This window comes from Acinetobacter sp. KH_038 (assembly GCF_057839405.1).
On record NZ_CM174489.1, the window covers coordinates 1,845,114 to 1,960,456 of the forward strand.

100 protein-coding genes, 8 tRNA genes and 12 pseudogenes (2 of these 120 cut by a window edge) are annotated in these 115,343 nt (G+C 42.7%); 35 read left to right on the plus strand and 85 right to left on the minus strand.

The window, feature by feature from the left end; translation table 11 throughout:
* On the plus strand, window positions 1–436 hold the 3' portion of the coding sequence (gene gloB, locus AC3IT7_RS08600) for a hydroxyacylglutathione hydrolase (protein ID WP_489248160.1). It extends 299 nt beyond the left edge of the window; only the last 436 of its 735 coding nucleotides appear in the window; its start codon lies beyond the left edge, outside the window; it ends in the stop codon at window positions 434–436.
* Between the two features lie 26 nt (window positions 437–462).
* Here the strand turns inward: gloB and AC3IT7_RS08605 are convergent, their stop codons facing one another.
* Window positions 463–735, minus strand: a complete 273-nt coding sequence (locus tag AC3IT7_RS08605; protein ID WP_489248161.1) for a hypothetical protein — start codon at window positions 733–735, stop codon at window positions 463–465.
* A 437-nt stretch (window positions 736–1,172) separates the two neighbouring features.
* Here AC3IT7_RS08605 and AC3IT7_RS08610 point away from each other — a divergent pair, with 437 nt between their 5' ends.
* Window positions 1,173–1,376, plus strand: a complete 204-nt coding sequence (locus tag AC3IT7_RS08610) for a hypothetical protein (protein WP_005096596.1) — start codon at window positions 1,173–1,175, stop codon at window positions 1,374–1,376.
* 147 nt (window positions 1,377–1,523) lie between these two features.
* Here the strand turns inward: AC3IT7_RS08610 and AC3IT7_RS08615 are convergent.
* From AC3IT7_RS08615 to AC3IT7_RS08655, 9 genes are all read right to left on the minus strand, one after another.
* Window positions 1,524–1,608: transfer RNA gene (locus AC3IT7_RS08615), tRNA-Leu, on the minus strand.
* Between the two features lie 39 nt (window positions 1,609–1,647).
* A tRNA-Trp gene (locus AC3IT7_RS08620) sits at window positions 1,648–1,721 on the minus strand.
* A 33-nt stretch (window positions 1,722–1,754) separates the two neighbouring features.
* Window positions 1,755–1,839: transfer RNA gene (locus AC3IT7_RS08625), tRNA-Leu, on the minus strand.
* A 374-nt stretch (window positions 1,840–2,213) separates the two neighbouring features.
* Window positions 2,214–2,299, minus strand: a tRNA-Leu gene (locus AC3IT7_RS08630).
* A gap of 666 nt (window positions 2,300–2,965) precedes the next feature.
* Window positions 2,966–3,050: transfer RNA gene (locus AC3IT7_RS08635), tRNA-Leu, on the minus strand.
* A 38-nt stretch (window positions 3,051–3,088) separates the two neighbouring features.
* Window positions 3,089–3,162, minus strand: a tRNA-Trp gene (locus AC3IT7_RS08640).
* 33 nt (window positions 3,163–3,195) lie between these two features.
* Window positions 3,196–3,280 (minus strand) — tRNA-Leu (locus AC3IT7_RS08645).
* 107 nt (window positions 3,281–3,387) lie between these two features.
* The gene (locus tag AC3IT7_RS08650; protein ID WP_489248162.1) at window positions 3,388–4,206 is read right to left on the minus strand and encodes a protein kinase domain-containing protein; all 819 of its coding nucleotides are present in this window, start codon (window positions 4,204–4,206) and stop codon (window positions 3,388–3,390) included.
* On the minus strand, window positions 4,193–5,704 hold the full coding sequence (locus tag AC3IT7_RS08655; RefSeq protein ID WP_489248163.1) for a DUF3336 domain-containing protein: 1,512 nt from the start codon (window positions 5,702–5,704) through the stop codon (window positions 4,193–4,195). Before AC3IT7_RS08655 ends, AC3IT7_RS08650 begins: the two co-directional genes overlap by 14 nt.
* 188 nt (window positions 5,705–5,892) lie before the next feature.
* On the opposite strand from AC3IT7_RS08655, the gene AC3IT7_RS08660 reads away from it, so the two are divergent.
* Together AC3IT7_RS08660 and AC3IT7_RS08665 are read left to right on the plus strand one after the other, a co-directional pair.
* Window positions 5,893–6,765 carry an ATP-binding protein gene (locus AC3IT7_RS08660; protein ID WP_489248164.1) on the plus strand — a complete coding sequence of 291 codons (873 nt, stop codon included), beginning with the start codon at window positions 5,893–5,895 and terminating at the stop codon, window positions 6,763–6,765.
* Window positions 6,732–7,151 carry a DUF6176 family protein gene (locus AC3IT7_RS08665; RefSeq protein WP_489249996.1) on the plus strand — a complete coding sequence of 140 codons (420 nt, stop codon included), beginning with the start codon at window positions 6,732–6,734 and terminating at the stop codon, window positions 7,149–7,151. The genes AC3IT7_RS08660 and AC3IT7_RS08665 overlap by 34 nt, the downstream gene beginning before the upstream one ends.
* 97 nt (window positions 7,152–7,248) lie before the next feature.
* On the opposite strand, the gene AC3IT7_RS08670 is transcribed toward AC3IT7_RS08665, so the two are convergent.
* From AC3IT7_RS08670 to tsaD, 3 genes are all read right to left on the minus strand, one after another.
* Window positions 7,249–8,295: a hypothetical protein gene (locus tag AC3IT7_RS08670; RefSeq protein ID WP_489248165.1), complete on the minus strand. Its 1,047-nt coding sequence runs from the start codon at window positions 8,293–8,295 to the stop codon at window positions 7,249–7,251.
* A gap of 512 nt (window positions 8,296–8,807) precedes the next feature.
* Complete coding sequence (locus tag AC3IT7_RS08675; RefSeq protein WP_489248166.1) at window positions 8,808–9,752, minus strand: sensor domain-containing diguanylate cyclase; 945 nt, start codon at window positions 9,750–9,752, stop codon at window positions 8,808–8,810.
* Between the two features lie 202 nt (window positions 9,753–9,954).
* A complete protein-coding gene (gene tsaD, locus AC3IT7_RS08680; RefSeq protein ID WP_489248167.1) occupies window positions 9,955–10,971 on the minus strand; it encodes a tRNA (adenosine(37)-N6)-threonylcarbamoyltransferase complex transferase subunit TsaD in 1,017 nt (338 codons plus the stop codon).
* Window positions 10,972–11,117: 146 nt separating this feature from the next.
* Between tsaD and rpsU the strand changes: the two genes are divergently transcribed.
* Both rpsU and AC3IT7_RS08690 read left to right on the plus strand, forming a co-directional pair.
* Window positions 11,118–11,333: a 30S ribosomal protein S21 gene (gene rpsU, locus AC3IT7_RS08685; RefSeq protein WP_001136722.1), complete on the plus strand. Its 216-nt coding sequence runs from the start codon at window positions 11,118–11,120 to the stop codon at window positions 11,331–11,333.
* Window positions 11,334–11,366: 33 nt separating this feature from the next.
* Window positions 11,367–11,813, plus strand: coding sequence for a GatB/YqeY domain-containing protein (locus tag AC3IT7_RS08690; protein WP_489248168.1), 447 nt, complete (start codon window positions 11,367–11,369; stop codon window positions 11,811–11,813).
* A gap of 70 nt (window positions 11,814–11,883) precedes the next feature.
* Here the strand turns inward: AC3IT7_RS08690 and AC3IT7_RS08695 are convergent, their stop codons facing one another.
* The 13 genes from AC3IT7_RS08695 to AC3IT7_RS08755 all read right to left on the minus strand — a co-directional run bounded on the left by AC3IT7_RS08695 (window position 11,884) and on the right by AC3IT7_RS08755 (window position 24,810).
* Window positions 11,884–12,243, minus strand: coding sequence for a hypothetical protein (locus tag AC3IT7_RS08695; RefSeq protein WP_475654880.1), 360 nt, complete (start codon window positions 12,241–12,243; stop codon window positions 11,884–11,886).
* A 108-nt stretch (window positions 12,244–12,351) separates the two neighbouring features.
* Window positions 12,352–13,794, minus strand: a complete 1,443-nt coding sequence (locus AC3IT7_RS08700) for a M48 family metalloprotease (protein ID WP_489248169.1) — start codon at window positions 13,792–13,794, stop codon at window positions 12,352–12,354.
* 86 nt (window positions 13,795–13,880) lie between these two features.
* Window positions 13,881–14,849: a 2-hydroxyacid dehydrogenase gene (locus tag AC3IT7_RS08705; protein ID WP_489248170.1), complete on the minus strand. Its 969-nt coding sequence runs from the start codon at window positions 14,847–14,849 to the stop codon at window positions 13,881–13,883.
* A 22-nt stretch (window positions 14,850–14,871) separates the two neighbouring features.
* The gene (locus AC3IT7_RS08710; protein WP_489248171.1) at window positions 14,872–15,519 is read right to left on the minus strand and encodes a hypothetical protein; all 648 of its coding nucleotides are present in this window, start codon (window positions 15,517–15,519) and stop codon (window positions 14,872–14,874) included.
* Window positions 15,520–15,719: 200 nt separating this feature from the next.
* The gene (locus AC3IT7_RS08715; RefSeq protein WP_489248172.1) at window positions 15,720–17,612 is read right to left on the minus strand and encodes a M48 family metalloprotease; all 1,893 of its coding nucleotides are present in this window, start codon (window positions 17,610–17,612) and stop codon (window positions 15,720–15,722) included.
* An 89-nt stretch (window positions 17,613–17,701) separates the two neighbouring features.
* A complete protein-coding gene (gene purF / locus AC3IT7_RS08720; protein ID WP_489248173.1) occupies window positions 17,702–19,237 on the minus strand; it encodes an amidophosphoribosyltransferase in 1,536 nt (511 codons plus the stop codon).
* Between the two features lie 24 nt (window positions 19,238–19,261).
* Window positions 19,262–19,843, minus strand: a complete 582-nt coding sequence (locus AC3IT7_RS08725; protein ID WP_411686256.1) for a CvpA family protein — start codon at window positions 19,841–19,843, stop codon at window positions 19,262–19,264.
* A gap of 5 nt (window positions 19,844–19,848) precedes the next feature.
* Window positions 19,849–20,850: a quinone-dependent dihydroorotate dehydrogenase gene (locus AC3IT7_RS08730; protein WP_489248174.1), complete on the minus strand. Its 1,002-nt coding sequence runs from the start codon at window positions 20,848–20,850 to the stop codon at window positions 19,849–19,851.
* A gap of 90 nt (window positions 20,851–20,940) precedes the next feature.
* A complete protein-coding gene (locus tag AC3IT7_RS08735) occupies window positions 20,941–21,420 on the minus strand; it encodes a type II secretion system protein M (RefSeq protein WP_489248175.1) in 480 nt (159 codons plus the stop codon).
* The gene (gene gspL / locus AC3IT7_RS08740; protein ID WP_489248176.1) at window positions 21,420–22,559 is read right to left on the minus strand and encodes a type II secretion system protein GspL; all 1,140 of its coding nucleotides are present in this window, start codon (window positions 22,557–22,559) and stop codon (window positions 21,420–21,422) included. Before gspL ends, AC3IT7_RS08735 begins: the two co-directional genes overlap by 1 nt.
* A 29-nt stretch (window positions 22,560–22,588) precedes the next feature.
* A complete protein-coding gene (gene sixA, locus AC3IT7_RS08745) occupies window positions 22,589–23,044 on the minus strand; it encodes a phosphohistidine phosphatase SixA (protein WP_489248177.1) in 456 nt (151 codons plus the stop codon).
* A 78-nt stretch (window positions 23,045–23,122) separates the two neighbouring features.
* Entirely contained in the window at window positions 23,123–24,196 is a 1,074-nt protein-coding gene (locus tag AC3IT7_RS08750) for an NAD(P)H-dependent glycerol-3-phosphate dehydrogenase (protein ID WP_489248178.1), read from the minus strand.
* A 32-nt stretch (window positions 24,197–24,228) separates the two neighbouring features.
* A complete protein-coding gene (locus tag AC3IT7_RS08755; protein WP_489248179.1) occupies window positions 24,229–24,810 on the minus strand; it encodes a nitroreductase family protein in 582 nt (193 codons plus the stop codon).
* A 263-nt stretch (window positions 24,811–25,073) separates the two neighbouring features.
* On the opposite strand from AC3IT7_RS08755, the gene AC3IT7_RS08760 reads away from it, so the two are divergent.
* On the plus strand, window positions 25,074–25,451 hold the full coding sequence (locus AC3IT7_RS08760; RefSeq protein ID WP_489248180.1) for a hypothetical protein: 378 nt from the start codon (window positions 25,074–25,076) through the stop codon (window positions 25,449–25,451).
* Between the two features lie 71 nt (window positions 25,452–25,522).
* Here AC3IT7_RS08760 and rhlB read toward each other — a convergent pair whose 3' ends face one another.
* Entirely contained in the window at window positions 25,523–26,674 is a 1,152-nt protein-coding gene (gene rhlB / locus AC3IT7_RS08765) for an ATP-dependent RNA helicase RhlB (protein WP_475654991.1), read from the minus strand.
* A 101-nt stretch (window positions 26,675–26,775) separates the two neighbouring features.
* Window positions 26,776–26,991, minus strand: a complete 216-nt coding sequence (locus tag AC3IT7_RS08770; protein ID WP_004280099.1) for a cold-shock protein — start codon at window positions 26,989–26,991, stop codon at window positions 26,776–26,778.
* Window positions 26,992–27,376: 385 nt separating this feature from the next.
* Between AC3IT7_RS08770 and AC3IT7_RS08775 the strand changes: the two genes are divergently transcribed.
* The 5 genes from AC3IT7_RS08775 to AC3IT7_RS08795 all read left to right on the plus strand — a co-directional run bounded on the left by AC3IT7_RS08775 (window position 27,377) and on the right by AC3IT7_RS08795 (window position 30,129).
* Complete coding sequence (locus tag AC3IT7_RS08775) at window positions 27,377–27,610, plus strand: sulfurtransferase TusA family protein (protein ID WP_475654979.1); 234 nt, start codon at window positions 27,377–27,379, stop codon at window positions 27,608–27,610.
* Between the two features lie 136 nt (window positions 27,611–27,746).
* The gene (gene rpoH / locus AC3IT7_RS08780; RefSeq protein ID WP_475654978.1) at window positions 27,747–28,616 is read left to right on the plus strand and encodes an RNA polymerase sigma factor RpoH; all 870 of its coding nucleotides are present in this window, start codon (window positions 27,747–27,749) and stop codon (window positions 28,614–28,616) included.
* A 117-nt stretch (window positions 28,617–28,733) separates the two neighbouring features.
* Window positions 28,734–29,099: a DUF423 domain-containing protein gene (locus tag AC3IT7_RS08785; protein WP_253173089.1), complete on the plus strand. Its 366-nt coding sequence runs from the start codon at window positions 28,734–28,736 to the stop codon at window positions 29,097–29,099.
* 35 nt (window positions 29,100–29,134) lie between these two features.
* On the plus strand, window positions 29,135–29,332 hold the full coding sequence (gene thiS / locus AC3IT7_RS08790) for a sulfur carrier protein ThiS (RefSeq protein WP_489248181.1): 198 nt from the start codon (window positions 29,135–29,137) through the stop codon (window positions 29,330–29,332).
* Window positions 29,333–29,346: 14 nt separating this feature from the next.
* Window positions 29,347–30,129 (plus strand): thiazole synthase, encoded by a 783-nt coding sequence (locus AC3IT7_RS08795; RefSeq protein WP_489248182.1) that lies wholly within the window; start codon window positions 29,347–29,349, stop codon window positions 30,127–30,129.
* A gap of 323 nt (window positions 30,130–30,452) precedes the next feature.
* Here the strand turns inward: AC3IT7_RS08795 and AC3IT7_RS08800 are convergent, their stop codons facing one another.
* Window positions 30,453–31,064 carry a glutathione binding-like protein gene (locus tag AC3IT7_RS08800; RefSeq protein WP_489248183.1) on the minus strand — a complete coding sequence of 204 codons (612 nt, stop codon included), beginning with the start codon at window positions 31,062–31,064 and terminating at the stop codon, window positions 30,453–30,455.
* Between the two features lie 217 nt (window positions 31,065–31,281).
* Here AC3IT7_RS08800 and AC3IT7_RS08805 point away from each other — a divergent pair, with 217 nt between their 5' ends.
* Together AC3IT7_RS08805 and trmB are read left to right on the plus strand one after the other, a co-directional pair.
* Complete coding sequence (locus AC3IT7_RS08805) at window positions 31,282–32,727, plus strand: SulP family inorganic anion transporter (protein ID WP_489248184.1); 1,446 nt, start codon at window positions 31,282–31,284, stop codon at window positions 32,725–32,727.
* A 154-nt stretch (window positions 32,728–32,881) separates the two neighbouring features.
* Window positions 32,882–33,598, plus strand: a complete 717-nt coding sequence (trmB, locus tag AC3IT7_RS08810) for a tRNA (guanosine(46)-N7)-methyltransferase TrmB (protein WP_475654187.1) — start codon at window positions 32,882–32,884, stop codon at window positions 33,596–33,598.
* A 178-nt stretch (window positions 33,599–33,776) separates the two neighbouring features.
* On the opposite strand, the gene AC3IT7_RS08815 is transcribed toward trmB, so the two are convergent.
* The 5 genes from AC3IT7_RS08815 to AC3IT7_RS08835 form a co-directional block, all read right to left on the minus strand.
* Window positions 33,777–34,553 (minus strand): Rossmann-like and DUF2520 domain-containing protein, encoded by a 777-nt coding sequence (locus AC3IT7_RS08815; RefSeq protein ID WP_489248185.1) that lies wholly within the window; start codon window positions 34,551–34,553, stop codon window positions 33,777–33,779.
* Window positions 34,554–34,636: 83 nt separating this feature from the next.
* Window positions 34,637–35,434, minus strand: a complete 798-nt coding sequence (locus AC3IT7_RS08820) for a thioesterase family protein (protein ID WP_489248186.1) — start codon at window positions 35,432–35,434, stop codon at window positions 34,637–34,639.
* Window positions 35,435–35,497: 63 nt separating this feature from the next.
* Window positions 35,498–36,169 (minus strand): class I SAM-dependent methyltransferase, encoded by a 672-nt coding sequence (locus AC3IT7_RS08825; protein WP_489248187.1) that lies wholly within the window; start codon window positions 36,167–36,169, stop codon window positions 35,498–35,500.
* Window positions 36,170–36,451: 282 nt separating this feature from the next.
* The gene (locus AC3IT7_RS08830) at window positions 36,452–38,140 is read right to left on the minus strand and encodes an AMP-binding protein (protein WP_489248188.1); all 1,689 of its coding nucleotides are present in this window, start codon (window positions 38,138–38,140) and stop codon (window positions 36,452–36,454) included.
* 99 nt (window positions 38,141–38,239) lie between these two features.
* Entirely contained in the window at window positions 38,240–38,875 is a 636-nt protein-coding gene (locus tag AC3IT7_RS08835) for a TetR/AcrR family transcriptional regulator (RefSeq protein ID WP_489248189.1), read from the minus strand.
* Window positions 38,876–39,022: 147 nt separating this feature from the next.
* Here AC3IT7_RS08835 and AC3IT7_RS08840 point away from each other — a divergent pair, with 147 nt between their 5' ends.
* From AC3IT7_RS08840 to AC3IT7_RS08875, 8 genes are all read left to right on the plus strand, one after another.
* Window positions 39,023–40,195 (plus strand): isovaleryl-CoA dehydrogenase, encoded by a 1,173-nt coding sequence (locus tag AC3IT7_RS08840; RefSeq protein WP_489248190.1) that lies wholly within the window; start codon window positions 39,023–39,025, stop codon window positions 40,193–40,195.
* A 35-nt stretch (window positions 40,196–40,230) separates the two neighbouring features.
* A complete protein-coding gene (locus AC3IT7_RS08845; RefSeq protein WP_489248191.1) occupies window positions 40,231–41,832 on the plus strand; it encodes a carboxyl transferase domain-containing protein in 1,602 nt (533 codons plus the stop codon).
* A gap of 12 nt (window positions 41,833–41,844) precedes the next feature.
* Window positions 41,845–42,639: an enoyl-CoA hydratase/isomerase family protein gene (locus AC3IT7_RS08850; RefSeq protein WP_489248192.1), complete on the plus strand. Its 795-nt coding sequence runs from the start codon at window positions 41,845–41,847 to the stop codon at window positions 42,637–42,639.
* Between the two features lie 19 nt (window positions 42,640–42,658).
* Window positions 42,659–44,653 (plus strand): acetyl/propionyl/methylcrotonyl-CoA carboxylase subunit alpha, encoded by a 1,995-nt coding sequence (locus tag AC3IT7_RS08855; RefSeq protein ID WP_489248193.1) that lies wholly within the window; start codon window positions 42,659–42,661, stop codon window positions 44,651–44,653.
* A complete protein-coding gene (locus AC3IT7_RS08860; protein WP_489248194.1) occupies window positions 44,650–45,552 on the plus strand; it encodes a hydroxymethylglutaryl-CoA lyase in 903 nt (300 codons plus the stop codon). Before AC3IT7_RS08855 ends, AC3IT7_RS08860 begins: the two co-directional genes overlap by 4 nt.
* A 108-nt stretch (window positions 45,553–45,660) precedes the next feature.
* Window positions 45,661–46,365, plus strand: a complete 705-nt coding sequence (locus AC3IT7_RS08865) for a CoA transferase subunit A (protein ID WP_489248195.1) — start codon at window positions 45,661–45,663, stop codon at window positions 46,363–46,365.
* Window positions 46,366–46,367: 2 nt separating this feature from the next.
* The gene (locus tag AC3IT7_RS08870; protein ID WP_489248196.1) at window positions 46,368–47,006 is read left to right on the plus strand and encodes a CoA transferase subunit B; all 639 of its coding nucleotides are present in this window, start codon (window positions 46,368–46,370) and stop codon (window positions 47,004–47,006) included.
* A gap of 97 nt (window positions 47,007–47,103) precedes the next feature.
* Entirely contained in the window at window positions 47,104–48,516 is a 1,413-nt protein-coding gene (locus AC3IT7_RS08875; RefSeq protein ID WP_489248197.1) for a short-chain fatty acid transporter, read from the plus strand.
* 56 nt (window positions 48,517–48,572) lie between these two features.
* On the opposite strand, the gene AC3IT7_RS08880 is transcribed toward AC3IT7_RS08875, so the two are convergent.
* The 4 genes from AC3IT7_RS08880 to AC3IT7_RS08895 form a co-directional block, all read right to left on the minus strand.
* On the minus strand, window positions 48,573–50,057 hold the full coding sequence (locus AC3IT7_RS08880) for an OmpA family protein (RefSeq protein ID WP_489248198.1): 1,485 nt from the start codon (window positions 50,055–50,057) through the stop codon (window positions 48,573–48,575).
* A 191-nt stretch (window positions 50,058–50,248) separates the two neighbouring features.
* Entirely contained in the window at window positions 50,249–51,484 is a 1,236-nt protein-coding gene (locus AC3IT7_RS08885; RefSeq protein ID WP_489248199.1) for a dihydroorotase, read from the minus strand.
* A gap of 10 nt (window positions 51,485–51,494) precedes the next feature.
* Window positions 51,495–52,511: an aspartate carbamoyltransferase catalytic subunit gene (locus AC3IT7_RS08890; RefSeq protein ID WP_489248200.1), complete on the minus strand. Its 1,017-nt coding sequence runs from the start codon at window positions 52,509–52,511 to the stop codon at window positions 51,495–51,497.
* Between the two features lie 223 nt (window positions 52,512–52,734).
* The gene (locus tag AC3IT7_RS08895; protein ID WP_475653318.1) at window positions 52,735–53,079 is read right to left on the minus strand and encodes a hypothetical protein; all 345 of its coding nucleotides are present in this window, start codon (window positions 53,077–53,079) and stop codon (window positions 52,735–52,737) included.
* 235 nt (window positions 53,080–53,314) lie between these two features.
* On the opposite strand from AC3IT7_RS08895, the gene rlmKL reads away from it, so the two are divergent.
* Entirely contained in the window at window positions 53,315–55,519 is a 2,205-nt protein-coding gene (rlmKL, locus tag AC3IT7_RS08900) for a bifunctional 23S rRNA (guanine(2069)-N(7))-methyltransferase RlmK/23S rRNA (guanine(2445)-N(2))-methyltransferase RlmL (RefSeq protein WP_489248201.1), read from the plus strand.
* An 87-nt stretch (window positions 55,520–55,606) separates the two neighbouring features.
* Here the strand turns inward: rlmKL and AC3IT7_RS08905 are convergent, their stop codons facing one another.
* The 5 genes from AC3IT7_RS08905 to crp all read right to left on the minus strand — a co-directional run bounded on the left by AC3IT7_RS08905 (window position 55,607) and on the right by crp (window position 62,855).
* On the minus strand, window positions 55,607–56,890 hold the full coding sequence (locus AC3IT7_RS08905; RefSeq protein WP_489248202.1) for a DUF945 family protein: 1,284 nt from the start codon (window positions 56,888–56,890) through the stop codon (window positions 55,607–55,609).
* A 223-nt stretch (window positions 56,891–57,113) separates the two neighbouring features.
* Window positions 57,114–59,693 (minus strand): ATP-dependent chaperone ClpB, encoded by a 2,580-nt coding sequence (gene clpB / locus AC3IT7_RS08910; RefSeq protein WP_489248203.1) that lies wholly within the window; start codon window positions 59,691–59,693, stop codon window positions 57,114–57,116.
* A 243-nt stretch (window positions 59,694–59,936) separates the two neighbouring features.
* Complete coding sequence (locus AC3IT7_RS08915; protein ID WP_489248204.1) at window positions 59,937–60,329, minus strand: antitoxin Xre/MbcA/ParS toxin-binding domain-containing protein; 393 nt, start codon at window positions 60,327–60,329, stop codon at window positions 59,937–59,939.
* A gap of 575 nt (window positions 60,330–60,904) precedes the next feature.
* The gene (locus tag AC3IT7_RS08920; protein ID WP_489248205.1) at window positions 60,905–61,954 is read right to left on the minus strand and encodes an NADP(H)-dependent aldo-keto reductase; all 1,050 of its coding nucleotides are present in this window, start codon (window positions 61,952–61,954) and stop codon (window positions 60,905–60,907) included.
* 187 nt (window positions 61,955–62,141) lie between these two features.
* Window positions 62,142–62,855, minus strand: coding sequence for a cAMP-activated global transcriptional regulator CRP (gene crp, locus AC3IT7_RS08925; RefSeq protein ID WP_475653324.1), 714 nt, complete (start codon window positions 62,853–62,855; stop codon window positions 62,142–62,144).
* Between the two features lie 147 nt (window positions 62,856–63,002).
* Between crp and AC3IT7_RS08930 the strand changes: the two genes are divergently transcribed.
* Entirely contained in the window at window positions 63,003–63,425 is a 423-nt protein-coding gene (locus tag AC3IT7_RS08930) for an OsmC family protein (protein WP_489248206.1), read from the plus strand.
* 89 nt (window positions 63,426–63,514) lie between these two features.
* Here the strand turns inward: AC3IT7_RS08930 and AC3IT7_RS08935 are convergent, their stop codons facing one another.
* On the minus strand, window positions 63,515–64,552 hold the full coding sequence (locus tag AC3IT7_RS08935; protein ID WP_489248207.1) for a metallophosphoesterase: 1,038 nt from the start codon (window positions 64,550–64,552) through the stop codon (window positions 63,515–63,517).
* A gap of 109 nt (window positions 64,553–64,661) precedes the next feature.
* Between AC3IT7_RS08935 and AC3IT7_RS08940 the strand changes: the two are divergent.
* Window positions 64,662–64,853, plus strand: a pseudogene (locus AC3IT7_RS08940) (type II toxin-antitoxin system RelE family toxin); the annotation flags it as partial.
* 130 nt (window positions 64,854–64,983) lie between these two features.
* Here AC3IT7_RS08940 and lhpI read toward each other — a convergent pair.
* The 13 genes and pseudogenes from lhpI to AC3IT7_RS09005 form a co-directional block, all read right to left on the minus strand.
* A complete protein-coding gene (lhpI, locus tag AC3IT7_RS08945) occupies window positions 64,984–65,919 on the minus strand; it encodes a bifunctional Delta(1)-pyrroline-2-carboxylate/Delta(1)-piperideine-2-carboxylate reductase (RefSeq protein ID WP_489248208.1) in 936 nt (311 codons plus the stop codon).
* A gap of 23 nt (window positions 65,920–65,942) precedes the next feature.
* Window positions 65,943–67,232 carry an MFS transporter gene (locus AC3IT7_RS08950; RefSeq protein ID WP_489248209.1) on the minus strand — a complete coding sequence of 430 codons (1,290 nt, stop codon included), beginning with the start codon at window positions 67,230–67,232 and terminating at the stop codon, window positions 65,943–65,945.
* Window positions 67,233–67,967: 735 nt separating this feature from the next.
* Window positions 67,968–68,498 (minus strand): annotated as a pseudogene (locus AC3IT7_RS08955) (MBL fold metallo-hydrolase); the annotation flags it as partial.
* Window positions 68,499–68,598: 100 nt separating this feature from the next.
* Window positions 68,599–69,252: a dethiobiotin synthase gene (gene bioD, locus AC3IT7_RS08960; protein WP_489248210.1), complete on the minus strand. Its 654-nt coding sequence runs from the start codon at window positions 69,250–69,252 to the stop codon at window positions 68,599–68,601.
* Complete coding sequence (gene bioC, locus AC3IT7_RS08965) at window positions 69,249–70,004, minus strand: malonyl-ACP O-methyltransferase BioC (RefSeq protein WP_489248211.1); 756 nt, start codon at window positions 70,002–70,004, stop codon at window positions 69,249–69,251. The genes bioD and bioC overlap by 4 nt, the downstream gene beginning before the upstream one ends.
* Window positions 70,001–71,170 carry an 8-amino-7-oxononanoate synthase gene (locus tag AC3IT7_RS08970; protein WP_489248212.1) on the minus strand — a complete coding sequence of 390 codons (1,170 nt, stop codon included), beginning with the start codon at window positions 71,168–71,170 and terminating at the stop codon, window positions 70,001–70,003. Before AC3IT7_RS08970 ends, bioC begins: the two co-directional genes overlap by 4 nt.
* Window positions 71,167–72,444 carry an adenosylmethionine--8-amino-7-oxononanoate transaminase gene (gene bioA / locus AC3IT7_RS08975; RefSeq protein ID WP_489248213.1) on the minus strand — a complete coding sequence of 426 codons (1,278 nt, stop codon included), beginning with the start codon at window positions 72,442–72,444 and terminating at the stop codon, window positions 71,167–71,169. The genes AC3IT7_RS08970 and bioA overlap by 4 nt, the downstream gene beginning before the upstream one ends.
* An 82-nt stretch (window positions 72,445–72,526) precedes the next feature.
* Complete coding sequence (locus AC3IT7_RS08980; RefSeq protein ID WP_489248214.1) at window positions 72,527–73,243, minus strand: alpha/beta hydrolase family protein; 717 nt, start codon at window positions 73,241–73,243, stop codon at window positions 72,527–72,529.
* 540 nt (window positions 73,244–73,783) lie between these two features.
* Window positions 73,784–74,063 (minus strand): annotated as a pseudogene (locus AC3IT7_RS08985) (addiction module antidote protein).
* A 1-nt stretch (window position 74,064) separates the two neighbouring features.
* Window positions 74,065–74,296 (minus strand): annotated as a pseudogene (locus tag AC3IT7_RS08990) (type II toxin-antitoxin system RelE/ParE family toxin); the annotation flags it as partial.
* Between the two features lie 276 nt (window positions 74,297–74,572).
* Entirely contained in the window at window positions 74,573–75,046 is a 474-nt protein-coding gene (locus tag AC3IT7_RS08995; protein WP_489248215.1) for a hypothetical protein, read from the minus strand.
* A gap of 16 nt (window positions 75,047–75,062) precedes the next feature.
* A complete protein-coding gene (locus AC3IT7_RS09000; RefSeq protein ID WP_489248216.1) occupies window positions 75,063–76,109 on the minus strand; it encodes a linear amide C-N hydrolase in 1,047 nt (348 codons plus the stop codon).
* A gap of 12 nt (window positions 76,110–76,121) precedes the next feature.
* Window positions 76,122–76,880: a hypothetical protein gene (locus AC3IT7_RS09005; RefSeq protein WP_489248217.1), complete on the minus strand. Its 759-nt coding sequence runs from the start codon at window positions 76,878–76,880 to the stop codon at window positions 76,122–76,124.
* A 792-nt stretch (window positions 76,881–77,672) separates the two neighbouring features.
* On the opposite strand from AC3IT7_RS09005, the pseudogene AC3IT7_RS09010 reads away from it, so the two are divergent.
* Window positions 77,673–77,786, plus strand: a pseudogene (locus tag AC3IT7_RS09010) (IS6 family transposase); the annotation flags it as partial.
* Window positions 77,787–78,063: 277 nt separating this feature from the next.
* On the opposite strand, the gene AC3IT7_RS09015 reads toward AC3IT7_RS09010, so the two are convergent.
* Window positions 78,064–79,323, minus strand: a complete 1,260-nt coding sequence (locus tag AC3IT7_RS09015; protein ID WP_489248218.1) for an acyl-CoA dehydrogenase family protein — start codon at window positions 79,321–79,323, stop codon at window positions 78,064–78,066.
* Between the two features lie 4 nt (window positions 79,324–79,327).
* Window positions 79,328–80,578 (minus strand): SfnB family sulfur acquisition oxidoreductase, encoded by a 1,251-nt coding sequence (locus AC3IT7_RS09020; RefSeq protein WP_489248219.1) that lies wholly within the window; start codon window positions 80,576–80,578, stop codon window positions 79,328–79,330.
* Window positions 80,579–80,887: 309 nt separating this feature from the next.
* Here AC3IT7_RS09020 and AC3IT7_RS09025 point away from each other — a divergent pair.
* The 3 genes and pseudogenes from AC3IT7_RS09025 to AC3IT7_RS09035 all read left to right on the plus strand — a co-directional run bounded on the left by AC3IT7_RS09025 (window position 80,888) and on the right by AC3IT7_RS09035 (window position 83,784).
* Window positions 80,888–81,832: pseudogene (locus tag AC3IT7_RS09025) on the plus strand (IS5 family transposase).
* 319 nt (window positions 81,833–82,151) lie between these two features.
* The gene (locus tag AC3IT7_RS09030) at window positions 82,152–83,558 is read left to right on the plus strand and encodes an LLM class flavin-dependent oxidoreductase (RefSeq protein WP_489249997.1); all 1,407 of its coding nucleotides are present in this window, start codon (window positions 82,152–82,154) and stop codon (window positions 83,556–83,558) included.
* An 82-nt stretch (window positions 83,559–83,640) separates the two neighbouring features.
* Complete coding sequence (locus AC3IT7_RS09035) at window positions 83,641–83,784, plus strand: hypothetical protein (protein ID WP_489248220.1); 144 nt, start codon at window positions 83,641–83,643, stop codon at window positions 83,782–83,784.
* A gap of 57 nt (window positions 83,785–83,841) precedes the next feature.
* Here the strand turns inward: AC3IT7_RS09035 and AC3IT7_RS09040 are convergent.
* Window positions 83,842–84,377 (minus strand): annotated as a pseudogene (locus AC3IT7_RS09040) (integrase core domain-containing protein).
* A gap of 41 nt (window positions 84,378–84,418) precedes the next feature.
* Here AC3IT7_RS09040 and AC3IT7_RS09045 point away from each other — a divergent pair.
* Window positions 84,419–84,664: pseudogene (locus AC3IT7_RS09045) on the plus strand (DDE-type integrase/transposase/recombinase); the annotation flags it as partial.
* A 111-nt stretch (window positions 84,665–84,775) separates the two neighbouring features.
* Here the strand turns inward: AC3IT7_RS09045 and AC3IT7_RS09050 are convergent.
* From AC3IT7_RS09050 to AC3IT7_RS09070, 5 genes and pseudogenes are all read right to left on the minus strand, one after another.
* The gene (locus AC3IT7_RS09050) at window positions 84,776–85,273 is read right to left on the minus strand and encodes a Csu type fimbrial protein (RefSeq protein WP_489248221.1); all 498 of its coding nucleotides are present in this window, start codon (window positions 85,271–85,273) and stop codon (window positions 84,776–84,778) included.
* A gap of 138 nt (window positions 85,274–85,411) precedes the next feature.
* Window positions 85,412–87,865, minus strand: a complete 2,454-nt coding sequence (locus AC3IT7_RS09055; RefSeq protein ID WP_489248222.1) for a fimbria/pilus outer membrane usher protein — start codon at window positions 87,863–87,865, stop codon at window positions 85,412–85,414.
* A 29-nt stretch (window positions 87,866–87,894) separates the two neighbouring features.
* On the minus strand, window positions 87,895–88,590 hold the full coding sequence (locus AC3IT7_RS09060) for a fimbrial biogenesis chaperone (protein ID WP_489248223.1): 696 nt from the start codon (window positions 88,588–88,590) through the stop codon (window positions 87,895–87,897).
* A gap of 26 nt (window positions 88,591–88,616) precedes the next feature.
* Complete coding sequence (locus AC3IT7_RS09065; protein ID WP_489248224.1) at window positions 88,617–89,111, minus strand: Csu type fimbrial protein; 495 nt, start codon at window positions 89,109–89,111, stop codon at window positions 88,617–88,619.
* Between the two features lie 150 nt (window positions 89,112–89,261).
* Window positions 89,262–89,397: pseudogene (locus AC3IT7_RS09070) on the minus strand (IS982 family transposase); the annotation flags it as partial.
* 77 nt (window positions 89,398–89,474) lie between these two features.
* Between AC3IT7_RS09070 and AC3IT7_RS09075 the strand changes: the two are divergent.
* Window positions 89,475–89,739, plus strand: a pseudogene (locus AC3IT7_RS09075) (transposase); the annotation flags it as partial.
* 271 nt (window positions 89,740–90,010) lie between these two features.
* Here AC3IT7_RS09075 and AC3IT7_RS09080 read toward each other — a convergent pair.
* Both AC3IT7_RS09080 and AC3IT7_RS09085 read right to left on the minus strand, forming a co-directional pair.
* Window positions 90,011–90,553, minus strand: a complete 543-nt coding sequence (locus AC3IT7_RS09080; RefSeq protein ID WP_489248225.1) for a cysteine hydrolase family protein — start codon at window positions 90,551–90,553, stop codon at window positions 90,011–90,013.
* An 83-nt stretch (window positions 90,554–90,636) separates the two neighbouring features.
* Window positions 90,637–91,521, minus strand: a complete 885-nt coding sequence (locus AC3IT7_RS09085; RefSeq protein WP_489248226.1) for an MBL fold metallo-hydrolase — start codon at window positions 91,519–91,521, stop codon at window positions 90,637–90,639.
* A 132-nt stretch (window positions 91,522–91,653) separates the two neighbouring features.
* Here AC3IT7_RS09085 and AC3IT7_RS09090 point away from each other — a divergent pair, with 132 nt between their 5' ends.
* Together AC3IT7_RS09090 and AC3IT7_RS09095 are read left to right on the plus strand one after the other, a co-directional pair.
* Window positions 91,654–92,574 carry a GlxA family transcriptional regulator gene (locus AC3IT7_RS09090; protein ID WP_489248227.1) on the plus strand — a complete coding sequence of 307 codons (921 nt, stop codon included), beginning with the start codon at window positions 91,654–91,656 and terminating at the stop codon, window positions 92,572–92,574.
* A gap of 540 nt (window positions 92,575–93,114) precedes the next feature.
* A protein-coding gene (locus tag AC3IT7_RS09095; protein WP_489248228.1) for an IS3 family transposase occupies window positions 93,115–94,493 on the plus strand; the annotation gives its coding sequence in 2 pieces (ribosomal slippage) (window positions 93,115–93,589 and window positions 93,589–94,493; 1,380 coding nt in all).
* A gap of 140 nt (window positions 94,494–94,633) precedes the next feature.
* On the opposite strand, the pseudogene AC3IT7_RS09100 reads toward AC3IT7_RS09095, so the two are convergent.
* The 9 genes and pseudogenes from AC3IT7_RS09100 to AC3IT7_RS09140 form a co-directional block, all read right to left on the minus strand.
* Window positions 94,634–94,765 (minus strand): annotated as a pseudogene (locus tag AC3IT7_RS09100) (transposase domain-containing protein); the annotation flags it as partial.
* Window positions 94,766–94,994: 229 nt separating this feature from the next.
* Window positions 94,995–95,867 carry a SphA family protein gene (locus AC3IT7_RS09105; protein ID WP_489248229.1) on the minus strand — a complete coding sequence of 291 codons (873 nt, stop codon included), beginning with the start codon at window positions 95,865–95,867 and terminating at the stop codon, window positions 94,995–94,997.
* A 158-nt stretch (window positions 95,868–96,025) separates the two neighbouring features.
* The gene (gene catA / locus AC3IT7_RS09110) at window positions 96,026–96,946 is read right to left on the minus strand and encodes a catechol 1,2-dioxygenase (RefSeq protein ID WP_489248230.1); all 921 of its coding nucleotides are present in this window, start codon (window positions 96,944–96,946) and stop codon (window positions 96,026–96,028) included.
* 147 nt (window positions 96,947–97,093) lie between these two features.
* Window positions 97,094–98,155, minus strand: coding sequence for an NADH:ubiquinone reductase (Na(+)-transporting) subunit F (locus tag AC3IT7_RS09115; RefSeq protein WP_489248231.1), 1,062 nt, complete (start codon window positions 98,153–98,155; stop codon window positions 97,094–97,096).
* A gap of 68 nt (window positions 98,156–98,223) precedes the next feature.
* Window positions 98,224–98,586: a phenol hydroxylase subunit P4 gene (locus AC3IT7_RS09120; protein ID WP_489248232.1), complete on the minus strand. Its 363-nt coding sequence runs from the start codon at window positions 98,584–98,586 to the stop codon at window positions 98,224–98,226.
* Between the two features lie 103 nt (window positions 98,587–98,689).
* Window positions 98,690–100,216, minus strand: a complete 1,527-nt coding sequence (locus tag AC3IT7_RS09125; RefSeq protein ID WP_489248233.1) for an aromatic/alkene/methane monooxygenase hydroxylase/oxygenase subunit alpha — start codon at window positions 100,214–100,216, stop codon at window positions 98,690–98,692.
* A 93-nt stretch (window positions 100,217–100,309) separates the two neighbouring features.
* Entirely contained in the window at window positions 100,310–100,576 is a 267-nt protein-coding gene (locus tag AC3IT7_RS09130) for an MmoB/DmpM family protein (RefSeq protein ID WP_489248234.1), read from the minus strand.
* A gap of 11 nt (window positions 100,577–100,587) precedes the next feature.
* A complete protein-coding gene (locus AC3IT7_RS09135) occupies window positions 100,588–101,592 on the minus strand; it encodes an aromatic/alkene monooxygenase hydroxylase subunit beta (protein ID WP_489248235.1) in 1,005 nt (334 codons plus the stop codon).
* 19 nt (window positions 101,593–101,611) lie between these two features.
* On the minus strand, window positions 101,612–101,905 hold the full coding sequence (locus tag AC3IT7_RS09140; RefSeq protein WP_489248236.1) for a phenol hydroxylase subunit: 294 nt from the start codon (window positions 101,903–101,905) through the stop codon (window positions 101,612–101,614).
* Between the two features lie 423 nt (window positions 101,906–102,328).
* Between AC3IT7_RS09140 and mobR the strand changes: the two genes are divergently transcribed.
* Both mobR and AC3IT7_RS09150 read left to right on the plus strand, forming a co-directional pair.
* Window positions 102,329–103,996: a phenol degradation transcriptional regulator MobR gene (mobR, locus tag AC3IT7_RS09145; protein ID WP_489248237.1), complete on the plus strand. Its 1,668-nt coding sequence runs from the start codon at window positions 102,329–102,331 to the stop codon at window positions 103,994–103,996.
* A gap of 254 nt (window positions 103,997–104,250) precedes the next feature.
* Window positions 104,251–104,442: pseudogene (locus AC3IT7_RS09150) on the plus strand (IS3 family transposase); the annotation flags it as partial.
* Window positions 104,443–104,557: 115 nt separating this feature from the next.
* Here the strand turns inward: AC3IT7_RS09150 and AC3IT7_RS09155 are convergent.
* The 9 genes from AC3IT7_RS09155 to AC3IT7_RS09195 all read right to left on the minus strand — a co-directional run.
* Entirely contained in the window at window positions 104,558–105,448 is an 891-nt protein-coding gene (locus AC3IT7_RS09155; protein ID WP_489249998.1) for a LysR family transcriptional regulator, read from the minus strand.
* A 54-nt stretch (window positions 105,449–105,502) separates the two neighbouring features.
* Window positions 105,503–106,855, minus strand: coding sequence for an MFS transporter (locus AC3IT7_RS09160; RefSeq protein ID WP_489248238.1), 1,353 nt, complete (start codon window positions 106,853–106,855; stop codon window positions 105,503–105,505).
* Window positions 106,856–106,908: 53 nt separating this feature from the next.
* A complete protein-coding gene (gene salA / locus AC3IT7_RS09165; protein ID WP_489248239.1) occupies window positions 106,909–108,198 on the minus strand; it encodes a salicylate 1-monooxygenase in 1,290 nt (429 codons plus the stop codon).
* 356 nt (window positions 108,199–108,554) lie between these two features.
* Window positions 108,555–108,631, minus strand: a tRNA-Val gene (locus AC3IT7_RS09170).
* Window positions 108,632–108,678: 47 nt separating this feature from the next.
* On the minus strand, window positions 108,679–110,673 hold the full coding sequence (locus AC3IT7_RS09175) for a transglutaminase TgpA family protein (RefSeq protein WP_489248240.1): 1,995 nt from the start codon (window positions 110,671–110,673) through the stop codon (window positions 108,679–108,681).
* Between the two features lie 11 nt (window positions 110,674–110,684).
* Window positions 110,685–111,590: a DUF58 domain-containing protein gene (locus AC3IT7_RS09180; protein ID WP_489248241.1), complete on the minus strand. Its 906-nt coding sequence runs from the start codon at window positions 111,588–111,590 to the stop codon at window positions 110,685–110,687.
* A gap of 12 nt (window positions 111,591–111,602) precedes the next feature.
* Window positions 111,603–112,565 carry an AAA family ATPase gene (locus AC3IT7_RS09185; protein WP_489248242.1) on the minus strand — a complete coding sequence of 321 codons (963 nt, stop codon included), beginning with the start codon at window positions 112,563–112,565 and terminating at the stop codon, window positions 111,603–111,605.
* Between the two features lie 424 nt (window positions 112,566–112,989).
* Complete coding sequence (locus AC3IT7_RS09190; protein WP_180096655.1) at window positions 112,990–113,295, minus strand: YbdD/YjiX family protein; 306 nt, start codon at window positions 113,293–113,295, stop codon at window positions 112,990–112,992.
* An 8-nt stretch (window positions 113,296–113,303) separates the two neighbouring features.
* Window positions 113,304–115,343, minus strand: the 3' portion of a protein-coding gene (locus AC3IT7_RS09195) for a carbon starvation CstA family protein (RefSeq protein WP_489248243.1). 60 nt of this gene lie beyond the right edge of the window; 2,040 of the gene's 2,100 nt are visible here — the last part of the coding sequence; the start codon falls outside the window, past its right edge — the gene reads right to left on this strand; it ends in the stop codon at window positions 113,304–113,306.

Consider the following 115,343-nt stretch of genomic DNA (forward strand, 5'->3'; position numbering starts at 1 on the left):
ACAGTTCAGCTTTCATGGCGTGGAGGTTCAAGTCATCGCTGTACCTGGTCATACATTAGGTCATATCGTTTATTTTATTGATGCAATCGATGTGCTGTTCTGCGGCGATACTCTATTTGCCATGGGTTGTGGCCGGGTATTTGAAGGCACCTATTCACAAATGTACCATTCCTTGTCACGTCTGGCTGCTTTGCCACCACGCACCCAGGTTTATTGTACGCATGAATACACCCTGTCGAATGCCCAGTTTGCCAAGCATGTCGAACCGGACAATCAGGCGATTCTGGAGCGTTTTGAGCATGTTGAACGTTTGCGTATGTTAGGTAAGTGTACCCTGCCAAGCAGTATTGAAGATGAATTGCAAACCAACCCTTTCTTGCGCGCGGACAGTGTAGAAGAGTTTCAACGCTTAAGAACCCTGAAAGATCAGTTTTAAATCCAGTTCAGTTCCAATAAACCATATTAAAGAATCTGGTTGCTTTGCGCATAAGCATCCAGTTCGCCCTGAGTAACGACACGCACGGCCTGCATTTCATCAATACGTACCAGCAGCAAGTCAGCTAAGGCCGGTTGATAACGACGCGCACTGCCAAAAGGCGTATAGGCTACTTTGGACTGTACGGTAAAGTTTAACCAGTCTTCATGTCCCATCATGACAGCAACCGGATGCAGTCCTTGCTGCTGCATCAATTCGACTTGCTGATTTACATAGTGTTCAATATTGAATTCAGTCATGCTGCGAATCTTCAATCTGAAAATGATATTTTTAACAGTATAAAGCATGCAAACCGGGCCAGAGATCAGAAAAGCAACAGCCAGTATTCTGGCAATGGCTGAGTCGATTAAATTTAAATCTTTTCAATGTTCTTTTATCTAAAATCTTCACTTTTCATCTTATTTATAAAGCTAAAAATGGCTTTATTTTATTGTAAGCAATTGAATTATAAAAATAATTATACTTATTTATATCTTATAAAAACTTAATATTTAGTTACAACCTATTCAATATGATTAAAATCATAAACTTAAGTCATAAATTGCTTTTTTGTTGATCACAGCATGTTCACTAAATATTCAAATTAAATTAAATTAATTCAAATATTGGTATTAGCCCTTTAAAACAAAATTTTTCACCCTTATTTAAGATAGAACAATGATGAAGGAGTAATCTCGTGAAAAAAGTGGTTAAAGCTAAAAATCTGATTGCATTTCGACTATGGTTAGAAAAATTGGGATATTCAGTACGTACCTTGGCTGATGATCGTGGATTTAGTTTTAGTTTCAAGAAAGAATATGGTCTGGTCACCTGCGACCTGGCAGGCAATGCACTCGCAATCCAGCTCGGTGAGGAATTTGAAGATCATTTAAAAGCCTGATTCAGCCGATATCCAACCAGAAAAGTAAATAAATTATTCCACTGATTCAGCAACTCTATTCGCCTATTCTTTAGCCCATTTCGATGGGCTTTTTTTATGAAATTTCAGGCAATAAAAAAGCAAGGCATTCGCCTTGCTTTAATATGATGGTGGGGACGGAGAGACTCGAACTCTCACACCTCGCGGCGCTGGAACCTAAATCCAGTGCGTCTACCAATTTCGCCACGTCCCCATCAGGGTACCAACTTAGTGTTGGATTTTTTTCAAACTTTGGCAGAGGATCAAGGATTCGAACCTTGACGAACGGTTTTGGAGACCGTCATGCTACCATTACACCAATCCTCTACTCGGCCATTTTACTTAATTGCTTAAGTAAATTGGTGGGGACGGAGAGACTCGAACTCTCACACCTCGCGGCGCTGGAACCTAAATCCAGTGCGTCTACCAATTTCGCCACGTCCCCGATGGCTGTGTATATTATAGAGAACGACCGTCATTGACAAGCGATTTTACCAGCAATCACACGCTATTCCGCTAGAAATTAAACAGTTAATGCTATTTTATTAGTTTTGATAAAACTCATCAGCGCAATTTGACTGATTTTCAAACAGAAGCATGCATCTGCTGTTTTTCAAAAGCTGCAGCTTTATTGATGAATAGCAGCACAGTGCAGCTAAAACACTCTCTGCTTGCTTTGATAGTTAAACGGATGCAAGTCTGTTTGTTATAGATTCTGTCCCAGCGAATCTAGACAAACAAAATAAGGTCAGATCAATACAATGCTTGACCAAATTCCAGGCAATAAAAAAGCAAGGCATTTGCCTTGCTTCAATATTATGGTGGGGATAGAGAGACTCGAACTCTCACGCCCAGAAGGCGCTGCGACCTGAACACAGTGCGTCTACCAATTCCGCCATATCCCCATGGCTGTGTATATTATAGCGATCAGAGCGGATGTACAAGCAATTCTGTAGCTGACAAATACTTTTATGTCAAAATTTAAGCAGTTAATGCGCAATTGAATAAATATCATTCTATTTAGATTCATATTATTCAATTAAACCCCATACAGATAATATCAAGAGGCACAATATGACTTAGCCACAGGGACATTTAGATGATTGAATTCTCAGATCGTATGAATGATGGCATGGAAGATAATGAAATCTAGCAAAGCCTTGCCCTTGCCTGATTATTCACGGAATGACTTAAACGCCGAATGCATTAGCATTCATGCATAAATCATTTTTTAGTCCTTAGATTAACATTTGAACTGCAACACCATGTTGTTGCCATACCACCCAACTCGAACTTTTAAAGCCGAGTCTTTTTCTCGGGTGATGGTTCAAACGTTGAGTGATGTCTAAGAATTAATTACCCTCATCCTATTGCCAAGCAATAGTTCTCATCCCAGAGGGAGAAGGAACTTTCATTATCCGTTAAATATAAATATAACAATCATTTTTTAATTTATGAAAGATATCTATTGATGCGCATCAACCATGACAGCAAAAATCTTGTACCTAGAAAAGCTGACCTTAAATTTCAGGCAATAAAAAAGCAAGGCATCAAGCCTTGCTTTAATATGATGGTGGGGACGGAGAGACTCGAACTCTCACACCTCGCGGCGCTGGAACCTAAATCCAGTGCGTCTACCAATTTCGCCACGTCCCCATCAGGGTACCAACTTAGCGTTGGATTTTTTTAAACTTTGGCAGAGGATCAAGGATTCGAACCTTGACGAACGGTTTTGGAGACCGTCATGCTACCATTACACCAATCCTCTACTCGGCCATTTTACTTAATTGCTTAAGTAAATTGGTGGGGACGGAGAGACTCGAACTCTCACACCTCGCGGCGCTGGAACCTAAATCCAGTGCGTCTACCAATTTCGCCACGTCCCCGATGGCTGTGTATATTATAGAGATCATTTCCGCATGACAAGCCGTTTATCATAAAAAAACACTCGTTTGATTAAATAAAAAACAATCTTGGTATTCTTGTATTTTTCTCATTCAATTTCAGTCACTAAGTAGTGTTGAACCGCTTTAAAGTCAGCCAGTCTATTTTCGCTTTGCTTGCCTAGCATCCGTTTCAACAGCCCTTCAAAAACCTGAAATTGCTCAGGTAACTCCACCTGGAGTCGCTGACAATGCAAAAATGCCCAATCCAGATAGTCAGTTGCCTGCAGACGTTGTCCACTCAGCCATTCATAGAAAATGACACCCAATGCATAGACTTCGCTATGCAAGCTTTTGGCCTGACCCTGAAAAAGTTCCGGCGCCATGTAACGTGGTGTCGCATCAAGCTTATGAACGTCAAGCTGATCCTGAACCTGTTCAAAATCAAGCAGACAGACCCTGCCCTGATCATCAACAAAATGCTCGCGCTTTAAATCGGCATGTAAATAGCCCAGTTTTTGCAGACAGATCAAAGGCTCTAGCGCTTGCAGTAAATGCTGCCGGATTTGGGCTACAGAAAGTTGCGATGGCATGACCTGAAAATGTTCAGGTGCATCGACCAGAATCAAAGCCTGTTCAAATTGCTCATAATTGATTTTGACAGGCTGTTGAACGATTTGATGTGGAAGAAAAAAATTCAGATAATTGGAATCAGCATAGGTCCGATAAAAATCCAGCTCGCGCTGCCAGCCCAGTTCTGCATGCGGAGACGATATTGAAAAATCGGATTTGTTTGATACTTGAGTTTTTAGCCAAACTGCCGGCTGTCCTGCCGCATAATACAGGCGCCGGCCAAAACCTAGACTGCGGGTTTTGGTGCGTAGCTGAAAATCATAAGTATCAAGAGGCTGTAAATTAAGTCGTTGCAATATATTCAGGCTTTGGCTCAGCAGTATGCTGATAATTTAACAGCTCCAGACAATGCTGAATAGTTTTCCCCACCCGTTCCTGCGTCTCGATTAAGGAGATTTTTGGCCAAGTGGCCCGCTCCCCTTCGCGCTGCAAGATTTTAAACAGATAAGGCCGCGGATTTTGCAACATATAACTATAGTGACGCAGACTATATTTACCGACAATATTCACATCACCATAATACCGCTGATCAACCACCCCATAACCATGATCGAGGATACGGCGTACAGGTGGCAAGCTTCCGGCATGTTCCCGGGCAAAATCCATCACCCCTTTGGTAATCACTGCGCCCTGCCGACGGACAATGCGTTGTGGCCAGCTTAAAGTGCCTTTACGGAAACGTGAAATATCATCTTGCATAAAGGGCACGATATGCGGATTTACCTGACTGGCGATGGTGTAATTGATATTGTACAGCCGGGACATTTTCTCCTGAGGAAAATCACTACGCACACTGCCATCCACCCAGCGGGTTGCCCCCATATAAGGGGTATATTGACCATCATAACGTTTACTGGTCAGGCGTACCGGTGGAAATAAAATAGGAACGGCACAGGAAGCCAATACCGCACTCCAGACCAATACATCTGGAGAGGTATAGGCATTTAAAATACGGGCATCCTGTGCTGAATCATAAGGTGCAACCGCAATATTGATATGCAGACCCGAGGTTTTTAGTGCTTCCTCAAAGGTCAGATCGCCTAAATTTTCGACCAGAAACTTTTTCAGATATTTGACATCTGCCAGACCGCCATTGCCTTTCAGCAATTCACTCATGGTCCGAAAATGAAAAGCTTCATGAAAGAAATTATGCCCTTTCAAGAGATCGACATACTGCGAAGGCTTGGATACACCCAGCATGGCAGTCATGATGGCACCAGCACTGGAACCCGACATCACCTTCGGCAACAAATCCTGCTCCATGAGGGCCTTGCAGACGCCAGTATGAAACAACCCCAAGGTCGAGCCACCTGAAAACATCAGGGCTGGCTGCCCATACGCACGCTGACAGCCTTTAAAGAATTCAATTTTTTCTTCAATATTCAAACAAACACAATCTGTCGAAGCAATATGGGCCAACCCCTGGCTAACTTGCTCCACATAATCTTCAATAATTGTTTTGGTACCAACATAGGCTTCGGTGAACAATAAAGGATGTGCGATATTGGCAATATCGTAACTCAAGCCTTCACGCAGGATATACATCAGGTCGCGGGTACGTTTTTGTTGTCTATAGCGTCTTAATTTACCCAAACGATGCGCAATTACCTCTGCATCAAAATAAGGAGAGCTATTGTCGAATTTCCACTCCTGTGCCCCGGATTCCTCATCTATTTTTAGCGCAATATATTTCCATTCCTCATAAGATTCAGCCTGTTGCAGCTGCTGCTTGAGCTTTTTAATACGATAGGCCTGATGTGGATTAATGTCCTGAGTAAAATCTTTAAACAGCATCTGCCTTCTTCCCTATATTGTATTTTTCATTCATCTTGCACGGAGTAGAAAATATGCACCGATCTGTTCTTGACAACAATAGCGAAAATTCTCTGCTTTAAGCAAATTATCACACTTTTCAGGCTTTGACTGTGAATTTTAGGGTGATAGTATTCTAGACATAATTTTAAATCTGTAATGCTGAGATCATGGCGAAAATTGAGTTAGCTGACAATATCTTGAATACCCTTTCGACTGTTCTGTTGCAACTTCAGCAAAGTCTGCCCGAGCTAAAACATGCTCCTGATTTTTCTGCCCATGCCTATAAATGGCAAAATAGCGAACTCAAACCGATTCATCAGCTTAGACAGATGGAGCTGGCTGATTTAAAAGGGATTGAGCGACAAAAAGAAAAAGTCATCCAGAATACCTTGCAGTTCCTGAATGGCTTGCCTGCCAATGATGTGTTGTTGACGGGTTCACGTGGTACGGGCAAGTCTTCCATTGTTCGTGCCCTGCTAACCGAATATGCAGATCAAGGTTTACGTCTGATTGAAATCGAACGTGATGATTTGTCAGAACTTCCCGAGATTCAAAAACTGATTGCAGAGCGTCCGGAAAAGTTTATTGTCTATTGCGATGATCTAGCCTTCAATGCAGAAGATGAAAATTATCGTAGTTTAAAAAGTGTATTAGATGGTTCATTACAATCGGGTTCGAGTAATTTTGTGATTTATGCGACCAGTAACCGCCGTCATTTACTGCCGGAATTCATGCATGAAAATACCCCGGTCACCCGGGTCGATGTTCCGCAATATACCGAGTTGCATCCTCAAGAGGCGATTGAAGAGAAAATCTCGCTATCTGACCGTTTTGGATTGTGGCTGTCTTTCTACCCGATGGATCAGAACCTGTATCTGGAAATTGTAGAACATTATCTTAAAAAGGCAGACATGGAATTGACAGCAGTAGCCCGTGCAGAGGCCTTACGCTGGTGTCAGGCACGTGGCCAACGTTCCGGACGCGCTGCCTATCAGTTTTCCAAATACTGGATTGGGTCAACCCAACTAAATGCCTCTTAAAAAGCTTGAAAGCGACCGGTTTAGGTCGCTTTTTTATACAAATCGTTTATATAAAAACCAGATCAATCAAGAAAATAAAAATCATGGATGTCGATGCAGTACTCATTCAACTTAAGCACTTACACATGCAGCGCACTTTAAAAGCGCGTCAAGACGAGGTGATGGAGACGCTTAAGGCTGAACAGGTTCATGTTGAGTCCTGGTTCTATCTGCAACTTCATGGACAGGATTACCTGATTGCCTATATGCGCGCCGACAATATTCAAAAGGCGCAAAATATTGCAAAATTCAGTACTTTCCCGATTGATCAAGTACATAAACAGTTTAAAACGTCATGGCAGGCCGTTTATCCTGCTGAATTGTTATTGGATGCCACAGTTACCTGATTTATTAGCCCGATTATTTAAATGGTCTTATAACAAATATCCTAGGATTAAAAATAAAAAAGCTCCGTACTGACGGAGCTTTTGACTCAACATAATCTTAGTTTTTATTGCCGATAATGGTAGACCAGAGCAGATCATCAATCTCGTCACCATTAAAATAAACGGTGGCCTTTAATGATTCAGGCTGCTGCTGTTTCACTTCAATCACCTGATCATAACGGTCAGTAATTTTAAGCACGCCCTCTTTTGGTAAATGCTTATAGTTATTTAATACGGTTTCATCCATCTTGAATGGTGTCGTGGTATTAAAATCAAAACTGTAACGATAATCGGCCAGATCAGGCTGGCCAATAATGGTGCCGCGACTGCTTAAGGTACGAATACCATTGCTGCCGCTGCCATAATCATCGACCAGACTGTAATGATAATTACGCACTTGCAGATATTCTTTGCTCTTGCTATTAAATTCCGCACCCGAAGCACCGGCCTGAGCGGTTTCAGCGACACGCTGGAATTCTAACTGATCAATTTGATAAGACTCGGACGCACCAGATGCATCTTTGCTTTTGCGATGCACAATTGTGCCAGAAATCAGATAATCATCCTTAAGATTAAAATCCACATTTGAGCCATAGCGGACATTGGTAAAAGTTAAAGTGGTAGTGTCACCATTTACGCGCTGAGTAATGCTCGAACCTTTACGATAGGTCTTATCGAGAACAACACAATTTTCTTTATTGTCTTTTAATGTTAGGGTCTTGACGCTAGCTGCGGTATTTACCTCTGAACATAGCGCATTCGGATATTTGATACTGTTTATGCCCAGATTATAGATCTTGACGATACGTCCGGTGCGTCCATAAGGATAATCAGCAAACACCTCTGCAATCATATGACCAAGCGCAACGTTATAGTCGGTATCATTACTGGTATTTCCAGAAATTTTGTCGCGAATTCTGTCTATGATGTCCTGATCTTCAAAAGGAACGAACTCTTCTGAAAGTTCAGGAGAAATCGTTTCTTCAGGTACGTTTGGAGGAATACTCACTAAAGGACGATCCGAATTGCTGCTGCCTCCACCGCCACATGCGCTGAGTAAACCCGAGACCAGAGCGAGTCCGAAAAGAGAAATCGGCTTTTTCATAAAATTTATTCCCTGAAATTTCTTTGCATTTTTATTTGGTGAAATTAAAGATTTGCCCATCCATACTGGACAGTTAAAACTTTATAGCTGCCGGTAATATTGTTTTTTGACAGCCTTCTGATCCATTGGATCGTGTTCTATCTTTAAACAAAGAAATTTCTGGTTCTGTAATTTTAATGTACATTTCAAACGACATTTATCATGACAAATTCAAGGCTCATTTTCTTTGTATGCCTGATGAGAATGACCTTTCAACCATCTAATGTTGCTGAAAATTGTGTAATGTTACTTTGCAACAATATTTATAGAATTTGTAATGATAAAGTTAAAACTGCATCGAAACGTCTTCGTCATGACTCAATGATGACTTACTTTAAATGCGAATCTAAGAGTGAAATAAGTAAACTGATATCCTAAAACACGGGTTTCAGTATATAAAAATCAGTACTCTGACGAGATGAATAGCTGAGCTATTTGCACGATACTGGTAGCTTAAATGATTTAAGCTTTAGCTATGATTGACTGGATTTTTTCTGCCGTTTATACACAAACATGTTTTTATCTGCCTGTGCGAGCGCTTCATGTAAACCATGGGTTGGATGACGCATCGCCATACCAATCGCTGCTCCAATATTGGCTTCTGCAAAGGCATCAACTAAGCGGTCGAGCAGACTTTTAGTGGCAGTTTCATCATTTTCCAGGCTGAGAATCACAAATTCATCACCTCCCAAACGGGCGACAATATCATTCATGCGCACATTGTCGCGCAGCACTTGAGCCGCATTTTTAATCAGCGTATCACCTTGTTCATGACCTAAACTATCATTTATCTTTTTTAAATCATTCAGGTCAATAAATAATACAGCGGCAGGATGACCATACTGTTTGCAACGCTCTTCTTCTGCACGTAGCAGTTTATCCCAGGCACGCCGGTTATATAGGCCAGTGAGCTCATCTTTACTGGCTTCTTCCTGTAATAATTCATGCTGTCTGACCTGCTCTATTTGGCGTAGTTCTGCCTGCAAGATCAAACTTAGCAATTGCCCCAACAACTCCACCATCTCCATATCCTGAACAATGGCTTCAGACTGGCTTTCAGGATCAATTGCACATAATGTTCCAAACAGACTGCCATCTTCATTGAGTAGAGGCAGACCGACATAAGACTTGATCTTCACCAGCTGGTTAATTGGCGCGGTTGCATAGAGCGGAATATCTTCAGAGCGCGGGGCAATTTTGGGTGCCTTACCCGCCACCATATGAGAACAGAAAGAGTCAGCCCATTGAAAAACCTGTCCAGGCTGTACATTATAGCCATGATCTTCACTTTGCAGCACGATCCAGTCTTTACCTTCTACTCGGGTGATCATCCATAAATTAAAGCCAAAATGCTGATGCAGAAATTGCAATACTGCCTGACCAGCCTCCTGAAAACTTTTGAAATTTATATTTTCCATCCGACCTCGCCTCTGTTCCACACTTTTCAAAATATAAGTGATGTAAAGTTGGAAGTATTAAACTATTTTTATGCTTTTAATAGAATGTATTTATCGTATAAGCACTATAAAAAAATAAAGATTCATAACACATCCTTGCCTAAGTTTGTATTTAAAAATCAATAATAAAAAAGAGGCCAAAGCCCCTTTTTTAAACTGAAATTCAGGCTTCTGCCGGATTAGTCAATTCCGTCATTGGCCAGCGTGGTGTGGTAGTCACAGCCAACCCATCTTGTTGCCCTGCCTTTAAACGCTGATAACCGGCAAAGGCAATCATGGCTCCGTTGTCAGTACAAAGTGCTGGCTCTGCATAATAAACCGATGCACGAATCTTGGCCAAGTCGGCCTCCAGACGTTCACGTAAACGTGTATTGGCACTTACACCACCGGCAATCACTAACCGTTTTAAACCTGTCTGTTTGAGTGCTTTGACCGATTTCTTGACTAAGGTATCGACAATCGCTTCCTGAAAACTTGCGGCAATGTCGGCATCACGGTTTTCATCGCCCAATTTTTTCATCTGTACCGAAACCGCAGTTTTTAAACCGCTAAATGAAAATTCCAGACCTTGATGCAACATGGGGCGCGGGAATGCAAAAGCGTTGGGGTCACCCTGTTCAGCCAGTCTTGAAATATTAGGCCCACCTGGGTAAGGCAGCCCCATCATTTTCGCCACTTTATCAAAAGCTTCTCCGGCTGCATCATCAATCGACTCTCCCAGCAATTCATACTGGCCAATACCATAGGCTGCCATAAGCTGAGAATGCCCACCTGATACCAACAACGCCACGAACGGAAATTCTGGTGGGGTTGCAGACAACAATGGCGCGAGCATATGCCCTTCCATATGATGCACACCAATTGCCGGCTTATTCAGTGCAAAGGCCAAAGTTCGACCAAATAAAGCACCTGTCATTAATGCGCCCATCAATCCCGGTCCGCGCGTATATGCAATCGCGTCAATTTCAGATTTTTTGACGCCAGTCTGCTCCAACAACTCATTCATGAGTGGAATCAGTTTACGTACATGATCACGTGACGCCAGCTCTGGAACTACACCGCCATATTCTGCATGCAGTTTAATCTGGCTATAAAGCACCTGTCCGCGCAAACCCAACTCGCTGTCATACAGCGCAAGTCCTGTTTCATCACACGACGTTTCCAAGCCTAAAACGATCATTAAACTGCCTATAACCTGTATCAATTCTATTGCAGTCACTATTATATGCTTGTGGTATGAGATGTAAATGAGTAAAATACTGACCTTCACTTGTGATCACAGGCATTCGGCCTGCGATCTTATCCATAACTTAATGAGGATTCTTCATGCCACAAGTTAAATTGAAAGAAGGCGAACCAGTAGACGTAGCTATCCGTCGTTTCAAACGTTCATGCGAAAAAGCGGGTGTTCTAGCTGACGTACGTAAGCGTGAATTCTACGAGAAACCAACTCAAGAACGTAAGCGCAAAAAAGCTGCTGCTGTTAAACGCTACCAAAAGAAATTGGCGCGTGAATCAGTACGTACGACTCGCCTTTACTAAGATTAATTTGTGATTGACTGCCTGGATTAAATAATGACGACTTTAAAAGACCAAATCACCGATGTTTTAAAAGCAACAATGCGTGCTAAAGAAATGTCCAAGTTAACGGTCATACGTGGTCTACAGGCGGCAATTAAGCAAATCGAAGTCGATGAGCGCAAAGAACTTGACGACGCTCAAGTTCTTGCGGTCATTGAAAAGCAAATTAAACAACGTAAAGAATCGATCAAGGCCTTTGAAGGTGCTGGTCGAGAAGATTTAGCTAGTAAGGAACAAGCCGAAGTTGAGGTATTATCTCAATTTCTACCAGAAGCTATGACTGAGGAAGAACTTGATTCCATCATTGCGCAAACTATTGCAGCGCAAGAAGCTACTAGCATGAAAGATATGGGTAAGGTGATGAATTCTCTGCGTCCGCTCATAGCCGGGCGCGCCGATCCTGCACAAGTCTCCGCTAAAATCAAAGCGAAACTTGCTTAATCCCACTTCTCTAATATTCGATCTTTAACGTTGAACTGCCTTTTTCTATAAGACAGTTCTTAACGTGTTGTCATTGTAAATGACAGTCAACCTGATAGCGTTGCAGCAATTGCATCTCTTTTGACGCTTTCACCTCTATAATCACATCCTGTTTAGTTATTTTTTGAAACCGACGATCCAGATAGGCACGATTCTGATCAGCCGCCTGATATAAGCGATCGGCATAACGTTGCACAATACTACAAAAATCTGAATTCTGTGCTGCACTAAAACCCTGCTGCTGCGGATTTAAACCACTTAAAAATTGACGCGATTCTTTTTTATACGCGGCATTAATTCGTTCTACTGCTTCTACATATTCAACCGCACTCGCGGCAAACACAGCATGACTACACCCCAGTAGGCCTAGGCCCAATAATATTTTTTTCATAACATGCTTTAGATTTAATCGCACTGATCATTAAAAATGATTGTAGCCCGATTTAGTAGATTCTGACCATATCATGCTGATATAAAAAGCTTAAAACCTGACTAAGCGCTAAATTTTATATTGACGCGCCTGCTGCATCTGCTTCAGGCGCTGATTAATGCTTGCCGATAAGGACTGATTATTTTTTACAGTTCGCTGTGCATGCAGCAATGACTTGATTGCGGTTTCTTCATAGCCAGACCAGTACTCTACTTCTGCACGATAACGCAACACATTGGCCGTCTTGATCGGAGATGCCGGTGCTGCATTGGCAGCCAGCTGCATCAGTCGCCAGCCGCTTACATCGCGAGAATTGGCATTCAAAAACTTTTGTACAATCTGTTTGGCTTCATCAGGTTGCTGGCGACGAATCAAGACTTCTGCATATTTATAATTTAGCGCACGATTCTCCGGCATAATCCGCGCTGCCGAAGCGATACTTCTCACAGCTTGATCAAGCTGGTTTTGGGCTAAATAAATATCCGTCTGGAATAAAACCTGTAAAGGATGCATCTGATTATGCTTTTTCGCCCGATCCAATGCAGCCTGGGCAGCCTGAAAATCACTTTGCTGGATCTGGTAGGCAGTCAGGGCAAGCTGACCGGCAAAATTATTCTGCTGGTTCAGCAAGCCAAGCTGCTCCTCACTGGTCTGACGAGACAGCACCCGGCTATACCACTTGATGATTTCAAAGTCCTGATCATTCAGCTTAGGTTTGACCGCGGGCAGCTGATTGGCACGTAAGCGTGCCTCACTCATACGTTCAGTCGTCAATGGATGGGTGAACCAGAAATCTGGCAGAAAGCTTAAACGACTGGTCGAGCGATGCATGACTTCAAAAAAATCGGCCATACTATGCGGGTTATAGCCGGAACGATACATATATTGCATACCAATACGGTCTGCCTCACGTTCCTGATTGCGACTATAGGTCAGCTGTTTATCCAGAAGAGCGGCTTGTGAGCCCATCATCACCGCGGCACCCGCATCACCATCTGCCTGAGAAGCAACCAAAGCACCGACCAGAATCCCAGCCAAGGCCAGCAAACCCTGTCCTTTAAATGCATCTTGAGAGCGACTGTAATGACGTTGTGTGACATGTGCAATTTCATGCGCCATCACTCCTGCCACTTCATCCATGTTTCTAGCCGAATTAATCAGACCGGCATTGAGCGCAAACAGGCCGCCTGGCACAGCAAAGGCATTAATTTGTGGATCGTTAATCACCAGCAAACCAATCGGCTGCTGTAATTGGGTCTGACTCAGAATATGAGAAAATACCGAAAGTAGCTGGTCTTCCAGCCATGGGTTTTGCATGACCGGCATCTGCTTGTGTACTTCACGATAGACTTTTTCACCGATCATTTTTTCTTTTTGCTGGTCAAGCAGACCTACGCCTGTACCAATATCGGGTACAGAAAATTGTGCAGTCGCTTGATTAAAATCATGGCTAGAGCTATGCCCTGTTACCATACACATCGTTAAGCCACACGCCAGCGCCAATCGTTTCAATGCAAAATCTCTAAGCCTAGTCTTCTCAGTTGTCTTGAATATAGCATTGAAAAATGAGGCTATACGCAAGAAAATGTTATTTAATATTATTGAAACTGAGGATTAACCACATAACGTGGCACTCGCCCTTCCAAGGCATCGACCAGATTCTGATAAGCCAGTTCAGCCATTTTCTTACGGGTTGCTGCTGTAGCCGAACCCACATGCGGCAGTGTGACCACATTGTCCAGCGTGAATAATTCAGATTCTTTAAGAGGCTCTTTCTGATAAACATCCAGACCGGCAGCAAAAATCTGTTTGGCTTTCAAAGCTTCAATTAGAGCCTGCTCATCAATAACCGAGCCACGTGAAATATTCACCAATACCGCATGCGGCTGCATATGCGCCAGCTCTGCCGCTGCAATCAGCGCTTTGGAATCGGCATTTAGATCGACTGCAACCACCACAAAGTCAGAACGCTGGAGCAGTTCATTTAAGCCACAATACTGCGCATTCAAACCTTGTGCCATCTCCGGTTTTTCACGGCGATTATGATACAGAACATTCATGTTAAAGCCATAAAAACCACGACGTGCGACTGCCGCCCCAATATGGCCCAGACCAATAATACCGAGAGTTTTTCCAAAAATATCCTGCCCGAACTGTGCTTCACCAACAGTACGCTGCCATTGTCCCTGTTTGGTCCAGCGATCCAGATCAGTCACCTTACGTGCCGCAGACATCAACAAGGTAAAAGCCAGATCTGCTGTGGTTTCTGTCAGCACATGCGGGGTATGACTCAGGTAGATATTTTTTTCATTTAAATAATCAAGTTCATAGTTGTCATAACCGACACTGACACTGGAAATGATTTTAAGCCGGGTGGCAGTGGCCAGATTGTCACGATTGAGCAAGCGGCCCGCACCAATCATGCCATCGGCATCCTGAACATGCTGTAAAAGCTGTTGATTTACATCACCCAGTTTGGGTTGTATATAGGTGACCGCATAGTTTTGTTCAAGTTTGCTCTGAATATCAGCATCGATCTGACTGAATACCACCACTTTCTGTTTCATATTTTCTTATTCCAGACTCACATTATGTCAAGCTGACAGTGCTATTTTGCATAAACTGCCATAAGCGTTTTTTTAGAATGGGTTGATCCAGCATTTCCTGTAAAGAAGCCAGCTGAATGATTTGACTATTTGAAATATAGGGTACAGCGCCCAGGAAAATAATATTTTTCTCGGCACTCACGCCATCGAGAAAGCCCTGAATATAGGAATCTACACCGCGTCCATCCTGAACATTGGCCCAAGGAAATGGCCAGTTCAGCTCGCAAAATTCACTGACCACTGCACGCTGGATATTGCTCCATAAATTCTGTGTTGCTTCTGTCATTTCAGTGGCATCAATAACAATGCTGCAATGTGCCAGGCTTAAAACCTGCAAACTGAATGGCGGAATCTGGATAATTTCACGCTGTTGCTGCACAGGTACCGGCTTGGGTTCCGATGCTACCGGCACGACTTCGCTGCCAGGCTGAATAACAGGTTCAAGTTCAGGAATGGATAGATCTACAACTACCTCTGGCTGCTTAAGCTGAGGTAGGACAATATCGCTATGAAATTCTGGTGCAGCCTGATCACGCCAGACCGAGACCTGATGTGCCTGACATGCGCTGTCCCTAGGAATCCAGATATCAATTCCTAATGTTGCCAGTATGTCACGCTGATGCCCTATCATCTTTTCATCATCACCAATTTCAGGCTGAACATTTTAGCCGGATTGCCTGTGCTTTGCCGAACTTTTTCCGCTTTTCTTTTTGATCCTGATAAATTCCCGTACAAAGTTTATCTGCTGGCCAAAAGCTGCATTGTTAATAAACAATTAACGTATTTCTATTGTTATAACAGATTTAACTTCAAGCTGCGCACTCATCTAATTCAGTACATGATCGTTAAACTGTTTTTCTTTAACATTTGCTGGATGATCGGATCTGCTTCAAAACCCAGGCGCCAATAAAGCAATTCCATTACATCAAGTTCATCTTGAGTCACAATGCGGTCACTCCACAAACAGGCTTCTGCAATACCCAAGATACCCAGACGTTCACGCAGTAAAAGTCCTGCAATATCATTCAGAATTTCTGCCAGATCAATCGGCTCATCAGAAATTTCATTGTACAAGTCCAATTCGCGTGCGGTCAGAATGCGGTTTAAAATGCGTTCGCGAACTTCAAGCTGGTTACCACTATTAATCTGCTGTACATGCAGCAAGGCATCAATCAGGCGCACGATCTGCGGTTTGACTTCATCCAGAGCGGCTGGCATATGGGCAGGCAACAGATTCAGCTCATATTTGACACACTCCAGCAGTAAGGCATCGAGCAGGCCAATTTCACCATCTTCCTGGATAATTCGTGCCAGTTTCATTAAAAACTGACGTGCGACTGTGGTTGGCATTCCACCAATATTCTTGCAGGCTTGCCGAAAAATTGAAATATGTACCCGCCCATCCAGATTCAGCAATGAATCGACAATGGCGCGACTTACTTCAGCCTCGGTTGGAATAAATTCACGATACTGGCGAATCATTAAAATCGCGACCATGACTTCACGTGAGCCAGTTGCGGTCTGCAAAGCACGCTCAATCAGCTCAGGGCGCGGCATACTGAGCCGCAGCTCCGGATTTAGCGGTTTAATCGCATCCTTAATCGCAAAACTGATTGGCGACAAACGCAATAAAGGCAAAGGTTGCGGCGAACTCCAGCTCATCGCTGTTTCAGGCACGACTTCTTCCAGAGAACGAAACAAACTGAATAAGGGCTGATTCTTGAGTTTTTTCAAGTTTTCAAGCTGCAAATCCTGAATCAGGGCAGGATTTAATTCATAAATGCGCTGATTGATATTCGGGTGAATGTTCAACCAGTTTTGCGGACTCAAGGAATTGGCAAAACACATATGGGAAATGGATTCCGCATATTCAGTATAAATTTGCGAGCCAGAATGATGCACATGAATTCTGAGTAAGGTCTGGATATTGGCATCATTTTGAATCAGGCGACGGGTTTTCTGGTCATTCTTAAACGTGCGTCCACCAAGTGAAATATATTTAATAAAGCGTGTGATCAATACCCCTAAACTGCCAATCAGCCAGATCACTGCACCAATCGCGACATAAAAGGTTTCAAACTTATTTTCACGTCGAGCACCAGTTCGATAGAAACCGGATTTGGCAATTTTACTGCCCCACTGGCTAAAGGTGGTTAAACTGCTATACAGGATTTTTAAACGGGTATTTTCTGCCGTTTCACCAGACAGAATCTTATTAAATTCATGGCTGAGCAAGCCATATAGCTCGATTTTATCCAGGGTTTGCACCGCCCCCCAGGTCAGGATAATCGCTGTATCTCGCGGGCTAAAACCTGCCGTGAGCGCATTGACCCCGACTTCATCGGGCAGCACATACACCGCCGGAATTTCAATCAAGAAAGTATCTGCAAGTTGCTGGGTAATTTGCAGGGCTGCACTTTCTTCAGGAATACTTTCCATTGGACTGAGACGGCGCGCACCCATCTGTTTTGCTAGTGAATAACCGCCATTACGGAAAATGTAGAATTCATAGATGACCGAGATCATCATGACGCATAACAGTAAAACAATCAGATAAGGACTGAGGGAATGCCAGAAAACAGACTGGGTAGAATCAACATAAAAAACAAATAGACCGACAACGGTATTGATAATAAAAATAGTCAACAGTACAGCAATCAGGCAAAAGCTTACTGGTAATACTATATTCTTGTTTTTTATAAAATCATATCCTACATTTCGCAAGGTAGAATCCTAGTTCAGATTATTTTCAATGGGCTCATCATAAAACAAAAAAGCGGGAAATTCCCGCTTTTTCATGATGATTTTATGGCTTAGACTTCACGTACACCAGTTAAATCAACAGAGGCTGCATCGATATTGACATCGATATAACCATTGTCTTTCATCGCACTGTCACTACGTTTCTGCTGTAGATCATCCAGATATTGCGCATCAATACCGCCTGCCACATACACGCCGTCGAATACCGAACAATCGAAGTCTTTCAGATCCGGCACTTTGGTGGTGCGAACTGCATCTTTCAAGTCTTCCAGATCCTGGAATACCAAACGGTCTGCACCAATAATTTCACGAATTTCTTCGACACTACGATCAGAGGCAATCAATTCCGATTTGGCCGGCATATCAATACCGTAGACGTTTGGATATTTTACCATTGGCGCAGCTGAAGCAAAGAATACTTTCTTCGCACCAGAATCACGCGCCATCTGGATAATTTCATTACAGGTGGTACCACGTACAATCGAGTCATCCACCAGCAATACATTTTTGCCTTTGAATTCCAGCTCAACCGGGTTCAGTTTCTGACGTACCGATTTCTTGCGCAGTTGCTGACCTGGCATGATAAAGGTACGGCCGATATAACGGTTTTTCATGAAACCTTCACGGAATTTCACACCAAGCATATTGGCAAGTTCCAGTGCAGAGGTACGTGAAGTATCCGGAATCGGAATCACGACATCAATATCATGTTCTTCGCCCCACTCGCGCAGAATTTTTTGCGCCAGCTTTTCACCCATTTTCAGACGTGCTTTATACACCGAGATTCCATCAATAATGGCATCCGGACGGGCAAAATACACATATTCGAAAATACATGGACGATATTCAGGATCTGCAGCACATTGCTTGGTAAAGAAATTACCTTGCAAGTCGATAAATACAGCTTCACCTGGCTGAATATCACGCTCAACCTTAAAGCCCAGCGCGGTAATGGCCACTGATTCAGAAGCAATGATATATTCCATGCCCTGTTCAGTTTCACGCGAACCGTAAATCAGTGGACGGATACCGTTTGGATCACGGAAACCGACCAGACCTTGACCGGTAATCATTGCCACCACGCCATAAGCACCTTTACAACGCTCATGGACACGCGTCACCGCATGGAAAATATCTTCCGAGGTCGGCACCAGCTTGCCATGTTTTTGCAGTTCATGCGCAAACACGTTCAGCAATACTTCAGAGTCAGAATCCGTGTTCATATGACGCAAGTCGGTTTTGAACAGGTCGTCATGGATTTCTTCGGCATTGGTCAAGTTACCGTTATGCGCCAAGGTAATCCCATACGGTGAGTTCACATAGAACGGCTGTGCTTCTGCACTGCTCGATGAACCCGCTGTTGGATAACGCACGTGACCAATACCGTAATTTCCTCTCAAGGCGCGCATGTGACGGGTATGAAATACATCACGTACCATACCATTGTCTTTACGAAGGAACAGGCGTCCTTCATCACATGTCACGATCCCAGCTGCATCTTGTCCACGATGTTGTAACATCGTTAATGCATCAAACAACATTTGGTTAACGGGTGATTTACCAGCTATACCAACTACTCCACACATAGCAACCTCGCAGACAAGCTAGGATTAATAAAAAGGATTATTTGTAGACTCATCCGAAGCTCCAGACTTGGAAGATGATCCAGATGATGAAGCTGAAGGTTTCTGTGCCCCTTCAGACTTGATATGTTGAAGTGCGCCATTTGCGGCTTCTTTCGAGAGTTCAGTGGCCCAAGGTGCGTAAGGCAAGAGGGCTTGAATAAACTTGGACTGTTTCCAGTGCGGTGAGCTTTCTACCCACGGGCCAATGCCTTGCATGGTAATCAGCACAATCAGCAGGCCTTTCAGGCTACCAAAGACGCCACCAGCCAGACGGTTGAGCGGGCCCAGTTTAAGACTCTTTAAAATACGGTTTAACAGTGCAGTGACGATCCAGGTCAGGACCACAATCAACAGGACGATAAAGGCGAAGGCCGCAATCTTTTGTACCACTGGATCTGTACTGAGAGCGACCATGGATGGCGCAAGTAGTGTTGAATATTTTGCTGCCATAATCAGTGCAAAAATCCATCCCACTAAGTTCGCAAAGGCTTTAATAAATCCTTGACGCAAACCGTTCAGCCCTCCAATGAGCAAGATAATCAGTAGAAAGATATCAATGGTATTCATAGGATTTAAAGTGCGTCTACACAATCTTTTACAAGTTCAGGTCCGGTATATATGAGGCCACTATAGACTTGTACAAGGCTGGCACCTGCCTGTTTCTTGGCAACAGCATCTGCGCCTGAAAGAATACCACCGACACCAATCAATGGAATTTGTCCCTTTAACACTTCAGCAAATGCAGCCAGACATGCGGTACTTTTCTCAAATACTGGCGCGCCAGATAAACCACCGGCTTCCTCTGCATGTTCCAGACCTTCCACCCCTTCACGCGACAATGTGGTATTGGTCACGATCAGGCCGTCAATGCTGAATTTCAGTAACTGCTTGGCAATAAAGGCAATATCGGTTTTGTCCAGATCCGGTGCTACTTTAAGGACCAAAGGTACATAATGCTGGTATTCCTGCGCCAATTCAAGCTGACGTTTTTTCAGTGTTTCCAGCAATTCAGTCAGTGCATCACCGCTTTGTAAACTGCGCAGATTTTTGGTGTTGGGAGACGAAATGTTGACGGTAATGTAAGAAGCATAATTATAGACTTTTTCTAAACAGATAAGGTAATCATCTACTGCTTTTTCTACCGGAGTATCAGCGTTTTTACCGATATTGATGCCAAGAATGCCCTTAAACTTGGCAGCTTTGACATTTTCTACCAGCTGATCTACACCATCATTATTGAAACCCATCCGGTTAATGATGGCTTTGGCCTGAGGTAGACGGAACAAACGCGGATGAGGGTTGCCTGCTTGCGGTCGCGGCGTAATGGTACCAATTTCAATAAAACCAAAACCTTGACCAGCAAGGGCATCAATATAAGCACCATTTTTGTCTAAACCTGCCGCAAGCCCTACTGGATTGGGAAATTCGATTCCCATACAGGTTACAGGTTTTGCAGTAACATTTTGACGCATCAAGCCCATTTTATGGGATGATTTCAATAGTGATAATGTCAGCTCATGTGCACGCTCTGGTGCTAAAGAAAACAACAAAGGGCGGGCTAGAGAATACAACATATCCAGAAAAGTCTACTGCTTTTTAAGTCGGCATATTATAGGCATAGGCAGACAAAAAAACCATGCTTTGCAAATCTTTATTTTTACCGTTTATTGCACGGTCGCGGTTAATTTAATCTGTCCTGCGTCATTATTTAGTTCCATTTTCTCAATACTTAGCCCCATCTGTGCCAGTTGGGTCAGGAAGTTTGCCAATACTGCATAATTTTCATGCATGACTGCCAATTGAATTTTTCCATCCATTTGCTGGGACGCGACCGAAAGACCTTGTTGCTGTGCCACCCGCTGTACTTTCTCTGCGGCATCCAGCTGCATGTCTCCGGCAGGTTTCATGGTGACTGCATTACTCTGCATCCAGACAATGGTATCTTTCAGCTGGTTTAAACGTTTTTGCTGGGTGTCCGCTGCCTGATGCATATACCAGAGTGCTGAACTGACTGCTGCCACTATCACGAAAATAGTGGTGAAAATCACCAATACCCGTTCACGTACGGACAGACTTTCCAGATAATCACTCAGTTTTTCAAAAGACTGATCCATGCGATTTTGTAGCGCTTCGATAGCTTTCATTATTGCACCCTCACCAGTCCGATGGCATCCGTTCCGCTGGCTTGAATATTTCCAAGCTCAACTTTAAAGCCCTGCTGACTCAACTGCTTGGTCAGTGCATTTAACCGATCCGATGAATTGGCCTTGAGTTCCATACTCAGTACAGAAGTATCATAATTGACCCGTTGTGCCACAATCTGGTTTTGCATCAGCAAAGGCCCTACCCGGTTTATGAGCTGTAATGCATGCGTATCTGCGATCTGGCTTTGACGCAACTGTCCTTCAAACTGACTTTTGATATTCTGTTCAGTGACCGGATAATTTTGACCAAACCAGTATTTGAACTGGTCAATGGCTTGCGCAGCCGTCTGATTGGCCACTTTTTTATATTGATACCAGCGTACCGCGTCATAACTCAACTGTACCAGTAAAATTCCGACAAATATGGCTGCACACGCTTTCCAGTAACCGGAAACCGCATGTTCAGATTTGGCCTTAGGCAAGACATTAAATGCGTGCTGTTTCGGTTTTTTTAGTGGCGTAATGACATATTGAAACGATTGCAATTGTTCCTGAGTGACCAGAGCTTCCAGACTGCGCAACTGCTCCTGATCCAGATTACTTACTTTATAATGCAAATCTTTAGGTTGATAATCCAGATAAACACCCAGGTCATCTACAGACTGGCCAATATATTCCGCTTCTCGCACCAACAAGCGCCCAGCAATTTGCGCAACAATACGCTGATTGGCTTCAGGAACGGGCAACACCAGAAAGTCTGGCAACAACGCCGCCAGCTTGACCGGAATCAGGGTCAGGGCATGCTGCAAAGTCTCCAGGGTCGAATTTGCAATCCCCATAATGCTGACCTGGTCAGGCTGCTGAAAATGATGCAGCACTTTCATAGCATCTACCGGCAGAACCACATATTCTTCAAGCAGATACTTAATGCCATCATTGCCCATTTTTTTATATTGGCTCTTGGGCAAGGTCTGCTGTAAAATCTGCACATGACGGCTTGGGAAAAAAACCACGGCTTCTTCGCCATGATGGCCCTGTATATCCTGAATCAGCTGCTCAAGTGTTGCCGCAGTATTCCAGAACTCCCCAGTTGACCATTGCCAAACCCCATTGGCTTCAGGCATCCATAAATACAACATTGATTGTGTGCTACCGTTTTAATTGGTTTTTATAATGTAGGAATAAAGCTCTTGCTTGCTGTGGACAAGCCCGCGGCAATCACAGGCTGTTCATAAATACGCGCTTCAGCCAGTGCATAAGGATGAAAAGATTCTGCCAGCAAAATTGAAGAAATGTGCGCAACCACGTTCATATGACACACCACAGCAATAGACTCATAAGGCAGCTGTGACAACCATTCCACTGCAATCTTGGCATCATCATCGGGCTTGATTGCATTGCAAATAACCACGGGCACATCATTAAAATACTGCTGCAAATGTGCCAGAGTTTCTTGTGCGCGCAATAACGGACTGACCACAAATACTTCAGGCTTAATCACATCTTTTAAAAATTGCGCAGTCTGCTCGGCCTGCTGATGGCCTCGCTGTGTCAGTGGTCGCTTGCTATCATTACCATTGAGCGGTGGAGCAGCCTCACCATGTCGAACTAAAGTCAGTTGCATTTGATTTCCTTATTTCCTTTTGCCTGCATGATAACTGGCAGATATGACAATTCGCATACAGCTCATTGGAGTTATAGATCAGACTTGATGATGTGGCAAGACAAATTCGACATCACTGCGATGCCCATTTTTCATCAAGGACAATGCAATGCTGAGTGGTGGTGCACCTTCAAAAATCACATCATACAAGGCACTGGTGATCGGCATATACACATCCAGCTCTTCAGAGCGTGCCTTGACCTGTATAATGGTATTGATCCCTTCTGCGGTTTGACCCAGCTCAGTCGTGGCCTGTTCCAGAGTCTTGCCTTTGCCCAGGGCAAAGCCGACCTGATAATTGCGGCTCAGCGGACTGCTACAGGTCGCAAACAAATCACCCACACCTGAAAGTCCAAGAAAGGTCAGCGGATTGGCACCGAGTTTTACTGCAAAACGGCTCATTTCCGCCAGTGCACGGGTCAAGATCATACTCTTGGTATTTTCCCCGACATTATAGGCAGCTGCCATACCCATCGCGACGGCATAAATATTTTTTAAGGCCCCGCCAAGTTCTACACCATGCACATCATCACTGGCAAATACCCTGAACAAGGCACTGTGTAAAGCTTGCTGTACCGCATAACGTACCAGTTCCGACTGGCTGGCAATCACCGTTCCTGCTGGCTGGCCTGCCACGATTTCTTTGGCCAGATTCGGCCCCGACAATACCCCATAAGGTACTTCCGGCAATACTTCCCGAATAATATCACTCATGAAACTGAAGGTTTTCGCTTCAATCCCTTTCGTGAGCGAAATCACGGCTTGCGAGGTGATAAAAGGCTTGATTTGCTGCAACACATCCCGGAAGGAGTGGCTCGGAATGGCCACCAGAATGATATCGCGATCCCGCACGGCCTGTTCCAGATCTGAAACAGCCAGCAAGTTTTCTTCTAGCTGAAAATCGGGCAAATAACGTTTATTGATATGTGTGGCATTAATATCTGCCGCAACCGCTTCATCACGAATCCAGATCATGGTATTACAGCCATTGCGCACTGCCGTATTGGCCATTGCAGTACCGAAACTACCCCCACCCAACACCGTGACTCTTAACGCTGTCTTCTGGTCAACTGCGACCGGCTCTACCAGTTTTGAAAAATTTAATTCTGACATGTTATTTTTAATATCCTGTTCTACCGTGCAAATTAGCCGTTCTGATTCCAGTAACTTACAAAGTCATCGGTCTGGATCTCTGCGCGAGGAGCAATCGCTTTGGCGGCAGTACCAATATAAATAATACCCGAGACCAAATCATCTTTTGAAATTCCTAAAGCCTGCTTAAACAGGCCAGACTCTACCACCGCACCGCTGCGCCACATGGTCGAAAAACCCTGTACCTGCAATGATAATAGAAAATTCTGGATGGCTGCGCCTGAGCTGAGAATCTGTTCAAAATGCGGAACTTTAGAATGATCCTGCAAACGGGTTAAGGCCAGCACCAATAATGGTGCGCGAAATGGATGATTCTTGACCCGCTCGATCTGTGCCGTTTCAGTTTCACCCAGATCGACCAGCGCCTGTGACAGCAACTCGCCAAAAGCTTCACGCTGATCATCGGGAACCACCACAAATGTGGTCGGTTTGAGTCGATAATGATCGGGTGCAGTCAATGCCGCCTGAAAAGCTTTTTCCAGTTGTTCTGCATTCGGTGCCGGTGCCAGCAAATGCCCAATAGATTGACGTTGGTGAATATTTTGATGAACGATGTCGACCGCGGATTCCGTCATTGCTTTGTAGATCTATACTTAAAAACTGTTTTCAAGATTAGCATATTCCAGATGCAATACTCTATAAACTTCATAGCGACTTAGCCGCAAATATCACCCAAGAAAATTACAATATGTTTATTTTAATCAATGTAATGTTCAATTAATTCACCTTTTTAGCATAGAGTCACACCAAAATTTTCCAAACTTATACAACAGCTCCAAACTCTATGCGCTTTACTATGTTCAAATAAGCTAATTTAGTGTCTAACCGAGATTTTATGATGAAAAAAACAATTGCGATCAGCGGATTAGCAGCTTCAGCCCTACTTTTAACTGCCTGTGCATCAAACCCGACCGCACTGGCAATCCAAAAGGAAAATAATCAGTTTGAAGTCACCGGATTAGGTAAAAACCAGCTGACTGCTAAAAATAATGCCATTAATGCTGCCAGCAAAACCTGTGGTTCGAAAGCAACCGCAATCATTATCGACGAAAAAACCGCCTATAACGGGGCACTTAAAGGTGTAGTTGACGATCAGACCGGACAGATGATTCAGGCAGCAGCAACTGTCTTGGGCAATATTGCAGGCACCAATACAGGACTCAACCAGAATGATGACTATCAGACCATTTTGACTTTCCGTTGTCAGGCCAAATAAGACAGCCTGTGGTCATGTCCTATAGCTATAAAAAAACCGCTCCTGAAGAGCGGTTTTTTTTATGATCTGGCTTAGCAATAACCTTCCAGACGGGTTAAAGGCAACTTCTGTCCAATTGCCTTTTCGATTTCAGGCAGATAGAAGGCATCATCTTCGGCCAGGAAACTGATACTCACACCCTGCGTTCCGGCACGGCCAGTACGGCCAATACGATGCACATAATCATCTGACTGTTCCGGCAAGGTAAAGTTCACCACATGCGACACACCATCTACATGAATGCCACGACCTGCAACATCGGTTGCAATCATGATGTTGTGTTTACCATTTTTGAACTGGTCTAACATTTTTAGACGCTTGTCCTGAGCAATCTCGCCAGACAACATGACCACCTTATAACCATCACGTTTTAAATGATCATAGAGCTTGCGTACCTGATCACGACGGTTGGCGAAAATCATGACTTTTTCAATCGGCTCGTCACGCAGAATTTCTTGTAACAGTTTATATTTGTCCGCCTTGGCCACCATATACACACGTTGTTCAACATCGGCATTGGTTTTCTTTTCCGGTTCAATTTCAACGGTCACCGGTTCAAATAACCATTGCTGTGCCAGATTCAGTACATCGTAGCTGAAAGTCGCAGAGAACATTAAAGTCTGACGTTGCTCTTTACGTGGCGAGAAACGCACAATGCGCTTAACCGATGGAATAAAGCCCATATCCAGCAAACGGTCGGCTTCATCAATCACCAGAAACTCGATCTGATCCAGCCAGACTTCTTTTTGCTCGACAAAATCAATCAGACGACCTGGTGTGGCCACCATAATATCCACGGGTGCTTTGTTTAACAGGTTTTTTTGCTTGTCGAAATCTACACCACCCAGCAAGGTCACTACATTAAGACCGGCATATTTAGCCAGATCCTGCGCATCACTTTCAATCTGCAATGCCAGTTCACGGGTCGGTGCCAAAATCAGCGCACGTGGCTCGCCACGATACCGCTGCTCCTGAATCGGATTGTTTAACAGATCATTCATGATACTAATTAAAAACGCGGCAGTTTTACCTGTACCTGTCTGTGCACGGCCAATAGCATCATGTCCTGCCAGCGTGAATTTTAAAACCTTCTGCTGGATAGGCGTCATGGTGGTAAAGCCTAAAGCATCAATCGCTTTTTTTAGATTGGGATGTAAATTTAAGGTTTCAAAACCAGCTGACATAAAGCGGTGCTCTAATTGGGTAATCACTAAGATAGGCATAGTATAAACAAAAAACGCCCCAAGTTATATTGGAGCGTTTTCTTTTTAGCTTAATCCGAAGATTAGTCTAATGGTTGAACTTCTTCAGCTTGAAAGCCTTTTTGGCCTTTAACAACACTGAATTCAACACGTTGGCCATCACGAAGTGAACGGTGACCGTCACCCTGGATTGCACGGAAATGAACAAATACGTCATCGCCGCCATTGCGTTGAATAAAGCCGAAGCCTTTAGTATCGTTAAACCACTTAACTACGCCTTGTTCGCGAGCAGCTGTCATAAGTTAATCCTCATTGAAACTAAAAGAAGGACCACCCGGTGTTGCAAACAGCAGAGCAAACAAGTTTGAAAATATTATTTTTAAGCTTGTAATCATTCTGTAAAACTATCAACAAAATCCCGGTTACATCCATTTATGTAATAGGGTGAAAAACAATCACTTTGTTTATTCAAAGTCCCAAATACGCAATGAGCTTAACATGGGTTTATCACAATTAATAGATTTTTTTTAGCATGTTCTGTTTGATTTAGTTATTTTTTTCATGAAAATTGTCAAAAGACTTTATATCTACTTTCAGATCTTGATTTTTAGCAAAGCAGTATGGTTCCGGGCACTTCTTTGTTACTATTTATCGTCATTTTTTTACTTTATACATGAAACCGCAATGTACCAAGATCCAGAGCAGTTCAGCCTGATAGATGCCATGGGAAAACCCTGCCCGATGCCGTTATTGATGTTGAAACGCGCGCTAAAATCCGGTAATCAAAAAACATTCTTGCTTAAATCTTCTGATCCGCATAGCCAGACTGATGTCAGCCGCTATTGCCAGATCCATCAGCTCAAGCTTGAATCAAGAAAAATTTCTGATTCAGAATTTCACTACTTGATTGAATCTTAAAAATTTTCAATTAAACTGTTTATTTTCGCTTTCGTATACTTTTTTACATTTCTCTACCCAAATATCCATTATTTGCGGAGAGATTGGATTAAGATAAAACCTAGTTTAGGGTTATCCCGCACTTCAAGGAGAACACATGAGTGACAGCCGCAATCAGTTGATGCCCCTGTCATTATCGGCGCCAGGTGTCAACCTCGGTGCTTATATCAGCACTGTCAATCAGATTCCGATTTTAACGGCCGAACAAGAAAAAGAGTTGGCTGAACGCTATTACTATGAGCAAGATCTAGATGCAGCAAAAATGCTGGTCATGTCACATTTGCGTTTTGTAGTACATATTGCACGTAGTTATGCAGGTTATGGTTTGCCACAAGGCGACCTGATTCAGGAAGGCAACCTGGGTCTGATGAAAGCTGTAAAACGTTTTGACCCGAATATGGGCGTACGTTTGGTCTCATTTGCCGTGCACTGGATCAAGGCGGAAATTCACGAATACGTGATCCGTAACTGGCGTATTGTGAAGATTGCCACCACCAAAGCACAACGTAAACTGTTCTTCAATCTGCGTAGCCTGAAAAAATCATCGAAAAAGTTGACGCTCGCAGAAGCCCAGTCAATTGCCAATGACTTAAATGTCACCCCAGAACAAGTACTGGAAATGGAAGGCCGTCTGACGGCGTATGACGCTGCTTTTGATGCCTCAGGCGATGACGATGATGAAGGTTCAACCCATGTTGCACCGGCTTTGTATCTGGAAGATAACCGTTATGATCCGGCACGTCTGATTGAAAATGAAGACTATGAGGAACAAAGTACCTCTGCCCTGCACGAAGCCATGGATCAGCTCGATGACCGTTCACGTAATATCTTGCAGCGCCGCTGGCTAGATGACGAGAAATCGACTCTGCATGAACTGGCAGCCGAATATAATGTTTCTGCGGAACGTATTCGCCAGCTGGAAAAAAATGCCATGGAAAAAATCAAAGTGGCGATGTCATCTAATTAACACCAAATTTAATTTCTGCTTTCTCTAAAAAGCCTTCCTTGAAGAAGGCTTTTTTATGCCCGAATTTTGAATTTATGCTAAGGTTAAGCGCAAACTTTTTCAGGAAGATCAATTCAAATGTGGATTGCGATTTCAGCACTCAACTTGGCATTTGCCGTGATGCTCGGTGCTTTTGGTGCGCATGGTTTAAAAGCGCGTGCCACTGAAGCACAACTCGGCTGGTGGCAAACAGCAACAGATTATTTTTTCTATCATGCTTTAGGTTTACTCATTCTGGCCCTGCTGGCCAAAGTCATTCCTGCACTGCCGATTCAATGGAGTTTTTGGCTGATTCAGGCCGGTATTTTATTATTTTCCGGTTCACTGTATATCATGGCCTTGGGTTTACCACGTGGACTAGGCGCAATTACGCCAATTGGTGGTGCTTTAATGATTGCAGGATGGTTAATTCTGGCTTGGAATGCTTTAAAATACGCCAGATAAACCTGAACATCACTTAATCATGGAGGGTGGCCAGAATGATGATTTACCTAAATGGCGAACCACAGGAAACTCACTGCAACAACCTGCTGGAACTGATCCAGAGTATGGCGCTTGAGGGTAAGCGTTTTGCAGTTGAAGTCAATGAAATGATCATTCCTAAAAGCAGATTGGGTGATACGCCGATTTGCGATACAGACAAAATAGAAATTATTCACGCAGTCGGTGGCGGCTGATACTCGGGACAATTATGCAAGATTTATTACAGATTGGTTCACGCCAATTCCAGTCTCGCCTTCTGGTAGGCACAGGCAAATACAAAGATTTAAATGAAACTCAGCAAGCCATTGAAACCAGTGGCGCAGAGATTGTTACTGTGGCGATTCGTCGGGTCAACATCGGACAGCATCCTGATCAGCCGAACCTGCTTTCGGTAATTCCTCCCGAGAAATATACCATCTTGCCGAATACCGCAGGTTGTTTCGATGCCAATAGTGCCGTGCGTACCTGTATGCTGGCACGCGAACTCCTTGATGGCCATAATCTGGTCAAGCTTGAAGTTTTGGGAGATGAAAAGACCTTATATCCGAATGTGACCGAAACCTTGAAAGCTGCACGCACCTTAATTGATGATGGCTTTGAAATCATGGTCTATACTTCGGATGATCCAATCGTGGCACAAGAGCTGGAAAGCATGGGCTGTGTGGCGATTATGCCTTTGGGCAGCCTGATTGGCTCAGGTCTGGGTATTCTCAATCCGCATACCCTGTCGATCATTAAAGAAAATGCCAAAGTACCTGTACTGGTCGATGCCGGTGTCGGTACTGCAAGTGATTCTGCAATTGCGATGGAACTGGGCTGTGACGGCGTACTGATGAATACGGCGATTGCAGCTGCACAAAATCCGGTACTCATGGCTTCCGCAATGCGCAAAGCAGTTGAAGCCGGTCGTGAAGCGTTCCTTGCTGGCCGTATGCCACGCAAACGCATGGCCAATGCCAGTTCGCCGGAAACCGGTTATTTCTTTAAATAAGATTTAAAACCTTAGATCATGTTTCAAATAAGGATTCTCAGGAGTCCTTATTTTTTTGATTAAAATTCATCGATACAATTGAAGCTTAAATCATTCAGCCAATTGATATAGTTTTATCATCATGCACATTCGATACTAAAACTAAGGAGGCATGTTGAAACCACTTAAACAAAAATACGATGGCTGAGGTTTAAATTTCCACAGCGACTATATTTATAAAATATTGATTTTTTTAAAATTATTCGTATTTTAATAATCAAGCTAGACAAATAAAAACCGCTTTCAATAAAGCGGTTTTTTCAAATCCAATAAGGAATACTCATTTAAGGAATCAGACCTTCATCACGCATTGCAATCTGTACAGACTGACGCTCTGCGACTTTATTGCGGATATGAATAATATTCTGATACGGACTTAAATCGTGCTCAATATGATTTGACCAGTTGGTCAAGACAAATAGATAGGCATCGGCAGGGCCAAAGTTGTCATCGACCAGATAATCATTGTCTGAGTCGCCAATGGCTTTGTCGATATAGCTTAATAGACGGTCAACTTCCGCATAGGCTTTTTGCTTTTCATCATCGGATAACTTGCCGCCAAAGAATACTGCATAGGCATCATGCAATTCCGAGTTCAGATAACCCAGCCATTCCAGAACTTTGGCACGCCCCATCCCAGATGGTGGAATCAAATCTTGTTTTGGATCGTGTTGAGCTAGAAAAGGTAAAATGGCTACGTTTTCTGTCAGGATCAGACCAGGGTTAATTTCTAACGCTGGTACATAGCCTTTAGGATTAATTTCGTAATAATCCGTGCCCTTTTCTGTCTTATGTGTTTTTAAATCAACACGTTCCAAATCAAAATCGACATTAATTTCATTTAAAATAATATGAGCTGCCAGCGAGCATGCACCTGGCGAATAGTAAAGCTTCATTTCTGATCCTTGTTATACACTTCTCTATGTTTTAAATCGCTTCTGTCAAACTTTCAAGTGATCAAACCTGTAAATTGCAAAAAAAGCGTAACTGCCACCTCAGGACACTTACTCATTTAATATTCAGGAAATTACCGGCTTTTTCAAGCCCATCTCTGTAGATTTTTGACCGTATCTGTTTAATATAGCCACCTTTCCCATTTTTTGATGATATTTCGTGATTAGCCTTAAAAAAGAAGAATGGTTTTCTAATATCCGGACGGATATCCTGGCCGGTCTGGTGGTTGGATTGGCCCTGATTCCCGAGTCGATTGCTTTCTCTGCCATTGCAGGCGTCGATCCGCAAGTCGGTCTGTATGCTTCGTTTTGTATTGCAGTGACAATTGCTTTTTTTGGTGGTCGTCCTGCCATGATCTCTGCTGCTACAGGTGCGATGGCACTGTTGATGATTATGCTGGTGAAAGATCATGGACTGCAATACCTGCTGGCTGCCACCATTCTGACCGGGATTATTCAGGTCATTGCCGGGTATTTTAAAGTGGCCAAGTTGATGCGCTTTGTTTCGCAAGCTGTGGTTTATGGATTTTTAAATGCGCTGGCAATTCTGATATTCGTTGCCCAACTTCCTGAAATGCAAAAAATGGATGGGATGGGTTATCTGTTTATTGCCATGGGGCTGGCGATTATCTATCTGTTTCCTTATCTGCCTAAAATTGGCAAAGTTATCCCCTCTCCTTTGATCTGTATCATCGTGCTCAGTGGTCTGGCACTGTTTTTAGGTGCAGATATGCGCACTGTAAGTGATCTTGGTCAATTTCCAGATACCTTGCCGCTCTTCCTGATTCCAGAAATTCCACTGAATCTGCACAGTTTACAGATTATTCTGCCTTACTCCCTGACACTGGCGACTGTCGGTTTGCTTGAAAGCATGATGACTACCACTGTAATTGATGAGGTCACCGGCACTGAAGGCGACCGGCATCAGGAATGTCGTGGACAGGGCATGGCCAATATTGTCAGTGGTTTTATGGGCGGCATGGCCGGTTGCGCCATGATAGGTCAATCGATTATTAATGTCTCTTCCGGTGCACGGACTCGGCTTTCAACGCTGGTTGCCGGTGTGTTTTTGCTATGTCTGGTGGTATTCCTGAAAGACTGGCTGGCTTATATTCCGATGGCAGCTCTGGTGGCCATTATGGTGATGGTGGCCTTTACCACCTTTCAGTGGGGTTCAGTCAAGCAATTCAACAAACATCCGCTGGAATTTAATGTGGTGATGATTGCGGTGGTACTGGTGGTATTAGCCACGCATAATCTGGCACTGGGTGTATTTGTCGGTGTGCTGCTTTCTGCCCTGTTCTTTATCAACAAACTGGAAAGAACCGTACATGTATCTACTCATTTGAATGCTGACCATTCACGTAGCTATGTCATTTCCGGACAGATCTTTTTCAGCAGCTCAGAAAAATTTTATCAATTTTTTGATTTTAAAGAAAAGCTTGCCCATGTTGAGCTGGATCTAAACCATGCACATATCTGGGATGTGACTTCAGTCAATATGCTCAACAATGTGATTCAGAAGTTTAAGGCACAAGGCATAGAGGTAACTGTTATTGGTTTAAATGAGGCCAGCAGTACCTTGATTGACCGTTTTAGCAGCTAATCGATCATGATTGATAAAAGAGTCGAAAGGCTCTTTTATTTTCACTGAACTTCCTAACAGGCCGATTTTTTCTGGAGAAATACCGAGAAAAGTTTGACTTGCGCTACTCAGGACTTAAAATACCGCATTCTGAATTTTTAGATTTGCCAAAGTTATGTCGAACGATCAATTAGACCAGCAAGTCGTGGAGCTGGACAACCTAAGCGAGCACCGTGAAATCGTGACGTTTATGCGCCGCTCAATGCCGCTAAATACCTCTCAACGTACTGCGCTTGAACAATATGGTCACTTAATTTTGGAATATCCGGTGGCTGATTTACGTCAGCACTTTGAACATCCTGAACGCCCATTAACAGTAGAAATCGGTTTTGGTATGGGCCGTTCACTGGTATTGATGGCCAAAGCCAATCCTGAGCGCAATTTTGTCGGGATTGAAGTGCATGTACCCGGTATTGCGCAATGCGTTTATGAGGCAGGTGTTGAAGGCCTGACTAACCTGCGTGTGCTGGATGCCGATGCCATTCAGGTTCTGCGTGAAATGCCAGATAACAGTATTAATACTGTGCAATTGTACTTCCCCGATCCATGGCAGAAAAAACGTCATTTCAAACGCCGTTTTGTTTCTCATGAGCGTATGCCACTGGTTGAGCAAAAGCTGGAGCTGGGCGGTACTTTCCATGCGGCAACGGACTGGGAACCGTATGCAGAATGGATGCTTGAAGTTCTTGAAGAACGTCCACGTCTGGAAAATCTGGCAGGCAAAGGCAACAGCTACCCGCGTCCGGAATGGCGTCCGCAAACCAAGTTTGAACGTCGTGGCATTGAAGCCGGTCACAAAATTAATGACTTTATCTTCAAGAAAATTTCTTGATCCAAGATTCAAAAAAGCGCTGATTATTCAGCGCTTTTTTATGGGAAAAATTTGTGGTTAAGCCAAAATATGATTAAAAGTACTATGCCTATAACCGAGTGTAAAAAGAAAAATAATCTCCCATCTTTATAGCAGTTCTATTTTTTATCATTTATCCAGATTGAAAAATTTGGCACATTTATTTTTGATGACGTTCTAAAATTTGCTGACTCAATAGCTGATAGACCTTGTATAAATCTGCTCGCTGCATATTGGCTAACATCTGCTGATGCATATTCAAGATATTCTGATCACCACGCATCGCTGGGCCGGTCTGCATTGGTTTGGGATCACTCTGTGTTGCTTTATTGGCGGTTTCCAGCATCAAGGGATACAACAGGCTAAAATCGACCTGCTCGGCATCGACAATCTGTTTGGCCATGTCATAACAGTAATTACTAAAATTACAGGCAAACACCGCGGCCAGATGCAGGCTCAAACGTTGTTCAGAGCGATACTGATAGACCCTATTGCTTAGGCTATTTGCCAATTCTAATAATAGGACTTGATCTTGCTCATTTGCCGCTTCAATAAATAAAGGCGTATGCGACCAGTCGATGTCACGTTCCAGACTAAAGGTTTGTAGCGGATAAAATACACCTGAACGTGGGTGCACATCCTGTAAAACATTTAGGTGAGTACTGCCAGAAGTATGTACGATAAACACATCAGCAAGATAAGCATGTACCTGCTCGATGACAGACCGGATCGATTGGTCACTGACAGCAATGATTAAAAGATCAATTTCAGAATCCAGTAATTCAGGAGTATCGATCGCCTGAGCCTTAAGTCTGCATGCCAGTTGTTCTGCCTTGGCGAAACTGCGACTATAGATTTGTACAATCACATGCTGTTCATTTAAGACTTGGGCAAGATGAAAAGCCACTCGACCCGCCCCAATAATACTAATCCGCATTTACTGATCTTCCAGAATAATTTCCCACAGCATGCCAATAAAAAAATGACGAAGCAATTCGTCCTTTTTATGTGAATCAGATTTTAAAATTTACGTAGCGTTAAAATTTGCTCACTGCGGCCAAATGGCCCATGAAGATCATGTAAAATCCCACTAGTTAAACCAATGCCATCTTCGCCATATTGCTGTAACACTTCCAGTCCTAGCCATGTGCCCTTAGGCAAACGATGCAAATGAATCTGCAAGTCCAGATTTGGAAAGCCCCACCCTGCATTTGGATCCTGACGCGGTACCACACCGTTGGCTGTATCGACCATTCCCATCAAACGGCTAAAGTCGCTGGTCGTCTGGCCTTCTACCATGTCCAGTGCATTGCATAACCAGACAATGCCCTTGCCTGCACGATGATCGACATGGGCACGGGTGCTAATGCTCTGAATATAGCCACCCGGCCAGCAGCGCATTCCGTCCCAGACCGGCAGGTCTTCAGGATGCTGAATCGGGAAATCTTCCAGACCAGCGATCGCACGGGTATCTGAAGTCAGCATTTTCCAGGCACGTGCCACAATACAGGTTTTCCCGTTAGCACACATTTCTGCTTCAATCAGCTCGATGGTTTTACCCGGGCGAATCATGCGTGTGGTAATAGAAAATTCACCAAATGCAATCAGTCCAAAGATGTCCAGACTGACCCGGCCAATCCGCATCTCTGCACGTGGCTGAAACTGTTCCAGTTCTGTACAGATAATGCCAGTCGCAGGTGCCATATGCTGCTCATGTGGATTCCAGGCGCCTTGCGCATGAATATTGGATTCATAATACGCAGTACTACTGCCATCTGCATGCTGTTCACGATTGATGAAACGATAATAGGCCGACATTATTTTTACTCTTCCTTGAATTTTCTGTTTAAAGTTCTAGTTCACTGTTTCAGTTAGCTGTACTTATTTCTGTATTAAAAGACCATAATAATTCATGATTTGACAGTAAATCCTGCTATGTTTAAATCCGACTTTGGTTAAAATTTCTTTCAAGCTTTGTACAGAGATTAAATCAAAGTCTTGTTCTAATCGCTCTATCATGTTTGCGCTTTGTTTGGCATTTAAGCCACTATACTGTGCCATTTGCTGCATGATTTTTAATTCAGTGACATCCTCATGCTGCATCAGATCGTACGTGAGTAAAAAGCCATCTGCTTTTAAGATCTGGTAAATATCCTGAAAGAAATCTGTTTTATGTCCTTGAGGAATAAAATGCGCCACCAAAATGGCAAGCGTTGCGTCAAACTGATGATCTTTATTTAAGTTTTGCGTATCTGCCTGAATAAACTCAACACGTTCTGTGCCCTGGCATGACTCGATGTTTTTCTGCGCCTGTTCCAGCATTTTGAGCGAGGGATCAATAGCGGTAAAAGTCCAGTTTGGATGCCGTTGTAATAAATAAGAAAGCTCATAGCCTGTGCCACAACCTACAATCAGAATATGTGCTGTTTCGGGTAAATGCGTTGTTAATATGGCATCAATCTGTTGATGTACCAGTGCATAACCCGGAATCAATTTGCGGATATGGTCATCATAACTGGCGACGACGAGTTCACTATGGAAGTTTTTTGCCATATTCTTTCTCTAGTTCCATCTATTAAATTCAGTTATTTTTGATAGAAAAAATTTTCTAAAACTAAAACTTAAGAAATGTCATAACCTCAAATGACCAGATGAATTAAACTTTCATTGTGCAGGTGTTTCGTTACTTTGAAGGGTCAAAGTAACCAAAACCCTTTGTTACACTGATATGGCATCCCTGCCATACAGTGTAACGGCGACATCCATGTCGCCTTGTCAAGTGATCAAAGCTTCTACTTAAAAAGAAAAATCAAAAAGACTTTAACTTTTTATATCTTAGGCTATTTCTTTTAAGTTCAACTCTTTACGCATAAATTCACGTAATTTAAATTTCTGCGCCTTGCCTGAAGCTGTCATCGGGAATTCCTGAAAGAAACGCACATAACGCGGCACTTTATTGTGTGAGATATGCTCGGCACAATATTGACGAATTGCCTCCTCAGTACACGGATCATTTTCATGCAAAATGATACAGGCACAGAGTTCTTCACCATATTTATGATCCGGCACACCAATCACCTGAACATCTGAAACCGCCGGATGGGTATACAGAAAGTCTTCGATTTCTTTCGGGAACAGGTTTTCACCACCACGGATCACTACATCCTTGATACGACCTTTAATTTTCACAAAGCCCTCATCATCCATTTCAGCAATATCACCAGTGTGCATCCAGCGCGCGGTATCAATCACTTCTGCTGTCTTATCCTGATCTTCCCAATAACCCAGCATCACCGAATAACCACGCACACACAGTTCCCCGAGTTTGCCACGTGGCACCACCTTGCCCTCTTCATCGACAATTTTTACTTCAAGATGTGGATGTACCCGGCCGACTGTCGTGACACGCTGCTCGATTGAATCTGCGGTAGAGCTTTGTGCACTGACGGGTGCTGTTTCAGTCATGCCATAACAGATGGTAATGTCTGACATATGCATGCGCTCAATCACACGCTGCATGATTTCTTGCGGACACGGACTGCCCGCCATAATGCCTGTACGCAAGCTGGACAGATCAAATTCGTGGAACTGCTCATGCTCAAGAATCGCAATAAACATGGTTGGCACGCCATAAGCTGCAGTACATTTTTCCTGCTGAATGGCTTTGAGGGTTTCCAGCGGATTGAATACCGCAGATGGATAAATCATGGCAGAACCATGCGTAATACAGGCCAGATTTCCCATCACCATACCGAAACAGTGAAACAGTGGAACTGAAATGCAGACCCGGTCTTCCGGCCCTAAATGAATCGCTTCACCGACAAAGTAACCATTATTCAAAATATTATTATGCGTCAGCATGGTGCCTTTCGGATTGCCCGTTGTGCCCGAGGTGAACTGGATATTGATGGTTTCATCAAACTGCAATTCACTGGAAACCTGCTGTAATGTCTCTAGGGCCGTTTTACTCGGCTCGACCAGCAAGTCTTGAAAACGGTGAATACCGGTATGCGCTTGATCATCAATTTTAATCACATGTTTCAAATGTGGCAGACGCTCTGCATTGAGTAATTTACTGTCGGACTGTGTTAGCTCAGGAGCAATTTTAGTCAGAATTTCCTGATAGTCAGTGCTTTTAAACTGCGCGGCAATCACCAGTCCCTTGCAGGAAACCTTGTTCAGAACATATTCCAGCTCATTACTTTTATAAGCAGGATTCAGATTCACCAGAATAATCCCGGCCTTGAACGCCGCAAACTGGGTAATGGTCCATTCCACACAGTTCGGCGACCAGATGGCCAGACGGTCACCTTTTTCCAGACCCAGCTTTTGCAAACTGCAAGCGAAAGCATTCACTTGCTGCTGCAACTGCTGATAGCTCAGACGCACATTCTGGTGCAAGCTGACGATTGCGTCAGAATGTGCGTACTGTTCACATGCCTGATCAAATTTTTCGCCAATGGTCATGCCCAATAGGGGTTGGCTGCTTGTTCCGTAGGCATAGCTTAACCGTACTTGTGTCATTGAATCGATCTCCTTGATTCTTTGTAATTCTGATTTTCAACTCTATTAATTGTTTTTTGACAACGACAACCCTGTCTTTCCTGCCTGTTTTTTTGTGCTTTATGCTTCTGCTATTCCCTCCTGTCGACGTACTGCGTTGACACAAAAATCGGCAATCTGTTTGACAAAGTGATCCTTATAATTTTGATCAAACATGACATTGCGAGATGGATTCAAAGGTTCAATGACCACAAAGGTCATGGAGCCAACCACGCCCAGTGCTGCGGTATTTAAATCTTCAAATTCAAACTCGCCATTGACTTTTCCTTCAGCCAAAATTTCTTTAATGCTTTGTTTGATCAGCTGTTTACTGCGAAAACGCTCATGTTCCATTTCCGGATCGACCGGTTCAAACATCAGCGAATACGCCAATTGGGGACTGTTCATGGCTCGCTTCACAAAAGTTGTAACAGATTTTTGCAATTTCTGTTTTGGCGATAAATCTGAAGCAGCAATGTGATTTAAAATTTCAACCTCAAACCGGATTGCTTCCGATAAAACTTCAATCAGAATCTGGTTTTTGTTTTCGAAATAGCGATACACCAAGCCTGTAGAAACGCCTGCGCGCTCCGCAATTGCCTGAATTGACGCCTCTTTAAAGCCCCCTTGAGTAATCAGCTCACGAGCAGACTGCAAAATCGCCAGGCGATTCTGTTCCATTCGTTCCTGCATCAGTGATGATCTTTTATAACTCATAATCTCATTCTCAACCAGATAAAATGAATTGTAAATCATTTTGTGAATATTGGTTCACTTTTTTAAATTTTCGATGTATGTTAAAAAACAAGCACAATAAAAATGCTTTTTTGGATACAACAAATAGAACCACAGGATGGATAAAAAATGAATTTACAAAGCTTGGATTTCGGTTTGGACGAAACACTTATTGCGTTACGTGATTCAGTGGCTGCATTTTGTGCCAAGGAAATTGCACCGATTGCTCAACAAGTGGACCGTGACAATGAATTCCCTGCTCACCTTTGGAAAAAATTTGGCGAGATGGGCCTGCTCGGTCTGACGGTCAGTGAAGAATATGGTGGTTCAAATTTCGGTTATCTGGCACACATCATTGCCATGCAGGAAATTTCCCGTGCTTCCGCATCCATCGGTTTGTCCTATGGCGCCCATTCAAACCTGTGTGTGAACCAGATCAAGCGCAATGGCACTGAAGAACAAAAACAGCGCTATCTGCCTAAACTGGTATCTGGTGACTATGTTGGCGCATTGGCCATGTCCGAACCCAATGCCGGCTCGGATGTGGTTAGCATGAAACTGAAAGCTGAAGATAAAGGTGATCATTACCTGCTGAATGGTTCAAAAATGTGGATCACCAATGGTGGTGATGCCGATGTACTGGTGGTGTATGCCAAGACTGATTTACAGGCCGGTGCCAAAGGCATGACTGCCTTTCTGGTTGAAAAAAATATGCCGGGGTTTAGTCACGGCATGCACCTAGACAAACTCGGCATGCGTGGCTCAAACACTTATCCACTCTTTTTCGACAATGTTGCAGTACCCAAAGAAAACGTGCTGGGCGGCGTCGGCAATGGTACTAAAGTGCTGATGAGCGGTCTGGACTATGAGCGTGCCGTCTTGAGTGCTGGTCCTTTAGGCATTATGGATGCCTGTATGGATACCGTAATTCCGTATATTCATGACCGTAAACAGTTCGGTCAGGCACTGGGTGAATTCCAGCTCATGCAAGGCAAAATTGCTGACATGTATTCCACTTGGCTGGCATGCAAAGCTCTTGTATATGCCGTTGGCGCAGAATGTGACAAGGCAGAACATAGCCGCAGCTTACGTAAAGATGCTGCCAGCGCGATTTTATATGCTGCTGAAAAAGCCACCTGGATGGCGGGCGAAACCATTCAGACCTTGGGTGGCAATGGTTATATCAACGAGTTTGCTGCGGGCCGTTTATGGCGTGATGCCAAACTTTATGAAATTGGCGCAGGCACTTCGGAAATTCGCCGCATGTTGATTGGCCGTGAACTGTTTAATGAAACTGCCTAAAGAATAAATCACAAGAATAGACAAGGATGTTCGGCATGAATCAATTAAAGAGCAAAATTAATATTCGCAGCGACGAATTTAAAAATAACCAGGCAGCAATGCAAACCCTGGTCGAAGACCTGAAACAGAAAGTTCAGAAAATTGCCTTGGGTGGGGGTGAAAATGCCCGTCAAAAACATCTGGATCGCGGTAAATTATTAGCCAGAGAACGTATTGACCATCTGATTGATCCTGGTACGGCATTTATTGAAATTGGACAACTGGCTGCCTATCAGGTCTATCAGGATGAGGTTCCTGCTGCGGGTGTGGTCGCTGGTGTAGGTCAAGTGAATGGCGTGACCTGCATGATCATCGCTAATGATGCCACCGTCAAGGGTGGCACCTATTACCCACTGACCGTGAAAAAACATTTACGTGCTCAGGAAATTGCTGAACAGAATCATCTGACCTGTATTTATCTGGTCGATTCTGGCGGTGCCTATTTACCGCTACAAGATGAAGTTTTCCCGGATCGCGATCACTTCGGGCGTATTTTCTATAATCAGGCACGTATGTCGAGCCAAGGCATTGCACAGATTGCCGTGGTTATGGGTAGCTGTACTGCGGGTGGTGCTTATGTGCCAGCCATGTCGGACGAAACCATTATTGTGCGCAATCAGGGAACCATTTTCCTCGGTGGCCCGCCTCTGGTCAAAGCTGCAACCGGTGAAGTGGTTTCAAGTGAAGACCTCGGTGGTGGTGATGTACATACTCGCTTGTCTGGTGTAGCCGATCATCTGGCTGAAAATGACCAGCATGCCCTGGAAATTGCCCGCAACATTGTGGCGAATTTAAATAAAAAGCCAAACCCCTTACCTGAACAGGTGGAAGCACCGTTATTTGATGCTTCAGAGCTGTACGGTATCGTGCCAACAGATTCGCGTAAACCTTTTGATGTGCGTGAAGTGATTGCCCGGATTGTCGATGGTTCACGTTTTGATGAATTTAAGGCACGTTTTGGCACCACCCTGATTACCGGATTTGCCAACCTGTACGGTATGCCAGTCGGGATTATTGCCAATAACGGAATCCTGTTTTCTGAGTCTGCACAAAAAGGCGCACATTTTATTGAGCTGTGCTGTCAGCGCAGTATTCCCCTGCTGTTTATCCAGAACATCACCGGCTTTATGGTCGGTCGCCAGTATGAAAATGAAGGCATTGCCAAAAATGGTGCCAAACTGGTGATGGCTGTGGCCAATGCCAATGTGCCTAAACTGACCTTGGTGATTGGCGGTTCTTTTGGAGCCGGTAATTACGGCATGTGCGGTCGTGCCTATTCACCACGTTTTATGTGGACCTGGCCAAATTCCCGTATTTCAGTGATGGGCGGTGAACAGGCTTCCAGCGTATTATCGACCTTAAAACGTGATCAGATTGAAGCCAAAGGCGGCAACTGGTCAGCTGAAGAAGAAGAGCAATTTAAACAGCCAATTCGTGATCAGTATGAACGTCAAGGACATCCTTATTATGCATCTGCGCGTTTATGGGATGACGGTGTCATTGACCCGGCACAATCGCGTGAAGTGTTAGGTCTTAGTCTGACTGCAGCTCTGAATGCACCAATCCAGCCGACCAAATTTGGCGTGTTCCGCATGTAAGAGGTGACAAAAATGACATATCAATTTTTACAACTCGAACAGCAAAATCAGGTTGCTACAGTCTGGATCAATCGTGCCGAATTGCACAATGCTTTTAATACTCAAGTGATTGAAGAGCTACATGCCTGTTTCCAGTCCTTAAATGAACGTGATTATATCCGTGTGGTGATTCTGGCGGGGCGTGGCAAAAGCTTTTCTGCGGGTGCAGACCTGAACTGGATGAAGCAGGCCGGTCAGGCGTCTCAGGCAGACAATGAAGCGGATGCCCTGAAATTGGCGAAAATGTTGCAAAGCTTGGCGACGTTAAAGCAGCCGACCATTGCCCGGGTACATGGTATTGCCTTTGGCGGTGGCATGGGTCTGGCTTCTGCCTGTGATATTTGCGTGGCCAGTACAGATGCCAAGTTTGCCACCTCGGAAGTACGTTTAGGTCTGGCTCCTTCAACCATTAGTCCTTATGTGATTCGTGCCATCGGTGCGCGTCAGGCTTCACGTTATTTCCTGACGGCTGAAAGGATTTCAGCGGAACAGGCCAAAACGATTGGACTTGTACATGAAGTCACCACACCAGAACAGCTCGACAGTAAAATTGACGAGATTGTTGAAGCCCTGTTACTCGGTGGCCCAGCAGCACAGAATTCATCTAAACAACTGATTCAACTGGTTGACCAGCAGGTTCTGAGCGAAGATCTGTTGCTTAAAACCGCACAACATATTGCCCATGTTCGCCAGGGAGATGAGGCGAAAAATGGACTGAATGCATTTTTGAACAAACAAAGCCCGGCCTGGATCAAGACCACGGCATAACAACAAGAAGGATCCTACGATGTTTGAAAAGATTTTAATTGCCAACCGTGGTGAAATTGCCTGCCGTGTGATTCGTACAGCAAAAAAACTCGGCATTGCCACCGTTGCCGTATATTCCGATGCTGATGCTCAGGCACAGCATGTCAAACTGGCAGATGAAGCGATTTATATTGGCGAGTCACCAGCGGCACAAAGCTATTTACAGATTGAACGTATTATTCAGGCCGCCAAAAGCACAGGCGCACAGGCGATTCATCCTGGCTATGGTTTCCTCTCTGAAAATGACCAGTTTGCCCTGGCCTGTCAGGACAACAATATTGTCTTTATTGGCCCGCCAGTCGATGCCATCTTGGCGATGGGCTTGAAAGCGACCTCTAAAGCGCTGATGGAAAAAGCCGGTGTGCCTTTAACCCCAGGTTATCACGGCACCAATCAGGATGCTGATTTCCTGAAACAGCAGGCAGACAATATTGGCTATCCGGTTTTGATTAAAGCCAGTGCCGGCGGTGGCGGTAAAGGCATGCGTCTGGTCGAGCGCAGTGAAGATTTTCTGAGTTCGCTGGCTTCATGCAAGAGCGAAGCGCGCTCCAGCTTTGGTAATGAAGATGTGCTGATTGAACGCTATGTGATTCAGCCACGGCATATTGAAGTACAGGTTTTTGGGGATACCCACGGCAACTATGTACATCTGTTTGAACGTGATTGCTCGGTACAGCGTCGTCATCAGAAAGTGCTGGAAGAAGCACCTGCACCAAAAATGCCAGAAGATAAACTCGAAGCAATGCGTCAGGCCGCGATTGATGCTGCACGTGCGGTCGATTATGTCGGTGCCGGTACAGTCGAGTTTATTGTCGAGCAGGATGGTACGGCTTATTTCATGGAAATGAATACCCGTCTTCAGGTTGAACATCCGGTCACTGAAATGATTACCGGACAGGATCTGGTGGAGTGGCAATTACGTGTCGCTTTCGGTGAGCCTTTACCAAAACAGCAGCACGAATTGCAGATTCATGGTCATGCACTCGAAGCCCGTGTTTATGCCGAAGAACCGGAAAAAGGTTTTATCCCTGCGATTGGCCAGATCAGCTACCTGCACTATCCAGAGCAAACTGACTGTGTACGTTTGGATAGTGGTATTGTCGAAGGTGATGAAATCAGCACCTATTATGATCCGATGATTGCCAAACTGATCGTCTGGGGCAAAAACCGTGAAGCGGCTTTGACTCAAATGCATCATGCCCTGGGCCATTTCCATGTCGATGGTCTGGGCAACAATATTGCCTTTTTAGATCGACTGGTGCTGTGCGATTCATTTAAAAATGCACATCTGGATACCGGTCTGATCCAACGTGAAGAAGAGTTTTTACTGAAGCCTTCTACTGAAATCAATGCTGAATTGATCGTCAGTGCTGCATTCATTGAGTTGCTGACACGCCAGGCTCAAAACCCGGTTGCAAATAATCCAGTCTGGCAGCAGAAGCCTTTTTGGCGCCTGAATCAGCAAAATGCATATACAGTGCAATTACAACGTAATTCTATTACACTTAAAGTTCAGTTCAGTACTCAGGATCAAGGCTTTATCGCCGACTACAACGGTCAGCAGATTCAGCTGCAAGGTCAGCTCATTGATGCACATACTTTAGTGCTACAACTGGCAGGCAAACAGCAAAAACTGGCCTTTAGCCAAACCGAACATGGCATTACCCTGTTCCAGAATGGCCAGACGCATAAATTCGATTACATCAAGCCGGATTATCAGCAGCATGATGAGCAAGGCACAGAAAACAATCTGATTGCCCCGATGCCGGGTGTAATCACTCAAGTACTGGTCGCCCCGAATGACAAAGTCAAAAAAGACGATGTCTTGATGACGCTGGAAGCCATGAAAATCGAATATTCAATTCGTGCACCACATGACGGCATCATTGCCAGTTCATATTTCCAGAAAGGTGATCAGGTCAAAGCCGGTGATGAACTGGTCGAATTCCAACCGCTTGCGGAGGACGTTGCATGACCGAATTTGTCAAAATTGTGGAAGTCGGGCCACGCGATGGCCTGCAAAATGAAAAAACGCCTCTAACACTGGATGACCGGAAAAATCTGATTCTGGATCTGATGAAAACCGGTTTGCAGGCAATTGAAGTCGGCTCTTGTGTTTCGGCCAAATGGGTGCCACAAATGGCAGACAGTGATCAGCTGTTTGCCGCCTTGCCCAAAGATCCCAATATCCAGTTCAGTCTACTCACACCCAACCTGAAAGGATTTGAATCTGCCCTGGCAGTGGGTTGCAAGGAAGTGGCCGTGTTTACTGCAGCATCCGAAAGCTTTACCCGCAAAAACATCAACTGCTCGATTGATGAAAGTTTTGAGAAGTTTGCCGATGTTATGGCAGCCGCCAAGGCGCATGATATTCGGGTGCGTGGTTATGTATCCTGCATGGTGGACTGCCCTTATGAAGGTGCAATTGATCCCAAACAGGTAGTCAAGGTTACCCAGCGCTTACTGGATATGGGCTGCTATGAAGTATCGTTAGGTGAAACCATTGGTACCGCCACACCAGATCGGGTACAAAAAGTCTGGGAAGCCTGTCTGGCTCAGATCGATACCAAGGTTCTGGCAGGTCATTTCCATAATACCTATGGGATGGCGATTGCCAACATTTACCAGTCGCTGTTGCAAGGCATTCGGATATTTGACTCCTCCATTGCCGGTCTCGGTGGCTGCCCTTATGCCAAAGGTGCGTCGGGCAATGTTTCAACCGAAGATCTGTATTACCTGCTCTCCAATATGGGCTATGAAACCGGTATTCAGGTAGATGCCTTGATGCAGGCCAGCCGTAATATCAGTGAGGTTCTACAACGTAACAATCCGTCCAATTATGCCAATGCCTATTGGCAAAAAGCCTGTGCCTGACACTCAATAAAGGAAATACCCGGACGCGATACAAGTCCTCAAGGATATACATCAGCAGTCTTCTGAATCCAATCAGAACTGCAAGACAAGAATAAATCGAGGTGAAAAATGTCAAATAAAGTTTATGACAGTGCAGAGGCCGCTTTAGACGGCGTGGTCCAGGATGGATATACACTGGCGGTTGGTGGTTTTGGTTTATGTGGTATTCCCGAAGCATTAATTGCCGCATTGAAGCACACTGGTGCCAAAAACCTGACCTGTATTTCCAATAATGCCGGTGTTGATGGTTTTGGTCTGGGCGTTTTGCTGGAAACCAAACAGATCAAGAAAATGATTTCGTCCTATGTCGGTGAAAATAAAGAATTCGAACGTCAATATCTGAGTGGCGAACTGGAAGTTGAACTGACTCCTCAAGGTACGTTGGCTGAAAAATTACGTGCTGGCGGTGCCGGTATTCCGGCTTTTTATACAGCCACCGGTGTCGGAACCGTGATTGCTGAAGGCAAGGATGTCCGTGAGTTTAATGGCAAGTCTTATATTCTGGAAGAATCTTTGACTGCCGATGTGGCCCTGGTCAAAGCACATAAGGCTGATAAAGCCGGCAACCTGATGTTCCGTAAAACAGCCCAGAACTTTAACCCGGTCTGTGCCATGGCCGGCAAAGTCACCGTTGCTGAAGTAGAGGAAATTGTCGAGATTGGTGAGCTTGAGCCTGATGCAATTCATCTACCGGGTATTTATGTAAATCGAATCGTCCTCAATACCCAACCGGAAAAACGCATTGAACACATGACTTTAAAGGCGGAGGCTTGATCATGGCTTGGACACGTAATCAGATGGCACAACGTGCCGCACAAGAGCTGGAAGATGGTTTCTATGTCAATTTAGGCATTGGCCTGCCCACGCTGGTCGCCAATTATATTCCAGAAAATATCGACGTCTGGCTGCAATCGGAAAATGGCTTGCTCGGTATTGGCGAATTTCCAACAGCGGAAACTGTAGATGCCGACCTGATCAATGCCGGAAAACAGACCGTGACTGCCCGTAAAGGCGCTTCTTTCTTTTCCAGTGCCGACTCCTTTGCCATGATCCGTGGGGGTCATGTCAATATCGCCATTTTAGGTGCCATGGAAGTTTCAGAAACTGGCGATCTGGCCAACTGGATGATTCCCGGCAAAAAAGTCAAAGGTATGGGCGGCGCCATGGATCTGGTCGCTGGAGTACAAAAAGTCGTGGTTCTCATGGAACACTGCGCCAAAGATGGCACGCCTAAAATTGTTCCGCAATGTAGCCTGCCGCTCACCGGCCAGGCGGTAGTTAACCGGATCATTACCGATCTGGGTGTACTGGATGTGACGCCAGAAGGTATACAGCTAGTCGAGCTGGCACCAGAGGTCAGTTTCGAGGAGATTCAGAACGTCACCGGGGTGGTTTTACTGCCGATCCCAGCCTGATTGCTCCAGCCCTTAAAGTGAAAATTTTAAGGGTTTCTTTTTGCTTTGAACACGCTCGAACTTAAAAACATAAATGCAGAATAAATGGATTTTAATTATGCAAACAGAACAAAATATATTACAGCGCTTCGCCATGCGCGTCAGTGACTGGTCAGAAAAATGGTTTCCCGATTCTTATATTTTTGCCCTGCTCGGTGTCATTATTGTCGCTATTGCGGCTATCGGCATCGGCGCGCCGGCTCAGGATGTTGCGATTTCCTTTGGTGACGGATTCTGGAGCCTGATTCCCTTTACCTTGCAGATGTGCATGCTAATTGTGGTCGGTTATGTGGTTTCCGTTTCTAAACCGATGCAGCTTCTGATCCGGAAAATGGCACGTCTGCCCCACTCCGGACGTGGCGCGATTGTATTGGTCGCAACAGTCAGCCTGCTCATTTCCCTGATTAACTGGGCCATGAGTACGGTTCTAACTGCACTTTTAGTCATTGCACTGGCGCAGCGTAAAGAACTTAATATGGATTATCGAGCTGCAGCCGCAGCAGCAATCATCGGGATGGGAGCCACCTGGGCACTGGGCATCAGTTCTTCTGCAGCACAATTACAGGCCAATAAAAGCAGCCTGCCTGAACCGATTTACAATCTGACCGGTGTGATTCCGTTTACCGAAACCATTTTCCTGCCGCAATCCATGATCATGACGGCGGTTCTAATCATTGCCTCGATTGCGATTGCCTACTGGTCAGCACCGAAAGGCAGTCATATTAAAACCATTGAAGATTTTCCGATTCAGATTGAAGAAGAAAAACAAGAAGAATCTTCATCAAAACGTCCGGGTGACTGGCTGGAAAACTCACCGATTTTAAGTATTCTGATTGTGGTGCTAGGTGCTGTATGGATGTTTAACGAATTTTCCAAAAGTAATCCGATTCTGGCCATCTCCAGTTTAAATACCTATAACTTTATTTTTCTGATTTTGGGTGTCGCGCTACATGGTACGCCACGGAATTTCCTGAATGCCGTTTCCAAGGCTGTGCCAGCAATTTCGGGTGTGCTGATCCAGTTTCCTTTATACGGCAGCATTGCCTTTATGATGACCAATGCGCTGAATTCTGCCGATCTCTCGCTGTCACATTATATTGCCGAATTCTTTGTTTCTATTGCATCGCAAGAAACCTTTGCCATCGTGATGGGCCTCTATTCGGCAATCCTGGGGTTCTTCATTCCTTCCGGTGGCGGTAAATGGATTATTGAAGCACCTTATGTAATGCAAGCTGCGCATGATCTGAAAGTGCATCTGGGCTGGTCAGTGCAGATTTATAATGCTGCCGAAGCTCTGCCTAATCTGATCAATCCTTTCTTCATGTTGCCGATGCTCGGCATCCTGAAGTTAAAGGCCAAAGATGTGATCGGTTTTACCGTGACCCAACTGGTTTTTCATATCCCCCTGGTGCTGTTTTTACTCTGGTTCCTCGGACGGACCTTGACCTATAGCCCACCGGTTTTTTCTTGATTTTAGTCACATAAAAAAGGACGAATTATTCGTCCTTTTTTCATCTGGAAAATGTTTCAGCTGACTTTCTTTTCTACCACACCTTCACTATCTACTGCGCGTATGGTACCTGTTTCAGTATTCACCACTTCAAAAGCTACACGGCGGTTCTGAAACTGTCCGGCAGGTGTCGCATTCGGTTCAACAGGCTGGTCCTCTCCCACGCCGACAGCCTGCAATTGAGCAGGATCCACACCCTTTTCAATCAGATAGCCCACAATCGCTTGTGCCCGCTGTACCGACAGTACTTTATTTTCGGCCTCACTGCCCTGTGCATCGGTATGCCCCTTGACCTTGAGAATAACCTGCGGTGCGCGTTGCAATAATGCAGCGGCCTGATCCAGTACCGATTTATTCACTTCCGGCACGGTAGTCGATGCTGTATCAAAATTAATGATCTGCAAATTCAGTGCTGTCGCAACATCTAAGGCCTGAACATGATCAGTCTTGATACTCGCCAATGCTTTTTCTGCCTCGCTATTGGCAGTATTAATCGCCTCGCTCCTGTTGACCGGCTGTTGAGTCACAACGGTAACATTCTTGGCCAGATCACGAATTTGTGTTGCCAGACGTTCAGCTTCTGCATTCGTCGCTGCACGTACTGCAACCTGATTGCCAATCCAGTCCAGTGATACATTCGGCATGCCTTGAATGAGCTTCAAAACTGAAGGAATGGTATCCTGATCGATAAATTCAGAATGATACAACGCACTGCTGAGTGCACCACAGCCAATATTATAATTGAAAATCTGTTTAATCTCGGTTTGCAGAATGTCCATATACTGCGGATTATTGAGCTGCAACTGACAACTTATAATTTCACCATTGCTACCGGTACTCAATTGTAATGAAGCCGGTTGAGCTGCAGCAACTGCACTGGTCGCTTGGGTAGCTTCCGAATTTTCAGCACTATTCTGCATGCAGCTACGAACAAAAAACAGGATCAACGCTGCTAGAATCAGAAAAATCAAAATAGGCCATAACAGGCCTGTTTTTTTCTGTTCCTGCACTATAACAGTATGCTCTGGCTCTAGTTCAGGCGCCTGATTCAGATTCTGCCCCGCCAGTGGCGAAACACCTAAAGCCGCTAGAATCGGCCCCGCCCAGACCGGCAAGGCACGCTGGATCGAATCGGCATGGGTTTCCAGCAAATGGCTGACTGCTTCCGGACTGGAAGCGCCGGCTTCGGTCTGTAAAAAATTGATGGTCGGTACAATGGCCCGATTCAAGGTGTGTTCTATTTCATCTTGTGGTGCGGTCTGATCCACCTGATCCAGAAACTGCTGTTTGAGTGCCAGATTTCCATTAAACAGTTCATGGATTTTGGGGTTTAGCTGCTGACCCAGACTTTCAATCCATGCAGGACGTGTACGCAATATCGTTAAAAATACAGGATAGAACTGAGTCAGTGCCTGATCTTTGGCAAATAAATGTTCATTTTCGCCTTGTAGCACAATCGCCGTTACATCACTTTTTAAGCGTTCCATCAGATCTACATTCATATTGTCACCATTCTTTTGATTTTTCTAATGTTTAATATTTAATCAGTGTAACGATCCCTATTTTTTGAAAATGTAAATAATTGTATGAATATCATAAAGTTTCACTATTTCTGTTTAGCACTCAATTTACATAAACAGATTTTAAAAACAAAAAAGCCAGCCGAAGCTGACTTTGATAAAACTGCTATGTCTTAAGCGACGTAGGTTTTGATGACTTTACCCGATACTTTTTGATTAATTAACGGGGTGTTTTTACCTTGCGACACGATGCTTTCTTTATTCAGGGTCCATTCCAGCTCTGGATCTACCAGCACCCAACCCGCTTCGTCTGCCCAGCGACCTGCCATTTGGGCAACTTTGGCCGGTGCCAAGGTCACTTTTTCTACCCATTCCAGTGGTGTAAACAAACCTTCATTGACCAGTTGGATACCAAACGGCACATATGTATCAAAAGCGGTAAAGCCCGGCTGGGTTTCAGCAAACGGTGCCATTTTTGCAGAGCTGCTGAGTGGTTCATGATGGGTACAAATTGCATCAATCACGCCAGATTTCACCCCCTGACGTAGCAATTCCTTGTCCTGTTCAGCCCGCAGTGGCGGACGTACATGCGCCAGTGAATTAAAACCGTCAATTAAGGCATCCGTCAGATGTAATTGATGCATGGCCACATCACAGGTCACCGGCAAGCCTTTTTCCTTGGCAATCCGGATCAGCTCCACCGATGCACCACAAGATAACAGACCGAAATGCGCGCGTACCTTGGTCACTTCAATCATTAACAGGTATTTGGCAATTGCCACGGTTTCCGCAAGTGCCGGAATCATCGGCAAGCCCTGACGCGAGGCAATAAAGCCTTCATGTACACAGCCATCTTTGGCAATTTGCGGCTCTTCTGCATAGAACACCACTGTCAAGCCCAATCCCGCTGCATATTCCAGCGTACGCAATACCACGTCATCATTGGCAAAAGGTGCACTGGCATTGGAAACCGCAGTACAGCCCCCTTTTTTCAAACCGGCCATATTGGCAGGTTGCTGACCTTGCAGGCCTTGGGTCTGTGCACCAATCACCTCAAGATAAATACCGCCGTCCAGCATGGCTTTTTCAACCAGGCCATGAATCAGGGCACCGTTATCTTGTACGATTGGCTTTGAATCTGGCGGGGTAAACACGTGCAAAATACCATTTTCACGTGCTGCCTTGCCTTCAGATTTTAGTGTGCCGTGCTGCTGCTGACCCGGTTCACGTAAACGTGCGCACAGATCGACCATGGTCGGCATCAACCATTTGCCTTGACCATCAACGGTTTCAGAAACCGCAGCCGTTTCCGCAACGAACTTGCCATTTTCCAGATACACGGTCTGAACAGAATCAGTGTTTTGGATCGGATCGAGCACACGAACATTTTCAATTTTTACAATAGTCATGACTTATTCCTTAACCCGCAATCGCTTCAATCAAACCCTGTTCCTGGAGCTGGCCCTGCATTGACAAAGCCAACACCGCCATACGTACTGCAATGCCATTGGTGACCTGATTCAGAATCACTGACTGTGGCCCATCTGCAATACTGGAATCGATCTCGACCCCACGGTTCATCGGTCCCGGATGCATCACGATACAGTCCGGTTTGGCCATGGCCAAACGTTCTTTGTTCAGACCATACATCTTGTAGAATTCAGCCTGCGAAGCCAGTGCCGGAGAATCAATGCGCTCGTTCTGAATGCGTAGCGTGATAATGACGTCGCAATCTTGGATGCCATCTTCCATGTTGTTAAACAGGCGCACATCTTCGCCATATTCTTCAAAGCCCAATGGCAGCAAGGTATTCGGTGCAATCACCCGGATATCTTTACAGCCTAAGGTTTGCAGGGCCGCGACATCTGAGCGGGCCACACGCGAATGCTTGATATCGCCAATAATGGCAATCGACATCTCGTCGAATTTTTTACGGGTTTCCCGGCGAATGGTCAGCATGTCCAGCATCGCCTGAGTCGGATGCGCATGCCGGCCATCACCGGCATTAATAATCGCCACTGTCGGACAGACATCCTTGGCAATAAAATGTGCCGCACCTGAAGATGAGTGACGCACCACGAAAATATCGGCGGCCATCGCTTCAAGGTTCCATAAAGTGTCACGCAGGGTTTCACCTTTAGAAGTACTGGAACGGGCAATATCGATATTCAGAACGTTGGCAGAAAGGCGCTTGGCAGCGGCTTCGAAAGTGGTACGGGTACGGGTAGAATTCTCGAAAAACAGATTCATAACCGTTTTGCCTTCCAGCAAATTATTGGTGATGAGCTGATTCTGGTCATTAAAAAAGGACTGCGCCGTGTCCAATATTTTTGTAAGCGTTTCTCTGGAAAGACCTTCGATGGTCAAGAAGTGTTTTAGATTACCTTCTTTATTGAGTTGAATCTGGCTCGGTGTATGCAATGCCGCCAAGTGCATGAGAGATTCCTTATGCGTTAAGTCAACATATTATACAGAGATTGGCCAGTCTTAATAGTTGGCAGTGTGGCTACTTGTACAAAAACCACCTAGATAATAAAAATAGAAATTGAAATTCCTATGTATTTTTTCAATTAGATAATTTAACCATTTTCTATCTTGCTGACTTTATTTAAAAAAGATATGGGTGCTTCAGTCTGGAGCATTCACACCCATGTCTTTTTTATCGTAATGCCCCGATATAATGATGTGAAACCTGTGCACGGTAGATATCGTCTTGATCAGGTTCGACCGAAATCAACTCCTCCGGCTGTGCCAGATTCGCCGATGTTTCGGACTGTTGCTGCTGGATTAAGGGCAGGTCCAGAACCACTTTCAAGCGCCCGATTAAACGTTGCAACTCTGGGTCCTGGGTTTGTGCTACCAGCTCAATCACATGTTGGGCATAGTCCGGATTTTCTGCCAGATAAAGTGCATCCACCACCCGGCCTGATACGCGTCTCAAACGTGCATAAATTAGAGTGGCCACTGAAAAAGCATCATGGTTGCGTAACTGATTGTCCAACATTGTATTCCCCTCACATCATAAAATTGAAAATACAGCTGTCATCACTCGCCTTCGTCTAACAGCCAGATTTGATTTATATAGAGCAAAATGCATACCAATTAATTAATTTATAACGTGAATACTATTTTTTTAATGTAATGTGCACCGGCCTTTTGCAGAATTTCAAAAGCTTTCAATATAAAAATACGGTAAACTTGGCGCAGTTTTTTATTTATTTTTTTGGTCTCTCTATTTTATGAATACCTCTTCACGTTTAAGCAATTATTGGGTCACCTGTGCCGATGGTCTGGAAACCTTATTAGAAGAAGAACTACAAGGCTTAGGTGTTCAAAATATTGAGCGTTTTCCCGGTCGTTTAACCTTTAAAGGCAGCCTGGAAAATGCTTATCGTATCTGCATGTGGTCACGCCTGGCTTCACGTGTGCTTATGCCCATCCACACCCATGAAATTGAATTTTCTCACGATGCCCGTGATGTAGCAGAAGAGCTATATGAAGGTGCAATCAGCTTTGACTGGTCGCTCATTTTTGCACCACAAAGCACCTTTGCTATTCGCCTGCATGTCGAGCGTGACATCAAGGTCAATACCCAGTTTGCAACTTTACGTGCTAAAGATGGTGTCGTCGATTCATTCATGGAAGCGGTGGGTAAACGTCCAAGTATTGATACCAAACAGCCTGAAATTACCATGTATATTCTGGCAGGCAAGAAAGAACATACTTACTGCCTGGACTTGTCTGGTGATTCATTACATAAACGTGGCTATCGCCGCTTTATGACCGATGCACCGATCAAGGAAAACCTGGCTGCTGCAATTTTGCAAAAAGGCCAGCTGAAACAGATTAATCCGGACATCATTGTTGATCCAATGTGTGGTTCAGGTACCTTTATCATTGAATCATTGATGATTCTGACCGACCGTGCACCGGGTCTGGTACGTCGTTTCGGTTTTAATGGCTGGAATGGTCATGACCATGAACTGTGGATGGGCATTAAAGCTGAAGCAGCTGAACGCCACCAAGCCGCAATGGAAAATCCATTACCGCAATTCTATGCCTTCGATGCAGACTGGGAAGCTGTAAAAGCGACTCGTCAGAATATCATCGCAGCCGGTTTTGAAGCCGCTCTTGATAACATCATGATCGAAGAACGCACTTTAAACGACTGGCCGGATTTTCAGGCGGAAGGCAAAAAAGTCTTCTTCGTGACCAACCCGCCATATGGCGAGCGTCTCGGTGATAAAGCGCAGAACCGTTCTTTATACCTCGGTTTGTCGGCTTTACTGCAAAAGAATTTCCCGAATCAAAAAGCAGCAGTGATTGCATCGCAAGTGGAACAGGCTGACGTGTTGGCCTTCAATGATCCGCAGATCCTGCGTTTGATGAATGGTAAACTGCCGATCTATATCCGCTTTGGTACGGTGAAACCGGCTGCTGTGGTGCGTCCGTTCCTGGAAGGCTGGCAGCCGCAACAATTCGAACCAATCGAAGGTGCGATGGAGTTTGCCAACCGTCTGACCAAGAATATGCAAGCCCTGAAAAAATGGGCAGTCAAAGATGGCGTACACTGTTTACGTCTGTATGACGCAGATTTACCTGACTTTAACGTTGCAATCGATCTGTATGGCGAGCGCCTGCATGTACAAGAATATGCACCACCAAAAACCATTGATCCGGAAAAAGCCAAGAAACGTTTTAACCTGGCCCTGCAAGCAATTCGTGCAGTGACCGGTTTGGGTCGTGATGCAATCTTTATCAAGACCCGCGCCCGTCAGGAAGGTAAAAACCAGTACACCAAACAAAGTACCGCATCCAAGCGTTTTATCGTACAGGAAGGCAAGGCCAAGATTCTGGTCAACCTGACCGATTATCTGGATACCGGTCTGTTCCTGGATCACCGTCAAATGCGTTTGCGTATTGCCCGTGAGGCCAAAGGAAAGCACTTCCTGAACCTGTACAGCTATACCTCTACGGCGAGCCTACATGCTGCTTTAGGCGGTGCTGCGAGCACCACCAGTGTCGATCTTTCCAATACTTACCTGAACTGGTCGAAAGAGAACTTCGTGCTAAACGGTCTGACTGTAGATCACGCCGATGAACAGCATCAGTTCTTTGCATCTGACTGTTTTGAGTGGCTGAAAGAAGGTCATGAGCAGTATGAGCTGATCTTTATTGATCCGCCAACCTTCTCGAACTCGAAAAAATTCTACGGTACTTTTGACGTACAACGTGACCATTTATCTCTATTAAAACGCGCCATGAACCGTTTAACCAGTGATGGTACCTTGTACTTCTCGAATAACTATCGTGGTTTCGAGATGGATGAAGAAATTCTGGCGTTCTATGATGTCGAAGAAATTACCCAAGAAACCATCGGGCCTGATTTCAAACGTAACCAGAAGATTCACCGTGCCTGGAAAATTGGCCATCCTAAAGTGTAATCGCTTGTATTAGATTGCGATAAAACAAAGCCTGTTCAGTTGAATAGGCTTTGTTTTTTAAATGAGATCTTCAACCTGACTTACAAATTATTGTGCCGTTAGAAACTTCTTTTCACCATACAGATAATGCATGGACAGTTTAAACACATCGCCATCTCGCTGAATTTGCTGATTAGCTTGCATCGCACCCAGCATTTGCTCCAGCTCTTGATCGGACATATTTTTACCTGCAGCACGCATATAATGATGAGTGAAAGTTTTCACGACCTGCTTATTAAAACTGATATCCGTTTGCATCTCTAACAGGTTTGGGAACATTTTTGCCAGGCTCTGCAATGTGCTTTGATGGCCTGGCATCACTTTCCCGACCAAATCAGCCTGAATACTGCCGGTACCTAACTTTAACTGATTCTGCTTCGATTCAAACTTAAAGCCATCATTAATCACCGCCAGCATGGCTTGTATCGCATCTTTTTCAAAATTCCCTGCTTCCAGGCAAGAGTTATTCTGCTTTTGCAGAATATCGAATAATATCTGCATTTTCTGACGTTGTAAGTCTGTGACCTCCCAATTCAGTTCTAAGTCTTGCATCGCAGGGACATTATTTAAGCCCATTTCGGCAATTTTAAATTTTGATTGAATATCTACCGTACGCTCATGCAATTGGGTATCCATACGCCAGCTCAGGTCTTTTAATTGTCCTGAGCCTTGTGCCTTCGGATCTTGGCGCTGCATTTTGGCAATATTGAACTCGAAATAACCCGGTTCCAGATACACTGCATTCAGGGCCTGATTAGTTTTAAACTGTATTCCCTGAAATTGGGTATTTCCAGTCTGATCACGAATAGACACCTTGGGCAAATCAAAACTCATATTTAGAATTTTATATTGTCCCTGACTTTGCTTTGCCTGAAACTTGATCTGTATCGGTTCGATTCTGGCAGATAGCCCCGCTTCCTTTTTTTCTATCACAGGGGTTTGTAATTGTGTGGTCGACACACCCAGCCAGTTGACTTGCGTCGTCACCTTTAACGGTTGCTGAAAAAATTCAGCGTATGCGCCCTGTCCTTGTGCCAAATCGAGTTGAGAGTGGATGGTATAGCCTTTCCAGCTGCGCTGAATCTGATCCTGGCCGTTAAACACCAATTGTTCTTTGGCATTACACGCATCCGGCACAATACTCAGGCTCCATCTGGCCGTGCCTCCGAAAGTACCCAGATCATAATCTGTATATTGCAGATGAATATTTGGCGCTGGTTTTAAATTTTGCTGATAATGCGCCCTCAAGCTTTTATCTGCATATAAATTACCCGCGGTAACAGCCCCCACCAATACCACGAAACCAATTCCACCCCATACTATTTTGGACATAGATCCTGCTCAGAATTTATCTATTTTTATTGAACATAAATTATAATTAATCTTAAAAAATAAAGATAATTGTTTTGCAAATAAATTACTTAAGTATGATATTCATCACAAAATATCAAAAATAGCTGTCACTTTCAGGCAAATTTTTTCACTTATATGACCTGAATTGTCAGCTATAAAAAAACCCAGCCTAGGCTGGGTTTTTGTTGCAAGGAAAATTGGCTTAGCTAAGTTTCATTTTTTCGAAAACTAACTCACCCGCCTCAGCTTTAACCAGAATGGTATCTCCAGGCTGGAATTCTCCGCCAAGAATTTTCTGTGCCAGACCATTTTCAATACGCTGCTGGATCGCACGTTTTAATGGACGCGCACCATACAGCGGATCAAAACCGGCATCGATTAACTGATCGAAAGCAGTATCATCTACCGACAAGCGCATATCACGTTCTGCCAGACGCTGACGCAAGCGATTCAACTGGATATCGGCAATACCGCGAATCTGGTCTTTTTCCAGCGCATGGAACACCACCAGCTCATCAATCCGGTTGATAAATTCCGGACGGAAATGTTCCGATACCGCATTCATTACTACTGTACGGACTTCTTCTTTCGTGGCATTGCCACCCAGCTCACGTACATCCTGCGAACCAAGGTTCGAAGTCATGACGATTACAGAGTTTTTAAAGTCCACAACCCGGCCTTGCGAGTCAGTCAAACGGCCATCATCCAGCACTTGTAGCAAGATGTTAAACACATCCGGATGCGCTTTTTCGACTTCATCGAACAAGATCACGCTATACGGTTTACGACGTACCGCTTCAGTCAGTACCCCGCCTTCTTCATAACCGACATAGCCCGGAGGCGCACCGACCAAACGGCTGACCGAATGTTTTTCCATAAATTCCGACATATCGATACGCACCATGGCATCGTCACTGTCAAACAGGAAGTTCGCCAGGGCTTTGGTCAGTTCTGTTTTACCGACACCTGTTGGTCCCAGGAACAGGAAGGAACCACTTGGACGGTTCGGGTCTGACAGGCCTGCCCGTGAACGGCGTACCGCGTTAGAGACTGCCACCACAGCTTCTTCTTGCCCTACCACACGGTTGTGCAGGAATTCTTCCATATGCAGTAATTTATCACGCTCACCTTGCAGCATTTTAGCGACCGGAATACCGGTGGCCGCACTCACCACTTCAGCAATTTCATTGTCAGTGACTTTGTTACGCAGCAATTTTGGCGTTGCACTGTCATCTGCTTTTTCAGCCAGTTCAAGCTGCTTTTGCAATTCTGGAATCACGCCATATTGCAAACGCGCGGCTTCACCCAGATCACCTTCACGCTGCGATTTCTCAAGCGCTGTACGGGCCTGATCCAGTTTGATCTGTACATCTTTATTGCCTTCGACCAGAGCCTTGTCCGCACGCCAGATTTCTTCTAAGTCCTGATACTCTTTTTCAACCGTAGCGATCTGATCAGACAAATACTGAATTTCAGCTTTGGCACCGGAATCTTCATCTTTTTTCACCGCTTCTAGCTGCATTTTCAACTGGATTAGACGGCGCTCCAGTTTATCCAAAGCTTCGGGCTTAGAATCGAGTTCCATTTTGATGCGCGATGCTGCTTCATCAATCAGGTCGATGGCTTTATCCGGCAACTGACGGTCGGTGATATAACGATGTGACATTTTCGCTGCGGCAATAATCGCAGAGTCCAGAATCTGTACCCCGTGATGCGTCGCATAACGGTCTTTCAGACCACGCAGAATTGCAATAGTGTCTTCCACGCTTGGCTCATCGACCAACACTTTCTGAAAACGACGCTCAAGCGCAGCATCTTTTTCAATATACTGACGGTATTCATCCAGCGTAGTCGCACCAACACAGCGCAGCTCGCCACGTGCCAGCGCCGGTTTCAGCATATTGCCAGCGTCCATCGCGCCATCACCCTTACCAGCACCGACCAGTGTATGCAGCTCGTCGATGAATAAGATAATTTCGCCTTCATGTTTGGCAATATCTTTCAGAACAGCTTTTAAACGTTCTTCAAACTCACCACGGTATTTGGCACCGGCCAATAATGAACCTAGGTCCAGTGATAAAACACGTTTACCTTTGAGCCCTTCCGGTACTTCACCATTGATAATCCGCTGTGCCAGACCTTCGACAATCGCTGTTTTACCAACGCCAGGCTCACCGATCAGCACCGGGTTATTTTTGGTACGACGTGACAAGACCTGAATAGTACGACGGATTTCATCATCACGGCCAATTACAGGATCAAGCTTGCCTGCCAAAGCACGTTCAGTTAAATCAATGGTGTACTTATTCAGTGAATCACGCTGATCTTCATGATTATTGCTCATGACTTTTTCATCGCCTCGAAATTGATTAATGATCTGGCTTAAAGTTTCAGCCTTTAGGCCTACACTGTTTAATAAGGTTTTGGTATTTCCGGTTTGTGCCAGCGCCAACAACACCCAATCCGTAGATAAAAACTCATCTCCGGCTTTTTGCGCCAAACTGTCTGCCAGATGTAATATTTTTGCTGCTTCAGGGCTGAGGTTTATATCTGCCGAGGGGTTGCTCAGGGTCGCCGCATCGCTGAGTGCAGTTTGCAGCTTGGTTTGCAACTCACGCAGATTGGCGCCAGCTTGTTGTAGCAAACTGACATTGGATGCTTCATCCATCAAGGTGGCCAGAATATGAATCCCATCAATCGAGGTATGGTCCTTACTCATGGCCAATGATTGTGCATCGGAAAGGGTTTGCTGCAGGCGATTGGTAAATTTTTCAAAACGCATTTTTGTTATTCCTCACAACAAATTTTCTACTTGATGGATATATGGGTGCGGCTGATAAAATTTCAAATTATTTTTATATATTTTTCAAATATTTAATATAGAAAAAGATAGATCTTAGTATTAATATTGGTCTTCTGGGAAAATATTTCAAGTGGACCAAAATAGAATTTTTAAGCAGAACGTGAATAATTAATAACTTATTCAATTTGCTCTGCTATTTCAGGGCTTCAGATCAACAAAGCTCTAGCGCTGTTGTAACCCTTCTACTAATTGCAACACCTCATTCAAACCATGTTCTGTTTGCAGCAATGTCCTTGGGGTCTGATGGTTTAATAGCCTGTTCGGGGAATTGATAAAATTGAGCATCCATTCTACATCGCCACCATGCAGGCTAAATCCTGCTTGATAGATCCGTACTAGAGCTAAAGCCCTTTCTCCTTGTGGGGTATTGGGCGCTAATTCATTTTCTTTTATAGCCAAAGATAAATCAGCATCAGAGCTACCCAGAATCATCGCAAGCTCTGACTCCTTTAGCTGTAATTGTTCCGCTATTCGCAGTACCACTTTAGCCAATACCTCTGATTGAGAAATATTTTTTTCACTATCCATTTTATAAGGCCATATTTTTGTATTCATTTGATTATGCCGGTTTTAGGTTGCAAGCTCTAGATGGTGTGCTAGCAAGTTTTCTGATTTCTAAACAGATCTCTTGCATAAATTTAAAAATGATCGCTCTATTCATATTTGAACAGATATTCAAAGACCCCTCTCCCTTTAGGATGAGAAGTTAGGAATTAAAAAAATTATAAAAGACTCCAATATAAAAACACCCTCATATGAGGGTAATGCTGATCAGTTAAGGAGTTTAGAAATAAACTCCTTAATTTTTAGGAATCCATAGCGGAGTCTTATTAGTTTTAAATCAAAATTTTGCAGCTCATCTGTTACTTTGGTTTCGCCCAAATGAGAAGCGAAGCTTCGCAAGGAAGGCATCTTGCGGAGCAATACTCCTCACCGCAAAACTCGTCAGCCTCTATCGACTAACAAATTTATCGCAGAAACAATCATTTTTTTATGCAGTCCGGCCTCAAACAGTTGCGGATGACTTTCCCATATATCAACTACAGTCATGGATTTAAAAAGGTAATGCCAGTCAATTTCTTAACTGATCAGCATTACTCATATGAGGGTGCATTTCAAACAGCCTAAAATTAAGGTGCCGGATTCGGCTGCTGACGATGAATATCTTCAATGCCTTTCAGCACTTCTTCAGACAAATCAATTTCAAATGCCTGGATATTTTCTTTCAGCTGATCCAGATTGGTGGCGCCAATAATGGTACTAGTAACAAAGAACTGCTGTTTGATAAAGGCCAAAGCCAATTGTGTCAAAGTCAGACCATGCTGCTCGGCCAGTTGTGCATATTGTTCGGTCGCCCATTCACTTTCCGGATTGCTATAGCGGCTAAAACGCGAGAACAGTGTCACACGCGCATTGGCCGGACGCGCACCATGACGGAATTTACCGGTCAAATAACCAAACGCCAAAGGTGAATAAGCCAACAGGCCTACACCTTCATATTTGGCAATTTCTGACATGCCCACTTCATAAGTACGATTCAACAGATTATACGGGTTTTGTACACTGACGAATTTGGACAAACCTAATTTCTCGGCGAGATGCAGGAACTTCATGGTGCCCCACGGAGTTTCATTGGAAAGTCCAATATAACGGATACGGCCATTTTTAATTTCATCTTGCAAGGCGGTTAAGGTTTCTGCGAGATCTGTCACCTCACGATGTTCTGCCGCTTCTGCATTGCCATAGCCCAGCTTACCAAAGAAATTGGTTGGACGTTGCGGCCAGTGCAACTGGTACAGGTCGATATAATCGGTTTGCAAGCGTGTTAATGACTGATCAATTGCTGATGCAATTTCATCTGCGCCAAAACGGGTTTTTCCATCCCGAATATGACTGCCACCTTGTGAAGGTCCGGCAATTTTTGAAGCCATGAACAGTTGATCACGTCCACCACGAGAGGCAATCCAGTTACCAATCATGCGCTCGGTCGACCCCTGGGTTTCAGGTTTTGGTGGTACTGGATACATTTCCGCGGTATCCCAGAAATACAGTCCCTGATCCAAAGCATAATCCAGCTGCTGAAAAGCTTCTTGCTGCGTATTTTGCTCACCAAAAGTCATAGTGCCCAAACAGATTTCCGGCACAAGAATGCCAGTATTCGCCAATGGTCTGAACTGCATAAAAAATATCCTTAAAATTTATCTGTCATTTATTGCGATCAAGTGCGCTATAGCCTATCGGAATTATAAGGGGGAGTTAAATCATCTTTTCTAAAAAGCTTGTGCCAAATTGTTATGTTCTGCATTCATTTGAATATTTTTAAATTGAGATAAAAAAAGCAAATCAGAAGATTTGCTTTTTTTGGTTTCAGACCCGTTCGTCTTCGAGCTCAGCGGCACTAGCCGTTTCTGGTTCCTCCAGGGAGACATCAAAAATCAGAATGGCTTTACCATCGGTTTCAATCATGCCCTGTTCTTCAAGCGTCTTCAGTACACGACCGACCATTTCGCGGGAACAACCGACAATACGGCCAATTTCCTGACGGGTGATACGAATCTGACGGCCATTTGGCAAAATCATCGCTTCAGGCTGTGAAGACAGGTCGATCAGACAACGTGCAATACGACCAGACACATCAATAAATGCCAGATCCGTCACTTTACGTGTGGTATTTTTCAGACGGCGTACCAGCTGGGCAAATACCGCATAGCTCAGATCAGGATATTGCTTGCTGATTTCATGAAAATTTTCATAGGTGATTTCAGCAATTTCACACACATCACGTGTACGAACTTCTGCAGTACGTTGTGGGTTTACCTCAAATAAACCCATTTCCCCAAAAAAGTCACCCGCATTTAAATATGCTACGACAATTTCACGATCATCATCTTCACGAAGAATGATGGATACAGACCCCTTCAAAATCAAATACAAAGATTTAGATTCTGATCCTGCATCAATGATAGTTGTACGTTTTGGATAACGGTTAATATATGCACGTTTTAATAGTGCTTTCACGGATTCTGGTAATTGCCCCGGAGAAAGCGCATCTGTGCTTAATTGTGAAAAGTTTGAAGTCATGCTTACGGTTCCGATTATGGATAATTTATAGATCGCACAAGACCTAATGTGAACTTGTCACACAGTGGGATTGAAATTCCGTATCAACCCAATTTATGTTAGTGTACAGTTACTTGACAAATTTATAGCTTTTTTTAGGTAGTTGCAATGCAAACAAGCGTTCATTGGTTAGAGAATGTTGCTTTTGAAGCAAAAACTCAAAGTGGTCATACCCTCGTCATGGATGGTTCAGCCGAGTATGGCGGTGAAAACCGTGGTCCCCGCCCAATGGAGCTGCTGTTAACCGGTCTGGGCGGCTGTGCCTCTTTTGATATTGTCACGATTTTAAAGAAAGCCCGTCAGGATATCACTGATGTACGCTGTGAGTTAAAGGCTGAGCGTGCGGATACGATTCCGGCAGTATTCACGAAAATTCACCTGCATTTTGTCGTGACAGGCAAAGCCGTTAAAGAGAAACAGGTGGCAAAAGCCGTGGAACTTTCTGCTGAGAAGTATTGTTCTGCCAGCAAAATGCTGTCGGATGGCGGTGTTGAAATCACCCATGATTTCGAAATTATCGAAGCAGAATAAAACCTGCACTTTGTAGAAATAGCAGTCCGAGTGGCTGCTTTTTTTATATGCTGTAAAAGTCCCTTCATATTTTCAAAAACTGCGTTGAGTTAATATTTTTGTACTAAATAATGCTTGCCATATTCAAAGCTCAGGATATTTTCTGGCAATCTTAACGCTCCAAGCTGATGACGAAATGCCACTCGCTGTTGACGATCGAGATAACGTTTCCCCACCGAGTAATCTACACAGAATACATTTTTTTGTTGTCCATACCATTGCAGCGCATCGATTGACTTAAAGAGACCGATTTTTTCTTCAGTGGTTTTAAAGTTTCGCCAGTAATGTCCGGTTATCACTGGAATTTGATCTGTATAACTTTCCCACCACGGCAGACGATCGATCATACGCCAGCGGCCACCGGCATAAATCGGTTGCACGGCAATCTGTTCTGCACCTGAAGTAATGACACGAATCGGATTATGCATTTGCTCACGTAACTCTTTTTCTGCAAGATATGGGAGTAATGGCAAACTCGCAGCAGGATCCTTGAACTGGTATTGATGGCTCTGCTGTTCTTTCTGAATCAGTTCATTTATTCCTAAGGCGTGTAGATCCTGTAGCGTCTGCTGCACGAAATGATCATAAGCCTCTCTGAGCGTATTGAAATGAGAATCACGTAACCGGTCAATGGATTGCTGATGCCAGCAGGCATGTACCACACGCAGCTGCTCAGACTCAAGCGCCACCGGCAAGCGATTTAAAAAATCCAGAATCCACGCACGGTCTGCCGCTGAAGCCTGCATTGAATCGAAAGCTTTAAGATCATCCTGATGCGGTGAACCAAAAAACCAGCCATTGCCTTCCCGCAGGGTTTCAGTCAGCAGATTCAGTTCATGATTGCCAATGACACATTGCGCATAACCCTGCTCGACCAGCTGCTTGACCCGTTGCATCACTGCAACACTGTCTTGCCCCCGGTCACATAAATCACCGACAAAGATCAGTTTTCGCTGTTCAGGGTGCCGACCATGCCGGTCATAACCCAGTACCTCGATCAGTTGTTCCAGCGCCGCAATCTCACCATGAATATCCCCGACAATATCTACGGGGTCAGTGAAAGCCTGTTGTATAAATGAATATTTCATTTATGCATCCTGAATTGAGTCTATGCCAGATTAAAATACTTTGAGTATGCTTCAATTTTATTTAGATCGGAATACAGAATAATCTACCCGTTAAATAGTTCAAGTTTGAGAGCAGCCACATATTCCCAAGAATATGCTTAGAGGTGATCTCGCTGGATGCTATAAAATTAAATTATCAAAGGCCGGAGTCCGACTGGTTTATCACGTCAAAGAGGATCAGATTGTTATCTTGCCCATCACCGTTGGGAAACGATCTGACAGCATAGTTTATGACAAAGCCAAAAAGCGTATTAAAGACTAAAAAAGGGAGCTATAAGCTCCCTTTTTTAATTTGTATAACGTCTATTATGTTAATGATACTCAACTATTTCACTTATAACTAAAATCAGAGTCATACTATTTATATAAAGATTAATTAATTCTTTATATTATTAGAGATTTTTTTCATAAACTAAAATAGCGGCTGCCAAATCCTCTATAGCTGTCCCTACCGCTTTATAGACTGTTATTTCATCTTCATGAGTACGACCTTGGTGTTTGCCTTGGCATAAAGTCTCTAAATCAGCTTTAACCTGATCACGTTGCAACACTCCTGCTGCGATAGGCGAGAGTAAATCCCCCGCTTTATCTAGTGCCTCACTCGTATCAATAAATACCGAGGTGTCTGCGAACATCGCATCATCAGATTCACGCATATCTGGTTTAAAACTACCAATTAAATCTACATGCGTGCCCGGTTTAACCCAATCGCGTTTTATTAAAGGCCCAGTTGATAAGGTCGCACAGCTCACAATATCACTAGTTTCAACCGCTTCTTGCAGGTTTTCAACCGCAACTGCTTTAAATCCTTTTGCTTTCAAATCATTGGCCAGATTGACGGCACGCTCATAAGTGGTATTCCAAACTTTTACAGTCTCTAAATTAAATAGAGCTCCATAGGCAAAAGCAAGTTCACGTGCTACATTCCCTGCTCCCACGATCAGTAGATCTTTGGATTGTCTACGAGCCAAAAACTTTGCTGCCAGAGCAGAGGCTGCCGCTGTACGCTGGCAGGTAATCGTATCACCATCCATCACAGCAATAGGCATACCATTCTTGGCATCAAAAAGCGTGTAAGTCGAAAAAAGTCCTGCTAAACCAAACTTTTTGCCATTATCTGGGTAGATGGTTACATGCTTAATACCCATATAACGATTTTTTTGCCAAGCTGGCATAATCAGCAATGTCGCTCCTGCATCATCGCTATCTATCGCATGATTATGACGACGAGGTACTATATAATCTTGCTTAAACATCTGTTCGAGAGCTTCAATTAAGGCAGCATATGACAAAGCATCTGCAGTTTGTTGTTTATCAAAAACTTTCATAAGTTGTCCTATTTAGATTCTTACTAATTATCATTAGTATTAGTCATTTGATTTGATGATGAGTTTACAAAGCTAATAGCGATAAGAGAAATCACTCCTGTTAAGATCAGATATATTGCAATCGCTCGGTAGGATTGATCAAACTGAGTGAGTAAATAAGTCGCAATGAGTGGTGCTGTACCACCCGCAAGAGCGGCGCCTATTTGATATCCTAAGGTGACACCTGTATATCGAACATTACTTTTAAATATTTCAGAAAACATAGTCCCAAGAACCGCAGTAATCGGCGCCCAAACAATACCCAGTCCAATGACAGTAGCGACCACTACACTTAGAAATGTGTTCTGCTCTAATATCCAAAAGTAAGGAAAAGCATATAACATCATCAGAACAGTACTGCCGATATACATTTTTTTGCGTCCAATCTTATCTGAGAGAGCTCCCATCAGTGGGATAAGAACAATCGTTACTGCCATAGAAATAGTAACTGCATTCAGTACTTGTGTTGTAGTCAGTGATAATCGAGTCGTGGCGTAATATACAACAAAGGTAGACATGATATAAAACGGTGCAGTCTCAGCAAACTTGGCACCCACAGCAATGAGCACTTCTTTTTTATGAGTTTTAAGTGTTTCAAATAAAGGAATTTTTACCACAGTTCCTTGTTCTTTATTCTTTTTAAAGTCTGGTGTTTCATCAATTCCTTTACGAATCCAAAGACCAAAAAACACCAAAAATGCGCTTGCAATAAATGGTACACGCCATCCCCACGACATAAAATCTTCGGGTGGTAACATAGTCATCACCGTTAATGCTAATGTCGCAAGTAGTAGACCAATAGGGATACCCATTTGTGGCACACTGCCAAAAAAACCTCGCTTTTCAGGGGGGGCATATTCAACTGCTAACAGCATTGAACCTCCCCATTCACCGCCGATACCAAGACCTTGAATTATACGCAGCATCACCATCAAAATTGGTGCAGCTATTCCGATCGCTTGATAAGTAGGTAATAACCCCATCAAGACTGTTGCACCACCCATAAGTGCCAAGGTCGCTACTAAGGTTTTTTTCCTTCCAACTTTATCGCCGATATGGCTAAAAATAATCCCGCCAAACGGGCGAACAAAGAACGATAATGCAAATGAGGCGAAAGCTAGCATCGTACTTAAGCTCTCGTCTCCTGTAGGAAAATATAGTTGATTAAAGACTAGAGCTGCTACTGTACCGTATAAAAAAAAATCAAACCATTCGATAGAACTGCCAACCAGGCTAGCAGTAAGAACCCTTTTAGATACTGAGGGGTGAGACATATAATATTCCTTGTTAAAATCAGTACTTTGATATTCTTATAAAAACTATACTAATCAATAAACCACTCTCAATTCCTAAAGTGATTAAAACAATAATTTCTTTCTACTAACTTATTGTTTTTGATCAACAATACATCAAATCAGTGTATTTCTAATGAACAAATCTATCATCGATACTCATTTATTGGAAGATTTTTAGGGCTAATAATTACAAGAAATTTCATGTAATTAAAATGTAAAAATCCCTTCACATTTTCAAAAACTGCGTTTAGTTAATATTTTTGTACTAAATAATGCCTGCCATCTTCAAAGCTCAGGATATTTGCTGGCAATCTTAACGCTTCAAGCCGGTGACGAAATGCCACCTACTGTTGTCGATCGATCATACGCCAGCGGCATAAATCGGTTGTACAGCAATCTGTTCTGCACCTAAAGTAATGACACGAATCGGATTTGTATTTGCTCACGTAATTCTTTTTCTGCAAGATGTGGGAGTAATGGCAAACTCGTTGTATAAATGAATATTTCATTTATGCATTCTGAATTGAGTCTATGCCAGATTAAAATACTTTGAGTATGTTTCAATTTTATTTAGATCGGAATACAAGGCGAACTATCAGTTAAATCCGTCAATATTTAATGATGCAATTTCTTCAAGACAGTGACATCCCGTTTACTAACAGTACAAAAAGCATGTGTAATGAGCAAGATCACACATGCTGAAGAAGATCATGTTTAAGACTTAAAATAATTCAATGGCAATTTTAAATAAGACACGCCATTGGCTTCAACTTCCGGGAACTGCCCTGCCATATTGATTTAAATCGTTGGCAAAATCAGTTTCGACATACTTAAAGTGGCATCACGCTGCTGACGCATCTCGATAAATTCTATTTTGCTGATCCCTTCATGGATATGAATATTTTGGGTCTTTTGGGTTTGTATATCCGTTTCACAGACATAATCCTGACGCATTTCAGGCAGATAATCATGGCACAAGAACATACATCTGTCAGGCGGGAGCTGATACAGGCTCTGTACCGAATCGAATAAGGTCGATGCGCTACCGCGCGGGACGTCACAACGTGCCGTACCATAGTCCGGCATAAACAGGGTATCGCCCACTAATACCGCATCCCCAGTCACATAGTTAAGACAGGCAGGTATATGACCCGGTGTAGGAATGTTATAGGCATCCAGTTCACCAATCTTGAAGTGCTCATGATCATCAAACAGGTAATCGAATCGCTGCAGAGCATTAAACTGCATTCACTTAGCGCAGCCAAAAAGAAATCATCAGGAGCAGTCCACTCCTTAAATACCTGTCAGCCCTACGGGTTCAGCATTGAAATCAGCTTTGGCGTGCCTAAGCGTGGCATTCAAGTTTAGGAATGTCCAGCCATAGGGCTGTTGGGAAATGCTGTGTCAGATACGCCTTTAAATATTGAATGGTATCCATCGCAATGGTTTGGTCTTGGTGATCGTCGGCGTGGTTAAAGGCCAATGCATAGAGCACGACTTCACGTTGTTTGAGCAGTTCCAGACTCAGCAAAGTATGATTAATACTGCCCAGTCGACCTGAAGTCACCAGAATGACAGGATATTGCTGCTGGGCAATATAATCGATTGTTAACACATCCCGGGTTAGCGGCACCATCAAACCACCCGCCCCTTCAAGCAGAACCCGGTCATAACCCTCAGCCAATACTGTGGTTGCCTGTTGGATGTTCTCGAAATTGATTGCACGCCCATCCAGTTCAGCGGCCAAATGCGGTGATGCCGGATAACTAAAAATTTCTGGCATGGTCAGCTTGTCATGATCTTCAGGCAGCAGCCCACACCCCATAATCATCCGGTGCTGCTCGATGTCTTCTGAAACATCGGTGTTGCCGGTTTGAATCAATTTCTGGGTAATGCTGCGAATGCCCTGTTCGTTCCAGCTTTTGGCCAAAAAGCCTGTGGTATAGGTTTTACCAATGCCAGTATCAATACCACTGACAAAATAGATTTTTGCGCTCATTGGGCTTTCCGTGCAATCAGGTAAATGGGATGGTAGGTCAAAGGATAAAATTCAGTTCCCGGTTTCTGAAACTGCGCATAATCGTCCTCGAACTTTGCAAGGGATTTTTTGCTCCAGCGGAAACCCTGCGCCGTTGCCTGCACTCCCGTGGCTTTCATGTGTTTCAACACATCTCGAGGCTGAGCAAAATTAAGCTGGATCCGCTCTTCATTGGCGACGATGATGTCAAAGCCTTGTACCTGTAAAACATTGACCACCGTTTCCAGTGCTAAATAATCTAGACCTTGTCCGGTTAATGCTTTAATTTCTTTTAAATTATCTTCTGCATAACTGGCAAAACAGAAAAATCCTGATGCGTTCAAGGCAGTTGCCACTTTCTGGGTCAGCACCGGTAAATCCTGAATCCATTGTAGAGCTGAACAGGACACCACCAGATCTAAAGAATGGGGTAATGGCAATTGTTCGATATCGCCTATGCCCCAGATAAATTGTTCAGATTCAGGAAAATGCTGTTTCACCTCAGGATAAAGATCATTCAAAAATAACTGATCAACCCCGTAATGCTGTAAAAATATCTGGCTAAACAGACCTGAACCACAACCGATTTCCAGTGCACGCTGCAGATGCGGTTGAGGAAGATGCTGTTGCATTAAATGGAATAACTGTTGAGCAACATGACGCTGTGCCACGGCATGCTGATCATAACTTTGCTGCGCCTGTGCAAATCGTTGTGCAATCTGGGTGTTTTTCATAGCTGATACTGCTCCAGCACACTGAAACAGTCTTGCATCTGCTGTATTTGTATTCCCTGATGCAAGCAGATCCGCAGCCGTGATGAATTTTTAGGCACCGTCGGTGGCCGTACCGGCAGCACATAAAAACCATGATCTTGCAAATAGGCTGCTGTCGCCACGGTCTGGTGTGCATCACCAAGAATGACAGGGATAATCTGCGAGCTGGATGGACAGTGATAACCGAGATTTTTCACGGCTTGCTGGCTATATTGAGATAAAGCCGTTAAGGCCTGACGTTCTGCCTTTAAACCCTGTTGATGCTGAAAGATAAAATTTGTCCAGGCCATACAGATCGGAGGTTGTGCAGTACTGAAAATCAGTGACCGCATTGAATTAATCAGATACTCCCGAATCACCGGCTCACAGACCAGATAGCCCCCGACCGAAGCAAGTGCTTTGCCAAATGTACCCACCAGAAAATCGATATCATTGATCACACCATATTGTTCAGCACAGCCTAATCCACCTGCACCCCGCACCCCGATGGCATGCGCTTCGTCAACATAGAGCATGACCTTAGGATACTGTTTTTTTAAAGCCACTAAAGCAGTTAAATCGGTTTCATCGCCATCCATACTGAAAATGGATTCTGTAACGACAATGATCCGTTTAATTGCATCATCTGACTGATATTTGAGTAGAAATTGCGTCAGATGATCTAAATCATTATGCCGATAACGCAGATAATTCACCTTGGATAAACGGATACCATCAATGATACTGGCATGCACCAGTTTATCGGCAATGATCAGGGTTTTACTGTCTGCAAGTGCAGGTAAAATCCCGATATTCATATGATAACCGCTATTAAACAACAGCACTGAACGGCCAAAAGCTTGCGACATAGTATGTTCAAGCTGCTCATATGCAGGAAAGTTGCCTGTCAGCAAGCGGGAAGAACTAGCACTCATCTGCCGTTCGGAAAGAGGCGTTAGATCAAAAAATGCTTCGCGTAAATCCAGTTGATTGGCAAGCCCCAGATAATCATTCGATGCCAGATTCAACATAGTTTTGCCATTTAGCTCAAAACAGGCAGCACTGGTTACTTGGGATTTAAACTCGCGGTACTGGCCTTGCTGTTTTAATACATCCAATTGCTGTGCAAAATGTTCGAGATGATTCATGCGACACGCTCCATCTGCTGAATCATCTCGATCAGATGTTCCAGTAAGGTCTGCAATTGAAGCGTAGAAATAATGAAAGGCGGCATGACATATACCAGCCTGCCAAATGGACGGATCCAGACGCCACGGCGGACACATTCCGCCTGAAATTTAGTCAGATTCACCACTTGATGCAACTCGACCACACCAATGGCACCGAGCACACGCACATCTTTAACCACAGGATGCCCATCTAGGCCATGCAAAATTTTTAATTGTTGTTCAATGCGCTGGATATTGGCTTGCCAGTCCTGCGTCAACAGGAGTTGGGTACTTTTTACTGCAACTGCACAGGCCAAAGGATTGGCCATAAAGGTGGGGCCATGCATAAAAACGCCCGCTTCTCCCCCAGAAATGGTCTCTGCAACCTGCTTGGTGGTGAGCGTGGCAGATAAAGTCATATAGCCACCAGTCAAGGCTTTACCTAAACAGAGAATATCAGGGACGATCTCGGCATGCTCATAGGCAAATAGCTTACCCGTACGTCCAAAACCTGTCGCAATTTCATCCAGAATCAGGAGTACATCGTATTGCTCACACAAAGCTTTGGTTTGACGCAAGTATTCAGGATGATAAAAACGCATACCGCCAGCGCCCTGAACGATCGGCTCAATAATCAGGGCTGCGATGTGTTGATGTTTTTCTGCCAGCAACTGTTGCAGTGGCTGGATATCCTGATTCTGCCATTCGCCATGGAATCGGCTTTCAGGTGCAGCGACAAAATAGCGACTGGGCAAGCTTGAACCGAAGATCTGATGCATCCCCGTGACCGGATCGCAGACTGACATCGCATTCCAAGTATCTCCGTGGTAGCCCGAACGTGTCGTGACAAAATTACTTTTATTTGGCCGACCCCGCGCATACCAATATTGCACTGCCATTTTTAAGGCCACTTCCACCGCGACTGAACCTGAATCAGCGAAAAAGACTTTATCGAGTTCAGGTGCGGTAATCTCCAGGAGGATTTTCGCAAGTTCAATCGCAGGTTGATGCGTGAATCCGCCGAACATCACGTGCGACATTTTATTGAGCTGCGCAATGGCGGCCTGATTCAGCTCAGGATGACTATAACCATGGATCGTGCACCACCAGGAGGACATGCCATCAATCAGCGCTGTACCATCTTCCAAATAAATCTGCGCACCGCTCGCACTAGCAACCGGACAACATGGCAAGGGTGCAGTCATTGACGTATAGGGATGCCAGATATGCTCTCGATCAAAGGCGTCAAACACAAAATTCTTCCTGAAAAACCGCGTAAATATCGATCTTAGCCTGCTCACTTAAAAATGCAAATTGCTGGACTCCCGAACAGGCTTAAGCAACGGATAAAGTATTCAGATAATTCCGAATAGGTGCTAATACCAACTCTGTATCGAACAGGATTGCATCATGTGCAGCATCAATTTCTTCAACTTGGATTAAATTTTGCTGATAAAAAACAGGTTCTAGGGTAACTTTGCAAGGAACCAGAGAATCTTGAACTGAAAATATAAAGAGTATCTTCGTTGAACAGGTTTTTAAGATATCTACCAAATTTAATTGTTTCAAAAGATAAAGATGCTGTTCTTGATAAGTTAAATCAATCAATGGCAATTGTGATTGTAAGTATTTTACCCGTTGCCGCGCATCTTTCGCTCCCATACAGACCAGATGACTAAAACGTTTTAAAGTCGATAGCATGTTTATTCGGGCAGCCTGTTGAAAATTTTCAAAATCAGCTTCAGGCATTGCCTGCGGCCAATTTTTATTGGCCACGAAACAGGGATTGAACATGCAGGCAATCACAGGTTTTGCGACCTGGGTCTGCTGATAGATTTCATTCGCCAAGATTAAAGCCAGTTGTCCACCGAGTGACCAGCCGATCAATACATCGATATCGGCCGTCGTCTGTACTTTTTCTGCAAGTATTGCTGGATTATAGGGATCAAAAATATCAGACAATACTACGCTATGATCTTTTCTGAGTTCCTCAGCAAATTTTTCCAGGACTGCTGTTCCCAGTCCCCAGCCTGTGATTAGTAGAATATTCACCGGATGCTCCGTATCAAAAATACAATACAATACAATTCAAAGCCATAAAGATTTTCTGAAATAAAATAATGGCTTTGTAAAAAGTATAAAAATATTTTTAGCCTAGCTTATTTTTGACAGTTTTAAATGCAATTAGAATTATGTTTTTAGTTTTTACCAAACGATCAAAAAACAGTTTCATATATTCAAATTTGCGCTTTACTTGTATGTTTCATGCTCCATGTGAAACATACATTTCATAATTAAACATGTACTTAGGAAAACTTTGTGATGTAATTATAAATTGGTTTATTTTATTCAAAATTGGCAAATCTCATCTGAATTTAAGTATCCCTATAGAGGATTTAGTATGTTTCGTGTACACATAAATTCCCCTATCAAACGATGTAGTTACAATACACTGTTCCACTATGGCTTCGCTCTCAATGAAGTATTTAAAATCTTGAGAATATTTAGCCATAGAAAAGCACCCTTCAAATTAGACTAAGAGTGTCCAACTTTCGGGGCGCAGTTCATTAGATCCCATTTTTACTATATTTTTTAAAGTTTTAGGCCTAAAGCATTCACGACACGATTAATCGTATCAAAACGTGGTGCTGAATCCTGACGTAGGGCTTTGTAGAGTGTCTTACGTCAAATCCCTGCATCTTTAGCAATTTGAGTCATGCCTGCCACGAGCTTTAGCAATAACACCAAGTGCATGGGCTAATTCAGCTGGATCATTATCTTCAAGAACCATATTGAGATACATCACAATGTCTTCTTCAGTTTTGAGAGACTCAGCCATATCAAAGCTTGGTAAATCAGCGACTTTAACCATTTTAATCCTCCAATGTTTTCGATAATTTGACTGCACGATCGATATCTTGTTGTTGAGTCGATTTATCTCCTCCACCAAGCATTACAATCATTACGTCACCATGCTGGATGTAATACATTCTCCATCCAGCACCGAAGAACTCTCTCATTTCCCAAACACCATCTTGGAGATGGCTTAATATCTCCCCAATTTCCATGTTGAACCTTATCTAAGCTACGATTCCGGCGAATACGGTCGTATTTTAATTTGTAATTCTTGCGGCCAAGGGTGTCTAGCTAAGCTAAAGCAGGTATTTGTTATAGTCGGGTCGCTACAATACTGATAAAGAGCACCTGTATGTTTGATCTAAATATTTTCAATAGGATTTCTACTTAAGTCTTAACCTATAAAAATGCTCATGAATTGAATTCATAGTGAATAGCCACCAAAATTCTAGGCACACATAACTATCTTTTTGGACTGCCACCACCCAGCTTATGCATAAGTGGTGCGAATGCCTGGTGGATCTCTTATTTATAAGCCTTACTTAACTCTTCAAAGATAGGTGCTTTTAAATTACCTTTCAGAATATATCGAGATATAACACCTTGATCTGTATGTATATTCATAGATATTTTCTGAGATCCAGAAAAATCTGCCATCAGATTTACTGGAACCATTATATTGTTACGAGAACGATAGGAGCCAAATACATAATCATGTGCTGTTGGGCCAGTTACATTAAATGTATGACTTTTTTCTCCATTGGTAAGGATGACTTTCTGAATATCATATTTCTGATAGGCACTGTTTAAGCTCATCTTCACTTTTAAGCTATCTTTAAATGATTCATTCCAGGCAATTGTCACAATTGGGCAAATTTCATTGGTTTGGCATATTAATAGTCCTTGTAGCCCTATATTCGGATTTTTTGTAGTCGGTGTTGAAGCACAACCCGTCATTAGTGCGATGCTGGATGCTGCCCAGAGTAAGTTTTTTATCATGATTATAAGACCTTGATTATTTTATTCCCAGAAAATGAAATGGCTGAGCTGGCCTAAAAGCAGAGTTTGCTTTCCCAGCATATATTTTTGCTTGATCTACGCCCAAATCAAGCTTCTTGGTCTGCCCATTATTAAAGTTAATCTCCTTCAGATCAACCCAAAAGATATTCGGCGATACTGCCGATTCAAAAAAATATAAACTACGTTTATGGTCGACTACTGTACGCCAACGTGTAGATGAAATATTTGGCTCTTCTTCTGTATTTAAACCAAATGGTACAGAAACATTACGAATAACGCTGAAAACACTGGCTAATGAATGTTCTGCAGATACTTTTTTAGGAATTGCATTAATATAAAATGAAGCTCTGGCAAAACGATCCGCTGCTCTATTGGTCCCTGGCAACATCGTTGTACCTCCTATCTGCTTCCAATACGAATTCAATGCAAGCTGCTGATCAAAGGTTGGTGAATTGGTCATGACCTGATACTTATGGTTATGATGAATCACCTGTTTTCCATTAATGTATTCAATAATTGCACTATCACCTGTCGCATCCGAGATCGACAAATGAAGTGTTGCTAATCTTTTCTCTCCGGGAACCTGATCTGTCATCACAATAAAGGGCTCTTTTTCTAAGGCCTTAATCGCTTCTGCTACTGTGGCATAATTATCTAAGACATATTGTGCCCAAAGAGAGATGCTTAATAAGGGTTTCTTATTATTCTTCACTTCTGGATATTCAGACTCTACCAGCCAAAGTAAATTTGCTGCCAAACCTTTCTCATTAACACCATCTGTGGTTGAAATATCATAGCCTGTTGCAACCACACTTCCATACTTTGACGTCCATTGAATAGACTTCGGCCCAGCCATACCCATCCGTTTTACGTTATTTGGTAAAATCCATAAATTTGTCCCTACATCACTTTTCCAGTCCATAGAACGTGCTGTCATGACATCATGGTCACCTAAATAAACAATACGTGTGCATGCCATCGCGACTTCTGCCACAGCTAAAACGCCAACAGCAAATAATATTTTTTTTAAGGTTCTATTCATTATTTTATCCTGTTAGAAAATAGGTAAGTTGATGCCAATCACAGGGCCATGCTGACGAATGTCCCAGTGAAAGTCCTTAGATTTATAATCCTGTTCTAAATAACGGTATCCCACTCTTAAAGTTAAATGTTGATCTTGAACTGGAATTCGGTAGCCTAAATACGCGTGTGTAGAGAGGGTGTTTTCTGCTCCGAATGTCAATTCCGAGGCTAGGTTCCAAGGTGAGTCAAAATTATATTTAAAGCGCGTCCCCCAAAAGAACTCGTTCCATTGAGTCTCCGTTTCCAGATGCTGATTAAGAAGGGTCAGTGTTGCTTCTGCTTTTGTTCGATGTATGCCAATCGTGGGCTCTACGATCATTTTTGGGTAGTTTTGTGCAGTGACTTCTGGAGAAATATAAGCTTGATAATAAATACCATAGTTGTTCTGCTTCAGTTGAGTTCTTAGTCCTATGGGCAGACTCATGACACTCTTTTCTTGAGAGGTTTTTACACTCTGTAGATCTGTATAGATCCCCCATGCCCCTTTACGGAGATCTGCATAAGCCATAAAAGAACGATCTAAATGTTTTAGCGTTTCTCCAACTGGCTGGTCTACATGATAGTTAATTGGACCTTTTTTAATTGAGCCGTCTACATCCGCAGCAAATGTATATAAATGAATATTAAACTTTGGAGCACCATGCCATGTTTCTGTAAAGCTTTCTGCGGTTGTTGTTTGATTTAATAAAATCCCAATAGATAAAAATAATAAATACTTATTAATTTTCATAAAACTCCCTCATTTTTATAATTTTTATCATACGTTTAACTATGAGGGTATGGCTTATCTGTTCATTTTTTACTTAATCTATGAAAAACAAAAAATCCGATCTGGAATATACAGATTAATAAAAATGGTTGCTAATGTTTCTATTTCGCATAAAAGCCATAATCTTAAATGGATACTACTTTAATGGATTATTTATGCTTTCCCTTCTGCAGGACTTGCAGATGCTTTTTTAATTTTTAATCCTTGCCATAAAGGGTGCCTAGCTCAGCTAAGGCAGGTGTTTGTTGTAGTCGGTCCGCTACAATACTGATAAAAAGCGCCTGTATGTTTGATTTCAATATTTTTAATAAAGTCTCTACGGAAGTGTTGACGATAAAAAAATGACCTTCAGCTTAATTCTAAGCTGCAATTAATTAATAAACATAAAACTTCAGAAGGTTATAGAAAAGCTATTCGAAAGGGTAATTTAAACTTTTCCTAAAATTAACATAATACACGTTATGCAAAATTATTTTAATTTTTCATTAAAAATCAATTTTCTAAATATTAAATAGGAAGTCCAGTCGCATCTGATTGGGCTTTTGTATGAATTATTGTTGTGGCATCAATAACTACTTGGACAATAATGGCATAATATACCAATGGCACATATCATGCTGAGAGAATAAAAATGAAAATTGCCAAAGTTTTTTAAGCAAGTCAAAGTCAGGCTGTTAGATTACACAAAGCATTTTACTTTAATGGCAACAAAGTTGCTATTAAACGTTTTGATTGTGGTGTCTTGTTACTACGGCCACAATTAAAGGGATTGAAGTCATGCATGCACTGCGTAAAGGATAAGCTTCATCGTTTTATTATGGTCAGCCTCTGGGTGAAGTGTGTCTAATCAACAGGGTTTTCGGTCTCAAAGCACTTTTTAAAGGGAACTTCATAGACTCAAATTTCCATTTGCAACAGTGCCAGTTGAAATGCTCATGTGAATCATAGATATACGTGAATTTTTTGATATTCTGAACTATCTAACTTATCTTGAAAAATAATTAAAAAATAGTTACTTATATTGATTTTATCAATATAAAATCCTGTAATTTTTAGCAAAATAACACCTAAAAAATAAGTCAAATACGGATGTATTTGACTTCAGAGAAAACCAAGTTATTTAATTTATTATTTTAGACTTTGATTAAGAGGCTTTACTTTTCACCTCATCCTGTACACGTGGACTTGTGCCAATTTGCCATACATAAGGTAAGTCGGTCTGATTTACTTCCCAATCACCAATCACTTTTTCTTTATAAATAATTGGATTATGAGAAGAAACCACACGGGCATTCCGCCAGAAACGATCTAATGATTTTGCACTGGTACTTGCAGAGGCACCTAAGCTATTAAATAATGCACTGGTTAAATCTAATACTAAGTTAGAAATGACTACTTGCCCTTGTGAAGATTGTAATTCTGCAAGATGATTTGCGTGTTGATCGAGCACTTCATTGGCTGTAAAGTGAGTGGCATATGCCTCATCCAAAGCATCACCCACAGCGAGCGTAATGGTTTTTGCTGCAAATACTTGTGCAGAAGCACGACCAATCACTTGAAGAATTTGTGGGTCATGTCGAACTAAATCTGCATTACCATGACTGAAAATACGATCCCGCTTGCGTACTTCAGCAGTAAAAACATCCACAGCATTTTGTGCGATTCCGGCCAAAGTCGCTAAATGAAACTCTTGATAAAATGCAGTTTGATATTTAAAACGATCTGCAAACGGTAAAATATGATCACGTTCAATCGGGACATCTTTTAGGGTTAAAGTTCCGCTACCCGTCGTTCTTTGCCCAAATCCATCCCAATCATCTTTAATCAGAACACCTGGTTCAGCAGTTGATACTGCAGCAATTACCTGTTGATTAGTTGTTTCATCTAAAGCAAACAGATCAATCCAATCTGCAAAAATGGTTCCTGTCGAATAAAACTTCTGACCATTCACAAGTAACTGACCAGTTTGAGTTTGAGTTACACGGGTAATTACATCACCAATTTTTACTTGACCAATTTCAGTCCATGCATTGCCAACTAAATCTCCTGCAACAAAACGCTCAAACCAACGAAGCTGAGATTGGTCACGGTGTGCAATCAAGCGATCTTCAACGAAGGCAAAGTGTCCACGTAAGGCCTGAACAATATTCGAATCTACAGCTGCTAATTCAATAAGCAACTGAAATAGCTGGCGCTGAGAAAAGCCTGCACCACCATACTCCACTGGCACACGTAATGCACCAAATCCGGCCTGTTTTAACCATTGAATTTCTTCGAATGGCAAACGTCTATGCTGTTCACGATCCAACGTAGTAGCTGCAATTTTTTCAAAGATTGGACGATATTTTGTTGCAATACTTTCATAGTCAGCTAAAGCTAAAGATATTTGATTTTTTTTGGTCATTTTATTAACTCCATGCATGATGTGGTAAAGCGATGTCATTTAAATAGTAATTTCCCACCAAATTTAATTTCCAGCGTACTGGATCATGTAAGGTATGAGTTCGTGCATTACGCCAATAGCGGTCTAAATTAAGCTCAGACAATGTTGAACGAGTACCTGCTAATTCGAAGAGTTTATTGGCTGCTAAAATTGCGATTTCTGTGGTTAAAACTTTCGCTTCAGCGACTAGCAAGGTGGCTTCAGACACATTTTCTTCTGTAGCATCTAACAAAGCCTGATCAATTGCAGCACCTGCTAAATCTAAAATAGCTTCGGCTGCACGTAATTTGATTTTGAGCTCACCAATATTTGCAATCGTGTACGGGTCTTCAGTCGCTTTATTTAAACCAGAATCAATCCAAGGACGTGTGTACTGACGAACATAGTCAATCGTTTCTTGAATCGCACCACGTGCAATCCCTGCGTCTACGGCAGCTTGAATAAATTGTGAAATTGCACCTGCTGCGGTTGGTCGCTCAAAGGCTTTATGAATCGGAACAATGTATTTTAAATCGATTTGGACATTATCCAGAGTGACTGAACCGCTTGCCGTTGTTCTTTGACCAAACCCGCTCCAGTCATTCACAATATTCAAACCCGGTGTATGTTGCGGAACAAGGGCTGCAAATGGCAGACCATCTTGATTTACTGCAACAACAGGAATCCAATGTGCGAGTAATGCACCTGTTGCAAAGAATTTTTTTCCATTAATTACTGCGTGATTTTCTTTAAACTCTATACGGGTGGTTAAGTCTGCCACTGTTTTCGAATTCTTTTCAGAAAAAGCATTGCCAAAACGATGGCCATTCAAAATTTGCTCAAAAAAGAATTGTTTTTGCTCTTCAGTCGCATCAAGACGAACATGCTCGATAAAAGCCCAATGGTTTTGTGCAATTTGACCAAGTGAAGAATCGACGCTTGAAATAATTTTAACGACTTCTGCCAAAGTCTTATAACTCAGTTCTGCACCGCCATATTGTTTAGGAATATTAATACCCCATAAACCCGACTGTGAATAAGCTTGAATTTCTTTTAATGGGAGGCGTCGTTCATGATCACGAATGGCTGCTTCAACTTTAAATGATTCAGCCAGCTGTTTAGCAATCTCAATTGCTTCTTGATCTGAGCCAATACGGTGTGCCGATTCATTGAGATGATAAAAATCAAATGGAATATTCTTCGCATCATTTAACTTAATTTCTATTTTAGTCGTCATTTATATTCTTCCAACGTAATATATACTCAAACTAACATCAAGAATTTAAGTTTACAAAATAAGTTTAAATGGAAAGCTTTTTATATTTTTAAATATCTCATCACATAGAATAAAAATAATAAATGCAAAAGTTATTCATTTTTAATATATATATTTTAAAGATTCAATATCTTAAATAAATGATTTAATTTTCTTTTCATTTAACTTTAGATTTTAGCCCATTTATTTGTTTTTTGAATTTCTTATATTTGAAATGGATTTGTTGCACAAAGCTATTCTTGAAGGCCTCTTCAGCAATCTAATTTCCAGATGAAGAAGCCTGCACCTAAAATCTACTGTACAAACAGTTGGTCCTCGCATAACCAAGCTTTAAGCAAGCGAGGAAATATTTCAATCTGGTTGGATCCTAAGACCTAATGGTATGCACAACCACAAGACAATCACGGACGAAATCGAACTTATTCCGATACTGCTATGCAATGCTGTTTAATGATCAAATCTCTATTCTGTCTTTCTTTACGTATGGTCACTGGCTTTGCTCAAAGCCTGATTAAACTCTGTGGCTGAGCAGCCCCGAATATCAGTGATATTCGTACTCCACCCTCTGTAGACGACAAAAGCATATTGATATTGCGATAAGCTATTAGAAAAGTCGTGATGGGTTACACACACCTACTCATTGACTCTACGGGTTTAAAATTTTTAGGTGAAGGCGAATGGAAGCCTAAGAAACATCAGCCTGAATACCGTCGGCAATGGCGTAAACTGCATATTGGTATAGATGCTGAAACACTGCAAATACGTGCCGTTCAGCTTACGACAAATAATGCCAGTGATTCACAAGTACTAGATGATTTACTGGATCAAATCCCACCAGATGAGCGAATAGATTCTGTCTGTACCGATGGGCCGTACGACACCAAGTACTGCAGACAAGTGATTTCAGATCGTCAAGCACATACAGTAATTCCACCCAGAAAGAATGCTAAGCCCTGGAAAGATTCTAAAATCAGTTCAATAGAACGAAATGAGTTACTTCAAACGGTTAAACATTTAGGCAGAACCCTATGGAAAAAATGGTCGGGTTATCACCGTCGCAGTTTGGTGGAAATCAAGATGCATTGCATCAAATTATTAGGAGACAAGTTGACGGCAGGACATTTTCAAAGTCAGGTCAATGAAATTCATGCGCGAGTGGCAGTTCTGAATAGATTTACGGAATTAGGTAGACCTCACACCCAAGTTGTCACTTAAATTTGAATGGATTGGGGAAAACTCAGCTTTTGAATATTTATGCAACAAAGCCTTTCACTTATAAAAATGATTTCCGCTTCTACTTAGAAAATATCAGTGCCCGTAATGATACGGCATTTGGAGGTACGAATAGTTTCGCTGAGGGTAAAAATTCTAATTGGAATCAACTGACATATTTATCACTTGGCTACTATTTCTAATATAAATATTCAATTTTTATCTAAACACAATATTCAATATTGAATCAAATTATTGTGATTAAACATTTGCAACTTTTTTGCCTAAGATCAATGTAGGTCTTAATTTAGAATAAACAATGATGACTAAACAAATTCGATTTAATGCTTTTGAAATGAACTGTGTGGCACATCAGTCACCAGGTTTATGGCGCCATCCTTTAGACCGCTCCACGGAATATAAAGATCTTGAGTACTGGACAGATTTAGCCAAAATTTTAGAACGCGGTAAATTTGACGGGATTTTCATTGCAGATGTTCTGGGCATTTATGATGTATATCATGGTTCAAATGAACATGCATTGACTGGTGCAGTACAAGTTCCTGTAAATGACCCATTACAAATTGTGCCTGCGATGGCAGCTGTGACCAAACATTTAGGTTTTGGAGTGACAACTTCAATTTCATTTGAACATCCATACCCTTTTGCACGTCGTATGAGTACTTTGGATCATTTGACTAAAGGCCGTGCTGGTTGGAATATTGTGACCTCTTATCTTGAGAGTGGTTCTAAAAACTTAGGTTTAAAAACTCAAGTGAGCCATGACAACCGTTACGATATTGCCGATGAATATCTCGAAGTTTTATACAAACTTTGGGAAGGTTCTTGGGAAAATGAGGCCGTATTACGTGACAAAGAACGCGGTATTTTTGCTGATTTTACCAAGGTACATCCAATTCAACATGAAGGAAAATATTTTACGGTTCCTGGTATCCATGTGTGTGAACCTTCTCCACAACGAACGCCAGTTTTATATCAAGCTGGTGCATCGAGTCGTGGACAAAAATTTGCAAGCCAGAATGCAGAATGTGTATTTATTTCTGCCCCAACTAAAGTGGCTGTTAAGCAGTTAGTCAAAGGCATTCGTACTAAACTTGTTGAAGACGGTCGTGATCCACATTCAGTATTGATCTACACCATGCTCTCAATTGTAGTGGATGAAACAGATGAAAAAGCACAGAAAAAGTTTGAAGAATATCAAAGCTACGGAAGCTATGATGGTGGCCTCACATTAGTTTCAGGCTGGTCAGGGGTAGATTTCTCTCAATATCAAGCAACTGATAAAGTAGAATATATTGAGACCAATGCCATTCAGTCCTTATTGGACTCTTATGTAAAAGCTGATCCTAATCGTGTTTGGACCATTGAGGAAATTGCACGTTGGACCAGCGTTGGTGGTAATGGCCCTGTGATTGTTGGTTCTCCAACTACTGTGGCTGATCGTTTACAAGAATGGATTGAAGAAACTGATATTGATGGTTTTAACCTTGCTTATATTTTGGCACATAAAACCTTTGAAGATGTAGTTGAATTTGTTGTGCCAGAACTACAGCATCGTGGTGTATATCAACAGGAGTACCGTGAAGGTACACTTCGTGAAAAACTATTTGGGCAAGGTTCTTATCTTAGTGAGAACCATCGTGGGACAAAATTTAGGAATTTATCGAAGCAAGACATTACTTCAAATATTGAAAAACAAATTGCTTAATTTATCGTAAATTGAGACTGTAAATTAAATTGTGTAATTGCCTGAATTTGCTATGTTCATATGCACAACGAAGTCAGGCAGCATGATGAACGAACAAAAGCTAAAAGGCTTGGAAGCAGAACTTGCTAAAGGAATAAAAACAGAAGACGATCTCAACCAATTCACCGGCAATGTACAAGTTGCTTTAGAATCATGTTTAGTTCGTCTGATAACAGATACGTTATAAAGTGTACTAGCTCAAACCTGATCTGACAGTTACCCATTTTTTATTGTGCCTGTCAGGTTAAATTTGAGCTAAATTCTTCTCAGCCCAAATTCGTTTTCTATCAAGTAAAGTTTCAAATGGTGTACGACCACAGCACATTTTTCCTTGATGAGTCCGTTCAGTATTATAAAATTTCAGCCAGTCGCTAGATCCCTCTGCAACTTTTCTAGCGTGCTATACAGCTTTTTCCTAAATGTAATTTGATAAAACTCCTGCAGTATTGTTTTATGGAAGCGTTCACAGATCCCTTTCGTTTGTGGTAAAGCTGCTCTTGTCTTCGTGTGATCAATGTCATTGAGCGCTAGATACAATTCATAGTCATATTGTTCCACCTTACAGCAATACTCGGTTCCTCTGTCTGTAAGAATGCGAAGCATATCCTTATTCTGAGCATATATTCTAATGTGCTCAGCATCATACCCCTTATCAACAATGAGATAAGTTGCCTTGCCTACAATATTAATCTGTTGTTTTGCAACTTGACTGTCATGGACGTCACCCCCAGTGATTTTAAAATTAATCGGTAATCCATTCGCGTCGGTTGCAAGATGCATTTTTGTTGGGTACTGTTACAAATAGAGATTTGAGTCGATAAGGAAAATGTCCAGTAGATATTGAGCACAGGCAGATTAAGTATAAAAATAATGCCATTGAATGTGATCATGGCAAGCTAAAAAGGATCATCAAAGCCACATTAGGATACAAATCTATGAAAACGGCTTATGCCACAATTAAGAGAATTGAAGTGATGCGTGCATTACGCAAAGGACAAGCATCATTATTTTATAACGGTCATGCTTTAGGTGAAGTGTATCTCGTGAATAAAGTTTTCGGAATCTAAGTGTAATTAACGTAGAAAAAGATAATTTAATTTCCTATTTGCAACAGTGCCTTCTCAGTTCACTAACTTATTTTCAATCCATTAATGCATATCATACGCTAACCGAGCCTCTTAATAAGAGATTGTAATGTTAATATTATCACTATAATTCCCAACTTTAACTGCTGTTTGATTAGCAGGGATATCTCCATAAATAGTATGATTAACCGTTACTGTCTGTAATAACCGCAAAAATGCAATTTGACCATTTACCAAGCTTGTACCACCTGTGCCATTTCCCCAAATTTGAGTACGCTCGGGTGAGGTATATAAGTTATATTTTAATGTATTTGGGCCGTTAGGGGAGGACATTCTACGATCATTAAAAGCTGGCCCATTTCCTTTACTTAAAGAAATTGTATAAGGCGCATCCAACAAGCTAATTAGAGCCTGACAAGTGACTGTAATAGTTCCCATTGTATTTGATGATACATTGGCGATAGGGTTATATGTTCCAAAGGCAAGAGAGCTGCCATTTACTGAACATGAACATCCTACACAAAGTGCCATAATAGACTGTGAGTATATACTCATGCCTAATATCGATAGCATTCCTATTACTTTTTTCATACGTGTACTCCTTGTTAAACTTGTTCGAATTTCACATCAACCTATTTGTTTATTGATGACATTTATAAAAATAATCCTTTCTTCACTTATTCATCTAAAAATATAGTTTCTCTAGATAATACCAATTTTAAGGAAGCACTATTGTAATGCTGTGCAGATCACCGGTGGTGGATCAGTGTTATTCGACATATTTAAGTCTAATGTCACTTCAAACTCGCACTGTTCGTTTTGCCATGTGACAGTCATATAATTTTTTTCTGCTAAATCTGTTAAATAGACTTCCCCTCTTTTTCCTACTATAAACTCATCTTCCCGTCCTGCTATTTTTACTTTTGCCCCTAAGGGTATAATCGAGTGGTCGGCCCGTAAAATAGTCATTAGGATATTTTTTGATCGACGCACAGGGAGATTCACAAATATTCCACTCTTCGCATAGGGTTGTGGAAAGTCTTCAACTCCCTGTATTTCTGCCTCTACAGGGAGCTCTGCCGGGTCAATACTAATTTTATTTTTTTGATAAGGTAATAAATTGGGAACAAGGGCTAAGCCTTGACTGTTAGTATGTGCAGCCAGTTGATTACTGCGATATATGGGAATGTCTGGAAAATCCCCGACTTTTACCACCGCAAAGCTCTGCTGACCAATATTTTGTGTAGCAAAAAACAAATCATTAAACCAACCGATTGACCCTTTAGCTGCCAAGCGCACAGATGTATTCCAATCTGAATTTTCCACAGCTTCTGCAATCAGCTGTCCCTTATCTGTGTTCCAAATGAGATTGGTATATAGCCTTTGTTGAGGATCATCACTCGCACGCACACTCCAACCTAATCCCGGCCCCGACGGAGCAGACTGGTTCAGTTCTGCTGTAGTAATCGATTGCCTGTTCTGATCATGAGTTATACGGGTGGAGACACTACGCTGCTGATCAAGCGGAATGGTAAGACTTAACCCTCCACTCCATTCCTGATCAGCCTCTAGGCTTTTTGTTGCATAGGTGTTTAGAAATATATTTTGTGCAAGCGAGACGTTTAAGCTTACAGAAAGCAGTTGAAATATATTCCCTTCCCAATCTGACTGACCAGTATAATTAAGACCTGCTGAAATATGCTGAGCAATGGGTAATCCATCACCGGCAAAAACACGTTGTTTAGGTCTAGTTTCACCTTCGATTGAAGCAAATTGATTGTAGTCTTTATCAAAATATTCCCATCGCATAGATCCACTTCCAACCAAACTGGTACGATCCAGGCCTACCAAATAATGGTTTCCTTGCAGATCTTTGTTATTTGATATTCCACCGCCGACACGTAAAATAGCGACATCACCTAAGACCTGATTGACCACTCCTCCAATCGCTTGGCGATCTTCTTGTAATTCAATCCGACCCTCTACTGTAGTTAATTTACTCAAACCTTGCCGCCATTGGGCAGATGAGAAGAAATCGCTATAATCATTACTTCTTACTCCATAATTTTCTCTCAGAAAACCAGCGTGAAATGAAAAATCGACAACATCTTTTTCCAATAACTGGGGAGAAGTGTAGTAACTTTTGGTAATGAGTGTTTCTTGTCCCAACAAGTTCCGGACGATTAAATTTAATTCGCCGGAACCTGTGATCACTGGAATATTCGTTAAGTCAAAAGGTCCGGGACTCACTGTTTGCATTTGAGTCTTTTGATTATTAACTAAAATATCAATAGTAGAAGGTAAAGCAGCAGACCCAGAGATTGAAGGCATTGGATAAGAAATATAACCCGGCTGGAGTGAAAAATCTCGTCCCCAACGGACACCTGCAAATCGTGCTGGACGACTCCAGTCACTAGCAAAGTCGATAGTATCTCCGATCACCAATGACTGCATTCGAGTAGGTAAATCTTTTTGCCAATAGCTTTCTGTCCGTATCATTTCCTTATGATGGTCGTTAACACGCATAACGGCACCTACCATCGCTGTTCCCCAATTATTAAAGACGGTTCCTTCGATTAAGCCTACATAGCTATTTTCATACTCGCCATAAATCGCATTCAGATCATAATTTATAAAAATTCCGGGAGAATTCTTTTTAGCTAATTGCTCAGCCTTTGGACGTACATTGACTGAGTTAGTTTGGAAAGCTTGTATAGGCGCATGAATCTCTAAAGTTAAATTTTGTCGATCAAGTTTATATTTAAGACTTTGGATTGAGTCTAGTGTATAGCCCTGATTATTATCGATTAATCTCATCAGTTCTGAAACAGGATGCAATCGAGTTGACTGCCAAACCGCTAAAGGCATTGCCAGACGACCATCTTGCAATTTTTCAACACGATAGATATAAGGTAATTGTTGGTTATTAATAATAATATTAACTAAAAGTGTTTCAGCCTCATCTTGAGTCTGATCCGTAGCTTTCTCTTGAGCTAAATTCCTTTGATTCAGCAAATCATTTTGTTCTGTAGTTAAGAGCAAAGAGGATATATGAGGCTCTGCAACCAATCCAGCATTTACTATAGAGGGAGTTAATATATGAAATACAATTATCCATGAAATTGGCTTGGAGCCAGGCCAAAAACTGTGTAATAAGGAGTGCCCTGAAAAAGATATATGCATTCGTCATTTTCATTTATTTTTTAATTAAGTTATGGGTGCTGAACTGGCTCTATCATTCCATTTGCAGTTTTTAATTGAATTTTTATTGGCGTGGAACCATTACTTGGCAGATCATAAGTCCATTGTTTCCAAGCCCCTGCGAGGACCGTATCATTGACCTTTAGATCCTGTCGCCAGTTTTTTCCCTGAATATGCACGTCAGAAAAATGAATCCGTTGATTTCCGGTATTTTCAATTCGAATGCAGCCTTGACCTGTCGGTGCTTTACATTGGATCCAACGTGATGAAATGTTAGTCTGATGAACTGGAGCGATAAAAACTGGAATATCGTGGCTAATACGAAAAATAATCTCATTGGCTTTTATTGAACTAGAGGGTATTTCTGCGGTTAAGTTTTCGAGTACCAGCCGATAACTCTTTTCCACGTTATTGCTCTGTGGGTAGCGAGGAGTCACTCTAAATATTTGGGTGGCACCAGGAGCTATTTCCACCATTGGGGGCACCACTAATAACTCTTTGCTCTCCTGATAACGGTTTTTGCCATCCACTTGCACCCAAGACAAGCTATTCGCTTGATATCTCAGTTTCTGATCTGAAGTATTTACCAAGGTAATCGAAACTACTTTTTTTTGGGGCGTCAGATCTACCAGAACTGGTGAAATACTCATTGCATAGCTGACTGAAGTACTGAGAAGAAGGCTAAATCCTACTATCTTTAAAAACATCAACCGACCTCCTTAAATAAAAATTATTAATAAGAAATAGTCAGGTTTGCTGTACCTGTATAATTACCAGTCGTTACTTGCTGATTTTGTGGAATTACGCCATAAAGATTAATTGCTTGAGTCACACCTGTCCCTGTTACTGGAATAGTATCGCCTGCCTCTGTAGTACCTAATATAGTATCTCGACTTGCGGTAGTATAAAGTTGATAATTCAGTACTGAACCAGTGCTATTCGTCATGGTCCTCTGGTCAGTTGGAGTAGTTGAGAAGAGTTGAGCAATAGTACCATTGGTACACGTTACTCCTACCGTAGTAGCACTCTCTAGATTAGCGTTCGCATGTGTTGTTACTGGAAAATATTCACCAAAAGCTAGAGTTGCATTATTAATTACGCATGCAGATAGAACATTGGCTGTGACCGTTAATGTACTTGTTGCAGTAGCTGCACTTACTGAAGATGAAATTCCAATAAAAATCAGAGTTCCTAGTAACTTAGGTGTTATTCTAAACAGTTTTTTCATCTTTTAATCCTTATTATTAGTACTTGTATTATGTGAATAGTATAGCTATTTTAATTTGTGTCCTACTGATGTGTACAGTTATATTGTTAAATTAAGTAAAGAAACATGTAGTGCCAATTTACGCATATTAATGAGATGAATTATTCATTAGTAACAAGGTAAGTTTTTAAATAAATGCCTTTTATCGTGGATCGTGTTTCAGCCATGAGAAAAATGCTTTGAAATTATTAAAATGAAAACATTTATACCAAATAGAAATGAAGGTAATTTCCAAGATACTAAGTTGAGTCTTTGATCCTAGCCAAAATAATGGACAATAAATCCCTCTAAAGATAATGTAACGTTAACTTTGGAGACATAAAAATGGCTAAACACTTTAGTCCAGAATTCAACCAACAAGCAATTGATTATGTATTTTCAAACTCACATGAGTCTGTAGCTGCGATCGCCCAGAAATTAGGTGTGGATTATTCAACCTTAGACAAATGGATGCGCGAAGCCAATCCAGTGGGTTCAAGCAAACGTCAACTTTCTACTGAACAACAGCGAATCTTGGAATTAGAAAAAGAAGTCAAACAACTAAGAAGCCAATGACATCTTAAAAAAAGCGAATACTGTCTTGTTTGATTATATTGAGATTTATTACAATCGAGTGAAAAAGCACTCTGCAAATGGTTGGTTAAGCCCAGAAACCTTTGAGCAAAAATATTTTAAGAATTTAGAGGGATCGGTTATCCACGATACTGCCTAGGATCATATCTGATATAGACACCAACATATCAAACCGCCCGCTTCGATAATCGCAAAAGCATATATTCTAAAAGCGGACATTTCTATTTTGGTTTTACACCCTCGTTTCATGTAACTTGTATTATGTTAATTTTAGAAAATCTTAATCTTTAACTAACATAATCTTCAGTTGATATTACTTGAGCATATGCAAATTCAAAAGCGGCCATTAATGTTGTATGAACATGGATCGCAGGTACTTTAACGCCATTAAATTCAAGGTCTAGTGTTGCACAAGCATCATGAATCACTTTTACCTTATAACCAAAATCAGAAGCAGCACGAACAGCAGCATCAACACACATATGAGTCATAGCACCAATCACAACTAACTCAGTCACCTGATTACTATCTAAAATTTCTTTGAGATTGGTATTTAAGAACGTGTTGATGTGATTCTTAATAACCACAGTTTCATCGGTTAGTGGTTTAACTGTGTTCTGAAATTCAATACCGTTTGAGCCAGGTTCAAATATAGGAGATTCAGCATTAGCAATATGTTGGACATGAATCACTTGAGTACCCTGTTGACGAGCCTTAGCAATTACTTTCACTGCATTAGCAGCAGCTTGTTCAATCTTTACCAATGGCAATTTACCTGTAGGTAGATATTCGTTTTGTAAGTCGATAACTAATAAAGCTGATTTTGACATATCTGTTCCTTTACTTAACTAATATTTATTTTGTTCTACTTAGGTTTTAAAGAAGTGGAATGCTTCCACTTCTTTAAGTTACTTTAGAAAGAAAGCGTTTCACCATCGATAGGAATTAAAACCTTATCTTGGATCCCTTTTTCTTCTACATATTCCGCAAGCTGAGCACGTGTTACCGACATGTGGTTAATCGCATCCATGTGAACAGCAATAACTTTGGAATTTGGTGCTTTTTGGGTTGCGTGATAAGTATCTTCTTTACCCATAATAATGGACTCTTTATATCCATCCATTAATGCATTACCTGTGTTTAATACAATTACATCAGGTTTAAATGTTTGAATTGCCTGATCAACTTCAGGACGCCAAATGGTATCTCCTGCAACATAAACTGTTTCATGGCCTGCTGCTTCAAAAACTATACCCATCGCTTCACCTAAGCCAGCTTTAAGTTCAGCATTACGATACATTTCGTCAGTACCATGTTGACCACCAGTTTTAGTTAACTTAACACCTTGGAAAGTAGTTACAGTTAATATACGAACATCTTTGAAGCCTTGTGACTGAATGACTTTCTGGTCTGCTTTATTCTGTACAAACAAAGGCATATTTTTTGGAATAGCCGCTTGGGCTGCATCATCCCAATGATCTAAATGAGTATGGGTCACAATTACCGCATCTACACCTTCTAAAACCGTTTCAGGCTTAATAGGTAAATCAACTAATGGATTGCGTAAATAACTGCGATGACTATTAGGGAAACCCTCATAAAAGCCTTTTTTCGCAAACATTGGGTCAATTAAAAAAGTCGTATCGGCATAGGTTACTTTAATCGTTGCATTGCGAATTTCTTGTATATGCGTCACTTTAGAGGTATCTCGCTGAACCACTTTATCATTCGCATATAAATGGACTGAAGCCATTGTCAGAGAGAGTGCGATAACAGAGCTACTTAAAATTTTATTCATGTTCCAGATCCAATCATTTAGTCATAGTTGAATCATGATAGAAATCCTCAAACAAAAAAATTGTCCTTAAGGACAATCATCGAAACTATTGGGACAACATGCTATATTTATTATTTTAGAGAGGAAGATCGAATGGCTATACCAGTGATTGGATTGTTCGTTTATCCCAATATAAATCCATTTCACTTCTCTATCCCCCATATCATTTTCAATATCAAGATTGAAGATAAACGCTTATTTGATCTGAGAATTTTTTCTATAGATGGCCAACCCGTAAAAACAGAACAGTCTATGATGATTATCCCTGATGGGGGGATCGAACTTATTAAAGAATTGGATCTTATTATTATTCCTGGATGGGATGATTTTAATCACAAACCTGAAAAAGTACTTATCGATGCCCTAAATTGTGCATATCAGACTGGAATTAGAATTGTAGGGTTATGCTATGGAACTTACGCATTGGCATATGCTGGTTTACTTAACCATAAAAAAGCAGCTACGCACTGGATGGCTGAACAAGATTTTAGTGAGCGATTTCCACAGGTTCAGCTTGATAATGACGCCCTGTATGTAGAAGACCAAAGGATCGTAACCTCTGCTGGAACAGGCGCAGCATTAGACTGCTGCTTGTTCTTGGTACGTGAAATCTATAATGCACAAATTGCGAATAAAGTCTCTAGAGTAATGGTCATTCCACCTCACCGTGAAGGTGGGCAAGCTCAGTTTATTGAACAGCCAGTCGCAGTATCGAGCCAAGATGCACAAATTAATCTATTACTCGATTTCTTAAGAAAGAATTTAGCTTTACAACATAATATTGAAAGCCTCGCTGAACGGACACATATGACACGCAGGACGTTCACACGGCATTTTAAGAAAGCAACAGGCATGACCCTAGTCGATTGGCTGAATACTGAAAGAATCAGATTCAGTTGTGAACTTTTAGAAACGACAAATTTGTCTATCGAAAAGATAGCCGAGCTTTCAGGTTTTAATAATACCGTGTCATTTAGAAAAAATTTTCGTGAAAAATATGGCACCAGCCCTTAGGCATGGAGAAAAGCTTTTGGAATCATTAATGAAAATAATTCACCCATTTAATATAATGGGCATTACACGAAAATAATTTTAAAATAATTTTATTTATTAAACACTTAAATCAATAAAACACCAACCCAAAAGATCAAAAAACACACGTTTTAACAACTCGTGTGTTTTTAAGTAACTTTGTAATCTTACGCCAATAAAATCGATTAAAAAATACTCAATTTTAGCATTTCCCCAATGTTCTCAACTCTTCCAGGGTGAAAACTATCCCCAATTTCTGTGGATGAAATTTAGGCTACTTTGTACGCCCTAGCGTACATAAATCTCGGCCCTTTGCCGCTATCCGCAATAGTACAAATTTCCTATGATGGATTCATCGGGAACAGGATGTTCCGAAACAGAAAACAACAATAATAAGTTTAAGCACCAGGATCGTGAGGTACGACAGGAGTCATGCCTAGCAACCAATACGAAAAACCCCGGCAGGATAATCTGCACCCCGAAAGTTGGACACTCTTAGTCTAATTTGAAGGGTGCTTTTTAATGGCTAAATATTCTCAAGAATTCAAATTAAAAGTTGTTGAACATCACTTGTCTGGTCATGGTGACTCTGTGACAGGTCAACTTTTTAATGTTCATAGATCAGATGTTCAAAAGTGGAGTAAAGCATTTAAACTTTATGGTCTGGCAGGCTTAGAACGTAGAAGATCTAAAACAACTTTTACGGTTGAGTTTAAGTATCAAGTTGTCAAAGTAATACATGAAGAAGGCATTTCATTAAAAGAAGCTATGCAACGCTTTGATATTAATGAAACAAGCACGTTAAGAGATTGGTTGAAACAATATAAAGAAAATGGCATAGAGGGTTTGCAACCAAAGCTTAGAGGAAAACTTAACAGTATGCCGAAGCCCAAGATGCCCAAAGCTAAAACGATTAAAGCAGATCAGGACAAAACCCATGAGGAACTGCTTGAGGAGTTGGCATATCTACGTGCTGAAGTTGCTTTCCTAAAAAAGCGGAGAGCCTTGATTCAGAAGCAGAAAGAACAGGAAAAAGTCGAACAGCAACAGCTGCAAGATTCATATCTGAATTAAGGCAAAACTACCCACTAAAGCATGTGCTATGTGCAGCTAAGATGGCGCGTAGTACCTATTTCTATCATCAGAAGTCATCAAAACTCAATGATAAATACAGTGATTTAAAACAGCAAATCAAAGTGATCTATCATCAGCATAAAGGGCGTTATGGGTATCGCAGAATTACGCTTGCATTGAGAAATACAGGCTTGATCGTGAACCATAAGTGTGTACAGCGATTGATGATATCTATGAAGCTTAAATCACGTATTAGGGTTGTGAAATACCGTTCGTATAAAGGGCAAGTGGGTAAAATTGCAAACAATGTATTACAGCGTCAATTCAAGGCTGAGCGACCTAATCAAAAATGGGTTACTGATGTGACTGAATTTAATATTCGGGGTGACAAGCTTTACCTATCTCCCGTCATGGACCTATTTAACGGTGAAATCATTGCATTTCAAATGGAACGTAGACCAGTATTCGGACTGGTCAAAGATATGCTTAAAGAAGCTATAGAGAGACTCAACATAAATGAGAAGCCAATGATTCATTCTGATCAAGGTTGGCAATATCAAATGAGATTTTACCAGAAACAATTAGCAGAACGAGGGCTCACCCAAAGTATGTCACGTAAGGGGAATTGTTTAGATAATGCTGCTATGGAGAGTTTCTTTGGGATACTTAAATCTGAATGTTTCTATGGAGAAGAATTTAAATCAGTTGATGAATTGGAGCAAAAAGTGAAAGAATATATTCACTATTATAACCATGAGCGAATCAAGGTTAAATTAAAAGGACTGACCCCTGTAGAATACAGAAATCAGTCCTTAGAAATTGCCTAACTTACTGTCTAACTTTTGGGGGTCAGATCAGGATGCCGGGGTTTTTTATTGCCTATCATTTCTCATTTTCAAAACAAGCATAATGCCCCCTAAAATATAGACTAGAATCGTAAGCGTCCACTGAACCCCATGCCTATTTTTTAATTTTGGTCTGATTTCCAGCGGTGTGGCAGTAATTCTTCTATTTGAGTCACTTTATGTATCGGCAACCTTTTCAGCACATCACTTAAATAGGCATACGGATCCAGTCCATTCAGCTTTGCTGACTGGACCTAAGTCGTGATGTCAGCGGCTCACTGACTACGGCCCTGTAAATCGCCTGTTCTTGATCACCTTAAAAAACCGCCATCTAGGTGGCTATCATTGACATTTTTCATAACGGTAAAAGTACTCTCTCCAAAGACAAGAAAACAAAACTAAAATCCACGAAGTGTAAAGAATTAAGCCAAGTTAAACTTGGCTTAATTCTAAGATCATCGTCTCAGTAAAAACCCTGAGTCGTTAGAATGCCCACACCATTTTTAAGGTGGTGGAATGTCCTTCAGGACGATGCTCCACTTCAGTTTCTTTCAGGAACTTCGCCTCCAATGACCAGTTATCCTGTTTGTATTGAATTGCAGGGCCAAATGCCAATGCCTGTCCTTTATTGCCAATACTGGTACCATTCACTTCATCATCTGTGGTTTGTTTAAAAACATAGCCTTCTAGTGCCAATTTTACTTGATCATTCAACTGATAACCTATCGCATAATCCCCAGCAAAATAATCGCCCGATTGATAGTTGGTATCTTCATTTTCAGTATTGAAGCTATAAGACAGTTTGGTCGAAAACTCCCAACCTTGTGGCTGCAAATACGAGTAGGCAAAAATTGGTCGCATGGTGTGATAATTCTTGCCTAAATTAGCGATTACATGACGTTGTGGATTGGAATCATCATAATCACCAGTGGCCAAAATACCTTCCAAAGCTGCAATACTGTGATGGTTGCCTTTATGCCAGCCCAGCATGGTTCCAATGATCAAATCGCCCAGACCGCTGTTGGAGTCCGACATGCCCATCACATTTAAACGCAAAGCCACCAAAGGCTGTGCCGCATATAAGCCCAACTGCCCACCTGCAATTTGTTGTGGGGTCATCCACACCAGACGTGGAATAAAGGCATTCGCATCGACGTGGAAATTGTCGGGGCCATCTTTAAACTCACTGGCATGGTAATTTTGGTAGTAGTTAAGCAAATATACCCCAGGCGGTGGCAAAGCACCTGCCCCAATACCTTCTGCACCCAGTGCAAACGAGTCTAAACCATTTTCAGTCGCACAGACGTGCGTTGCCATGCCACTCAATAACATGAGTGCCCAGATTTTGTTATTCATAGAACATCCTATTCAATGCAAGTTTTGATGAAGTTTGCTTGCCATGTTGAATCATTCATACCCTGGCCAGAAACTGAAGATAGCAGCATCACCAAATGGCTTGATGATGCTGGAGTAAGCTGTGAAAAGTTTGGAAAGTCAGCGTTAGGGAAGGAAAATTATGCGCTCGCGCGGCGGCGTTCCACCTCGGTTGATGGTGTGTTGTTTACGTCTTTTACTAATTCAAAGTTAAAGGTGATGTGTTTGAATGGCTTGTCTAAACCACGGCGCTGAATTTCCGCAGGATCAGTCACATCTACTGCTGTCGCAACAAGACCTTCACGGGTAGCAAACGCAAAGTCATCCCAAAGATATTGGTCGCCTTCGATGTTAAATTGAGTAGTCAATTTACGGAAACCTGGTGCAGAAATAAAGTAATGCACATGAGATGGACGGTTACCATGACGACCCAGTTTGTTTAATAAAGCTTGAGTCGTGCCGTCTGGTGGGCAACCATAACCAACTGGCATGGTGGTTTGTGCTACATATTTACCTGCGGCATCACTGAAAATGGTACGGCGCAAATTAAAGTCAGACTGAGTTTTGTCAAAGAATGAATAATTGCCCAAACCGTTGGCATGCCAAACTTCTACTTTGGCATTTTCAATAATGTTGCCCTGTGTGTCTGTGACCTTACCTTCAATAATTAAGGTATCTAAATGGTCTGATTCTGAACCGTCATCCATACGAGCAAAACCGACTGATTCAGGTGCACCAGCAACATACAGCGGCCCTTCAATGGTACGTGGTGTACCACCTGTCACGCCTGCTTTGGCATCGGCTTCATCGGCACGTAAATCTAGATAATGTTCCAGGCCCAAACCTGCTGCGAGTAAACCAAGTTCATTAGCTTTGCCTGCGTCGGTAATGTATTCTAAACCTTTCCAGACTTCAGAAGGCTGAATGTCTAAATCTTCAATGGCTTGAAATAAGTCTGCCACCAAACGTACTACAATTTGCTGCACACGCTGATCAACAGGGCCTGCCGCAGTGTCGACGTTCATTTCTTTCACTAAAGTATCAATTTGTTGACGGTCCATGTAATGTTCCTTGATTATTTTGGCACTGTAGAATTGAAGAGTGCTATTTTTGGCTTTTGACACTGCATTCCAGTGTTAGTTTTAGCTCAGTGCCAAAGCGGTTTACTTCAGCACTGAACGATATCCTTAAGGTTTTTCTAATCTGTTTTAAATATGTTTAAACAATGCAGAACGTGACTGACCATTAGCACCATCAGCAGCACTTAAGAAGCGCTCGGTATGAATGTCTCGCTCAAATAAACGGCTTTGCATCAGAGTTGAAATGGCCGCATCAATCATCACTGGTGGGCCACATAAATAGGCCTTATGCCCACCGCAACGCTGTTCAAAATAGTCGGCAACTGCTTCATGCACATAGCCTGTAAACCCAGTCCAATGATCTTCTGCTTTAGGCGCATTCAAGGCAGGAATGTAGCGGAAGTTTGGATAGTCTTTGACCAATTTCTCAAACAGTTCTCGGTTATATAATTCTGCAACATCACGTGCCCCTTGGAACAGGTAGATGGTGCGGGTATCGCCCGATTCAAGCAGGTCTAAAATCATAGATTGCGGACTAGACAAACCTGAGCCACCTGCAATAAAGATCGCACCCTGTTCATCCGATTTACGTACAAAGAACTGTCCGTATGGCCCTGAAATTTCCAGCTCATCGCCTGCTGCTAGCTGCTCATGCACATAAGTCGTTGCACTGCCTCCCACCACATGACGAATATGCAATTCGATAATACCCAGTTCGCTTGGCGCATTGGCAATAGAGAACGCACGCGTGCCTTCAATACCCGGGAATTGCACGTTAATGTACTGCCCTGCCTGAAAATCCATTGCACGGTCTAACTGCAAACGCACACCTTTAATGGTTGGAGACAAATCTCGTACCTCAATAACTTTGGCCTGATAGTCCTGTACCAGATAGCCCAGAAAATCAGGGTCTTCATCAACATCAGCTTCAATAGTCATGTCAGATTCAGGTTTACAGCAGCAAGCCAACACTTTGTGTTCCTCACGCTCTAAATCCATAAGTGCGAAAGGCGACGCCTCACCCACATCATAATAGCCATCGGTGACCTGGACTTTGCATGTGCCGCAGGTGCCATGCCCACACGCAAATGGCAACCACACGCCTTGACGTAACGCAGCATCTAAAATGGTTTGATCTTCTTCAACCTCAATGGTTGTGCCAATTGGTTCAATTGTGACTTGATAGCTCATCTGCGACCTCCTGTCTTACTTTTGCTGTCTGTGCTTAGCTGTCTTTTTACTGTCGTGTTGTTGCTGTTTTAAACGTGTGCGCCTTGATAACCCTTCAATCCTGGGGTCACAAAACGAAGCAGTGATTTCTGATCAAAACCAAGCTCTGCCAAAGTCTGTTCAGCGCGTGGCTGAATCGCCTGTTTGTTCAGGGTAAATTGCACCTCTTCCCATTTAACTTTTTCAAAGTCAGGATGTTGATGGAAACCCGCCTGCATTTGCTGATCTAAAAATTCCTGAAAAGTTTGCTGAGGTGAAACCAGCATGGCATGTGCAGCACAATATAAAGTGTGATGATCCCACCCCACATAAATCAAAATGTTATCGCCATAGTGTTTTTGTAGGTCACGTGGTTCAAAGTCGTAATCTGGGCGAATAGCGCGTACTGACATGGTCATTCTCCGTATTGAGGCGGTTTGAGCGCTAATAACTCAAACCAAATTCCTTTTAAATTTAAATCTTGAAATAAACTACTCGTTGAATAGGCAATGTGCTTTAAGCCGCATCACCTTTCCATTTTTTCCAGCGTTGCTGGTCTGGTGAGCCTTCAATATCCAAGTTATCTGCACCAACATTAAAGCGATAATATTCACGCAACATATTTTCTAGGTCTAAGCCACCACAATTCCCTTGTAGAATTTGGTTGACTGGCAACCATGCCTGTACATATTTTTCTGGTTCACGTTCAAAAATATCGTGACAGCCATCTGAACAAGTGTGGTAACGCTCGCCTTTATAAACAGACTCACGATAGGTAAACATGGTTGGATCGCCATCCATTTCCGTGAAGGTCATTGGTACTTGGCAAATCTGACATAATTGCGGTAAGCCTGCGCTGTAGAAACGCTTACCCTCTGCTTCCATTTTGCGTGCCAACTCCCAACGTGGACGGTAATATTTGTCAAAGGTGTCTGGGTATTTTTCAGATAACCAGTCCATTTCCTGATCAGTTGGAATCCAGGTGTGGAAACCTGCAGCATGACCAAAGTTATAGAAAATCCACCATGCCTGATGTGACACGTGTTCTTTCTCTTTGGTAATCACTTCTGAATATTTCGGCATGCGGATACCGTAACGGCTCAGGTCTTTAAATAACGCACCGCCCGCTTCTTCAAAGTAAGTTTCCCATGCTTCTTTCCAAGACATGACTTTGTTTGGCAGCATGTAGTCCATCATCATGCCCACAATGGATAACAAACGGGTTCCACGCCAGAACCACTTATCAATCCATTCCTGTACGATTGGCACGTTATCTTCATGTTGTTCAAGCAAGAACTTCACGATTTCCAGACCTAAAGTCATATGACGTGCTTCATCGGACTGCGCACTAAAACCAAAGGTTACGGTGGCCATATCACCATTGTGCGCTGCACCCGACATGAACGGAACAAACAACAAGTTAGTTAATACATATTCAAAGGCAAAACTGATGGCCAACAAGAACTCAAACGGTCCTGCAGAGCGCGCATCTTCAAAGAATGATTTGGGTACAGACAAGTACCAAACACGGTCATGCATGTGTGACCAGTCCTGAAAACCATCAAAGAATTTGTTGTAATGGCTCATGGCATGAATTTGCGTCTGCACGTGACGCAATTCATCAATCGACTGCATTTGCGATGCAATACGTGCGCCCACACCACTGAACTGACGACCGACATGTGCATAACCTTGGAACGCCTGATATTCAAGCGGTGTGACCGCAGTCAAAAACAGTTTGATGGCATTTAAATAACGCTCATTGGTCACATTCATTTGACCATTGTTTTGTGCAAAAGCATCAAAAATGGCGTAGAGTTTTTTCTCTTTTTCGGCCTGATATTTCCAGTAGGTATCCATAGTTAAACGGAATGGGTCTTCCCATTTAGACCAGTCTGTAATTTTAATGCCTTCAAATTCTTCGTATGGAAAGGCTTCTTTGCGGTCGGCATAAGAAAAGTCCCAATCCAAATCACGGGTTAACGCACGATAGCGGTCTTTGGCATTCAGTTTTTTTGCTGGTGTTTTAACTTGTGAAGTCATGCTCATCATCCTTAAATTTTTTAGCGGCAATCTATGCAGCAATATGTTCTGGTGGCACTGTGCTGTAACTTCGCTCAGTGCACATCTTCATTCCTAGTTCCAGTGCAGGCGAAAGCTGTCGTCATCTTCTTCGACGTTGCCGCCCAAGGTGATCATGTTGAGTTGTAAAGACTGAATGTCCCAATCCTGTCCCAGCTTTTCAGATACGGTTTCTGCTTTAACAATCAAGTCTGTTTCACTTTCTACCCGAATCATGGCAGGCAGATATTGAATGGTGGCTTCTGGATTGTCTTCTTCAATCGCCTCAATGATGTAGCGTGAAGTGTCGTTGTCCTGTAGTGCGATATAAACCTTAGACATGCTGCTTCTCCTTAAGCCTGTGCTACTTGTTCAAGTTGAATACCCAATTTTTTACTGCGTTCCAGCAGTTTTTGTTCAGCCACATCTACCGCCTCTGCAGACAATGCCTGCGCTGCCCACTGTGCAAATGCCGCTTTAACTTCAGGTAAATATTCTGCCAACCACTGGCTCAGCAATTGTTTGTTGTGCTCAGATTCTGCAGCAGCAGTTTTAAATACGCTGTCTGACCATTTGCGTAAATCAGACAACGCTTCTTGCATGAATTCCATGAGCATGGCCAAGTCACGTGCCTCATGCTGTGCCAACCACTGATCAAACTGGGTGTAGACCAATTCACTCATAAAGCTGTCAATCACCAAGTTCTGTAATAAAAACAGCTTGAAATAGTCTTGTTCAGTCAAGCTTGTTTCACACAACTTGCGCAGACCTTGCCATGCATCGTCCTGCATCCACGCTTGTTTGGCAGGAATTAAAGATTCACCTGTATTTCCATCGAGCGCTAAACCGACTCGTGAGATGTACTGCGCCATGCCTAAACGGTCCATTGCGGCATAAATACAGGCTTGGGTTAGTACCGTACCGTAACCATAAGCACTGCCCGACATCATGTGTAAGTTTGCAGTTTGCTCGATATGACGAAACGGCAAAAACAAGGCAATGACTTTGGCTCTAACTTCTTCAGAAATATGTTCTGCCAACTGACGCTTTTCAAAAAAGCTAAAGTTACTTTCGGCAATATCCTGCAAACGTGCACGATGCTGTACATAAGTCCCGTAATAAAACTGACGTGGGTCTTTAAATGCGTACCAGTCCTGCATCTCAATAGCAGTGTGAGTTTTATCATTTAAAGTTTTTTCAGGTTTCCACAGCGGACGATAGTGAAAGTTGGTTTCCGCCTGAATATCAAAACTCACTTCCTGATAACGGGTCGCAGGCTTGTTGCCAAAACGGCGCTCAATATAGGCATAGTTTTGACGAATTGGCTCAATACCCGCTGTTTTGATTTCTAAAGTCATCGCTTATCTCCTTAAGCATTCAGTGTTGATCTTCATGATCAATGTTGTATCGCTGTGCACCGACCAAAGTGTTGTGTTCGATGCCATAACGCCATTTATCTTCTTCAGCATCATTCACAGCCTGTTGCTGCTCGCTCATTTCCACCACCTGATTGGTGGCGCAAAACTCACGGAATGCTTGCTGTGGCAAAACCAACTCCACATATAAAGTTGGATCGTGAATGGCAAAGTCGAACTCGACAAATGCGGCATCAATATCGCCAGTTACCCGAATGTATTTGGTTAAAGGTAATGTGCCTGTTGCATCCTTCATGGTGTTCTCCTACAAGACCTGAATCATTCAGTGCTTGCTTCAGTTGCTTCATGCATCTGTTTCTTACTCTTACTCTTACTCTTACAACAAGCGTGCCAACTTTATAAAAACAATAAAAAACAACAATTTAAAAAATAATAGTGTTTTTATAAGAATTTCAATTTCATGATTTGATGAATTTTGACTTTTAAAAAATTTAAGATTTCATGATTTGATGAAATTCCCCCAAATCAGATACAAAAAGTTACCCTTGTAATTCACTCAATTCGCTTATGATAAAGATGAAATAAAAACAACAAAAACAGTTAGATATAACACAATACTTTTAAGGTTTGGCTTGATGTTGTTTAGGTATTATTGAATTTACATAAACTTGCATAAGATGGCTAAAACGCATCGAATTTAATGGATTAAACACGGCGCATGGTACGAGTAAAATACGACAGCAGTGGCAAATACGCAGGTCATCCTCAAGAAATTCATGACTTGCTTTCTAAACTGCATTTTGACACTGAGCATGGACAACTCTGGTTTGATGAATATCGCATGTTACTGATGCATACCAGCATCATGGGCTATTTGCGTAAAGACCTGGCCAACATGATTGGCATACAGCGTACCAAACGCTTTTTCATTCGTTTGGGCTATCAGGCAGGACTGAAAGATGCCGAAGTGACCACTAAAATGCGCCCTGGCTTAAATGAAGAACAGGCCTTTATGGCAGGGCCACAAATGCATGGTATCCGGGGCATGGTTAAAGTCGAAGCCAATCAACTAATTCTGAATCATCAGAAAAAACAGTTTTATGCCGATTTAAACTGGTACAACTCCTTTGAAGCCGATGTACATATTGAACAGTTTGGGCTCAGCAACGAACCCTCTTGTTGGATGCTACTCGGCTATGCCTGTGGTTACAGTAGCTTTGCCACAGGAATGACCATTATTTATCAAGAAGTGGAATGTAAAACCTGCGGACATGCAAACTGCCGCATTATTGGTAAACCACTCAGTGAATGGGAAAATGCCGATGAGCTGATTCAGTTCATGTCACCTGAACCGATTGAAAAAGAACTGATAGCCTTACAGGCTGAATTATTTGAGCTAAAAAAATCTATTTACAGCACCAGTAAAAATGACTACAGCATGTTCAGCTCGGTAGGCCAATCTGCCGCCTATCAACGTGTGTGTGACCTGCTGAAAAGAGCTGCTGGTGCCAAAGTCTCGATTTTACTGCAAGGTGAAACAGGCGTAGGTAAAGAAGCCTTTGCCCGTGGCGTACATGACTTAAGCCAACGCAAAGAGCATGCTTTTGTGGCAGTGAACTGTGCTGCAATTCCACCAGAACTGATCGAATCTGAACTGTTTGGGGTGGAAAAAGGTGCATTTACAGGCGCACATCAATCACGTTTGGGTAAGTTTGAACGTGCACATAATGGTACTATTTTTCTGGATGAAGTGATCGAGCTTTCGCCACGAGCGCAAGCCGCTTTGCTGCGTATTTTGCAGGAGGGTGAATTTGAACGTGTCGGTGATTCGCAAACACGGCATTTAGATGTCCGTGTGATTACCGCCACCAACGAAGATTTGGAACAGGCTGTTAAAGCAGGACGCTTCCGTGCCGATTTGTATTATCGCCTGAATATTTTTCCTGTGCAGATTCCACCGCTCAGAGAACGCCGTGAAGATATCCCCCTTTTAATTGAGCACTTTTTAAAACGCTTTGAGAAAATGTACAACAAACAAATTCAGGGGGTGAGCGAAAAAGCCACCGCCTTTATGCAAAGTTATGCTTGGCCAGGCAACATCCGTGAACTGGAAAACTTGTTGGAGCGCGCAGTACTGCTCACCGAAGACCAACAAATGATTAAACTGAATGCTTTGTTCCCACAAAAGCATGAACACGATGCTGAAGATGTGCAAGGCAGCACGCATTTAGATACATTTATAACCGAAGGTTTTGACTTAGAACAGCATGAGCAACAACTGATTATGACCGCCATGCAAAAAGCCAAACAGAATGTATCTGAAGCTGCCCGTTTGTTGGGTATTAGTCGAGCAAAGCTCGATTATCGACTTAAGAAATATTATTAGAGCCTGCAAAAAATTATCTACATGATTTTTAAAATAAATATTTATAAGTTAAAATTCTCTTAAATCAGCTACTGATGTCAAAGTGTGCTGATCATGTGCCATCGCTGTACCGTAAACGACTGATCTATCAGCGGGCTGGCATTAGGTTATGTGCCACCTTTTGATTTTGAAGCAATGTACTATGATAAGATTAAGTCGTCAGGTCAGGTGGCCTAACTTAAATAAAAAGTCTCCGACAAACCCGTTACGGTTCATTGAAAGATCATGTGGTTCATGGCAGTGTATTTGCTACTCGAAAAGAGACGAATACTATCTTGTTTGACTATATTGAGACTTATTACAATCAGTTCAGAAGGCATTCCGTAAACGACTGGTTAAGCCCAGAAGCCTTTGAACAGAAATATTTCAAGAATTTAGATGAATTTGTTGTCCACAATACTGTCTAAGGTCATGATCCATTTTAATTGGAGCTATTACAAAAGAAGCATAAGCGTGAACTTGCTCTAGTTAATAAAAATTATTTTATTGCTATATTCCTTAAGAAAAATGGAGCTGACTAGACTATAAAGACTGAAAAATTTCTCGTAAGGTTTGAATAAACCAGGTACGGGCCTCTAAATCTTCATGGTGGTTATACCAGTTAGCACTGACATTAAAGGTTTTAACCGTAAAGGGTAGTTCAAAAATATTGATGTCACTATTACGCTTATAGACGCTTGCTGCACGTGAAGGTAGAGTCACTAGTAATTCTGAATTAGTTACGACATCCTGTAATACGCTGAAATGCGGCACCTCCAACATGATATTGCGTTTCAATCCCAGCTCTTTGAGTCTTTGATCTATTTCAATATGCCCGGTAGAAGATTTGATTGCAGCATGTTTCTCTTGTAAATACTGCTCTAAACTCAGTTGATCCTTGATACGTGGATGCTGTTTATGAGCAATACACACATACCGCTCTTCAAATAAATTACGTGATTCGATCTTAGGCATCACGGTATAGCTACTATTAAACACAGCAACGTCTAAAAAGCCCTCAATCAGCCATGCTTCTACTTGATCTGAATGAATTTCTTCAATTTCAATTTTTATAAAGGGTGCTTCTTTGGAAAGATATTGAATCAGTGAAGGTAATAAACAGATTTCACCTAAATCCGATAGACCTAGACGGAAAGTTCGATTTGAGGTTTTTGGATCAAATTGTTGTGTTGCTGCGATGGCTGTTTCAATTTCAGCAATCGATTGACTAAAACTTGGATATAAAATTTGTGCCAATTTGGTCGGTTTGACACCAAATTTATCGCGTTCAAATAGAGGATCATTGAGGAATTTACGTAAGCGATTGAGATTGTAGGTCACTGAAGGCTGACTTAAATTCAGTCTTTCAGCTGCATGACTAATATTTTTTGTTTCGTAGATGATAATAAAAACTTTAATAAGACTCAGATCAATCAATGCAAATATTCCAATATCACTCAGGGAGGGAATCCTCCCTAAGTCAATTTTTTAAGCTTGTGCAACGACGGCTTTTAATTTTTTCTGCTTCAGACGATAGTGAATCATTGAAACGCTAATTACTGCAATTATACATGGAATGGCAAGCGCAATAAAATTATACGTGAGCGGTAAGCTCAAACTCAGCAACCAACCACATAAAATTGGACCTAAAATCGCGCCTAGACGTCCTACACCCAAGGCCATACCTAAACCTGTCGCACGGATATTGGATGAATAAAATTGTGACATATAGGCCAATAACAAAATCTGTCCACCAATGGAAGCAGCCCCTGCAACAGCAATACAGATATAGAGGATAAAAGTCGGTAGACTGTAGCTGAGCAACAACAAGGCAATCGCACCACTGGCGAATAAAGTGCATAGTACCTTGGCCAAATTAAAACGGTCTGCAAGATATCCACCAAAAATTGCACCTAACATACCGCCAATATTGAGTGCGAAAAGGAAGACTAAACTGGTCGATAAATCATATCCCGCTTCAACCATCAGTTTTGGTAACCAGTTGCCTAAAGCATAAACCAAGATTAAGGCCATAAATACACTGGTCCAGAACAATAAAGTCACAGGCCCACGATTCTCTGCAAATAAATCTTTCACAGGTGACTTAGAGACAGTTTGATTCTCATGATGCAGGGTAATCTGTGTCTGCTGGCTATACGTGATAGTGCTATCAATTTGTTTGAGTATTTGAAAAGCCTGTTCTGTTTTTTTACGTCGTACCAAATAATCAACCGATTCAGGTAGCAAATACCAAATCAGTGGCAGCAGCAACAGCGGTACTCCGCCAATAATAAACATGATTTTCCAGCCAAATTGTGGCACCAACCATATCCCTAATAGCGCTGAACACATTCCACCTACTGCATAGCCACTAAACATCAGTGAAACAAGTGTGGCACGTAATTTTTTTGGTGCATATTCAGTCATCAGGGCGATCACATTAGGCATTACCCCACCCAGACCGAGACCTGCCAGAAAACGGAAAATACCAAAGCTCTGTGGATTAGTGGCATATCCACATAACAAGGTGAAACCACTGAATAAGATAATACACAGTGCGATCAGTTTCTTACGGCTAAATCCATAGCTTTCTAACTTGTCGCTTAGACTACCAAAAATAATTGCGCCAAACATCATACCGAATAAGGCAACACTGCCGAGAAAACCGGCAGTGATGGTGTCTATTTGCCATTCTTTCATGAGTTGTGGTAAGGCAACACCATAAATCACCAGATCATAACCATCAAAAATAATAATCAGCGCACTCAGTAAAATCACACGCCAGTGAATTGCTTTCAATTTGGCCTGATCTATAATTTCATTGGCATTAATATTTTGCATAACTGACCTCCCTGGTCGAAACATTTTGCAATTTTTTATTTTAATTCGAGAACTTAGCCTGCCATTCTGATGTTCTTCTGTAATTTTTGCTTCAATAATGCTACGGCTGTTTCAATGTCTTGCTCAAGCGAATGCTGCCATAACCAGTCAAAACGATGTGCCAAATGAGCACCAATATCTTCAAAGCTTGGATATAGAGGTGAGTAAAGTTCATAAATCTCACCAGATTCATGCGAGGTATGCTGAACTTTGATCGCACGTTCTAGACGCACTTCTTCATAAATTCCGGATACCAGTTTAATCGTTTCACGTGTCAGCTGTGGATTAGCTAGCAAATTAGCCAAGATCAAGGCATCTTCCAAACCTTGTCCGGCACCAGCACCTTGATGCGGCAACATGGCATGTGCAGCATCACCGATCACAATCACATTATTTGTCTTATTTTTATAGGTTTCTAATGGCTGAATTTCATGCAGCGCCCACAATGTTGGAGATTCAATCAAATTTAATAATGCTTTACAGCTATCACTCCAGTCTGCGAAATCTTCAAGCATTTCCTGTTTGGAAACCGATCTAGTCCAAGGGGTATTTTCTGGCAATATGGTTTGCGTGCGGTCGGATTTAAACGCCACAATATTTATTTCTTCTCCCTGACGAATTGGAAAGGTTAAGATGTGTTTGTCCTTCCCTAGGAACATTTGTGGGACTTCAGCCAATTCTGGAGTATTACCGAGTGCTGTAATCGCTTTTTGAAAATCCTTAAATTTGATAATGCCGCGATATGCCCAAGTACCAGAAAATTGAGGCGTGACGCGTGGAAGCCGCTGAGAATCTAAAACATGGTTGCGTACTACTGAATGAATACCATCACAGCCGATCACATAATCATATTCAACTACTTGCCCATCCATAAAAGTGATTTTAGCCTGAGCAGCAGTCGTATCAATGTTCTGTACACGCTTATTAAAATGTACATTGGATAGAGGGACGAGATGAATTAACGTATCCAAAAAATCGGCACGATGCACAGAAGATTGACCGACTTTAGGAGCGACAGAAGCGGATAAATATTCATCTGTATAGCCATTCCGCCACTGGAACCAGATATCGGTATACGGTGCTTTTACCTTATCAGCAATACTTTCGTATTCTTGGCCTAAACCCAGTAAATAAATGGCTTCTACAGCATTGGCACCGAAAGAAATTCCCGCACCAATTTCTGAAAATTGTGATGCGGACTCATAAAGATGGACGTCTAAATGTTGATATTTTACCAATTGGGTCGTAAGTGCTAATCCCGCAATACCTCCACCAATCACAGCAACTTTAATTTTATTGTCCATTTTAGTATTCCTTACTAATTTCCTTTGAATTCTTATCATTCTCCATTTTTTACTTTTAATCCAATTTATATTTTTTAACTTATAATATCTAAAATTTTGATATTAATAAGTAGGTATAATCCATCTTAATGGGATGATTGCAAGGTAGCTTCGCTTCAGCGGTCGTTTTTTATGTCTTTCCGAAACATGCGCTTCACCTTGTATCACGAGTTAGATTATTAGACAGTGATACAAGATAGTGTCAGTTTTGGAGAAACATACCAAATCACCAGAAACAAAAAAACCTTCTAAATTGTTGAATTTAGAAGGTTTTCTGCCTTATACAACCCTATAGAAAGCTATATAAAAAGTAATCTTGGTAGGTATAAGCAGACTCGAACTGCTGACCTCTACGATGTCAACGTAGCGCTCTAACCAACTGAGCTATACACCTAGAATGCTTGGCATATTATAAATTTTTGCCGCTTAAAACAAGTCTTTTCATTTGCTTTTTAGAACATCCGCACAAGTTTTAAGCAAATCCTTGAATTTTTTAATTTCTTGTTCAGTAATAAGGGTTCCCGAATACAAGTTTTTTTCAAAAATCTGGATAGCTTGAATAAATACAGTCTGATTTTCAGGCTGAACCTGATGGGATAAACGCAACATCCAGTGATGAAAAGTTTCAGCAGGTCGTTTTTTAAAATCAGAAGTTAAGGACTGATCCAATTGCTGGATAGCACGATCAAATGGAGATTGAGTCTGGCGAGCTTTTAGATAAATTCTAAGTACATAGGCCACAATCAGCAGTCCAATGCTGCCCAGTAAAATCACGATACTCGAATAAGCCGAACTTAGCCCTAATTTTGATAGCCATTTCTGTTGCGATTCTGCATTATAACCCACCACCTTGCTTTGCCACTGGTAACTGGCATAATCACTCCAAACACGTAGCCTGGTCATCCATAAATTATTCTGCGATGCCCAAGCCGAATTACTGGCCGATACCCGTTGATCTTGAGACAGCAGATTCTGCATTCCGCCATCTACACGTTGTGGCGCAATCATGGCGGTCGGATCAAAGCGCTGCCACTTCTGATCTATCCAGACCTCTGTCCAGGCATGGGCATCCAGTTGCCGGACTTCCCAGCTCTTGCGATCCGGTGCCAGCTCCCCACCCTGATAGCCGGTCACCACCCGTGCAGGAATACCAACATAACGCATCAGCATCACGAAACTCGAGGCATAGTGTTCACAAAATCCTTGCCGGGAGTTAAATAAAAATTCATCAATCCGGTTTTGTCCCAACTGGCCCGGTTTCAGGGTATATACAAAGTTATTCTGCTGATACCAGTTCAGGACTTTCTGCACATAACGGCGTGGATCTGCAGCACTCTGTTCATATAAACCTTGTGCCAGCTGCTGCGCTCGAGGATCCAATCTGCGTTGCACTTGGGTATTGGTACGTTCGACATATTGAGCGGGCAAAGCCTGAGGATTATATTCTGTACCGATCCACTGTAAAGAAATCGGTTCAATGCGTTGCGTGAGTCGTCGTGGCACAATGCTCCAGTCCTGACGGTTATAATAACGGCGCTCCACAGGCATTGATTTTTCCAGCCCCATAATCCAGAACACCGCAGGATCTGCAGCCAGATACTGATAGTTCCAGCCAGCCGGTACTGGCGAGTTATCCATGGGCTGTCGTATTAAAGGTTGCTGATTGATGAAACTGCTGGTCCAGCGTTGACCATCGTATTCATCCAGCACCAAAGCACGCCAATACAGCTCTGAACGCGGTGGAAGTTTATTGATATCACCAATAATCCTGAAGGCCAATGCACTGGATTGTGATAATTCGGCAATATCGCCAGGTGACATACTGTCGCTAATACCGGTCACGCCTTTATTTTCTGGAATGGGAATATGCCAAAGTGGCGGCAAGCGCGGGAAGAAAATAAACAGCAGGATAAAAAATGGAATGGCGTACAGGATAAACTTGCCCACATGCTTGGCATCCTGTTGTAAGGCGGCACGTTGGGTTTTTTGCTCCTGCTCAAACTCGCTGGTCTGCATCCGGTACAGGCCAATCAGAGAGCTGATTAAACACAGCACAATGACCATGGCCATCGCAAATGACTGACTGTACAAAAATGAACTGGCAGCAACAAACAGGGCAAAATTAAACAGGATAAGCAGATCACGCTTGTTTTTACTTTCCAGTGATTTGGCAAATAAAAATGTCGATAGCACAGCAACGCCAGCCTCGACACCAATAAAACTCTGATAACTTAAATAAATACTGCCCAGTGCCAAAGTCGTCAGCAAAAAAGTGCCAATTTTAGGAAATGGTTGCTGGCGTTTCAGGTAAATCCAGATACACAGAATACTGATGGTAAAAATAATACTGAGCAAAACTGGAATAAACATCAGCTGTGCAATCAGAATCAGGCTCAGGGTCAGCACAATCGAGATACGGATTTGTGTATTGATCATTGCTATCTGCCTTAGGCCTGCGCCAATAACTGTTTGGCTTTACGCAGCTGCTCTTCGCCTGCACCCTGTGGCAATTCGGCCTGGGGCAAATGCAGTGCATAAGCACATTGCTGCTGCTCGCATTGCTCAACCAGTCCCATCATAAATTCAAGTTTTTCTTCATGTGACTGAGTCGGCATATGTTCATAATGAATCTCGATACTGTGCTCATCCTGATACTGTTCAAAGACTTTGATATACAAGCCTTGTCCACGGGCAAACTGCTTCCAGGATACGGCCTGCAAAGAATCGCCAGTCTGATAATTTCGCAGCTCGCGAAATTCATCCATATCCGGCTCAAAACGGTTGAGATGGTATTTATTTTCTGCGCTAAAAACTTCCGCTTTGGGTGCCACCCAGGCCGCGTGCTGATGATAAAGATAAGTCCAGGCGCGAACCAGACCAAAGGGATATACCGAATAGATCTGGATGATCGGGTAAGCAAATTTGCCGCGCTGCTCTGCGTAAAATGGCAAAACAAATTGCTGCTTTTGCGCATTTAGATAAAATTTCGCGAGCTGATTTCCTGCCTTGATATACAAATAACGTGGTCGAACTTGCTGCTGTTGAAAATAAAGATGTAGATTCAGGCTCTGCCCGACCTGACCCACTTCATCCGCGATCAGTTCAATTTTCAAGTCATGCAATTGTTTAAAGGTCAGATAAAAACTGACACACAATACTGCACTGATTAAAAAGCAGAACCCTAAAATCAGGTTATTGGCATAGTTCACGCCTGCCACAAAGGTGATCAAGATCAACACCAGATACAGATAACCCTGCTGATAAATAAATACCAGCACATCTTTCTGCGAGAGCTGTTTCTGCTGAGAAAATCGAAAGCGTTTGGCCAGCCATTTTTGCCAGGTTTTATCCAAGAGAGGACTCCTTTAGCTGACCGCAACCTGTTGCATGACATTCAAGCTTTCAGCTTCACTCAAACCCAGACGGTGTGAGGTCACCGCAACAAATACGGCCTGTACATCATCCGGGGTGACAAAAGCCCGTTGCTGGATCAGGGCATGTGCTTGTGCAGCACGCTTCAAAGCCAGTAAGCCACGAGTAGACAGACCATGGCGGCTTTTACGGGTTTCTTCTGCCAGATCGAGCAGATACTCCTGAATAGTTTCGCTGATAAATACCTGATGCGCCAGACCTTGCAGATCCAGAATTTCATTTTCGCTAAAGACATGCGCCAGACTGGCAATCAGGGCAAACCGGGATTCCTGCTGTAACAGCATTTTTTCGGCATGGCGTGATGGATAGCCTAAAGACAAACGCATCAAGAACCGATCAAGCTGGGATTCTGGCAAGGCATAAGTACCACTTTGAAACAGCGGGTTCTGGGTGGCAATCACCCAGAACGGTTTTGGCAAGGCATAGCGTACGCCATCGATGGTGGCATAGCCCTCTTCCATGGCTTCAAGTAAGGCACTCTGGGTTTTGGGGCTACAACGGTTAATTTCATCTGCCAGTAAAATCTGGGTAAAAATAGGGCCCTGTTTAAACTCGAACTGATGCTCTTTCTGGTTAAACATGTTAATGCCGATGACATCGCTGGCCAGCATGTCATTGGTAAACTGTATCCGCTGGAATTTCAAGTCTGCCAGATGAGCCAAGCTGCTGGCCAATGTGGTTTTCCCCAGACCGGGTAAATCCTCAAACAGAACATGGCCGCCTGCGATCATACAGCACAGTGCTAGCTTGGTCTGGGCCTGCTTGTCGAGTACGATGGCATTGACCTCTTCAAAAAAATGCTGGATCTTGGGCGCATAACTTGCAATTTTTTGTTCAAGCACGCTATTGAGCTGTGCAGTATCGTTATTTTCCTTCTGTTTCATGCCCCAGATCACAATAATTTCCTAATAAAATATGGTCTAGGATTAACATACACTGAAATTTTAATTTTCCCAAAAGATCAATTTCCTATCTGTGTAACTGAATAAAAATACCCGCTACAAAATGACGAAAATTCAAATAAAAATGCATGGCTTTTATCAAGCACGGAAAAATTGAGGCCACAGAAAACAGGCAAAAAACCAGCTCAAGAAGCAATCATTTTGTCTTCGAGACCAAGTTTTGAAAGCTTGAATAGATTTAATTTATATGGCTAGAACCGCATACTTTAAAAGTATACAGATTTATTTTCTCCTGGATTTGAATCAGGAAGATTCTGAAATAACTGAATCAATTATGAGATGTGATTAGCGCAGCTGTTTTCAGACTGATATTTGGGCATAAAAAAGCGCCCCGAAAGGCGCTTTTTTTACTCAAGAATTAACACGGACACTTCTTCATCCCACCGCCTGCCGATGGATAACGTGAATCCACACAGTGACGATAAAATGTTTTCGGGTCCATCGCTTCCAGATCCGGATGATGCTTGCGCATATGCTCCACATAGGTCTGATAGTCCGGCACACCAACCATCAGGCGGAAACTTTGCTGCAAACGTTGCCACAAGGTCGCAATCCGGGACCAGTTTTTCGGATTCAGGATCAAGTCTTTTTGTGACATCACGGTCATCTTGATGATTTTATAAATCATCGTTTTCCCGCTTTTGGCAAACTTCAGATTCATCACCTTCCTCCTTAATGACCTTTCGCTGGCTGAATTTCTTCAGGATCACGATAGATGGCTTCTGCTTCATGTACAGACGGTTCAGGATTTGCCAATGCTCGACGAATCACGCGAATCGCGGCGAACAACATTACAAAGGCCACGATCATAAAGAAGGCGCAGAGTGCTGCATTAATCTGGTTCGACATGGCCACCGTCTGCATTTCTGTTACTGTTTTCGCTGGCGCCAGGATTTCATTATTGGCAATGGCAGTATTGAAACGCTCCGCCTGTGCCAGGAAACCAATTTTCGGATTTTCGTGGAAAATCTTCTGCCAACCCGCAGTCATCGAAGTAATAAACAGGAAAATAGTCGGAATAATGGTAACCCAGACATATTTCTGTTTTTTCATCTTGAACAGAATCACAGTACCGAGAATCAGCGCCATTGCCGCCAGAATCTGGTTACCAATACCAAACAGCGGCCATAAGCTGTTAATTCCGCCGAGTGGATCGACCACGCCCTGATAGACGAAGAAGCCCCAACCTGCGACTGCCACGGCAGTACCCAGCAAGTTGCCAAAGAAGTTATGCGATTGTTTTACTGCAGGAATCACAATACCGACTGTGTCCTGAACCATGAAACGACAAGCACGCGTACCGGCATCTACAGCGGTCAGAATGAATAATGCTTCAAATAGAATGGCAAAGTGATACCAGAATGCCATCATTTCACGGCTATTAAAAATTTCCGTGATGATATGCGCCATACCAATCGCAAAAGTAGGTGCACCACCCGTCCGTGACAGAATCGAGCTTTCACCGACTTCCTGAGCCAGTAAAGTCAGGGCTTCCGGAGTCACCACAAAACCAAGGGTACGCACCGCTTCTGCAGCACTCTCTGCAGTTGTTCCAAGTAATGCGGCTGGTGAGTTAATCGCGAAGTAAATTCCCGGATCCAGAATTGCAGCACAGATCAAGGCCATGATCGCCACAAAAGACTCCATCAACATGCCGCCATAACCGATCATCCGGATATCGCGCTCGTTATTGACCAGTTTTGGCGTGGTTCCTGAAGAAACTAAGGCGTGGAAACCGGAAATCGCACCACAGGCAATGGTAATAAACAGGAACGGGAACATGGAGCCTGCAAATACCGGACCCGTACCATCGATAAACTTGGTCACCGCTGGCAGTTTCATTTCCGGCATGGCAAACAGAATACCAATCGCCAGACCGGCAATTACACCAATTTTCAAGAAGGTAGACAGATAATCACGTGGCGCAAGCAACAGCCATACCGGCAATACTGATGCAACAAAACCATAGATAATCAATGCCCAGGTCAGTTCAGTACCAGATAGTGTAAAGAACGGGCCCCAGTACGGATGCTGCGCGATGTTTTCACCATAGATGATGCCGAGCATCATCAGGACAAAACCAATAATCGAGACTTCAGCAATTTTACCCGGACGGATAAAACGCATATACACGCCCATGAAGATTGCGATCGGAATCGTGGCAGCAATACTGAACACGCCCCACGGACTATTGGTTAAGGCTTTGACCACCACCAGCGCCAATACCGCCAGGATGATAATCATCACGCCCAAGGCACCGAGCATGACGACAATACCGGCAAAAGTACCCAGTTCCTGCTTGGCCATCTCACCGAGTGAACGACCGTCACGCCGGGTAGAAATAAACAGCACCAGAAAATCCTGTACGGCACCGGCCAGTACCACACCGACTAACAGCCAGATCGTTCCGGGTAAATAACCCATTTGTGCGGCCAGGATCGGACCGACCAGCGGGCCTGCACCGGCAATCGCTGCAAAGTGATGGCCAAACAAGACACTTTTATTGGTCGGTACATAATCCAGACCATCGGCCAGACGATGCGCAGGCGTCAAACGGCGCTCATTCAGCTCGAATACTTTGGTGGCAATAAACAAACTATAGAAACGGTAAGCAATGCTATAGACACAGGCAGCTGCAAGTACCAGCCAGACTGCATTTACATGCTCACCCCGACTCAGGGCCAGCACTCCAAAGGAGACTGCACCCACTAT

Excerpts from the sequence above, each read along its gene's own strand:
- AC3IT7_RS08605 (WP_489248161.1), bottom strand. The coding sequence starts at position 735 with ATGACTGAATTCAATATTGAACACTATGTAAATCAGCAAGTCGAATTG.
- AC3IT7_RS08655 (WP_489248163.1), bottom strand. The coding sequence starts at position 5,704 with ATGCTGTTTAAAGATTTTACTCAGGACATTAATCCACATCAGGCCTAT.
- AC3IT7_RS08660 (WP_489248164.1), top strand. The coding sequence starts at position 5,893 with ATGGCGAAAATTGAGTTAGCTGACAATATCTTGAATACCCTTTCGACT.
- AC3IT7_RS08670 (WP_489248165.1), bottom strand. The coding sequence starts at position 8,295 with ATGAAAAAGCCGATTTCTCTTTTCGGACTCGCTCTGGTCTCGGGTTTA.
- AC3IT7_RS08675 (WP_489248166.1), bottom strand. The coding sequence starts at position 9,752 with ATGGAAAATATAAATTTCAAAAGTTTTCAGGAGGCTGGTCAGGCAGTA.
- tsaD (WP_489248167.1), bottom strand. The coding sequence starts at position 10,971 with ATGATCGTTTTAGGCTTGGAAACGTCGTGTGATGAAACAGGACTTGCG.
- rpsU (WP_001136722.1), top strand. The coding sequence starts at position 11,118 with ATGCCACAAGTTAAATTGAAAGAAGGCGAACCAGTAGACGTAGCTATC.
- AC3IT7_RS08690 (WP_489248168.1), top strand. The coding sequence starts at position 11,367 with ATGACGACTTTAAAAGACCAAATCACCGATGTTTTAAAAGCAACAATG.
- AC3IT7_RS08695 (WP_475654880.1), bottom strand. The coding sequence starts at position 12,243 with ATGAAAAAAATATTATTGGGCCTAGGCCTACTGGGGTGTAGTCATGCT.
- AC3IT7_RS08705 (WP_489248170.1), bottom strand. The coding sequence starts at position 14,849 with ATGAAACAGAAAGTGGTGGTATTCAGTCAGATCGATGCTGATATTCAG.
- AC3IT7_RS08710 (WP_489248171.1), bottom strand. The coding sequence starts at position 15,519 with ATGATAGGGCATCAGCGTGACATACTGGCAACATTAGGAATTGATATC.
- purF (WP_489248173.1), bottom strand. The coding sequence starts at position 19,237 with ATGTGTGGAGTAGTTGGTATAGCTGGTAAATCACCCGTTAACCAAATG.
- AC3IT7_RS08725 (WP_411686256.1), bottom strand. The coding sequence starts at position 19,843 with ATGAATACCATTGATATCTTTCTACTGATTATCTTGCTCATTGGAGGG.
- AC3IT7_RS08730 (WP_489248174.1), bottom strand. The coding sequence starts at position 20,850 with ATGTTGTATTCTCTAGCCCGCCCTTTGTTGTTTTCTTTAGCACCAGAG.
- AC3IT7_RS08735 (WP_489248175.1), bottom strand. The coding sequence starts at position 21,420 with ATGAAAGCTATCGAAGCGCTACAAAATCGCATGGATCAGTCTTTTGAA.
- gspL (WP_489248176.1), bottom strand. The coding sequence starts at position 22,559 with ATGTTGTATTTATGGATGCCTGAAGCCAATGGGGTTTGGCAATGGTCA.
- sixA (WP_489248177.1), bottom strand. The coding sequence starts at position 23,044 with ATGCAACTGACTTTAGTTCGACATGGTGAGGCTGCTCCACCGCTCAAT.
- AC3IT7_RS08750 (WP_489248178.1), bottom strand. The coding sequence starts at position 24,196 with ATGTCAGAATTAAATTTTTCAAAACTGGTAGAGCCGGTCGCAGTTGAC.
- AC3IT7_RS08755 (WP_489248179.1), bottom strand. The coding sequence starts at position 24,810 with ATGACGGAATCCGCGGTCGACATCGTTCATCAAAATATTCACCAACGT.
- AC3IT7_RS08760 (WP_489248180.1), top strand. The coding sequence starts at position 25,074 with ATGAAAAAAACAATTGCGATCAGCGGATTAGCAGCTTCAGCCCTACTT.
- rhlB (WP_475654991.1), bottom strand. The coding sequence starts at position 26,674 with ATGTCAGCTGGTTTTGAAACCTTAAATTTACATCCCAATCTAAAAAAA.
- AC3IT7_RS08770 (WP_004280099.1), bottom strand. The coding sequence starts at position 26,991 with ATGACAGCTGCTCGCGAACAAGGCGTAGTTAAGTGGTTTAACGATACT.
- AC3IT7_RS08775 (WP_475654979.1), top strand. The coding sequence starts at position 27,377 with ATGTACCAAGATCCAGAGCAGTTCAGCCTGATAGATGCCATGGGAAAA.
- rpoH (WP_475654978.1), top strand. The coding sequence starts at position 27,747 with ATGAGTGACAGCCGCAATCAGTTGATGCCCCTGTCATTATCGGCGCCA.
- AC3IT7_RS08785 (WP_253173089.1), top strand. The coding sequence starts at position 28,734 with ATGTGGATTGCGATTTCAGCACTCAACTTGGCATTTGCCGTGATGCTC.
- thiS (WP_489248181.1), top strand. The coding sequence starts at position 29,135 with ATGATGATTTACCTAAATGGCGAACCACAGGAAACTCACTGCAACAAC.
- AC3IT7_RS08795 (WP_489248182.1), top strand. The coding sequence starts at position 29,347 with ATGCAAGATTTATTACAGATTGGTTCACGCCAATTCCAGTCTCGCCTT.
- AC3IT7_RS08800 (WP_489248183.1), bottom strand. The coding sequence starts at position 31,064 with ATGAAGCTTTACTATTCGCCAGGTGCATGCTCGCTGGCAGCTCATATT.
- trmB (WP_475654187.1), top strand. The coding sequence starts at position 32,882 with ATGTCGAACGATCAATTAGACCAGCAAGTCGTGGAGCTGGACAACCTA.
- AC3IT7_RS08815 (WP_489248185.1), bottom strand. The coding sequence starts at position 34,553 with ATGCGGATTAGTATTATTGGGGCGGGTCGAGTGGCTTTTCATCTTGCC.
- AC3IT7_RS08820 (WP_489248186.1), bottom strand. The coding sequence starts at position 35,434 with ATGTCGGCCTATTATCGTTTCATCAATCGTGAACAGCATGCAGATGGC.
- AC3IT7_RS08825 (WP_489248187.1), bottom strand. The coding sequence starts at position 36,169 with ATGGCAAAAAACTTCCATAGTGAACTCGTCGTCGCCAGTTATGATGAC.
- AC3IT7_RS08830 (WP_489248188.1), bottom strand. The coding sequence starts at position 38,140 with ATGACACAAGTACGGTTAAGCTATGCCTACGGAACAAGCAGCCAACCC.
- AC3IT7_RS08835 (WP_489248189.1), bottom strand. The coding sequence starts at position 38,875 with ATGAGTTATAAAAGATCATCACTGATGCAGGAACGAATGGAACAGAAT.
- AC3IT7_RS08840 (WP_489248190.1), top strand. The coding sequence starts at position 39,023 with ATGAATTTACAAAGCTTGGATTTCGGTTTGGACGAAACACTTATTGCG.
- AC3IT7_RS08845 (WP_489248191.1), top strand. The coding sequence starts at position 40,231 with ATGAATCAATTAAAGAGCAAAATTAATATTCGCAGCGACGAATTTAAA.
- AC3IT7_RS08850 (WP_489248192.1), top strand. The coding sequence starts at position 41,845 with ATGACATATCAATTTTTACAACTCGAACAGCAAAATCAGGTTGCTACA.
- AC3IT7_RS08855 (WP_489248193.1), top strand. The coding sequence starts at position 42,659 with ATGTTTGAAAAGATTTTAATTGCCAACCGTGGTGAAATTGCCTGCCGT.
- AC3IT7_RS08860 (WP_489248194.1), top strand. The coding sequence starts at position 44,650 with ATGACCGAATTTGTCAAAATTGTGGAAGTCGGGCCACGCGATGGCCTG.
- AC3IT7_RS08865 (WP_489248195.1), top strand. The coding sequence starts at position 45,661 with ATGTCAAATAAAGTTTATGACAGTGCAGAGGCCGCTTTAGACGGCGTG.
- AC3IT7_RS08870 (WP_489248196.1), top strand. The coding sequence starts at position 46,368 with ATGGCTTGGACACGTAATCAGATGGCACAACGTGCCGCACAAGAGCTG.
- AC3IT7_RS08875 (WP_489248197.1), top strand. The coding sequence starts at position 47,104 with ATGCAAACAGAACAAAATATATTACAGCGCTTCGCCATGCGCGTCAGT.
- AC3IT7_RS08880 (WP_489248198.1), bottom strand. The coding sequence starts at position 50,057 with ATGAATGTAGATCTGATGGAACGCTTAAAAAGTGATGTAACGGCGATT.
- AC3IT7_RS08885 (WP_489248199.1), bottom strand. The coding sequence starts at position 51,484 with ATGACTATTGTAAAAATTGAAAATGTTCGTGTGCTCGATCCGATCCAA.
- AC3IT7_RS08890 (WP_489248200.1), bottom strand. The coding sequence starts at position 52,511 with ATGCACTTGGCGGCATTGCATACACCGAGCCAGATTCAACTCAATAAA.
- AC3IT7_RS08895 (WP_475653318.1), bottom strand. The coding sequence starts at position 53,079 with ATGTTGGACAATCAGTTACGCAACCATGATGCTTTTTCAGTGGCCACT.
- rlmKL (WP_489248201.1), top strand. The coding sequence starts at position 53,315 with ATGAATACCTCTTCACGTTTAAGCAATTATTGGGTCACCTGTGCCGAT.
- AC3IT7_RS08905 (WP_489248202.1), bottom strand. The coding sequence starts at position 56,890 with ATGTCCAAAATAGTATGGGGTGGAATTGGTTTCGTGGTATTGGTGGGG.
- clpB (WP_489248203.1), bottom strand. The coding sequence starts at position 59,693 with ATGCGTTTTGAAAAATTTACCAATCGCCTGCAGCAAACCCTTTCCGAT.
- AC3IT7_RS08915 (WP_489248204.1), bottom strand. The coding sequence starts at position 60,329 with ATGAATACAAAAATATGGCCTTATAAAATGGATAGTGAAAAAAATATT.
- AC3IT7_RS08920 (WP_489248205.1), bottom strand. The coding sequence starts at position 61,954 with ATGCAGTTCAGACCATTGGCGAATACTGGCATTCTTGTGCCGGAAATC.
- crp (WP_475653324.1), bottom strand. The coding sequence starts at position 62,855 with ATGACTTCAAACTTTTCACAATTAAGCACAGATGCGCTTTCTCCGGGG.
- AC3IT7_RS08930 (WP_489248206.1), top strand. The coding sequence starts at position 63,003 with ATGCAAACAAGCGTTCATTGGTTAGAGAATGTTGCTTTTGAAGCAAAA.
- AC3IT7_RS08935 (WP_489248207.1), bottom strand. The coding sequence starts at position 64,552 with ATGAAATATTCATTTATACAACAGGCTTTCACTGACCCCGTAGATATT.
- lhpI (WP_489248208.1), bottom strand. The coding sequence starts at position 65,919 with ATGAAAGTTTTTGATAAACAACAAACTGCAGATGCTTTGTCATATGCT.
- AC3IT7_RS08950 (WP_489248209.1), bottom strand. The coding sequence starts at position 67,232 with ATGTCTCACCCCTCAGTATCTAAAAGGGTTCTTACTGCTAGCCTGGTT.
- bioD (WP_489248210.1), bottom strand. The coding sequence starts at position 69,252 with ATGAGCGCAAAAATCTATTTTGTCAGTGGTATTGATACTGGCATTGGT.
- bioC (WP_489248211.1), bottom strand. The coding sequence starts at position 70,004 with ATGAAAAACACCCAGATTGCACAACGATTTGCACAGGCGCAGCAAAGT.
- AC3IT7_RS08970 (WP_489248212.1), bottom strand. The coding sequence starts at position 71,170 with ATGAATCATCTCGAACATTTTGCACAGCAATTGGATGTATTAAAACAG.
- AC3IT7_RS08995 (WP_489248215.1), bottom strand. The coding sequence starts at position 75,046 with ATGATAAAAAACTTACTCTGGGCAGCATCCAGCATCGCACTAATGACG.
- AC3IT7_RS09000 (WP_489248216.1), bottom strand. The coding sequence starts at position 76,109 with ATGAATAGAACCTTAAAAAAAATATTATTTGCTGTTGGCGTTTTAGCT.
- AC3IT7_RS09005 (WP_489248217.1), bottom strand. The coding sequence starts at position 76,880 with ATGAAAATTAATAAGTATTTATTATTTTTATCTATTGGGATTTTATTA.
- AC3IT7_RS09015 (WP_489248218.1), bottom strand. The coding sequence starts at position 79,323 with ATGACCAAAAAAAATCAAATATCTTTAGCTTTAGCTGACTATGAAAGT.
- AC3IT7_RS09020 (WP_489248219.1), bottom strand. The coding sequence starts at position 80,578 with ATGACGACTAAAATAGAAATTAAGTTAAATGATGCGAAGAATATTCCA.
- AC3IT7_RS09030 (WP_489249997.1), top strand. The coding sequence starts at position 82,152 with ATGACTAAACAAATTCGATTTAATGCTTTTGAAATGAACTGTGTGGCA.
- AC3IT7_RS09035 (WP_489248220.1), top strand. The coding sequence starts at position 83,641 with ATGATGAACGAACAAAAGCTAAAAGGCTTGGAAGCAGAACTTGCTAAA.
- AC3IT7_RS09050 (WP_489248221.1), bottom strand. The coding sequence starts at position 85,273 with ATGAAAAAAGTAATAGGAATGCTATCGATATTAGGCATGAGTATATAC.
- AC3IT7_RS09055 (WP_489248222.1), bottom strand. The coding sequence starts at position 87,865 with ATGCATATATCTTTTTCAGGGCACTCCTTATTACACAGTTTTTGGCCT.
- AC3IT7_RS09060 (WP_489248223.1), bottom strand. The coding sequence starts at position 88,590 with ATGTTTTTAAAGATAGTAGGATTTAGCCTTCTTCTCAGTACTTCAGTC.
- AC3IT7_RS09065 (WP_489248224.1), bottom strand. The coding sequence starts at position 89,111 with ATGAAAAAACTGTTTAGAATAACACCTAAGTTACTAGGAACTCTGATT.
- AC3IT7_RS09080 (WP_489248225.1), bottom strand. The coding sequence starts at position 90,553 with ATGTCAAAATCAGCTTTATTAGTTATCGACTTACAAAACGAATATCTA.
- AC3IT7_RS09085 (WP_489248226.1), bottom strand. The coding sequence starts at position 91,521 with ATGAATAAAATTTTAAGTAGCTCTGTTATCGCACTCTCTCTGACAATG.
- AC3IT7_RS09090 (WP_489248227.1), top strand. The coding sequence starts at position 91,654 with ATGGCTATACCAGTGATTGGATTGTTCGTTTATCCCAATATAAATCCA.
- AC3IT7_RS09105 (WP_489248229.1), bottom strand. The coding sequence starts at position 95,867 with ATGAATAACAAAATCTGGGCACTCATGTTATTGAGTGGCATGGCAACG.
- catA (WP_489248230.1), bottom strand. The coding sequence starts at position 96,946 with ATGGACCGTCAACAAATTGATACTTTAGTGAAAGAAATGAACGTCGAC.
- AC3IT7_RS09115 (WP_489248231.1), bottom strand. The coding sequence starts at position 98,155 with ATGAGCTATCAAGTCACAATTGAACCAATTGGCACAACCATTGAGGTT.
- AC3IT7_RS09120 (WP_489248232.1), bottom strand. The coding sequence starts at position 98,586 with ATGTCAGTACGCGCTATTCGCCCAGATTACGACTTTGAACCACGTGAC.
- AC3IT7_RS09125 (WP_489248233.1), bottom strand. The coding sequence starts at position 100,216 with ATGACTTCACAAGTTAAAACACCAGCAAAAAAACTGAATGCCAAAGAC.
- AC3IT7_RS09130 (WP_489248234.1), bottom strand. The coding sequence starts at position 100,576 with ATGTCTAAGGTTTATATCGCACTACAGGACAACGACACTTCACGCTAC.
- AC3IT7_RS09135 (WP_489248235.1), bottom strand. The coding sequence starts at position 101,592 with ATGACTTTAGAAATCAAAACAGCGGGTATTGAGCCAATTCGTCAAAAC.
- AC3IT7_RS09140 (WP_489248236.1), bottom strand. The coding sequence starts at position 101,905 with ATGAAGGATGCAACAGGCACATTACCTTTAACCAAATACATTCGGGTA.
- mobR (WP_489248237.1), top strand. The coding sequence starts at position 102,329 with ATGGTACGAGTAAAATACGACAGCAGTGGCAAATACGCAGGTCATCCT.
- AC3IT7_RS09160 (WP_489248238.1), bottom strand. The coding sequence starts at position 106,855 with ATGCAAAATATTAATGCCAATGAAATTATAGATCAGGCCAAATTGAAA.
- salA (WP_489248239.1), bottom strand. The coding sequence starts at position 108,198 with ATGGACAATAAAATTAAAGTTGCTGTGATTGGTGGAGGTATTGCGGGA.
- AC3IT7_RS09175 (WP_489248240.1), bottom strand. The coding sequence starts at position 110,673 with ATGATCAATACACAAATCCGTATCTCGATTGTGCTGACCCTGAGCCTG.